Source organism: Rhizobium sp. CC1099, assembly GCF_029714385.1.
Lineage (GTDB): Bacteria > Pseudomonadota > Alphaproteobacteria > Rhizobiales > Rhizobiaceae > Rhizobium.
Genome location: NZ_CP121641.1, coordinates 1,240,835 through 1,351,275 on the forward strand (window position 1 = coordinate 1,240,835; position 110,441 = coordinate 1,351,275).

General features: G+C 58.5%; 116 protein-coding genes, 3 tRNA genes and 11 pseudogenes (1 of these 130 cut by a window edge). 73 read left to right on the forward strand and 57 right to left on the reverse strand.

The window, feature by feature from the left end; translation table 11 throughout:
• Both QA644_RS06295 and QA644_RS06300 read right to left on the reverse strand, forming a co-directional pair.
• Positions 1-736: the 5' portion of a phosphoketolase family protein gene (locus QA644_RS06295; RefSeq protein WP_283071493.1), read on the reverse strand. Its footprint begins 1,652 nt before the window's first position; the window shows 736 of its 2,388 coding nt (coding positions 1-736); it begins with the start codon at positions 734-736; its stop codon lies beyond the left edge, outside the window.
• Between the two features lie 71 nt (positions 737-807).
• Positions 808-1,992: an acetate/propionate family kinase gene (locus QA644_RS06300; RefSeq protein WP_283071494.1), complete on the reverse strand. Its 1,185-nt coding sequence runs from the start codon at positions 1,990-1,992 to the stop codon at positions 808-810.
• Between the two features lie 346 nt (positions 1,993-2,338).
• On the opposite strand from QA644_RS06300, the gene QA644_RS06305 reads away from it, so the two are divergent.
• The 4 genes from QA644_RS06305 to QA644_RS06320 all read left to right on the forward strand — a co-directional run bounded on the left by QA644_RS06305 (position 2,339) and on the right by QA644_RS06320 (position 5,203).
• A complete protein-coding gene (locus QA644_RS06305) occupies positions 2,339-2,998 on the forward strand; it encodes a phytochelatin synthase family protein (protein WP_283071496.1) in 660 nt (219 codons plus the stop codon).
• Positions 2,999-3,072: 74 nt separating this feature from the next.
• Positions 3,073-3,321 (forward strand): hypothetical protein, encoded by a 249-nt coding sequence (locus tag QA644_RS06310; protein WP_074067632.1) that lies wholly within the window; start codon positions 3,073-3,075, stop codon positions 3,319-3,321.
• Between the two features lie 329 nt (positions 3,322-3,650).
• Complete coding sequence (locus tag QA644_RS06315; protein ID WP_283071498.1) at positions 3,651-4,340, forward strand: gamma-glutamylcyclotransferase; 690 nt, start codon at positions 3,651-3,653, stop codon at positions 4,338-4,340.
• 50 nt (positions 4,341-4,390) lie between these two features.
• Entirely contained in the window at positions 4,391-5,203 is an 813-nt protein-coding gene (locus QA644_RS06320; RefSeq protein ID WP_283071499.1) for an alpha/beta hydrolase, read from the forward strand.
• A 170-nt stretch (positions 5,204-5,373) separates the two neighbouring features.
• Here QA644_RS06320 and QA644_RS06325 read toward each other — a convergent pair whose 3' ends face one another.
• The 3 genes from QA644_RS06325 to QA644_RS35115 form a co-directional block, all read right to left on the reverse strand.
• Positions 5,374-5,856, reverse strand: coding sequence for an SRPBCC family protein (locus QA644_RS06325; protein WP_283071500.1), 483 nt, complete (start codon positions 5,854-5,856; stop codon positions 5,374-5,376).
• A gap of 910 nt (positions 5,857-6,766) precedes the next feature.
• Positions 6,767-7,390: an MFS transporter gene (locus QA644_RS35110; RefSeq protein WP_349254107.1), complete on the reverse strand. Its 624-nt coding sequence runs from the start codon at positions 7,388-7,390 to the stop codon at positions 6,767-6,769.
• Positions 7,318-7,926 carry an MFS transporter gene (locus QA644_RS35115; protein ID WP_349254108.1) on the reverse strand — a complete coding sequence of 203 codons (609 nt, stop codon included), beginning with the start codon at positions 7,924-7,926 and terminating at the stop codon, positions 7,318-7,320. The genes QA644_RS35110 and QA644_RS35115 overlap by 73 nt, the downstream gene beginning before the upstream one ends.
• Positions 7,927-8,267: 341 nt before the next feature.
• Between QA644_RS35115 and QA644_RS06335 the strand changes: the two genes are divergently transcribed.
• The 8 genes and pseudogenes from QA644_RS06335 to QA644_RS06370 all read left to right on the forward strand — a co-directional run bounded on the left by QA644_RS06335 (position 8,268) and on the right by QA644_RS06370 (position 14,658).
• On the forward strand, positions 8,268-9,515 hold the full coding sequence (locus QA644_RS06335) for an NAD(P)/FAD-dependent oxidoreductase (protein ID WP_283071502.1): 1,248 nt from the start codon (positions 8,268-8,270) through the stop codon (positions 9,513-9,515).
• Between the two features lie 689 nt (positions 9,516-10,204).
• Positions 10,205-11,149: a nucleotidyltransferase and HEPN domain-containing protein gene (locus tag QA644_RS06340; protein WP_283071504.1), complete on the forward strand. Its 945-nt coding sequence runs from the start codon at positions 10,205-10,207 to the stop codon at positions 11,147-11,149.
• 15 nt (positions 11,150-11,164) lie between these two features.
• Positions 11,165-11,476, forward strand: a pseudogene (locus QA644_RS06345) (DNA helicase); the annotation flags it as partial.
• Between the two features lie 178 nt (positions 11,477-11,654).
• Entirely contained in the window at positions 11,655-11,894 is a 240-nt protein-coding gene (locus tag QA644_RS06350) for a hypothetical protein (RefSeq protein ID WP_283071506.1), read from the forward strand.
• A gap of 222 nt (positions 11,895-12,116) precedes the next feature.
• On the forward strand, positions 12,117-12,365 hold the full coding sequence (locus tag QA644_RS06355) for a hypothetical protein (RefSeq protein ID WP_283071508.1): 249 nt from the start codon (positions 12,117-12,119) through the stop codon (positions 12,363-12,365).
• Positions 12,366-12,407: 42 nt separating this feature from the next.
• Positions 12,408-12,947, forward strand: coding sequence for a hypothetical protein (locus tag QA644_RS06360; protein ID WP_283071510.1), 540 nt, complete (start codon positions 12,408-12,410; stop codon positions 12,945-12,947).
• Between the two features lie 130 nt (positions 12,948-13,077).
• On the forward strand, positions 13,078-14,277 hold the full coding sequence (locus tag QA644_RS06365) for an IS256 family transposase (RefSeq protein WP_283071512.1): 1,200 nt from the start codon (positions 13,078-13,080) through the stop codon (positions 14,275-14,277).
• Between the two features lie 15 nt (positions 14,278-14,292).
• Positions 14,293-14,658 (forward strand): AAA family ATPase, encoded by a 366-nt coding sequence (locus tag QA644_RS06370; RefSeq protein ID WP_283071514.1) that lies wholly within the window; start codon positions 14,293-14,295, stop codon positions 14,656-14,658.
• A gap of 100 nt (positions 14,659-14,758) precedes the next feature.
• Here QA644_RS06370 and QA644_RS06375 read toward each other — a convergent pair whose 3' ends face one another.
• Positions 14,759-15,619: a GNAT family N-acetyltransferase gene (locus QA644_RS06375; protein ID WP_283071516.1), complete on the reverse strand. Its 861-nt coding sequence runs from the start codon at positions 15,617-15,619 to the stop codon at positions 14,759-14,761.
• 337 nt (positions 15,620-15,956) lie between these two features.
• Between QA644_RS06375 and QA644_RS06380 the strand changes: the two genes are divergently transcribed.
• The gene (locus tag QA644_RS06380; protein ID WP_283071518.1) at positions 15,957-16,724 is read left to right on the forward strand and encodes a metallophosphoesterase; all 768 of its coding nucleotides are present in this window, start codon (positions 15,957-15,959) and stop codon (positions 16,722-16,724) included.
• Between the two features lie 801 nt (positions 16,725-17,525).
• Complete coding sequence (locus QA644_RS06385; protein WP_283071520.1) at positions 17,526-18,611, forward strand: acyltransferase; 1,086 nt, start codon at positions 17,526-17,528, stop codon at positions 18,609-18,611.
• A gap of 356 nt (positions 18,612-18,967) precedes the next feature.
• On the opposite strand, the gene QA644_RS06390 is transcribed toward QA644_RS06385, so the two are convergent.
• From QA644_RS06390 to QA644_RS06425, 8 genes are all read right to left on the reverse strand, one after another.
• Positions 18,968-20,323, reverse strand: coding sequence for an adenylate/guanylate cyclase domain-containing protein (locus QA644_RS06390; RefSeq protein WP_283071522.1), 1,356 nt, complete (start codon positions 20,321-20,323; stop codon positions 18,968-18,970).
• Positions 20,324-20,462: 139 nt separating this feature from the next.
• Positions 20,463-20,747 (reverse strand): copper-binding protein, encoded by a 285-nt coding sequence (locus QA644_RS06395; protein ID WP_283071523.1) that lies wholly within the window; start codon positions 20,745-20,747, stop codon positions 20,463-20,465.
• A gap of 22 nt (positions 20,748-20,769) precedes the next feature.
• On the reverse strand, positions 20,770-21,249 hold the full coding sequence (locus QA644_RS06400) for a plastocyanin/azurin family copper-binding protein (protein WP_283071525.1): 480 nt from the start codon (positions 21,247-21,249) through the stop codon (positions 20,770-20,772).
• A gap of 37 nt (positions 21,250-21,286) precedes the next feature.
• Positions 21,287-22,633 carry a copper oxidase gene (locus tag QA644_RS06405; RefSeq protein ID WP_283071526.1) on the reverse strand — a complete coding sequence of 449 codons (1,347 nt, stop codon included), beginning with the start codon at positions 22,631-22,633 and terminating at the stop codon, positions 21,287-21,289.
• A gap of 11 nt (positions 22,634-22,644) precedes the next feature.
• On the reverse strand, positions 22,645-24,102 hold the full coding sequence (locus QA644_RS06410; RefSeq protein WP_283071528.1) for a TolC family protein: 1,458 nt from the start codon (positions 24,100-24,102) through the stop codon (positions 22,645-22,647).
• On the reverse strand, positions 24,099-24,326 hold the full coding sequence (locus tag QA644_RS06415; RefSeq protein ID WP_283071530.1) for a hypothetical protein: 228 nt from the start codon (positions 24,324-24,326) through the stop codon (positions 24,099-24,101). The genes QA644_RS06410 and QA644_RS06415 overlap by 4 nt, the downstream gene beginning before the upstream one ends.
• A 93-nt stretch (positions 24,327-24,419) precedes the next feature.
• A complete protein-coding gene (locus tag QA644_RS06420) occupies positions 24,420-24,821 on the reverse strand; it encodes a hypothetical protein (protein ID WP_283072339.1) in 402 nt (133 codons plus the stop codon).
• Between the two features lie 185 nt (positions 24,822-25,006).
• Positions 25,007-25,342, reverse strand: a complete 336-nt coding sequence (locus QA644_RS06425) for a hypothetical protein (RefSeq protein ID WP_283071532.1) — start codon at positions 25,340-25,342, stop codon at positions 25,007-25,009.
• Positions 25,343-25,594: 252 nt separating this feature from the next.
• Here QA644_RS06425 and QA644_RS06430 point away from each other — a divergent pair, with 252 nt between their 5' ends.
• Positions 25,595-26,035: a YqaA family protein gene (locus tag QA644_RS06430; RefSeq protein WP_283071533.1), complete on the forward strand. Its 441-nt coding sequence runs from the start codon at positions 25,595-25,597 to the stop codon at positions 26,033-26,035.
• Between the two features lie 2 nt (positions 26,036-26,037).
• Here the strand turns inward: QA644_RS06430 and QA644_RS06435 are convergent, their stop codons facing one another.
• Entirely contained in the window at positions 26,038-26,532 is a 495-nt protein-coding gene (locus QA644_RS06435; protein ID WP_283071535.1) for a cytochrome b/b6 domain-containing protein, read from the reverse strand.
• Between the two features lie 521 nt (positions 26,533-27,053).
• Here QA644_RS06435 and QA644_RS06440 point away from each other — a divergent pair.
• From QA644_RS06440 to QA644_RS06450, 3 genes are all read left to right on the forward strand, one after another.
• Positions 27,054-27,488 (forward strand): DUF305 domain-containing protein, encoded by a 435-nt coding sequence (locus QA644_RS06440; RefSeq protein WP_283071537.1) that lies wholly within the window; start codon positions 27,054-27,056, stop codon positions 27,486-27,488.
• 13 nt (positions 27,489-27,501) lie between these two features.
• Positions 27,502-27,834, forward strand: a complete 333-nt coding sequence (locus QA644_RS06445; RefSeq protein WP_133940127.1) for a four-helix bundle copper-binding protein — start codon at positions 27,502-27,504, stop codon at positions 27,832-27,834.
• A gap of 265 nt (positions 27,835-28,099) precedes the next feature.
• Positions 28,100-28,501, forward strand: coding sequence for a cytochrome c (locus QA644_RS06450; RefSeq protein ID WP_283071541.1), 402 nt, complete (start codon positions 28,100-28,102; stop codon positions 28,499-28,501).
• Positions 28,502-28,728: 227 nt separating this feature from the next.
• Here QA644_RS06450 and QA644_RS06455 read toward each other — a convergent pair whose 3' ends face one another.
• Positions 28,729-29,943: an acyltransferase gene (locus tag QA644_RS06455; RefSeq protein ID WP_283071543.1), complete on the reverse strand. Its 1,215-nt coding sequence runs from the start codon at positions 29,941-29,943 to the stop codon at positions 28,729-28,731.
• A gap of 365 nt (positions 29,944-30,308) precedes the next feature.
• On the opposite strand from QA644_RS06455, the gene QA644_RS06460 reads away from it, so the two are divergent.
• Positions 30,309-30,746 carry a cytochrome c gene (locus tag QA644_RS06460; protein WP_283072340.1) on the forward strand — a complete coding sequence of 146 codons (438 nt, stop codon included), beginning with the start codon at positions 30,309-30,311 and terminating at the stop codon, positions 30,744-30,746.
• An 84-nt stretch (positions 30,747-30,830) separates the two neighbouring features.
• Here the strand turns inward: QA644_RS06460 and cueR are convergent, their stop codons facing one another.
• Both cueR and QA644_RS06470 read right to left on the reverse strand, forming a co-directional pair.
• A complete protein-coding gene (cueR, locus tag QA644_RS06465; RefSeq protein ID WP_283071544.1) occupies positions 30,831-31,298 on the reverse strand; it encodes a Cu(I)-responsive transcriptional regulator in 468 nt (155 codons plus the stop codon).
• A 56-nt stretch (positions 31,299-31,354) separates the two neighbouring features.
• Positions 31,355-33,835, reverse strand: coding sequence for a heavy metal translocating P-type ATPase (locus tag QA644_RS06470; protein WP_283071546.1), 2,481 nt, complete (start codon positions 33,833-33,835; stop codon positions 31,355-31,357).
• Positions 33,836-33,995: 160 nt separating this feature from the next.
• Here QA644_RS06470 and QA644_RS06475 point away from each other — a divergent pair, with 160 nt between their 5' ends.
• On the forward strand, positions 33,996-34,658 hold the full coding sequence (locus QA644_RS06475; protein ID WP_283071548.1) for an adenylate/guanylate cyclase domain-containing protein: 663 nt from the start codon (positions 33,996-33,998) through the stop codon (positions 34,656-34,658).
• Positions 34,659-34,707: 49 nt separating this feature from the next.
• Here the strand turns inward: QA644_RS06475 and QA644_RS06480 are convergent, their stop codons facing one another.
• On the reverse strand, positions 34,708-34,911 hold the full coding sequence (locus QA644_RS06480; RefSeq protein ID WP_092588395.1) for a heavy-metal-associated domain-containing protein: 204 nt from the start codon (positions 34,909-34,911) through the stop codon (positions 34,708-34,710).
• Between the two features lie 268 nt (positions 34,912-35,179).
• On the opposite strand from QA644_RS06480, the gene QA644_RS06485 reads away from it, so the two are divergent.
• The 4 genes from QA644_RS06485 (at position 35,180) to QA644_RS06500 (ending at position 41,259) form a co-directional block, all read left to right on the forward strand.
• Entirely contained in the window at positions 35,180-35,617 is a 438-nt protein-coding gene (locus QA644_RS06485) for an EF-hand domain-containing protein (RefSeq protein WP_283071552.1), read from the forward strand.
• A gap of 628 nt (positions 35,618-36,245) precedes the next feature.
• Positions 36,246-36,650 (forward strand): FixH family protein, encoded by a 405-nt coding sequence (locus QA644_RS06490; protein WP_283071553.1) that lies wholly within the window; start codon positions 36,246-36,248, stop codon positions 36,648-36,650.
• The gene (locus tag QA644_RS06495; protein ID WP_283071554.1) at positions 36,647-38,089 is read left to right on the forward strand and encodes an efflux RND transporter periplasmic adaptor subunit; all 1,443 of its coding nucleotides are present in this window, start codon (positions 36,647-36,649) and stop codon (positions 38,087-38,089) included. The genes QA644_RS06490 and QA644_RS06495 overlap by 4 nt, the downstream gene beginning before the upstream one ends.
• Positions 38,086-41,259: a CusA/CzcA family heavy metal efflux RND transporter gene (locus QA644_RS06500; RefSeq protein ID WP_283071556.1), complete on the forward strand. Its 3,174-nt coding sequence runs from the start codon at positions 38,086-38,088 to the stop codon at positions 41,257-41,259. Before QA644_RS06495 ends, QA644_RS06500 begins: the two co-directional genes overlap by 4 nt.
• Positions 41,260-41,321: 62 nt before the next feature.
• Here the strand turns inward: QA644_RS06500 and QA644_RS06505 are convergent, their stop codons facing one another.
• Positions 41,322-41,906, reverse strand: a complete 585-nt coding sequence (locus QA644_RS06505; protein WP_239599197.1) for a cation transporter — start codon at positions 41,904-41,906, stop codon at positions 41,322-41,324.
• 199 nt (positions 41,907-42,105) lie between these two features.
• Between QA644_RS06505 and QA644_RS06510 the strand changes: the two are divergent.
• A pseudogene (locus QA644_RS06510) lies at positions 42,106-42,453 on the forward strand (DUF411 domain-containing protein); the annotation flags it as partial.
• Here the strand turns inward: QA644_RS06510 and QA644_RS06515 are convergent.
• The 3 genes from QA644_RS06515 to QA644_RS06525 form a co-directional block, all read right to left on the reverse strand.
• The gene (locus tag QA644_RS06515) at positions 42,450-42,578 is read right to left on the reverse strand and encodes a hypothetical protein (protein WP_275593275.1); all 129 of its coding nucleotides are present in this window, start codon (positions 42,576-42,578) and stop codon (positions 42,450-42,452) included. The pseudogene QA644_RS06510 and the gene QA644_RS06515 sit on opposite strands and share 4 nt — an antisense overlap.
• A 75-nt stretch (positions 42,579-42,653) precedes the next feature.
• A complete protein-coding gene (locus QA644_RS06520) occupies positions 42,654-42,863 on the reverse strand; it encodes a cold-shock protein (protein WP_239599195.1) in 210 nt (69 codons plus the stop codon).
• Between the two features lie 84 nt (positions 42,864-42,947).
• Entirely contained in the window at positions 42,948-44,891 is a 1,944-nt protein-coding gene (locus tag QA644_RS06525) for a multicopper oxidase domain-containing protein (RefSeq protein WP_283072341.1), read from the reverse strand.
• 515 nt (positions 44,892-45,406) lie between these two features.
• On the opposite strand from QA644_RS06525, the gene QA644_RS06530 reads away from it, so the two are divergent.
• On the forward strand, positions 45,407-46,483 hold the full coding sequence (locus QA644_RS06530) for a murein L,D-transpeptidase family protein (RefSeq protein ID WP_283071559.1): 1,077 nt from the start codon (positions 45,407-45,409) through the stop codon (positions 46,481-46,483).
• Between the two features lie 65 nt (positions 46,484-46,548).
• Complete coding sequence (locus QA644_RS06535; RefSeq protein ID WP_283071560.1) at positions 46,549-46,881, forward strand: hypothetical protein; 333 nt, start codon at positions 46,549-46,551, stop codon at positions 46,879-46,881.
• A 265-nt stretch (positions 46,882-47,146) separates the two neighbouring features.
• Here the strand turns inward: QA644_RS06535 and QA644_RS06540 are convergent, their stop codons facing one another.
• Positions 47,147-47,800 carry a hypothetical protein gene (locus QA644_RS06540; protein ID WP_239599188.1) on the reverse strand — a complete coding sequence of 218 codons (654 nt, stop codon included), beginning with the start codon at positions 47,798-47,800 and terminating at the stop codon, positions 47,147-47,149.
• A 247-nt stretch (positions 47,801-48,047) separates the two neighbouring features.
• Here QA644_RS06540 and QA644_RS06545 point away from each other — a divergent pair, with 247 nt between their 5' ends.
• Positions 48,048-48,641: a L,D-transpeptidase gene (locus QA644_RS06545; RefSeq protein WP_283071561.1), complete on the forward strand. Its 594-nt coding sequence runs from the start codon at positions 48,048-48,050 to the stop codon at positions 48,639-48,641.
• 122 nt (positions 48,642-48,763) lie between these two features.
• Here the strand turns inward: QA644_RS06545 and QA644_RS06550 are convergent, their stop codons facing one another.
• Positions 48,764-49,288: a hypothetical protein gene (locus tag QA644_RS06550; protein WP_283071562.1), complete on the reverse strand. Its 525-nt coding sequence runs from the start codon at positions 49,286-49,288 to the stop codon at positions 48,764-48,766.
• Between QA644_RS06550 and QA644_RS06555 the strand changes: the two genes are divergently transcribed.
• The 9 genes and pseudogenes from QA644_RS06555 (at position 49,281) to QA644_RS06595 (ending at position 55,772) form a co-directional block, all read left to right on the forward strand.
• Positions 49,281-49,661: a TetR-like C-terminal domain-containing protein gene (locus QA644_RS06555; RefSeq protein WP_283071563.1), complete on the forward strand. Its 381-nt coding sequence runs from the start codon at positions 49,281-49,283 to the stop codon at positions 49,659-49,661. The two genes, QA644_RS06550 and QA644_RS06555, sit on opposite strands and share 8 nt — an antisense overlap.
• Before the next feature lie 260 nt (positions 49,662-49,921).
• Positions 49,922-50,454: pseudogene (locus QA644_RS06560) on the forward strand (HAD-IC family P-type ATPase); the annotation flags it as partial.
• A gap of 336 nt (positions 50,455-50,790) precedes the next feature.
• Positions 50,791-51,039, forward strand: coding sequence for a hypothetical protein (locus QA644_RS06565; protein ID WP_283071564.1), 249 nt, complete (start codon positions 50,791-50,793; stop codon positions 51,037-51,039).
• Between the two features lie 141 nt (positions 51,040-51,180).
• Positions 51,181-52,620, forward strand: a complete 1,440-nt coding sequence (locus QA644_RS06570) for a multicopper oxidase family protein (protein WP_283071566.1) — start codon at positions 51,181-51,183, stop codon at positions 52,618-52,620.
• 29 nt (positions 52,621-52,649) lie between these two features.
• Entirely contained in the window at positions 52,650-53,090 is a 441-nt protein-coding gene (locus QA644_RS06575) for a DUF411 domain-containing protein (RefSeq protein WP_239599183.1), read from the forward strand.
• A complete protein-coding gene (locus tag QA644_RS06580; RefSeq protein WP_283071568.1) occupies positions 53,087-53,737 on the forward strand; it encodes a TlpA disulfide reductase family protein in 651 nt (216 codons plus the stop codon). The genes QA644_RS06575 and QA644_RS06580 overlap by 4 nt, the downstream gene beginning before the upstream one ends.
• On the forward strand, positions 53,734-54,468 hold the full coding sequence (locus tag QA644_RS06585; RefSeq protein WP_283071570.1) for an SCO family protein: 735 nt from the start codon (positions 53,734-53,736) through the stop codon (positions 54,466-54,468). The genes QA644_RS06580 and QA644_RS06585 overlap by 4 nt, the downstream gene beginning before the upstream one ends.
• Positions 54,462-55,292 carry a DsbA family protein gene (locus QA644_RS06590; RefSeq protein WP_283071571.1) on the forward strand — a complete coding sequence of 277 codons (831 nt, stop codon included), beginning with the start codon at positions 54,462-54,464 and terminating at the stop codon, positions 55,290-55,292. Before QA644_RS06585 ends, QA644_RS06590 begins: the two co-directional genes overlap by 7 nt.
• Before the next feature lie 6 nt (positions 55,293-55,298).
• A complete protein-coding gene (locus QA644_RS06595; protein WP_283071572.1) occupies positions 55,299-55,772 on the forward strand; it encodes a cytochrome c in 474 nt (157 codons plus the stop codon).
• 26 nt (positions 55,773-55,798) lie between these two features.
• Here QA644_RS06595 and QA644_RS06600 read toward each other — a convergent pair whose 3' ends face one another.
• Positions 55,799-56,410 (reverse strand): class I SAM-dependent methyltransferase, encoded by a 612-nt coding sequence (locus tag QA644_RS06600; protein WP_283071573.1) that lies wholly within the window; start codon positions 56,408-56,410, stop codon positions 55,799-55,801.
• A 361-nt stretch (positions 56,411-56,771) separates the two neighbouring features.
• A complete protein-coding gene (locus tag QA644_RS06605) occupies positions 56,772-57,269 on the reverse strand; it encodes a hypothetical protein (protein ID WP_283071575.1) in 498 nt (165 codons plus the stop codon).
• Between the two features lie 399 nt (positions 57,270-57,668).
• Between QA644_RS06605 and QA644_RS06610 the strand changes: the two genes are divergently transcribed.
• Positions 57,669-57,881, forward strand: a complete 213-nt coding sequence (locus tag QA644_RS06610; protein WP_283071576.1) for a hypothetical protein — start codon at positions 57,669-57,671, stop codon at positions 57,879-57,881.
• Positions 57,882-58,012: 131 nt separating this feature from the next.
• Here QA644_RS06610 and QA644_RS06615 read toward each other — a convergent pair whose 3' ends face one another.
• The 5 genes from QA644_RS06615 to QA644_RS06635 form a co-directional block, all read right to left on the reverse strand.
• Positions 58,013-61,810 carry a vitamin B12-dependent ribonucleotide reductase gene (locus QA644_RS06615; protein ID WP_283071577.1) on the reverse strand — a complete coding sequence of 1,266 codons (3,798 nt, stop codon included), beginning with the start codon at positions 61,808-61,810 and terminating at the stop codon, positions 58,013-58,015.
• Positions 61,811-62,392: 582 nt separating this feature from the next.
• Positions 62,393-62,983: a hypothetical protein gene (locus QA644_RS06620; protein ID WP_239599169.1), complete on the reverse strand. Its 591-nt coding sequence runs from the start codon at positions 62,981-62,983 to the stop codon at positions 62,393-62,395.
• A gap of 169 nt (positions 62,984-63,152) precedes the next feature.
• Entirely contained in the window at positions 63,153-63,647 is a 495-nt protein-coding gene (gpt, locus tag QA644_RS06625) for a xanthine phosphoribosyltransferase (RefSeq protein WP_283071580.1), read from the reverse strand.
• Between the two features lie 166 nt (positions 63,648-63,813).
• Positions 63,814-64,656, reverse strand: a complete 843-nt coding sequence (locus QA644_RS06630) for a universal stress protein (protein ID WP_239599167.1) — start codon at positions 64,654-64,656, stop codon at positions 63,814-63,816.
• Positions 64,657-64,753: 97 nt separating this feature from the next.
• Positions 64,754-65,530 carry a competence/damage-inducible protein A gene (locus QA644_RS06635; RefSeq protein WP_239599165.1) on the reverse strand — a complete coding sequence of 259 codons (777 nt, stop codon included), beginning with the start codon at positions 65,528-65,530 and terminating at the stop codon, positions 64,754-64,756.
• 220 nt (positions 65,531-65,750) lie between these two features.
• Here QA644_RS06635 and QA644_RS06640 point away from each other — a divergent pair, with 220 nt between their 5' ends.
• The 12 genes from QA644_RS06640 (at position 65,751) to QA644_RS06695 (ending at position 73,518) form a co-directional block, all read left to right on the forward strand.
• Positions 65,751-66,035, forward strand: coding sequence for a flavodoxin domain-containing protein (locus tag QA644_RS06640; RefSeq protein ID WP_283071582.1), 285 nt, complete (start codon positions 65,751-65,753; stop codon positions 66,033-66,035).
• 482 nt (positions 66,036-66,517) lie between these two features.
• Positions 66,518-66,784: a hypothetical protein gene (locus QA644_RS06645; RefSeq protein ID WP_283071583.1), complete on the forward strand. Its 267-nt coding sequence runs from the start codon at positions 66,518-66,520 to the stop codon at positions 66,782-66,784.
• 147 nt (positions 66,785-66,931) lie between these two features.
• The gene (locus tag QA644_RS06650; RefSeq protein WP_283071585.1) at positions 66,932-68,131 is read left to right on the forward strand and encodes a tyrosine-type recombinase/integrase; all 1,200 of its coding nucleotides are present in this window, start codon (positions 66,932-66,934) and stop codon (positions 68,129-68,131) included.
• Positions 68,124-68,447 (forward strand): hypothetical protein, encoded by a 324-nt coding sequence (locus tag QA644_RS06655; RefSeq protein WP_283071587.1) that lies wholly within the window; start codon positions 68,124-68,126, stop codon positions 68,445-68,447. Before QA644_RS06650 ends, QA644_RS06655 begins: the two co-directional genes overlap by 8 nt.
• Positions 68,448-68,534: 87 nt before the next feature.
• A complete protein-coding gene (locus tag QA644_RS06660) occupies positions 68,535-68,912 on the forward strand; it encodes a hypothetical protein (protein WP_283071589.1) in 378 nt (125 codons plus the stop codon).
• Between the two features lie 125 nt (positions 68,913-69,037).
• Entirely contained in the window at positions 69,038-69,580 is a 543-nt protein-coding gene (locus QA644_RS06665; RefSeq protein WP_283072342.1) for a hypothetical protein, read from the forward strand.
• Positions 69,577-70,785: a virulence-associated E family protein gene (locus QA644_RS06670; protein WP_283071591.1), complete on the forward strand. Its 1,209-nt coding sequence runs from the start codon at positions 69,577-69,579 to the stop codon at positions 70,783-70,785. Before QA644_RS06665 ends, QA644_RS06670 begins: the two co-directional genes overlap by 4 nt.
• 210 nt (positions 70,786-70,995) lie before the next feature.
• Positions 70,996-71,334, forward strand: coding sequence for a ParB N-terminal domain-containing protein (locus tag QA644_RS06675; RefSeq protein WP_283071593.1), 339 nt, complete (start codon positions 70,996-70,998; stop codon positions 71,332-71,334).
• A 196-nt stretch (positions 71,335-71,530) separates the two neighbouring features.
• Entirely contained in the window at positions 71,531-71,752 is a 222-nt protein-coding gene (locus tag QA644_RS06680; RefSeq protein ID WP_283071594.1) for a hypothetical protein, read from the forward strand.
• A gap of 468 nt (positions 71,753-72,220) precedes the next feature.
• Complete coding sequence (locus QA644_RS06685) at positions 72,221-72,631, forward strand: transposase (protein WP_283071595.1); 411 nt, start codon at positions 72,221-72,223, stop codon at positions 72,629-72,631.
• Complete coding sequence (locus QA644_RS06690) at positions 72,628-72,798, forward strand: hypothetical protein (RefSeq protein ID WP_283071596.1); 171 nt, start codon at positions 72,628-72,630, stop codon at positions 72,796-72,798. Before QA644_RS06685 ends, QA644_RS06690 begins: the two co-directional genes overlap by 4 nt.
• Positions 72,799-73,344: 546 nt before the next feature.
• Positions 73,345-73,518 (forward strand): hypothetical protein, encoded by a 174-nt coding sequence (locus QA644_RS06695; RefSeq protein ID WP_283071597.1) that lies wholly within the window; start codon positions 73,345-73,347, stop codon positions 73,516-73,518.
• 105 nt (positions 73,519-73,623) lie between these two features.
• Here QA644_RS06695 and QA644_RS06700 read toward each other — a convergent pair whose 3' ends face one another.
• Complete coding sequence (locus tag QA644_RS06700; protein ID WP_283071598.1) at positions 73,624-74,031, reverse strand: hypothetical protein; 408 nt, start codon at positions 74,029-74,031, stop codon at positions 73,624-73,626.
• 500 nt (positions 74,032-74,531) lie between these two features.
• On the opposite strand from QA644_RS06700, the gene QA644_RS06705 reads away from it, so the two are divergent.
• From QA644_RS06705 to QA644_RS06715, 3 genes and pseudogenes are all read left to right on the forward strand, one after another.
• Positions 74,532-75,299 (forward strand): serine hydrolase, encoded by a 768-nt coding sequence (locus QA644_RS06705; protein ID WP_283071600.1) that lies wholly within the window; start codon positions 74,532-74,534, stop codon positions 75,297-75,299.
• A 103-nt stretch (positions 75,300-75,402) separates the two neighbouring features.
• On the forward strand, positions 75,403-75,684 hold the full coding sequence (locus QA644_RS06710; RefSeq protein WP_233450651.1) for a GYD domain-containing protein: 282 nt from the start codon (positions 75,403-75,405) through the stop codon (positions 75,682-75,684).
• A gap of 68 nt (positions 75,685-75,752) precedes the next feature.
• Positions 75,753-75,898 (forward strand): annotated as a pseudogene (locus tag QA644_RS06715) (DUF2277 family protein); the annotation flags it as partial.
• Positions 75,899-76,166: 268 nt separating this feature from the next.
• On the opposite strand, the gene QA644_RS06720 reads toward QA644_RS06715, so the two are convergent.
• Together QA644_RS06720 and QA644_RS06725 are read right to left on the reverse strand one after the other, a co-directional pair.
• Positions 76,167-77,003, reverse strand: a complete 837-nt coding sequence (locus QA644_RS06720) for a hypothetical protein (RefSeq protein ID WP_283071602.1) — start codon at positions 77,001-77,003, stop codon at positions 76,167-76,169.
• Entirely contained in the window at positions 77,000-78,505 is a 1,506-nt protein-coding gene (locus tag QA644_RS06725) for an AAA family ATPase (RefSeq protein ID WP_283071604.1), read from the reverse strand. Before QA644_RS06725 ends, QA644_RS06720 begins: the two co-directional genes overlap by 4 nt.
• Positions 78,506-78,854: 349 nt before the next feature.
• On the opposite strand from QA644_RS06725, the gene QA644_RS06730 reads away from it, so the two are divergent.
• Positions 78,855-79,178 carry an RNA polymerase subunit sigma-70 gene (locus tag QA644_RS06730; RefSeq protein WP_283071606.1) on the forward strand — a complete coding sequence of 108 codons (324 nt, stop codon included), beginning with the start codon at positions 78,855-78,857 and terminating at the stop codon, positions 79,176-79,178.
• 148 nt (positions 79,179-79,326) lie between these two features.
• Here the strand turns inward: QA644_RS06730 and QA644_RS06735 are convergent, their stop codons facing one another.
• Positions 79,327-80,787, reverse strand: coding sequence for an AAA family ATPase (locus QA644_RS06735; RefSeq protein ID WP_349254115.1), 1,461 nt, complete (start codon positions 80,785-80,787; stop codon positions 79,327-79,329).
• Between the two features lie 135 nt (positions 80,788-80,922).
• Between QA644_RS06735 and QA644_RS06740 the strand changes: the two genes are divergently transcribed.
• Both QA644_RS06740 and QA644_RS06745 read left to right on the forward strand, forming a co-directional pair.
• Positions 80,923-82,122: an IS256 family transposase gene (locus QA644_RS06740; RefSeq protein WP_283070916.1), complete on the forward strand. Its 1,200-nt coding sequence runs from the start codon at positions 80,923-80,925 to the stop codon at positions 82,120-82,122.
• Between the two features lie 825 nt (positions 82,123-82,947).
• On the forward strand, positions 82,948-83,397 hold the full coding sequence (locus tag QA644_RS06745; RefSeq protein ID WP_283071607.1) for a hypothetical protein: 450 nt from the start codon (positions 82,948-82,950) through the stop codon (positions 83,395-83,397).
• 556 nt (positions 83,398-83,953) lie between these two features.
• Here QA644_RS06745 and QA644_RS06750 read toward each other — a convergent pair.
• The 4 genes from QA644_RS06750 to QA644_RS06765 all read right to left on the reverse strand — a co-directional run bounded on the left by QA644_RS06750 (position 83,954) and on the right by QA644_RS06765 (position 85,449).
• Complete coding sequence (locus tag QA644_RS06750) at positions 83,954-84,265, reverse strand: hypothetical protein (RefSeq protein ID WP_283071609.1); 312 nt, start codon at positions 84,263-84,265, stop codon at positions 83,954-83,956.
• A gap of 28 nt (positions 84,266-84,293) precedes the next feature.
• Positions 84,294-84,794 carry a DUF6456 domain-containing protein gene (locus tag QA644_RS06755; RefSeq protein WP_283071611.1) on the reverse strand — a complete coding sequence of 167 codons (501 nt, stop codon included), beginning with the start codon at positions 84,792-84,794 and terminating at the stop codon, positions 84,294-84,296.
• 132 nt (positions 84,795-84,926) lie between these two features.
• A tRNA-Leu gene (locus QA644_RS06760) sits at positions 84,927-85,011 on the reverse strand.
• Between the two features lie 30 nt (positions 85,012-85,041).
• A complete protein-coding gene (locus QA644_RS06765; protein WP_283071613.1) occupies positions 85,042-85,449 on the reverse strand; it encodes a VanZ family protein in 408 nt (135 codons plus the stop codon).
• Positions 85,450-85,614: 165 nt separating this feature from the next.
• Here QA644_RS06765 and ilvA point away from each other — a divergent pair, with 165 nt between their 5' ends.
• The 3 genes from ilvA to QA644_RS06780 all read left to right on the forward strand — a co-directional run bounded on the left by ilvA (position 85,615) and on the right by QA644_RS06780 (position 88,642).
• Entirely contained in the window at positions 85,615-86,871 is a 1,257-nt protein-coding gene (gene ilvA / locus QA644_RS06770; RefSeq protein WP_283071615.1) for a threonine ammonia-lyase, read from the forward strand.
• Between the two features lie 37 nt (positions 86,872-86,908).
• Complete coding sequence (locus tag QA644_RS06775; protein ID WP_039844674.1) at positions 86,909-87,235, forward strand: HlyU family transcriptional regulator; 327 nt, start codon at positions 86,909-86,911, stop codon at positions 87,233-87,235.
• Positions 87,236-87,373: 138 nt separating this feature from the next.
• The gene (locus QA644_RS06780; RefSeq protein ID WP_239599063.1) at positions 87,374-88,642 is read left to right on the forward strand and encodes a GGDEF domain-containing protein; all 1,269 of its coding nucleotides are present in this window, start codon (positions 87,374-87,376) and stop codon (positions 88,640-88,642) included.
• Positions 88,643-89,281: 639 nt separating this feature from the next.
• On the opposite strand, the gene QA644_RS06785 is transcribed toward QA644_RS06780, so the two are convergent.
• Positions 89,282-89,896, reverse strand: a complete 615-nt coding sequence (locus QA644_RS06785; RefSeq protein WP_074067674.1) for an FMN-dependent NADH-azoreductase — start codon at positions 89,894-89,896, stop codon at positions 89,282-89,284.
• 138 nt (positions 89,897-90,034) lie between these two features.
• Here QA644_RS06785 and QA644_RS06790 point away from each other — a divergent pair, with 138 nt between their 5' ends.
• A complete protein-coding gene (locus tag QA644_RS06790; RefSeq protein ID WP_239599060.1) occupies positions 90,035-91,003 on the forward strand; it encodes a LysR family transcriptional regulator in 969 nt (322 codons plus the stop codon).
• 36 nt (positions 91,004-91,039) lie between these two features.
• Here QA644_RS06790 and QA644_RS06795 read toward each other — a convergent pair.
• The 4 genes and pseudogenes from QA644_RS06795 to QA644_RS06810 all read right to left on the reverse strand — a co-directional run bounded on the left by QA644_RS06795 (position 91,040) and on the right by QA644_RS06810 (position 94,967).
• Positions 91,040-93,029: pseudogene (locus QA644_RS06795) on the reverse strand (bifunctional 2',3'-cyclic-nucleotide 2'-phosphodiesterase/3'-nucleotidase).
• Between the two features lie 99 nt (positions 93,030-93,128).
• Positions 93,129-93,464 carry a PilZ domain-containing protein gene (locus QA644_RS06800; RefSeq protein WP_194730119.1) on the reverse strand — a complete coding sequence of 112 codons (336 nt, stop codon included), beginning with the start codon at positions 93,462-93,464 and terminating at the stop codon, positions 93,129-93,131.
• Between the two features lie 87 nt (positions 93,465-93,551).
• Positions 93,552-94,433, reverse strand: a complete 882-nt coding sequence (locus QA644_RS06805; RefSeq protein ID WP_239599054.1) for a DMT family transporter — start codon at positions 94,431-94,433, stop codon at positions 93,552-93,554.
• A gap of 72 nt (positions 94,434-94,505) precedes the next feature.
• On the reverse strand, positions 94,506-94,967 hold the full coding sequence (locus QA644_RS06810) for an Lrp/AsnC family transcriptional regulator (RefSeq protein ID WP_022718321.1): 462 nt from the start codon (positions 94,965-94,967) through the stop codon (positions 94,506-94,508).
• A 159-nt stretch (positions 94,968-95,126) separates the two neighbouring features.
• Here QA644_RS06810 and ald point away from each other — a divergent pair, with 159 nt between their 5' ends.
• On the forward strand, positions 95,127-96,245 hold the full coding sequence (gene ald / locus QA644_RS06815) for an alanine dehydrogenase (protein WP_074067684.1): 1,119 nt from the start codon (positions 95,127-95,129) through the stop codon (positions 96,243-96,245).
• Positions 96,246-96,261: 16 nt separating this feature from the next.
• Here ald and QA644_RS06820 read toward each other — a convergent pair whose 3' ends face one another.
• The 6 genes from QA644_RS06820 to QA644_RS06845 form a co-directional block, all read right to left on the reverse strand.
• Positions 96,262-96,771, reverse strand: coding sequence for a DUF1203 domain-containing protein (locus QA644_RS06820; protein ID WP_239599049.1), 510 nt, complete (start codon positions 96,769-96,771; stop codon positions 96,262-96,264).
• Between the two features lie 70 nt (positions 96,772-96,841).
• Positions 96,842-97,402, reverse strand: a complete 561-nt coding sequence (locus QA644_RS06825; protein WP_074067688.1) for a GNAT family N-acetyltransferase — start codon at positions 97,400-97,402, stop codon at positions 96,842-96,844.
• A gap of 8 nt (positions 97,403-97,410) precedes the next feature.
• Positions 97,411-98,280: a 3-mercaptopyruvate sulfurtransferase gene (gene sseA, locus QA644_RS06830; protein WP_283071618.1), complete on the reverse strand. Its 870-nt coding sequence runs from the start codon at positions 98,278-98,280 to the stop codon at positions 97,411-97,413.
• Positions 98,281-98,301: 21 nt separating this feature from the next.
• On the reverse strand, positions 98,302-99,039 hold the full coding sequence (locus QA644_RS06835) for an alanyl-tRNA editing protein (RefSeq protein WP_239599046.1): 738 nt from the start codon (positions 99,037-99,039) through the stop codon (positions 98,302-98,304).
• Positions 99,040-99,044: 5 nt separating this feature from the next.
• Positions 99,045-100,085 carry a cysteine synthase A gene (locus QA644_RS06840; protein WP_074067693.1) on the reverse strand — a complete coding sequence of 347 codons (1,041 nt, stop codon included), beginning with the start codon at positions 100,083-100,085 and terminating at the stop codon, positions 99,045-99,047.
• A gap of 104 nt (positions 100,086-100,189) precedes the next feature.
• Positions 100,190-100,399, reverse strand: a complete 210-nt coding sequence (locus QA644_RS06845) for a hypothetical protein (RefSeq protein WP_283071619.1) — start codon at positions 100,397-100,399, stop codon at positions 100,190-100,192.
• On the opposite strand from QA644_RS06845, the gene QA644_RS06850 reads away from it, so the two are divergent.
• From QA644_RS06850 to QA644_RS06865, 4 genes and pseudogenes are all read left to right on the forward strand, one after another.
• Complete coding sequence (locus QA644_RS06850) at positions 100,398-101,234, forward strand: SDR family NAD(P)-dependent oxidoreductase (RefSeq protein WP_194729528.1); 837 nt, start codon at positions 100,398-100,400, stop codon at positions 101,232-101,234. The genes QA644_RS06845 and QA644_RS06850 overlap by 2 nt on opposite strands.
• Positions 101,235-101,684: 450 nt before the next feature.
• Complete coding sequence (locus tag QA644_RS06855; protein WP_283071620.1) at positions 101,685-102,800, forward strand: Fic family protein; 1,116 nt, start codon at positions 101,685-101,687, stop codon at positions 102,798-102,800.
• Positions 102,801-102,873: 73 nt separating this feature from the next.
• Positions 102,874-103,002, forward strand: a pseudogene (locus QA644_RS06860) (ATP-dependent DNA ligase); the annotation flags it as partial.
• Between the two features lie 8 nt (positions 103,003-103,010).
• Positions 103,011-103,184: pseudogene (locus QA644_RS06865) on the forward strand (transposase domain-containing protein); the annotation flags it as partial.
• On the opposite strand, the gene QA644_RS06870 reads toward QA644_RS06865, so the two are convergent.
• The 3 genes from QA644_RS06870 to QA644_RS06880 all read right to left on the reverse strand — a co-directional run bounded on the left by QA644_RS06870 (position 103,165) and on the right by QA644_RS06880 (position 104,463).
• The gene (locus QA644_RS06870; RefSeq protein ID WP_239599042.1) at positions 103,165-103,398 is read right to left on the reverse strand and encodes a DUF6429 family protein; all 234 of its coding nucleotides are present in this window, start codon (positions 103,396-103,398) and stop codon (positions 103,165-103,167) included. The pseudogene QA644_RS06865 and the gene QA644_RS06870 sit on opposite strands and share 20 nt — an antisense overlap.
• 134 nt (positions 103,399-103,532) lie before the next feature.
• Complete coding sequence (locus QA644_RS06875; RefSeq protein ID WP_239599040.1) at positions 103,533-103,913, reverse strand: hypothetical protein; 381 nt, start codon at positions 103,911-103,913, stop codon at positions 103,533-103,535.
• A gap of 475 nt (positions 103,914-104,388) precedes the next feature.
• Positions 104,389-104,463: transfer RNA gene (locus QA644_RS06880), tRNA-Asn, on the reverse strand.
• A 117-nt stretch (positions 104,464-104,580) separates the two neighbouring features.
• Between QA644_RS06880 and QA644_RS06885 the strand changes: the two genes are divergently transcribed.
• Both QA644_RS06885 and QA644_RS06890 read left to right on the forward strand, forming a co-directional pair.
• Positions 104,581-104,877, forward strand: a complete 297-nt coding sequence (locus QA644_RS06885) for a hypothetical protein (RefSeq protein WP_283071622.1) — start codon at positions 104,581-104,583, stop codon at positions 104,875-104,877.
• A gap of 145 nt (positions 104,878-105,022) precedes the next feature.
• Positions 105,023-105,096: transfer RNA gene (locus QA644_RS06890), tRNA-Cys, on the forward strand.
• 960 nt (positions 105,097-106,056) lie between these two features.
• Here the strand turns inward: QA644_RS06890 and QA644_RS35120 are convergent.
• Entirely contained in the window at positions 106,057-106,413 is a 357-nt protein-coding gene (locus QA644_RS35120) for a DUF982 domain-containing protein (RefSeq protein WP_349254109.1), read from the reverse strand.
• A gap of 717 nt (positions 106,414-107,130) precedes the next feature.
• Positions 107,131-107,388: a hypothetical protein gene (locus QA644_RS06900; RefSeq protein ID WP_074067739.1), complete on the reverse strand. Its 258-nt coding sequence runs from the start codon at positions 107,386-107,388 to the stop codon at positions 107,131-107,133.
• Positions 107,389-107,517: 129 nt separating this feature from the next.
• On the opposite strand from QA644_RS06900, the gene QA644_RS06905 reads away from it, so the two are divergent.
• Together QA644_RS06905 and QA644_RS06910 are read left to right on the forward strand one after the other, a co-directional pair.
• Positions 107,518-107,715 carry a hypothetical protein gene (locus QA644_RS06905; RefSeq protein ID WP_283071624.1) on the forward strand — a complete coding sequence of 66 codons (198 nt, stop codon included), beginning with the start codon at positions 107,518-107,520 and terminating at the stop codon, positions 107,713-107,715.
• Positions 107,716-108,112: 397 nt separating this feature from the next.
• Positions 108,113-108,268, forward strand: coding sequence for a hypothetical protein (locus QA644_RS06910; protein ID WP_283071626.1), 156 nt, complete (start codon positions 108,113-108,115; stop codon positions 108,266-108,268).
• An 18-nt stretch (positions 108,269-108,286) separates the two neighbouring features.
• Here QA644_RS06910 and QA644_RS06915 read toward each other — a convergent pair whose 3' ends face one another.
• Entirely contained in the window at positions 108,287-108,472 is a 186-nt protein-coding gene (locus QA644_RS06915; protein ID WP_028739658.1) for a hypothetical protein, read from the reverse strand.
• A gap of 127 nt (positions 108,473-108,599) precedes the next feature.
• Between QA644_RS06915 and QA644_RS06920 the strand changes: the two are divergent.
• From QA644_RS06920 to QA644_RS06930, 4 pseudogenes are all read left to right on the forward strand, one after another.
• Positions 108,600-108,850: pseudogene (locus QA644_RS06920) on the forward strand (DUF2213 domain-containing protein); the annotation flags it as partial.
• A gap of 3 nt (positions 108,851-108,853) precedes the next feature.
• A pseudogene (locus QA644_RS35125) lies at positions 108,854-109,136 on the forward strand (DnaT-like ssDNA-binding protein); the annotation flags it as partial.
• Positions 109,137-109,389: 253 nt separating this feature from the next.
• Positions 109,390-109,734, forward strand: a pseudogene (locus QA644_RS06925) (hypothetical protein); the annotation flags it as partial.
• A 446-nt stretch (positions 109,735-110,180) separates the two neighbouring features.
• A pseudogene (locus tag QA644_RS06930) lies at positions 110,181-110,318 on the forward strand (head morphogenesis protein); the annotation flags it as partial.
• Between the last annotated feature and the right edge of the window lie 123 nt (positions 110,319-110,441).

Below are 110,441 nucleotides of genomic sequence, written 5' to 3' on the forward strand. Positions count from 1 at the left end.
GTCCCTCGACGAAGAAGGGCTGGTAGCCATATCCCTGGAAGAGATCGCGCAGATCATCGTTGCTGGCGCGGGCAAGAATCGTGGGGTTGGCGATCTTGTAGCCGTTGAGATGCAGGATCGGCAGCACCGCGCCGTCGCGGGCAGGGTTCAGGAACGTGTTCGAATGCCAGCTGGCTGCAAGCGGGCCGGTTTCGGCCTCGCCGTCGCCGACGACACAGGCGACGGTCAGCTCCGGATTGTCGAAGGCGGCGCCATAGGCGTGGACGAGGGCATAGCCGAGCTCGCCGCCTTCATGGATCGAGCCGGGCGTTTCGGGTGCTGCATGGCTTGGAATACCGCCGGGAAAGGAAAACTGGCGGAAGAGCTTGCGCATGCCGTCCGCATCCTCGGAAATATCCGGATAGATCTCGCTATAGGTGCCTTCGAGATAGGTGTTGGCGACCATGCCCGGCCCGCCATGGCCGGGTCCGCACATATAGATGATGTCGAGGTCGCGGGCACGGATCATCCGGTTGAGGTGCACATAGATGAAGTTCAGTCCCGGCGTCGTGCCCCAGTGGCCGAGGAGACGCGGCTTGATATGCTCGGGCTTCAGCGGTTCGCGCAAAAGCGGGTTTTCCAAGAGGTAGATCTGGCCGACGGAGAGATAATTGGCGGCCCGCCAGTAGCGGTCGAGCAAAGCGAGGTCGGCGTCGGAAAGCGTGGAAGGGACGGTGTTCGAGGCGTGCTGTTCCATGGATTTCACCTGTTCGAAACGTGTTCAGGTTCAACTTTAGCGGCTTGCGCCGGGCCGGTTCTTGATCTGGATCACCCCGCACGGAGAATAGCGAGCGCCTCGTCGGCGATAACCTGCTCCTCGTCCGTGGGGATGACGAGCGCGGCAATCCTGCTGTCCGGCGTGCTGATGACCGTCATGTTGGCCTCGTTCCCGCCATCGTCGAGATGAAGGCCCATCCAGCGGAGATGGGCGGCGACGCGGCGCCTGATTTCCGGCTGGTTTTCGCCGATGCCGGCGGTGAAAACGATCGCGTCCAGGCCGCCGAGCGTCACCGACATGCGGCCGATCTCGCTGGCGATGCGGAAGCAGAAGAGATCGATGGCCTGGGCAGCTTCCGGCCGCTCGTCCTTCAGAAGATCCCGGGTATCCCCGCTGATGCCGGAGACGCCCAGCATGCCGCAGGCATGATAGAGGAAGTGTTCCAGCTCGCTGGGATCGCGCGTTCTTTTGCGCATGAGATAGAGGAGGGCGCCTGGATCAAGCGACCCCGGCCGCGTTGCCATCGGGATACCGTCAAGGGCGGAGAACCCCATGCTGCAATCGCGGCTGATGCCGCCTTGCAGGGCGCAGAGGCTGGCTCCGCTGCCGAGATGGGCGGCCACGACCTTTCCGCCGGCCACCTCCGGCGCCTGCCCCTTGAGCGCGCCGGCGATGAATTTGTAAGACAGGCCGTGGAAGCCGTAGCGCCGCAAGCCTTCGTCATGCAGCGATCGCGGGATCGCCAGGCGCCGGACGAGATCGTCCTGCGTCGCGTGAAAGGCGGTGTCGAACGATGCCGTCTGCAGAATGTCGGGTCGCAGATCCTGCAGCGCGCGGATCACCCGCAGCGCCTGCGGCTGGTGCAGTGGGGCAAGCGGAACCATCGCTTCGATGTCGCAGATCGTCTGCGCGTCAAGCGCTGCGGCCTCACGAAACCGAAGGCCGCCATGGACGACGCGATGGGAGGCGAGCTTCAGGGAGCCGGGTGGCAGTTGAGCCAGCAGGTGATCCAGCGTGCCCTCGATGACCTCGGCAAACCGCTCGCCATTGTCGCCCGAAAGCGGGCGCTCGAAGCTGTCGTCCCCCAGCGAATAGCGCAGGACGAGCGCACTGTCGTCGAAGTCGATCTTTCCCTTGCCGATCGGCCGGGCGGCGCCTGAGCCGGCATCGAAGATGCCGATCTTGAGCGTCGATGATCCGGCATTGAAGGTCAGGCAGACTGTGTCGGCATCCATGCTCGCCTCACCGCACTGAGGAACCGCCGCCGTTTTCGTTATCTAGGGCCCTTCACCCCTCGCGTAAACCACGGCGGTGGCCGGCGTGTGAGACAGCCCGGAACTGCCGTTGCGAGCCGGACAGCCGAGACAAGAAGAAGCCCGCCGGAGCGGGCCAAGGTTGGGAGGTCTTCCCAGGGGAACTGGAGTCACCGCCTGATGTTAGGCTACTGCGGGCAAAAATTGAAGTACGTTCGGCAAATTTCCCCGCATTTGGGCAGCCACGGCTTGCCTGCCTCTAGTGTCTCGTTGCTGTTGCGGCTGCTCTGAAGTATCGTCTGGTGCTCTTCGACGTCGAGGTTCGGCGATGAAGCGCGAGTGGATTTCCGGTTTGATTGCTGGCGTCGGCCTGTCGGCCGCCGCCGCGCTGTATGTCATCAGCCCGTCCAAAGTTTCGCCTGATCAGATCCAGGCCTCGGTCACCCAAGCGCCGGATCGGATCAGCCGCGCCTGGGTGCTCCCGGTAGCCGCCACTTTCAATTCGAACGTCACATGGCAATCGAACGGTTCGCGTTGCGGCCCGGCGAGCGTGGCAAATGTGTTCCGATCGATCGGCGAGGAGGAGACGACGGAAGCCGAGGTCCTCGACGGCACTGGAAAATGCTGGACGGGCGTCTGCATCATGGGGCTGACGCTTGATGAGCTCGCCGAAGTCGCAAAGGCACAGACCACAAGGGACGTTTCGGTCCTCCGCGATCTTACGAGCGAGGCGTTTCACGAGCATATGAGGCGAGCCAACGATCCCGGCCGCCGCTACATCATCAATTTCAGCCGTGAGATGATTTTTGGCGCCGGCGTCGGCCACCACTCGCCAATTGGCGGCTATCTGGAAACCGAAGACATGGTGTTCGTTCTCGATGTGAACGAAGACTTCAAGCCCTGGCTGATCGAGCGCGAGCGCCTTTTTTCTGCGATGGACACCATGGACGGCGACAAAAAACGAGGGCTGCTGCTGATCGACGAATAGCGTTGTCCGGAGGCGTCATCATCTCGTCATCTTTAAGAGCGACCGTTTGGCATGGACGAGCTTGAGAGGCTTCCATGGATCACCGCGTCAACCATTACATAGAGATCACCAGCCGTATCAGATCGGGCAGGAGGTTCTGCGAGTTCATTGCATCCGGCGGAACGGTATGGGACCAGCCGGCCGGATCTCCATGGCGCAATGTGACGATCGAGGTGATGGAGCGGGAGCGGCGGAACGTGGAGGAGCTGGAACGCATCAGGCTTAGGCTCTATCCCGATCTGGCCGCCGAAGACGTGTCGCCGCCGCTCTACAAGAGCCACTGAAAGCTATCGCATTTCGCCTTACACCAGTCGGTCCTGCTGAATGCGCCAGCTATGGTTCGGCTACGGAAAACAGGCTCGAAAATCTCGTTGGAGGGACTACTCCGCCAGCTTCCCCGAAAATGAAGTCGAGAGCTGACGCCTACCAGCTCCTTGGCGTCTTAAGGAGGCAAACACTATTGACCTCAATCCAACGTGAGTTCGAGTGTAACCCCCATCGTGAACCTGGAGGCGAAAGATGCTTATGCTTACTTACGAAGCGTTAACTGGCGGCACGGGCTTTGCTTGGAAGTATCATTCGTCAGCAATAGTTCCTTCAGCGGTATGATCTCATGCGAACCCGTCAAATAGCGCTCACGCCAGAGCATCTGGCTCAGGTTCATCGCATCTTGGAGGATCCTGGTCCGGACCCAACTTGGACCTATCATGCCGACCGAGACTATAAGGCCATCGTGCAGGGCCTGCTGGCCTCGCATCCTGGCGGGCCGGACGCGTGGCTCTTTGCCTACGGCTCCCTGATCTGGAAACCTGAGCTCGTCCATGTTGAGGCACGCCGCGCTACGGCCCGAGGGTGGCACCGCTCCTTCTGCTTCCGGATCGAGCGGTTCCGGGGCACCAAGCACAAGCCGGGACTGATGATGTCGCTCGACCGGGGCGGCCAATGTCGGGGCGTCGTCTTCAGACTACCACCGGACGATCTGGAAAGCCAGTTGGACAAGCTGGTGCGGCGTGAGATCACGGTGAAGCCGCCCAACAACATCCCCCGCTGGGTCACCGTCGAAACGGATAAGGGATCGCTGCGCGCCATCGCCTTCGTGATGAACCGGCAGTCGCGCTTCTACACGGGCAGACTGCCACCTGAGGAGGTTGCCGACGTGCTGGCGGAAGCTTGCGGCCACTGGGGTTCCGGCGCCGAGTATCTCCACAACACAGTAGCGCATCTCGAGGAGCAAGGCATCCGCGATCGCAACCTTTGGCGCTTGCAGGCTCTGGTTGCGGAGCGGATCAGATCCAATGCATAGTGTGGCGCCTTGGGCCGAATGAAATGAAGGCCACGCGGGGACATGCTGCCGTGAGCGCCAGAAGACTGCTACTGATCCTGCCGCTGATGGCGGCTTTCGTCTACTTGGCCCTTGTAGGCCTGGTGTATTTTTCTCAGCGTGCTCTCCTCTTTCCCGGTGCGAGCGCCACACCTACTCCAGAGCGTGCGCGCTGGGGCGAGAGCGTATATATCCAAACGCCCGACGGAGAGGCGCTTCATGGACTCTACAGCCAGGGCGAATTCGACAAGCCCTGCGTGCTGCTGTTTTTCGGAAACGGTGACCTCGTCGACAATTACGGCTTTCTCGCGCGGGCGCTGGCCGCGCGAGGCGTTGGAATGCTGGCCATTTCCTACCGCGGCTATCCGGAACCGACGGGCTCGCCGAGCGAGGAGGGGCTGCTGACCGACGGCATCGCCGCGTTTGACTGGCTTTCGGTACGCTCCAAAAGCAAGATCATTGCGCTAGGCCGGTCGCTTGGCACCGGCGTCGCAGTGAACACGGCCGGGCAGAGGCCGGCCTTCGGCGTCATCCTGGTGTCCCCATACCTTTCGGTTCTGTCAGTGGCGCAGACGCATTATCCGTTCTTTCCGGTTGCGCTTCTTATCAAGGACCCCTTCCGTTCAGACCTCAAGATCGCGAAGGTGAGACAACCGAAGCTGTTCATCCACGGTCGACGTGACGACAGCATTCCCTTATCGTCGGGCGAGGCGTTATACTGCATCGCTCCCGAACCCAAGCAAATGCTGATCTACGACGGCTCGGGTCACAACGACATTTTTAACGACAGCATGGTGGGCGACGTGATCCGCTTCATCGAGACGCTGAGAAGAGACGTCCCCTAGACTTGTGACCATTTGAAATTACGGCAATGACTATTTGAAAGCCAAGTAGTGACGGGAAACTCGATGTCCCATCACAAGCCCGCTGGCCGACAATCGGTCCCAAGAGCCCGGCACGACCCCGGGCTCTTTTACACGGGATCAATCCTTCCCCGCGTTGTCGACCCTACGGATCAGTTTCCGCTCATTTCGGCGATCTTGTCGAGACCGGCTTTGTAAATGCCGCTGATGACGTCCTTGGCCTCGCTATCCGATTTGCCCTTTGCGTCAAAGCTGCTTTTCCAGTCCACCCTGGTCCGATCTCCTTCTGCCGAGACGCTGATCGTGGCGCGATAGTTCTCGACGGGAAGCGGCGAATCGATGATGTCATAGGTGTAGCTGGTATCCGTGTGCTCGACGAGTTTCTCCTTGACTGCGCCGCCGTCGGAGGTCGTGAGCGTGCGATAGGTCGCACCACCTTCCTCGCTCTGCGCGCACTTCGATATGGCGGGATGCCAAGTTTGAATGGCGCAGAAGTCGCCGATCTTTTGCCAGACCGCATCCGGTTTGCCCGCCACAGTGGCGGAACTGGTGACCTCCAGCGCGGCGGCCGATTCGACCAGAAGGCCCATTGCTGCAATAGCGCACGCCAGGGTTCTTAGAGTTCTTTTTGTCATCTGCGTGTTCCTCCCTACGATAGCCCCCTCACCATTTTATTTTCTCATGAATGTCGGCTTCCCGATAGCGACGCATGCCCGAAGACCAGTCCGCCGTGCGAAATAGCAATGCCCCTATTGGCGCAAGAGAGCAATGACGAGCTACCTTGGCGAGTGACTGCTTACCCACCCTTCTCGGACCTTCCCTGCGCGATCTTTGGTTGGTATTTCAATCCGGTTGATTTCTGAGCGCTCCACGTTCTGCATCTCACAGCTGAGGCTCAGATGCTCAAGATACAGCCCGCAACGAAATTCTTGCCCGGCGGCCCCGCAGACGGGGTCAGAGGCGACTGCCAGTCGGACAAGCAGCTAAGATTGTTGCCCGTTTCCAAACGAAAGCGACCTGGCTGGTTGATCGGAGTTTGGGACGAAGCTGTCGTCAATCCGAACGACAGTTCATTCTTCTACCTAGACGACTGAATGAACGCACCGGTACCGATCGAAATGCTCCGTCGTGCAGACGGCAACATCGCTTCGCAGACCAGGACCGTCGCTGGTCTTATGAATGGACCATGAAAGTGTCCGTACCAAGCCGCTGGCTGACGCTGCGTGCGACGAAGCCGTCACCTAGCGAAGCAGCTAGCGTAATGACTCTGTTGAGAAGAATCCTTCAATTGCCCAAGGATCAATCCGCACAGCACCCCAAGCTGCCGGGCCACATACTAGGGGCGACCGACGCTGCCAACCACTCTGCCCAAGCCAGATCAAGCTCGTGATCCTCCGATGGTGCGATGCTTCTGCTAACAAGACCTATGACCTCGCCTGGAGAATTGAAGACCGGTCCCCCCGACATCCCCGACGACCAATTATCCGACCGACGGCGCGCGTCCCTGGCATGAAGCTAATGGATCGGTTGAGGCGGTCGATGTCGTCAGCGCTCCTCTGGCGGACGATGCTTCCGGAACATGAAGAGCAGCAGGAGGTCATAGACGATCTTCAATGCCGCTGCGGCGACGAGGGGCCAGCCGAAACTGGAAACGGACATCAGCCAGCCTGCAAGAAGGGGACTCGACGCTGCCGCCAGGCTCCGTGGAACGGCCGTGACGCTTGCCGCCGCCGCCCGTTCGCCGGGGGTGACGATCGCCATGACGTAGGAGGTGCGGGTCGGAACGTCCATCTGCGACAGGGCGCTTCGTATCAGAAGCAGGACGATCGTCGTCGCAAGGTCCGGAACAAGGGGGATCAGCAGAAGACAAACGCTTGAAGGGAGGTGCGTGAAGACCATCGTGTTCACGAGCCCAATTCGGTTGGAGAGGCGGACCGCGACCAGATAGGAGGCGGCCGAAAAAACTCCGGACCAGAAGAAGATCGCTCCTGTCGCCGCAAGAGATAATCCGAAGCGATGATAAAGCCATAGGGCCAGAAGCGACTGCACGATCAGGCCGCCGGCAAAGGCGTCAAGGCTGAAGAGGGTGGCGAGCGTCAGGACGAGCGTCCTCGACTTTTGAAGCGGCTGAGCCGGGGATGTGTTGACGTCGGCCTGATCACGCGGCACGCGCCGATACACCAGAAACGACGCAAGTCCCACGGCGGTGTAAAAGCGCCAAAAAGCGAGCCGATCAGGCTGTAGCGCGCAAACATTGCGGTGCGATCCCTGTCGGAGACACTATGGGCGAGCTTGGCATGCTCCAGAGGCAGGAAGACGCTCACGTCGCCGGAAGACGGATTCAGCGTTCCGACGAAGGCCACGATCACCAGGGGCCAGAAGTCCTTCACAAAGAAAAATGCGAGACCCGTCAGCATCATCAGCATCGCGGCTGACAGTAGCATCCGGCGCTGGGAGAAATGATGCGAGAGCATGCCCACGGACAGGGTGAGGATGGCCGACCCGGCGAGCGTCGCCGTGGTCAGCACACCTACCTCGAACAGATCGAAGCCGATGGACGCGAGGTAGATCGGTAACGAAAGGCTGACGAGGCCGTCCGCAAACGCGCGCATTCCGCGCGATGCAAGAAGACGACCGGCGGTCGGGTCCGCACTCGCCGGTAGCCAGACAAGAAAGTACGCGTGTTTCGGCAAAAACGCTGTCACGATCTGATCCCTCCAAGCGCCGTAGCGTCGACGCCGCTTCACCCGACGGCCGACGTGTCCAGGAGCCAAGCTTGAAGCGTATGCGTTCGTGTCCACGACTCAGCCCCATGTCTGCCGAATGAACGCGACGCTATCGCATTAGACTTTTCCAGAATTCGGTAGCAAATGCCACGAGCTATTTTGAGGTTGGCCGCTTCGAGCCACATCCAGTACTTGATATTGATGCCACGAAGGTCCCGTCACGACCCCAAGCAGACTCTGAAGGAACCTTTAGCCGAACCTCCTCTAGTCTCGCCTGAACCCGAGGCGTAGGATGCACCAGACCTTTAGGCGGGGGACGTATGGGCGAAGTTCTCGACGTAGTCGTGTTTGGCGCTGGCTCGACTGGGCTCGGCATCAGCTACTTCCTGAAGCGCGAAGCCCGCGAACATAAGGTGCTTGATGGAGGTCGAATCGGTGAGACGTGGCGAACGCAGCGATGGGACTCGTTTCGACTGAACTCGCCGACTATCCGCTCCGTATTGCCCGGCGATTCCTATCGGGGACCGGACCCTTGGGGCGCGATAACCCACCACGAGTTCGTCTCTTACCTCGAAGACTATGCGGAGCGACACTGCTTGCCGGTAAGCACTCAAACCTCGGTGAAGGAGCTGACGCGAGAAAATGGGTTGTTTCAGGTAACCACGGCCCGAGGCGTCCTTCTGGCGCGCAACGTGGTAATCGCCACTGGCGACCAGAATCGACAGGTCCGGCCGCCGGAGTCGGCGGATTTGCCGGTCGAACTTCGCCAAGTGGACTCTTCGGCCTATCGCAACGCGGCCCAGCTTGAGCATGGCGCGGTGCTGGTCGTCGGCAGCGGTCAGTCGGGCGGCCAGATTGCTGAGGACCTGGCGCTGGCTGGACGCGTCGTGTTTCTGGCGACCAGCCGCAACGGCCGTTGGGTGCGGCGCTATCGCGGAGGCAACATACTTAATTGGCTGACGCTGTCCGGCTTTCTCGACGTCCCGCGCAAGGAACTCGTCCTACCTTCCGGCAAGGTGCCGGCCCGCGCGCTTGTCGGTGCGACGCACACGATCAGCCTGCAATCGCTGAGCGCACAAGGCGTCGTGTTGCTCGGCCGCTTCCGAGGCATGGAAAACGACAGTCTCGTTTTCGGCGATGAGCTCCACGCCAATATGCGATTTGCCGACGAAGTCTCCGCGAACACCAAGCGCCTCGTTGACGAGTACATTGAGCGCGCCGGCCTTGATGCGCCGCCAGCCGAGGGAGATCCAGCCGAGACGGTCGAACCGCGCATACCCGATCCTCTGATCCGTACCATGGACTGGAGGGCGTGCGGCATCAGGTCTGTGGTGTGGTGCACCGGCTTCACCGGCGACTTCACTTGGGTCCACCTCCCTGGCGCGCTCAATGCAGTCGGCCAGCCTGTCCACGCCGACGGCGTCGGTGCTGTTCCGGGCCTCTATTTCGCCGGCCTCGATTTCGGATCGACGCGGAAATCAGGCACTATACCGGCTCTCGCAGAGGAGGCGGCTCGTCTCGTGGAGCGACTCGTCAAAGGCGGAGCCACCCACCGCCTGAAGGATTGAAAGAGGTTCTCAGCGGTGGTCTGGCATGACAGAGCAGTGTTGCTGTGCTCAACCGCCTATGACGCCGCGTGATTGCAATCCAAGCCGAAGCCGGATTGGGGGTCTTCTCCGGCGCGCTGCAGCAAGCGAGGTCCGTGGGTCGCGACACACTGCTGAGATTGATGCAAGGACTGAACAGGCTGGTTTGCGCTGTCGAACCGTTCGCGGATTTCCGGTTGAAGAGGATCGATGACCAGCAAGCATGTCCCATCGACACGCCGGCGAACAGGCCGAGCGTTGACGCTAGTAGCCTCTTCATTTCTGTTCCTTCTTGGCGGCGCGCCGTTGAACGAGGCTGGATCGCCGCACATTCCAGCTTCGCCTTATCGTCAAATGCGCGGACGGCGCGGACGAAACTCCCCCGACTCAGCTCCAGCGCTCCGGCGGGTAAAAATGCGGGGCAGAAAAGTCATTGGAGCCGACGGACGGTCCGAGAAAACTCTCGTGGGCCGGAGAGCGACAGCCGTCACCACAATTCCGATTCCGAGACCAGCGGACGTGCTCTAGCTTCAGCTTGCCCCCTGGAAAAGACAAGGGGGATCATCCCGTTCCACCGTAGCCGCAGGAGATTGCGTCACCTTGCAAGTCGCTGCGGTTCCTACAGTTTCTAGTAGTAGACGGCGAATCGTCTTTGGCCTATCGATGAACCCATGCGATCGTCCTTGGAACATCTGCCGGAAGAAAAGCAGCGCGAGCTGGCCCGCGTCGTTGCGATCATCCATGAGGAGTTCGCCGATGCGCTGTCAGGCACGTCGGCCGCCTTCAAGAAGCGCGGCCGGATCTTAAAGATCATCCTGTTTGGTTCGTATTGCCGCGGCACCTGGGTCGACGAGCCGCACACGATGAAGGGCTACCGCTCCGACTACGACATCCTGGTGCTGGTCAATTCCAAGCAGCTGGCCGAACCGCAATACTGGGACAAGGCGACCGACCGGCTGATGTGGGACAAAGACGTGAAAACGCCGGTCGGGCTGATCGTCCATGGTGCCCGGGAGGTGAACAACTTTTTGGCCGACGGCCAGTATTTCTTCGTCGACATCCTGCGCGAGGGCATCGTGCTCTACGAGCTCGACGACCGGCCGCTCGCTGAACCGAGAAAGCTCTCCGCAGTCGATGCGTATAGGGTGGCGAAGGAGCACTTCGAAAGGCGCTACCCCGAGGCTCAGTTAACCCTTCGGACCGCGCAATGGCAGGTCAGCCAAATTGGTGAAGCGACTGAATGGGCACGTCTGGCAGCGTTTAGCCTGCACCAAGCAAATGAGCATGCATTTGCGACGGCGCTCCTGACGCTGACGAATTACAGCCCGCCATCGCACAATTTGAAGTTCCTGAGGGGACTGGCTGAAGATCAGGACCGCCGCTTGATCGACGCTTGGCCCCGTGACCAGCACCGCTATACCGCCTGGTACAACATCCTCAACGAAGCCTATGTGAAAGCGCGCTACTCGAAACACTTCGAGATCACAGAGGAGGCACTCGGCTGGCTGCTTGAGCGGACCGAACACCTTCACGAGATTGTCGAGGAGATTTGTAAGGAGCGTCTTTCAGAACTGGAGCAGGCAAGCGCTGCCAACTGGCGACCAAACCTGCAATAAGAAGGTCGGCATCCCATTCGAAACTGACCCCCGTTGGATGAAGGCTCTCACGGCTTGGCGACAGTCTGGAAATCGTGACGTCGGATGAAATCAGCGCGGAATACATCATTCGCTATTTGTCGGGGTCGAGGCCAGAAAACGGTCGCCGTTATCGACTATCTGCAGATACTCGACCAACAGCGAAGCAAGCCCGCACTTTCGGACCAGGTCCTCGCTCTTGGAGATTTCGCCAGAAAAACTGGTGTTGTCCGCGGGTTCATCTCACAGATTGATTGGTCGTTTGATCCAGAGAGCAAACGCGTGCCGGATATCTGGGACATTCGTCTATGGTAGCCGAAGCTTATGGCGGAAAAATAATGGGACGGCGTATCAATCCGAAATACCGCTCGGTCGTCTACCATATACCATCGACCTGATATCAGACGGCGTGACACCCTCAACTCACTGGCTGCAAATAACAGATAAGCGGAGACTGAGTGTGGGCCGAAAGGAAGCAAATCAATTGATGGACGAAGGTAAGCCCGAACTGACTGCCCTTTTTAAGGCGGTGGCCGAAAGCCCAAAGCGCGACAACAGCGCCTATCACAAGGCACTTGCCGAGGCTCGCCAGGCTTTCGAAGCCGCCGAGCTGGCATTAGGCGGAGCGTTTCGCGTGCAGACGAAGACCAAGATGAAGCGCAACGGTGATTACGTCGTGAAATGGACTTTCAAGCGGCATACTGGCGAAAAGCCGAAATCGCGATGATCCCCGTGGTGGATGATGGCAATCGTCTTCCGCGATGCTTCCGACATTCATCCGGCTTCGATGTCGCGGAGGTTATCTGCGTGGCGGTCGGCACGGCTGCCACGGGATTGTAAACTGACGAACGCAGGCCTTCGGCGTCACTCCTCGAACATCTTGAACTGTCGGCTCCGCTCATTTCGTAACCGCGCATTTACCAGCTTCCTATCTGAGCGCAGCGTCATCTTGGAAGCGACGGTTGTTTTTCGTACAACGATTCCACTAACAGGGGTTGTGTTCGTGATCTTCGTTGCTGTTGGACTTCTTATTGCTCATGTTGTTTTGATCGCCACTGGGTTTGGTCTTCGCAATAGCGAGGAACAGTGGGTGCTCGGCCTGATGTTCGGCTGGTACTGTTTCGCCATGCTTGGCTCCATTGCCGCGATCTGGCTTCACTATAAAAAATCGACCCGGCGCGTCGAGCCGTCTTGCTAGGTACAGCGCCATTCAGCTTCGAAGCCAGGCGGTGCGGCGCTCGTGCTCTTTGAGACGGAGCATCTCAAAGCCAATATTCGCGCAGCACTGGCCGAAGCGACGCTCAGTCCGTGGCAGCGGAGCTTTCTCTCGGACGTGCTTCACAGGCTGGAGAGATACGGTGGCAGGACGCGCCTGACCGACAAGCAAATGCTGAAACTCAATCAAATTCTCGGGCGCGACGGAACGCAGCGCCACGAAGCGATAGTGGCATTCCGTTCGGCCCCATACCCGCGTCGCTCACAACATCGCAAATCTTCCTTCCTGCCGCGACAGGTCAGGTGGTGGAATAGAAAGTTTGCCCGAGATGCAGTGATTGTGGCACTCATCGCAATGGTCGGCCTTCTTTACTCACGGTTCGAGACCGGCCCGAAGCAATTTTTTCTTGGTACAGCTGGCAATTCGCCGAATGTGGCGGAGCAGGTCTGGTCATCGTTCACAGTGACGGACGGCGATACCGTCCACGTCGCGGGAGAGCGGGCAGGGACGCGCCTAGTTGGCTTCAACACACCTGAGAACCTTCAGCCCTCAATGCAGGTATGAACGGGAACTGGGCAACCGCGCAAAAGGATCGTGTCCCGGCACGTGGTGTAGGTTTTGAGGAGTAAGGTGGCCATCAGTGTTTTCCGGTAGGGTCGGGTTGTTCAAGACCAACCTGACGGAAAGACCACCGATGACCAATGACATGATGAACGTGCGCTCGCTTGTTGAGAAGAGCGCCGATGCCGATTTATTGCGCGAGATGATTGGCTTTGCAGCCGAGCGGCTGATGGAGCTGGAGGTTGGCGGAGCCACCGGCGCTGACTTCGGCGAGAAGAACCCGATGCGGCTCGCTCAACGCAATGGCTACCGTGATCGGGATTGGGAGACGCGAGCCGGAACGGTCGAGCTTCGCATTCCCAAGCTGCGCAAGGGCAGCTACTTTCCGAGCTTCCTCGAACCACGTCGGATGGCGGAGAAGGCTCTGACGGCTGTTATCCAGGAGGCTTATATCCAAGGCATCTCGACGCGCTCAGTCGATGATCTGGTCAAGGCGATGGGTATGAGCGGCATCTCCAAGAGCCAGGTGAGCCGCCTGTGCGAAGAGATCGACGTCAAGGTGAAGGCGTTCCTCGATCGTCCCATCGAAGGCGATTGGCCATACCTGTGGATCGACGCGACTTACCTCAAAGTCCGGCGTGGTGGTCGCATCGTCTCCGTCGCCGTCATCATCGCCGTCGGTGTCAACAGCGACGGGCGGCGTGAGGTTCTGGGTATGGAAGTCGGCACGTCCGAAGCTGAGCCGATCTGGACGGAATTCCTGCGCAGGCTGACACGCCGGGGTCTGCGTGGCGTCAAGCTCGTCGTCTCCGATGCGCATGAAGGGCTCAAGGCCGCGGTCACCAAGGTTCTCAGCGCCACCTGGCAGAGGTGCCGGGTTCACTTCATGAGAAACGTCCTGGCACATGCCGGAAAGAGCGGCAGGCGGGTCGTATCCGCTTTCATCGCAACGGCCTTTGCCCAGGAGACCCCGGAGGCAGCAAGCGCTCAATGGCGCAGCGTCGCCGATCAGATCAGGCCGAAAGTGCCGAAGCTCGCCACCATCATGGGCGATGCCGAAGAGGACGTGCTCGCCTACATGACCTTCCCGAAAGAGCACCGGGCAAAGCTGCATTCGACGAATCCAATCGAGCGTCTCAATGGCGAGATCAAGCGACGCACCGAGGTCGTCGGCATCTTTCCGAACGACGAAGCCATCGTCCGTCTCGTCGGCGCACTGCTGCTCGAACAGAATGATGAATGGGCCGTCCAACGCGCCAGATACCTGACACTTGAGACCATGGCGCAAATGAGCGATGATCCCCAAATCAGTCTGCCCGCTGTGGCACGCTGATATCCCTCCGGCCCTATGTCGGAAAGCACGGCCATCAGCCGCGAGCTACACCACTTCCATGGACACGATCGACGTGCGGTACAGCAATTGCAGTTGGAGTTGGCTGATAGGGTTCTTCGTCTGGGGCGCAACGTGGTCTTGGAATTTGGATTCTTCCGTCGAGTAGAGCGAGACGATGCACGAACGCTGGCGTTAAAGGCAGGCGCTGAGGCCCAACTAATCTTCCTAGACCCGCCTTTTGAGGAACTGGTTAACCGTGTCGAGGCGCGTAACCAGGACTTGCCGCCCGACACATTTTCTGTAACGCGGGAGCACCTCGAATTGTGCGCCAATTTGCTTGAGAGGCCGCTACCGGAGGAGGAGGCTTCCATATATCGGTAACGCCTTAGCGCACCAGGCGGTCGTTAAGATCACCGGAAATGCGAATTTACCTGACGCCATCCGGAAATGCAGCGCGATGCGGCCCAAAGCGGACGTCACTTTAAATTCGCATGTCGGAGAGCATGAAGGTTTGCCCCTCGGCTGCGAAGACACCGCGAACCATGTATCCATTATCGACAGCGATTTTTTCCTCAGGTGTCCAAGAGAGACGGTCGGGCGTCAGATGTACGTCGATTCGTTCCCCGACGTAGCCCAGCGCGGAAACGATTTCCTCCAGCGACGGCATCGATGGGGCGACGACGTCGAGCAGGGTCATCGACTGTCGATTAGGCCCTTTGACCGCAACGACCGCATCAACGTCGAGAAGGTGGAACAATTCAATCTCGGGCGTCTCCACCGTCTTTAACAGGAACAAGGCGGGGTGGTCGCAAGCCGAGGCCACCAGTGAAGTCGGAGTTCGACGGGAAAATATATTCAATAGAAGCGCGACATCCCCGTCGTCATCCAAGGACAACCGACGGCAGCTTGGTCGCGTCGGTCGTTGCGCCAATCGAGCACGAAATGTTGTTTCTTCGACCTGACGAAAGCCAAATTGCGTGTAGAGGCCTGGCGTACCGGTTGCGAGAATAATGAGGTTTACCCTGGCGTCGGCAAAACTGAGTGCTCGTCCCATCAAGTCGCGAAATAGACCTTTCCCACGCCACTCTGGTCGAACCGCGACGGATTGCACGCCAAAGGCTGTTACCTGCTCGCCCAACAGCCACAATCGCCGCTCATAAAGGCTAACATTGGCAACCAACTCATCCTCAAGCCACCAACCGAATGCGACGACGCTCGGGTCATGGCCCATTCGATCTAGCGGTGAAACATCCACTTCGAATATGTCGCCTATGAAGCGTGTCAGTTCTGACAATCCCTCCCTGGATTGTGCATAATTCGAACGGAAGTCGAGTGGCTTCATCAATTACCTTGAGCGTTGGGACGGTAGCGGCAGTTACTAGAATACAGCCCTCCTGAGAGTGAGACAACGTCCGCTCTGGGCGCATCTGAGGAGTTCAGCTTGACCGCTCCGTTGAACGTGCTGAGGGCGATCTGGGCGCAGGCGATGGTTGCACTCTTAGTGCACATCAGCCTAAGGAGGTTCGCCTTTGGGAGGAATGTAGATGCATCAAATTTCGGATTATCGTGACCATCAAGATTTCGGTCCGATCATTGCTGACCGAATATGGAATGCGTGTGCTAGACGCGTGCTCGCCCAGTCGGGATGACGGCTACGGCGTCCAGCAGGAGACCGGGTCATGAAAATCTGGATCGTTTCCGATTTACATCTGGAGTTCGGTAGGCCTTTCAGGCAGACCCCGCCCGACGGCACCGATGTCTTGGTTTGCGCCGGCGATCTGCTGACACGGGGCATCGTTCCGAGCATCTCGTGGCTGGCGACCAATATCGCCGAGGCTATCCCAGTCGTGTTCACTGCAGGCAACCACGACTACTATGGAGCGTCAATGCAGGAGAGCATCCGGGATGCCCGTGCGCTCGCCGATCGGCATCCCAATATCCACTTCCTCGAGAACGAAGCCGTGAATATCGGGGACGCCAGGTTTGTCGGCGGCACACTTTGGTCCGACTTCCGGGTCCTCGGAGGCGATCCTGAAGTCGCAATGGCGGCCGCCCAGGCGGGGATGAACGACTACAGGCGCATTAAATTTGAGAAGCTTCCCTATCGGAAATTCAGGCCTATCCATGCCTACCGAAAGCATCAGGAGACACGGAATTTTCTCGCGTCCGAACTTCGAGACGGCCAGGGACGAAAGATGGTGGTCGTAAGCCATCACGCTCCGTCCCTCCGCTCCATCGATCCAGAGTTCCAGAACGATCCACTGTCCGCCTGCTACGCCTCCGATCTGGAAAGCCTCATTGTCGAAACGCGGCCGGCCCTGTGGGTGCACGGTCATGTTCATCGTCACAACGATTACATGATCGGGGAGAGCAGGGTGATCTCAAACCCGCGCGGATATCCGGGCGAGGCGACGAACTTCGATCCGGCGTTCACCGTCGAAATGTAGGAGCGCGACTTATCCTTCATCGAATACTTGGCGGCTCTTCGACAGGCATCCAAAGATCGTCCTCAAACGTACGGGCCAGATGCCATCTACGATGCCTGACTTTCCAATTGCTTGTGCGGCGCGAAGGTTCGGGTGGCTGAACTCATCGACCTGTCGCATGGCCAAATAGGTGTAGTACCTTTGGACGAGTTACAAGGAAGTCGAGGTTTCGCTATGCTCTTCTTTCCTGCTTGCAAAGCGCAAGAATGTGGAGTGTGACAAGGTGAAACGCGGCTTAGGAAAAAGGTTTGTGAGGCTGATCGTTGCGGTTGCGGCGCTCACCGTTTTCCTTCTGCCGCTATCCGGACGATACCAGCTGGTCCATGAACTAAGCTCTATCAGTTCGGCCTCAATCCCCTGGGCAAGCCAGGCAGAGCATTCAGTCGACTGTAGTCGACTGACTTCACGAGCGGCGGCCGACGCCGCAGCTGAGATACATTGCTCCGACCACACTCACGAAAAATTCTATCCAGCGCTTCAATCACATCGATGCTCCGGAGCTTTCGCAGGTGCGCGTTTCCTTCGAGAGCCATCCCAACAAGCAAAGCAGCTCGGCTATGGAATCGAACGGCCGCCCCGTTTCGTATTTGCCGTTTGAGGCGCAGGTAAGCCGCCTCATCATCCACGAATATCCTAGAACGACAGGAAAGTGGCTCGGCGAAAGCGAACGCTGCCAAAGCTGGCAGATTGTCGACCTTTTGGCAGTGCGAACTGTGAAGGCTGTCGACGAACAGCGACTCTCCTCGAAAACGGAGACCGACAATGAGCGATGCTAGGCTCAGTGTATCAGGTGCAATTATCTACTCGGTTCAATATCTCAGAGCGTTCGCCGCAACGGCAGTCGCTGTCTATCATATCGGTTTCATCTTCGGCTGGGAGTGGCGGCCACTCGCGGCTGGCGTCGATTTGTTTTTCGTCGTCAGCGGCTTCATTATGTGGTCGGTTACCGCCGGGAAATCTGTGAGGCCCGCCGAGTTTCTTGCGCATCGAATTATCAAGATCGTCCCGCTCTACTGGCTCTTCACCATAATATTTGTCGTTGGCGCGACACTGTCTCCAGGGCAATTTGATGGCGCATCCTCGACTGTTTCTGAGGTTACGAAATCGCTGTTGTTCATTCCGTATTCTGCCCGGAACGGAGCTGTCGAGCCAGCACTTGCCGTAGGCTGGACGCTCAACTTCGAAATGTTCTTCTATCTCATGTTCGCGTTAGGATTGCTGTTAAAGGAGAGGCATCGCTTAGCCTATCTCACGGTGACCTTGGGAAGTCTGATGTTGGCGCGTTTTTTCTCCAGCGAAGTCGCCGCCTTTAAAGTGATCGCGTCACCTTTGCTGTCGGAGTTTCTCGCGGGCGTTTTCATCGCCGTCTGGTACCTCTCCGGTAAGGCGCTTCCAAAAGCCATGGACACGCTTTTTATCGCGCTAGGCGTGGCAGGTATCGCTCTTTCGTTCTGGGTGGAGCCGCCCGAGGGCGGATTTCGGAGAGCCTTAATGTGGGGATTGCCTGCGGCGCTCTTATTGATTGGTGCACTCTCGTACGAGCGCAACGGAACCCAGCGGAAATTCGAACTTCTTCGTCACATCGGCGATGCCTCCTACGCGATCTACCTCTCGCATCTGATCACCATCGCGTTCTGCGAGTACATCTTTGATAAAACTGGGTTGGAGCCTGGGAACGAACCGCTCAGCCAGCAGCTAAGCCTCTTTGCGGCCGTCTTTGTCGCGTGTATGGCCGTGGGAATGGCATGTTACCACGCACTCGACAAACCATCCCATCAATGGATGAAGCAGTGGCTGCGGCGTTATTGGACACAACCGACTGCCAATGCGATTCCTCTTCGATCATGAAGCTCTGGGAATTGATAGCAGCCCGGCCGTTGAAGTGATATGATCTGTCATTCGCATGAACCACGGGAGGGGTGAATGCGTTGGTACCTGACCGTATTTGTCGCCGGGCTGTCATTGGTTTCTAATGCGAAGGCAATGGAACCATTGATTTTTCATACGGCGCATTTCGATGACGACACCGTTGTCAGCCTTGGCCTTATAAGCAACCACACCGCAGAGCGAGCTGGATACGATTTCGATGTCCTCATTTCGCTTTCACAAGGCAATGCGGCGGGTGCCGGTTACAGCGACCCGGGAAAACATCGAGCATTCGTTAAATGTGGCGATCCAGCCAAGGTGTCCGTCCGAGGCATCGACTATCCGGTGCACACATCGGGCGCGGGAGGCGATGACTGGAAGGACGATCTTTGGAAGGCGGTCTGCACGCCCCCTGTCTCGTAGCGCAGGTTATCCTCAGCGAGCGCAAGGCCCGCTTCGCGGCGCAAATACCACACATCTATCGGGAGCCGACGTCCGGGCAGAACAACCGAACTCTGCGATATCCAGAGGGCGGTAGGAACTGGTTTACGCAGCTGGGCCATCAGAGCTGACGATACGACGAGCGGCGCATCGAATGATTTGGCCAGAGACTCCAGGCGCTGGGCGACGTTAACCGCATCACCGATCACGGTGAACTCGCTATGGCATCCGCTGTCCAGGACGCCGCCGACGACCGTGCCGTAGTGCAAGCCAATACCTGCGTTGAGGGCAGGGTAGCCATTTCGCACGCTGTGGTTCTTCCAATCGCTGAGCGCATCGACGAGGTCGAGAGCGCATGCCAAGGCGCGATCTGCATCGTCGTCTGTGGGGGTGGGTTGGCCGAAGACCGCCATGACCCCGTCGCCGATAAACTTATCAACGGTCCCGCCATGCTCAAAAATGGTGCCGGAAACAAGCTGCCGGTATTCCCCCAGCACCCATGCCAGTTCGCGTGCTGGCGCAGTTTCGGCAAAGCTCGTGAAATCTCGCAGATCAACGAACATGATCGCCGCGTTGCGACGTTCGAGATCGAGCGCCGAGCTGCCTTCCTCAAGGTCCGCGACAACGAGCGGCGAGAAGAATCGCGAAAGGTTGAGGCGTCGCTCATCCGCTCGCAGCGCCTCCTTGCGCGTCCGGTCGTGGTCCTTCGCGAGAAGATAGATTGCAAAGGCGGTAAAGCCAAAGCTGACCGTGAGACCCAGGTCCTGATTGAAAAACGATGCGATCACCGACACCGTATCAGCCGTATGATGTCTCGCAGCGGTGATAGCCAGCATGGTCATCCAGGAAACGAGGACGAGGCTGGAGAAGATAAGGACCAGCCGCCGATCCAGCTTGAGGCCTACATGGTTGAGCAGGATAAATGCCACCACCAAGCTGGTTGTCGTCAAATTGTGGTTCTCGGTAACCGGTCCGCCAAGGATGTGGCCATATAGAATTAAGACGACCAGCAAGGCGTCGAGCACGACAAAGAGCGTTTTCAGCCAAGAGCGATTAGGAAGGAATCGCGCTGTCGCGACGGAAGCGATGCTGATGACGAGATAGCTGACGACGACGATTAAATGCGTCCTTTCGGCACCTTCGTTGCCGCCTAGCAAGAGGTTGGCGAGAAGGATGGCGAAGGCGACAAAGCGCAGAAGGATCGAACGAATTTCTCGCGCGGAGTCCCAATGAGCGCCGATTGCAGATTTCATGGCCGTCGTTACCGGGGCTATTCGATTGCGCCTGCCGGTTTTATGGCGGAAGCGCTCGCTGTTACCTTTGATGCAGAAGAGGGTACGCGGCCGCCAGCGACGGCCGCGTATAAAGTCGCCTCAGCGACGGTGGGCCGGTTTACTTCACCTCAGTAACGGTGATTTTGCCGTTCACGCGCTCGGCAACGAACTCGATGTTTGAGCCTTCCTTCAGCTTTTCCAGCAGAGCAGGGTCCTCAACGCGGAAAACCATAGTCATCGCGGGCATGTCGAGGCCCTTGAGGTCTTCATGCTTGATGGTGACCTTCTTTGCCTTGGTGTCGACCTTGTTGACGACGCCCTTGGTGAATTCCTGGGCGAAAGCGCCAGACGCTGTGCTGAGCGAGAGCAAGGCAGCAACGGCGAGTTTCATTGCGGTTTTCATCTCTGTGTCTCCTTGTTTTCGATTACTTTCCAGCGACGGTGACGTCGCCGTGCATGCCAGCCTCGTAGTGACCGGGGATCAGGCAGGCGAACTTGAACTGGCCGTCGGTGGTGAACTTCCAGACGATCTCACCGGATTGACCGGCCGGAAGCCGGATCGAATTCGGATCGTCATGTTCCATCTCCGGGAACTTCTCCATGACCGCCTTATGCTCAAGAATCTTGTCTTCCTGATCGAGTACGAACTCGTGGTCGACGGTTCCGGCATTCTTGATCGCGATCTTGACCGTTTGCCCCTTGCGGAAATTGAAGACGGCGGGAGTGAATATCATCTTCCCGTCGTCGGTTTCCTTCATCGTGACGCGGATCGTCTGTGTCGCCTTGGCCTTGTCGCCGGGCTCTCCGACAGCCATTTTTTCACCGTGACCGCCGGCATGATTGCCGGCAGCCAAGGCTGGGGTTGCGAGGGCGACCAGCGCCAGTGCCAATACATAGTTCTTCATGGGTAAATCCTTTTTGATGTGGAAGATTGATTGAGCCTCAGCCGTTTGTCGGCTTGGGCGTGATTTGCGTTTTCGCGTCCTTGGCCTTGGTCGCGTCCGGCAGTTCGCCGGTCCATTCCCAAGCCTGGGTCCCGGGCGGGTTTTCGTACCAGCCCGGATCGGAGTAATCGTCCGCCGAGATGCCCTCGCGGACCTTCACGACCGAGAACATGCCGCCCATCTCGATGGGGCCGTGCGGCCCCCAGCCGGTCATCATCGGAATGGTATTCTCGGGAATGGGCATTTCCATTTCGCCCATGTCGGCCATGCCCTTGGTGCCCATGGGCATGTATTCCGGCTGCAGCTTCTTGATCTTCTCGGCGACCTTCGACTTGTCCGCCCCGATGAAAGTCGGGATGTCATGTCCCATCGCGTTCATCGTGTGGTGCGACTTGTGGCAATGGATCGCCCAGTCGCCGACATACTTGGCGTCGAACTCGTAAGCCCGCATCGCACCAACAGGGATGTCGATGCTGACCTCTGGCCATCGCGCTTCGGGCCGCACCCAGCCGCCGTCGGTGCACGTCACCTCGAAGTCGTAGCCATGCATGTGGATTGGATGGTTCGTCATCGTCAGGTTGCCGACGCGGACCCGCACCCTGTCGTTCTTGGAAACGACGAGCGGGCTGATATCCGGAAACACGCGGCTGTTCCAGCACCACATGTTGAAATCAGTCATCTCCATGATCCGGGGTACATACGAGCCAGGATCGATGTCGTAGGCATTGAGAAGGAACACGAAATCACGGTCGACGGGCATGAACTTCGGGTCCTTGGGATGGATCACGAAGAAACCCATCATGCCCATGGCCATCTGCACCATCTCATCTGAATGCGGGTGGTACATGAAGGTGCCTGACTTCACGAGATCGAACTCGTAGACGAAGGTCTTGCCGACAGGGATATGCGGCTGCGTCAATCCGCCGACGCCATCCATGCCGGACGGCAAGATCATGCCGTGCCAGTGGATCGTCGTGTGCTCCGGCAGTTTGTTCGTCACGAAGATTCGGACGCGATCTCCCTCGACTGCCTCGATGGTCGGACCCGGAGATTGGCCGTTGTAGCCCCAGAGATAGGCCGTCATGCCGTCGGCCATCTCGCGTTCGACGGGCTCGGCGACCAGGTGGAACTCCTTGACGCCGTTGTTCATCCGGTGGGGCAGGGTCCAGCCATTCAGCGTAACCACTGGCTGGTAATCTGGTCCCGATGTTGGTTGGAGCGGTGGCTGCATGTCCGCCGATTCCATCGTTGGTGCGTCCGGCAAGCCCATCGCCGACGTCTTCGTCCAGGCGGCCGTCGAAAGGAGGGCTGCGCTGGCTCCGATAATCTGTCTTCTATTGAACATGGTTGTGATCCTTAGTGTCCACCGCCGCCGCTTTCAGATGCTGACGCAGTCTCAACGGGTCCGGGTGCCTCGCCGGAGCCGCCGCCATAGATCGCGGGCATGAGGTTAGCGTCCGCCAGCCAGAAGTCGCGCTTGGCGTTTACGGAAAGCAGGATGGAGTTGATCTTTTCGCGCGTGTCAGTGAGCAGCTCGAAGGTATTTGTGATCATCGCGTTGTAGGTCAGGAGCGACTCTTCTTCGATCTTGGTTCTGAGCGGGACAACGCTATTTCGATAGTGCCTTGCGATCTCGTAGTTTGAGCGATAAGCCTCGTAGGCCGAGCGGGCTTCGGATCGAACGTTGACGGCTTTTTCCGCCAGCTGGTTTGCCGCTCGCATGTACGCGAGTTCTGCCTTTCGGAGCCGGGCTCTACCGGTGTCGAAGATCGGTATGACGAACTCCAGCTCGACTTGGCCGGTGGTGTCGACATTCTTCTCTTGATCTTCGATTTCCCGTTCGGTTTCGAAGCCGGTCAGGATTTCCAGGTCCGTCACATAACGGGTGGCGTCCGTCAGACCGTACGATTTCGCGGTTGCCGCCAATTCCAGCTTCGCCACCTGCAGATCGACACGCTTCTGCAGTGCTTCAGCTTCAATCGTATCCCGTTTAGCCAACGCCTTTGGGAGCGGCGGCAGGCTGTTCGGAATTTGATAATTGGTCGAGGAACCCCAAAGGCCCATAAGGCGGGTCAGCTCTTCCTTTGCCAATCGGGCGGCGAGGCGGGCTTGCGCAGTCTGGCCCGCGAGTTCGGCGGCGAAGACATGTTCGCGGGCCTGAGAGCCCTTCGTCATTGCGCCCGTCTCGCCAAGTTTGGACGCGAGTTCGGACGCTGCGTCGGCGGCTGCCTGCGCTCTTTGAAGCTGGGAGATGTTTTCCCACGCGGCCACAGCGTTGATCCAGGCCCGGCGGGTGTCGGCCGCCACCTGCAGGGTAGCTACCGCCGCGCTTAGCTGCGCCTGACGGAACCGCGTGTCGGCAATCTCAACGTTCTTCTTATGGGTTGCCAACGCCAAAATATTGGTAGCGACCATACCCTCGATGGTCTTCCACGCTTCCAGCTCTGGCGTGCCGATCCCTGTCAGTCCGATGGATACCGTCGGATTGAGGAGCATCGTCGACTGCCACGCATCGGCAGCGCTATCGCCCAGGTCGGCATACGTGGCCTGCAGACCTCGATTGTTGAGTAGGGCGACCTGGACCGCAGTCTCAACGTCGACTGATTCTTTGGCGATCAGCGTTTTGACCTGAGCGGATACCGACTGGGCCTGGACCCGGTTTTGGACCCACACGGTCTGCTTCGTAGTAGCAATCGCAGCCGTGTTGGACACGGTTGTGAAGCCAGCGTCGGACTGCGCGTATTCGCTCGAAACACATCCGCCCAGCACGATTGGCAAAGCGAGTGTGGCAATCAATTTGAAAGAGATCGTCATGACGGGTCTCCTTCAGCAGGAGACTGCGACTGGTTCTGTTGCCGCCATGGCTTAGGATCAACCGGCTGGCGATCAACATAGCCGGAAATCGGGCTGCGATACCGTACTGGATTGGCGCTGGACAAAAGCTGAGCGTCGGGTGTGTCAACGTCAGGAGGAATTGTGGCTGCGCATCCGCTTACGATGAGCGGCAATGCGACCACCAATATAATAGAAGGTCTCATGAATTTTTCCGAAATATGAGTGCAGTCCGGCTTGTCTCAGACGCGATCCGAGACAAGCCGAGGTTCATCCGCGCATGCGGATGGGCTCGCTATTCAGATATTCGGGGGGCGGTGAAGGGGAGGCAGCTCGCCATAGTTTTGCTGATCATCGACGAAATGCCGAATTGACGTCACCACGGGTTCGTCGACGTGAAGACCGTCGCAAATAATGCCGAAGCCGCTACAGAAGTCGCTGCAGCAATCCTTCTTCACCGATTTGGTGCCGTCTTTGTCACCAGCAGCATGATCGTGGGAGTGACCGTGTCCAGACATTTGGACTTCGTCATGGTCGCCGTGCTGCGTAATCTGCGAAGCGTTTTGCTCGAATTCAGGAAACGCTGTGCCATGCATGGCCGCGTTCGCATTGGACAAGCTGTAGCCTGCCAGCGATACGATGATCGCCAGCCGCACAATCAAGAGCAGTTTGCTCAGTGCGATTCGGTACATTTTGCCCATATTCCGTCGACTACTATCAAAGCAGTCGGTTTTCAATTGCGACGAATAGCTGCCAAAGATTCGCGTCGTTTCTGTGGCGCGAACGGCACTCGTTCTTCTGGTAAGCGTTCCCATCGTTGGAAGGTCAAGCGTTTGTCGTGCCAAGATTGTGGGGGCGCTTCTGGATGATAGCGAGGGCGCGTTTCTCAGCCGCGTTCGTCGGTTTGACGGCAGGAAGCAATATGTGTCTCAACAAAGTCCTCGGGGATTAGGCCAATAATCGAGCCTGCATCGGGGGGATCAAATCCAGCCATTCGTGCTGAGGTGATTAATTCTGTGACGGCCTTTTTTGCTGCGCTCGTGGTACTGACGTTAAGGTTCCACCAGATTCTAGTGCGACCAGGGGAATAGAGATGAATCTTCGCACAACAGTATCGCAGCTCGTCCTCATCGATGCGAAAGTACAAACGCCAGCCCGTCGGCTCGATGCCTAAATGCCAAAAACATCCGGGATTATTCGTCGCAAACAAGCCTTCATACATAATTGTAATCCTCCATCGCATAACGGATCGCACCTTCATGCATTGAACAATGGGGGCGGTTTACTCAGAAAAGTGAACAGTCGCTCTTGACGGCTGCATTTTTTCCGGTCCAGAGGGTGCAAACGTATCAATGAGCGATGCCACGCGTTTTTCACGCCGCCGTCGTTGCATCATTCAGCTCGCTCACAGGAAGTGACATGGGCGGGGGAGCGGCTCGAAGCCGCGCTGGAGCGTTTTTTTGCAAAGGGACCGATGCTCAATTTCACCGCTTACGCAAGTTTGTTTGCAGTTGCACTCGGAGCCGCGACCATCCTGCCAATGCAGTCTGAGCCTGTGCTGGCCGGGCTTTTGGTGAGCGGTAAGTTTTCATGGGTTGCGCTGCTAATTGTTGCAAGCATTGGCAATACGCTAGGAAGCGTCATCAACTGGTTCCTCGGGCGAGGCATCGAGCGCTTTCGTGATCGACGCTGGTTTCCTGTCAGCGAGAAAACCCTCGAACGTTCGTCCCGGTGGTACCATAAATACGGGAAATGGTCGCTCTTGCTATCCTGGATGCCGCTGTTCGGAGACGCCCTGACCGTCGCAGCAGGCGTATTGCGCGAGCCGCTTTTGACATTCACGATCCTGGTATTCATTGCCAAGACAGGGCGCTACGTCGTCCTGACATTCGCCACTCTAAAATTGATGTCATAAATTCAAGAAGTTCTTCGTCTGGGAAAAATCATCCGGTCGACAGTTTCGTCGCGCCAAACAAATGTATGCCACGCCGCCGCAGCGATATGCAGCGCCAGTAGCGCCAGAATAACGCGCGAGCCCAGGACATGGAATGAAGCGATCCCGAACCAGAAATAGCTTGCAATGAAGCCCATAGCTGCTTGAGCGATAATCGCAGCGTAAAATGCAAAGTGCATAGCTCGCGCAAGCCGATCCACCGGGCTTTTCGCGGGATGCCTCAAAGCGCTGCGATGAATGACCCGGAGACTGAACCGGGCAACCATGAGCGCCCCGATAGCAATCCCGACGTAGTTATGAACGTGATGCTGGATCACGTCCCATGGGTCTGGGGACAGGCCCATGTGAACCGCGTGATGCGTCCGCTCGACGCTTCCGCCTGTCCAATACTGGATGGGTATCAGCACGGCCACAGCCCAATGGAGCAAAATCTGCGAAAGCGAGTAGCGCGGCGTCATCTCAATCCCCCAACGCCACCAGTCGTAGCGCCCGTCCATTGAACTTCGGTTAAGCCTTTCCAGACTGTTGCCTTCTAGCTCGGCTGATCCAATTCAGAGGGTACCGGAACATCTTTCTACCGCGAGAGTTCTCCGGCGGAAGGGAATCTCGAAGTATGGTCAGCTGGAGTAAAATCTGCCGTCTAGCCGTCATACTGCTGGTGGCGTTGACCTTCGTCAACATGCCGGGCCGCCTCGCCAATGCAGGCGATGAAGGCTGCATTTCTCTGCGTGTGCCTGCGGGTCACTCGCAAAGTCATCAGCTGGATCGTCTCCCGGGACTGTGCTGCGTGAGCATGCATTGTTGTCCGATCATGCCCACACTTCCAACCGCCGCGCAGCCACTTTCGGAGCCGCTCGTCGTTCGCCCGTCGGTTGCCAGCTCCAGTCCGCTTCTCCTGATCAGGCCGATTGACCCACCGCCGAAGGCTTTCGGCGTCTGAAGGTTTTCAAGCATCAACTGATCTCAAAAGGAGCATCCAATGAACGTTCTCGTAAAAACCTCGCTCGCCGTTGTCGGCGCAACTGTTCTGCTGTCGCTGGCTCCGCTTTCGGCATCGGCCCAGGAGATGACCTATCCCGAGAAATGCAAAACCGAAGGCATGGACATGTCGAAGATAGGCATGTCTTCAAGCGGCGACATGCCTATGGGCGAGATGACCGACTATCAGAAGGCATCGATGGACGGAATGAAGTCCATGCACATGAACATGATGCAGGGAATGATGAAGAAGGACGCCGACGTCTCCTTCATCTGCGGAATGATCGCCCATCACATGGGTGCGATCAGCATGTCTGAGGTCGAGCTGAAGTACGGCGACAACAAGGAAGCCAAGGAGATGGCTCAGATGATCATCGACGCTCAGAAGAAAGAGATCGTCGACATGACCAAGTGGCTCGACAAGGAAGCAAAGTAACAGGAGGCCGACCATGCATAACGTATCCGCCGAGATGAAAGAGTGCATCGACAACTGCCTCGCCTGTTATCAGGAATGCCTGTCGATGGCGATGACACACTGCCTGGCAATGGGCGGTGAGCATACGAAACCAGATCACTTTCGACTAATGATGGCATGCGCCGAAATCTGCAGGACGTCGGCGCATTTCATGCTGATCGGCACAGAGCACCACAAGCACACCTGCCGCGAATGCGCAGAAATCTGCCGCCAGTGCGCGGCTGATTGCGAACGCGTCGGCGATATGGACAGCTGTGTCGGTGCATGCCGTCGTTGCGCAGAGAGTTGTGAGAAAATGGCGGCTTAAATGCTGCTCTAAGAGGAGGCGGCTGCCGCCTCCTCTTGCAAAATCATAATGTTACCAAACTGCAAATAGCCTATATCGCGCATCCATTCTCTTGGGCGAACCGGTGATCATTATGAGACAGTCGCAGGAGAGGCTTTTTATAGGTCTCCTTCTAGTCATTGGATTGGGCTCTTTAGCGGAGCCAAGCTTTTCGGGAAGTGACCTGGTCCCGCTGCGAAAGTAGGATATGAAAGACATCTCGGCGGCGGCTAAGGCGATCTCCGACATGTTTCTCGATCCGACCACTTATGACGCACAAGCTTTTGGTAACGCTGCCCAGATGATCAGCGCCAAGTCTGGACAGACAATCATCAAGCACTTCAATTTCGAAGTACCGGCGGCGGGGTCCGACGCCAAAGCCGAAATCCTTGAGGAAAGGGATCACTTCGCCGGACTTGCCGACGATCTCAAGGCATACGCCGATGCATTGGGAGCGGCGGCGCAGAAAAATCCCGGCGAGATGACTAGCGACATGCGGATGAAGCCTGGAAAGCCGATGGGCGGCGGCCCTTTCGGCACGGACGTCTCGGCCGAAAGGCTTGGCTTGATCCCCGCAGAACACTCGTTCCACCTGATGCTCCAGACCTGCAAAGTATGTCATGCTCGATTTCGGGAGAAGCATCAGTAGGCCTGTCGAAGATTTCCGATCTGCTGAGGGTATGTTAGGGGCTTTTCTCGCACTGCGGTTGCAGTAGGATTCGTTTGTGGATTGCTTCACCCGAGTTGATAAGATGATGGCAACGCGACAGGAGCGACGATCTACCGCTGGTCCAATTTTGGAGCTGTTGCAAAAGTCCTTCGCGAAGAACTGACTTTTGCCAGCTTCAAGTTGTGATCGAAGCTGGCAAGTCTAAGTCATTTGCTCGGTAAGAGAATGCGATCCCGAAGCAGGAGGAAGCTTCTCTCCACACAGAACCACAGCACAATTGCTACGGCGAAGCTGGTGACCAGATAGACGACGAAGCCGGAGCTGCCCTGGAGGTTCGCTTCCCCAAAGATAAGCCTGTCGACATGGAAGGCCGACTTGTGGGTCAGATACAGGCTATATGACAAGGTGGCGACGACCATGGCACCCGGAACCGGCCATCGTTTCAGTACATGCTCCAGGTCGAGCATAGCGCCGAGAATGAGAGCGATACCGATTGAAATGAGCGGGAATCCCGCAACAGAACCAAGCTGCGCCTGAAAGACGAGAAAGAGATTTGTTCCGGCAAGTGGCCCTCGAACCGAAAACAGTACAAGAGCGGCCGCGACGAGGCTGACGCCTATCGGCAGGGCCACACGCGGAGACGCGTAACGCTTGCAGAGTTCCGGTTTGAAAAATCTCGCAGCAGCCAGGATCACACCGAACATCAGGCCATCGATACGGGTGTATGTCGGGTAGTATACGTCCCGGAGATATACGGCGAAGGCATCTCTCAGCTTGTTGGCATCAACGAGTACGCCAACTTGGCTCTCCCAAATCGTGTATCGAAGGATCATTCCTGCAATCACCATTGCCGCAGCGATCAGAAGCGTCCAGCGCATGCTGATCCGGCGATGCAGGAGCAATACGAGGAGCGGCAGGACCAGATAGAAATGCTCCTCGACACAAAGCGACCATGCCTGCGTAAAGGCTCGGCCCACGCGCGGATCGAAGTTGAAGTTCACGGTGAAGGTCGCAAAGCTCCAGATCGATTGCATCGTCGGGGCGTCGCGGAGAATGGGAAAAATTGCGTAGAGGCCGAGAACAATAGAAAACGCCGGAAAAATGCGGAAGGCGCGACGCAGATAGAAGGACTTCAAATCCACGCCTCCTGTCCGTGAAACCTCTTTGAAGAGTTGAGTTCCGATCAGAAACCCGCTCAGGACAAAGAATATATCGACTCCCACCCATGCATAGTTACGGACGCCGACGAGCATCGACGGTGTAGCCTCGACAGGGAGATGCACGAGCATGACGAGAAGGATCGCCAATGATCGGAGAACATCGGGGCCAACCGCCCTGGATTGCACCTTCTCTGTGGTTTGAGATGAGAGACTTCGCGCTGAAGGAAAATATGCAGAATCTGAATTGGCAACGGTATTCATTGCAACGATCCGTGACTGTCTCTGAAAAGATTGGGGCACAACAAAGGGACGTGTTGGTGCAACCTAAACTTTCTTTCTCCAGACCGAAACAAGCAGATTTAGATCGATAAAATTAGCCTAAATTTTTCGTAAATTTGGGTGTTTGAAGATACATCGATTTGCATTTTCGTTAGGAGCTTGGGCACTTTGCCGTCCCTTTGACTTCTAAATCCACGGCAGGGACCTGCTGGACACGACTGGTTGGTGGAAAGAATGAAGAGTTTGAAATGAAGCCCAGCTTTTTTCTCTATGCGGTTATCTGTTGCTTTGCGCTCGCGTCGGTGGTCGTTGCTGCTGACGATATCGTTGCACGGAGGCAAGCGGATATGAAAGCGATTGCCGCCGCCACGAAGACCATCGCCGGAATGTTTAAGGAACCAGCGACATACTCCCCAGCCGAGTTAAAGTGGGCCGCCGACACCATTCGCGACAAATCAGGGGAGGTGCTGATCGGCCATTTTGCGGCCGAAGCCGCCGATCCAAAGTCGAAGGCAAAACCAAATATCGTCGAAGAGCGCGAGCGGTTTGATCGTCTGGCAAACGATCTGAAGGCATACGCGACCGCATTAGACGCAGCCGCCGACAAAAATCCTGCAGCGATGACGGAGAGCATGCGCATGAAACCAAGTGAACCGATGGGCGGTGGACCGTTCGGAACGCATGTCAAGGACGAGGCGCAGTTGTCCTCCATACCGGCAGAGCACGCCTTTCACCTTATGCTGCAAACCTGTACGACCTGCCATTCTCGGTTCAGGATGGAGTGACTGCAGCGGCGGCAGGCTAACCTTTCATATAGCGCAACAACGGCGAGCCATATTAAATGTTGTGCCGTCAACCTTTAAACGTCGTCAGGGCGAGGACGGCTCCGTCCTCAAGCCGTTCACTCCAAAACGAGCATTGATGGCAGGCAGATCATCTTCTTTTTCGCCTGAGTTCGCGAACTCCTCGATGATCGGGCAGTCTGGCCGGTCATCACCATGGCAATGATTTGCAAGATGTTTAAGCGTTTCGGTCATCGCTCGGATCGCGCCAGCTTTACGCTCCAGTTCGGCAATATGCTCAAGAGCGATGCTCTTTACGTCTGCGCTCGCGCGTGACCGGTCTCGCCACAGCGCGAGCAAGGTTTTCATCTGGTCAACCGAAAACCCGAGATCGCGTGCTCGGCGAACGAAGCGGAGTGTATGAATGTCGTTCTCAGTGTAGGTCCGGTAACTCGATTCTGTGCGATGCGCGGGCGTGATCAACTTGATTTGCTCGTAGTACCGGATCATTTTCGCCGAGACGCCGCTGGCTTTCGCTGCTTGTCCGATGTTCATCGTATTTTCCTTCATGCGAGGGAGCTGCACCGGGAATCCGCGATGCAGCTCTGCTATCAGTTGGCTTGGTAACGACGCAAACGAAGCGCGTTGCCCAGGACGAAGACGCTGGACATTGCCATTGCGCCCGCCGCAAATACTGGCGAAAGCAAGGTGCCATTTACGGGATACAGGACACCTGCTGCGACCGGCACCAAGCTGACATTGTAGGCGAAGGCCCAGAACAGGTTCTGCTTGATGTTCTTGATCGTCGCCCGGCTGAGTGCAATGGCGCGAGCCACGCCTGTCAGATCGCCTGATATCAGCACGACATCCGCACTTTCGATGGCGATGTCGGTACCAGTACCCACTGCAAGGCCGACATCAGCTTCAGATAGAGCCGGGGCGTCGTTGATGCCATCGCCGATGAACGCAACCTTCTGGCCGTTCTTGCGAAGCTGTTTGACGGCCTCAACTTTGCCGTCCGGAAGAACCTCCGCGACAACGTGATCAATACCCAGTTGCGCGGCAATTGCCTCTGCCGTGCGGCGATTGTCGCCGGTAATCATCGCAATCTTCAGGCCTTGGGCGTGTAGTGCTTGGATTGCGGCTGGCGTCGTTTCCTTTATCGGATCGGACACCGCAATGATGGCTGCCAGCTGTCCGTCGACAGCTGTGTAAAGGGGCGACTTTCCTTCGCGACCAAGATCGCTCGCGAGGCTGGCGAAGGCTGTGACTTCAATGCCTTTGCGGGCCAGCGCTCGGTCAGCACCGACGAGAATTTTACGCCCGGCAACGATACCGCTCACGCCGAAGCCCGGCGATGCCTCGAAACCAGATACTTCCAGGTTCGGAAGCCCACTAGCCTTTCCTGCGGCAACGATAGCTTCCGCAATCGGATGCTCCGAGAGGGTTTCAAGGCTGGCGACCCAAGAGAGCACATCATCACGGCTATAGCCTGGCAACACCTGGAAGTCGGTGAGTTCGGGCTTGCCCTTGGTCAGTGTACCCGTCTTATCGACTGCGATGATCTGTGTATCCCGAAGGCTCTGTAAGGCTTCGCCCTTGCGGAACAGGATGCCCAGTTCGGCCGCACGTCCGGTACCGACCATGATCGAGGTTGGCGTCGCGAGGCCCATGGCGCAGGGGCAGGCAATGATCAGGACCGCGACTGCATTGACCAGCGCAAAGCTCAAAGCCGGTGAGGGGCCAACTAGCATCCAAGCGCCGAATGTCAGGATAGCTGCGGCGATCACAGCAGGCACGAACCAGCCAGTCACCTTGTCGACGAGAGCCTGGATCGGCAGTTTAGAGCCCTGCGCGGCTTCGACCATCTTGATGATCTGCGCGAGCAGGGTGTCGCTTCCGACTTTCATCGCCCGAAACGTGAACGAACCCGTCTTGTTGATCGTGCCGCCGACCACTTCGCTATCGGCGGTCTTCAAGACTGGTATCGGTTCCCCGGTGATCATCGCCTCATCGACGTAGGATTCACCTGACGCCACGGTGCCATCCACAGGCACTTTTTCGCCCGGACGAATTCGAATAACGTCGCCGACGACCACGTCGCTGATCTGTATTTCCACGAATTCACCGCCATGATCGACAAAGGCAGTCTTGGCCTGAAGACCGAGCAACCTCTTAATTGCCTGGCTGGTTTTGCCTTTCGCCCGAGCCTCAAGGTACCGACCCAGGAGGATCAGCGTGATAATGACAGCCGCTGCCTCATAATAGACGTTGACGGTACCGGCGGGCAGGGCGCTCGGAAGAAACGTGGCGACGACCGAATAGGCCCACGCCGCCGTTGTCCCGAGAACCACGAGAGAATTCATATCAGGTGTCCAACGCAGTAGGTTTGGGACACCCTTGCGGAAGAAACGAAGTCCCGGGCCAAACAATACGATGGTTGCCAGCACGAACTGGACGTACAGGCTCTCACGCATGCCGATGGTGTCCATCACGAACTCATGGACACCAGGAATGAAGTGCGATCCCATCTCCATTACGAAGAGTGGCAAAGTCAGAACGGCGGAGAGAAGAAGCTGTCGACCAAGCGACCGAATTTCAACGTCGCGCCAGTCTCCTTGATCCTCAGTGGCAACATTGACAGCGGCCCTGGCCTCGTAACCCGCGTTGCGGATGGCTGCGGAGAGGATCGCTGACGTCGTTGCGCCTGAGACATAACGGATCGTCGCCTTCTCCGTCGCAAGATTGACGTTGGCATCCGTGACACCAGGAACCGCCTTGAGGGCACGCTCGACGCGCGAGACGCAAGACGCGCAGGTCATACCCTCGACGAGAAATTCCTGCATTTCGATCTTTGCTTCATACCCAGCACCCTCGATGGCCTGCAGGACGGCAGCGGTATCGACGGCATCCTTGAAAGTTACCGTTGCTCGCTCTGTCGCGAGGTTGACTGACGCGGCATTGACGCCGGGAACAGATTTGATGGCTTTCTCGACCCGGACGACGCACGAAGCACAGGACATTCCTTCGATCCCGAACTCCGTCGGGATGGGCAGCGCGGTCGATTTTTCGATCTGTGATATGGCAGTCATGGGACGATCTCTCATTGAACTGCATACATAAGTAATCCTTCCCATGCTGGGAAGGTCAAGGGCTCTTGTTGGCGATGAATTTCAGAAGTTGCTTAGGAAGCGAACGCAGGCGAGAATGCGGCGTTGCTAGCGATCAAATCTTCGGGCCATGGAGAGAGATGTGAGGCAGCGAGAGATTTTGGATAAAGCACCGGCCACCGTTGCGTTCATAGATATCGCGGGATTCAGCGCGATTGCGGATGTTTATGGAGACGCAGCCGCGCTTGACGTGCTTGAGGTATTCGAGAGCATGGTCCGCGACGCCCTCAGCGGCTATGAGCCTCCGATTAAATGGATCGGTGATGAGGCAATGCTCTCGTTTCCTGAGCCCGATACAGCGATCCAGGTACTCGGAACGATGTTGCAGGCATGCCGCAAAGAATCGCGGCTACCCCTTACTCGGGCGGGGCTGAACCATGGGCCGGTCATCCGCAGAGCAGGCGATCTCTTTGGCACGACTGTCAACATTGCAGCACGAATCGCCGCGCTCGCATCGCATGGTCAATTACTTGCCACTCAACCCGTTGCTGAGGCGGCTATCGCCAGAGGCATCCTAGTGCGAGACCTCGGAATGGTGGCGCTTAGATCGGTAGCCGGGGAAGTCCCTATCTATGAGATCGAGCTTGCTCCGTCGGCTGACCCGGACTGGATCGATCCTGTGTGCAAGATGCATGCACCATATTCATCCTATAAGCGGGCCGCCCCGCAGGGGCCGTGGTTTTGTTCGCCGCGTTGTGAAGAAGCATATCGACGGTCGCCGCAGACCTATGAGTTGCCCCGGTGACAGTAAGCGGATGGGGACACCTGTTTAACTTGGCGGCCCGCTACGGAAATCAAATGTGCTTGAAGCTAGACGGATAGCCCGCTTTTTCGATGGCAGCGTTGATGGCCGCCGGTTCGAGCTTGCTCTGCACCCTGGCAGTCCTGGCCGTAAGATCGATGGTAGCGGACGCTTCCGGGTCGGCTGCTTTGATTGCTTTTTCGACTGTGCTCGCGCAATGGCCACAGGTCATATTCTGAATGTCGAACTCGTACATGGTGGTCTCCGTAATTTGCGACCATTCACATGTGGGGCTTCCCACCATGGGAAGGTCAAGAGCAGCCATCGAATAGTTCTTGGCGCTTGCAATCAAAGGATTGCTAACCCTGTGTATCAAACGATCATCTACTGGCGCATAGTCGGGTAGCAGCGTCCGGCCTCAAGGCGCAACAGACAGTATTGATCTGGCGCAATTTGCGAGAGTGTTTTGGGTTTATGATCCAGCTTATTCAGACGCCAAAGGAGAAATCAAAAGGAGAAATCAGATGAAGTCGGCAAGAGTCACGCAAGTATGCATCCTTACCGCTTTCCTGGCCAGCGGTTCAGCGACGACGGTCTTCGCGCAAATGCAGGGACAAACACAGCAACCTCCTCAAACAGGGATGACGCCCGGGGGCATGATGGGCGGGATGCCGATGACTCCCGGTATGATGCCGGGCATGTGCGGGAACATGATGCCTGGGGTTACGATGAACGGAATGCAGGCGATGCCAGGCATGATGGCGGGCGGCGCGACGGGCGGGATGCCGATGGGCGGACAGATGATGAAAATCATGTTCACGGTTGCAGACAGCGACGGCGATGGGGCTCTCTCTTTCCAAGAAGTGACAACCATCCACAAGCGGATTTTCGACAGAGTGGACGCGAACAAGGATGGCAAAGTTACGCCTGACGAGATACGAACGTTCATGCAGGTCCAATAGGTGCGTCGAGGCCTTTCGCCACATTTCGAGACGACTGTAATATGCTTTCACAGGGACCGAAAACTCAATGCGCATCGAACAGTTTCACGCAAATTCTCGTGAGCCCGCTTCCTTCGGCCAAAGCGGCATGCCAGTATAGGCATATGAAGTTCGTCGCCGCCATTCAACGCCTGCTTTGCGTCCTTGCAATGCTCGGGGTCATTCTTGGCCCCGTGAGTATGGGCGTGGCGGAAAGCGCGATGGCCTCGTCAGGACCTGCCGCGATGGCAGGCATGGACATGCAGATGGCGTCTGCGGATACCGCTTCCACGACCGAGGAGATGCCTTGCTGTCCGGACGAGAAGCAGCCACCCATTGACTGCTCGAAGAATTGCCCGTTGGCGCTCATCTGCGCGTCCATTCTCCTAGTGCAGGCTCCAGACGCCATCAGCCTATCGGTTTCTTATCCGGGAGCGCCACCCTTCCTAGTCAGTCATGACGCGAGTTTGGCATCTGCCGTGGTGGAACCTCCGGCACGCCCACCACGCGTCTAGTTCTCATCCTCTTTTGACCGTCGCTGCTTGCGTGAGCGCGAGTGCGGATACCTGTTTTTTGGCGAGGCCGTGGCCCGCCTATAGAGATGTGAACTATGAAAACCACAAGGAACTTTGCGCGAGGAAGCCTCGCTGCGATTGCCATTTTGTCAGCCTCATCGACGGTTTCCTATGCCAGCCCTCAAGACTACGAGTTTCAGCTCGTGTCAGCAGAGGTGAAACAGGGACCTGATGCCGAAGTCTCTGTTCGTCTCGTTGATAAACGAAACGGGCAGCCCGTATCTGACGCGGTTATTTTCACCACCCGGATGGACATGGCTCCAGAGGGCATGGAGACGATGACCACGCCTGTCGAGGAACTGCCCTCCGGACAGGCGGGGACCTATAAGTTCAAGACCAATCTGAGCATGGAAGGCGGATGGCGCTTCCAGCTTGGGGCGAAAGTTCAGGGCGAAGGCGACACCGTGGCCGGTGAAGTCGTCGTCAAGGCTACCCCGTGAAGACCGCAACATGGCTGGCCGCCGTTACCTCCCTCGCCGTCGTCGGCGGGGGAGCGTACCTGGCTGGTGCCCAGGGAGTAGGCCAGCAGCAACTCCACATGCTTTTCGACATGGCCGTCGCTGAAGCGCAGCCGAGCAAGCCTGAACCGACCGGGGCCGTCATTTATTACCGCCATCCGGACGGGCTGCCCGAATATTCTGCCAAGCCCAGGAAAACACCCGATGGGCGCGAGTTCGTGTCCGTCCGTGAAAGTGAAGACATCAGCTTCACAGCCTCAGGCATCAAATCGGCCGAAACCTCCAACCAGCCGAAAATGTCGGCGACAGGATCGGCTGCGACGGAACGCAAGGTCCTTTATTACCGCAACCCGATGGGCCTTCCGGACACTTCCAAAGTGCCGAAGAGGGATTCAATGGGAATGGACTACATCCCGGTCCTTGAAGGCGATCAGGCCGACACATCGACGGTCAAGGTTTCGCTCGGCAAGCTGCAGCGCACGGGTGTCAGGACGGCCACTGCGGAAATGGCGAGCATCTCCCGCAAAATCCGGGTGCCCGGAACGGTGGCCTTGGACGAGCGGCTCATCAGCGTCATCTCTATGCGCACCGATGCTTTCATAGATGACGTGGCAAACGTGACAACTGGCGACCATATCGGCAACGGAGAGAGCCTCTTCAGCTTCTATTCCAAGGAGATCGCCACCGCCGGAGCTGAATTCGCTGCGGGGAAGGGCGATCTCCGCAACAGCGATGCCGGTTCGGCGCTTCGACTGAAGAACCTGGGCGTACCGGACGAAGTGATCCGGAGCATCGCCGAGAAGCATCAGGTGCCAACCAGCATCGAATATGTTTCCCCCCGCAACGGGGTCATCCTTGAACGCATGGCGACAACCGGAATGATGGCAAAACCGGGTGATCCGTTGTTTCGGATTGCGGACACGTCCCATGTCTGGGTCATCGCCGACGTGCCTGAGTTCGATCTGGCTTCCATTCAAAAAGGAGGCCCGGTTGCCGTGACGGTTCGGAGCCTCCCGGGCAGGACCCTCGAAGGGACCGTCGACCTCATCTACCCCGAAATCCGGCAGGAGACCCGGACCACGAAAGTCAGGATCGAGCTTCCGAACCCGGACGGTATTCTGATGGCCAACATGTACGCCGACGTCGAGATCGAGGCTGGCGTACAGAAGCCAGTCGTCGCCGTGCCCAACAGTGCGGTCATCGATACCGGCGACCGGCAGGTCGTCTTCATCGACAAGGGTGACGGCAAGTTCGAGCCAAAGGATGTCTCCCTCGGCATGCGCGGTGAAGAGCAGACCGAGATCACCAAAGGCATCGCAGTAGGCGATCAGGTGGTGGTGGCGGCGAATTTCCTTCTTGACGCCGAAAGCAATCTCAACTCGGCCCTCAGTGGCATGGCGACAGATGAGGTGAAGCCATGATCTCCCGTGTCATCGCTTGGTCCGCCCACAACCTCATTCTGATCTTCGTCGGCGCGGCGCTTGCCGTCGCGGGCGGCGTCTATGCGCTGCGCTCCCTGCCGCTCGACGCCATTCCCGATCTTTCCGACATCCAGGTCATCGTCTACACCGAATATCCGGGCCAAGCCCCGCAGGTGGTCGAGGACCAGGTGACGTACCCTCTGACGACGTCGATGCTGACGGTTCCCAAGTCGAAGGTCGTTCGCGGCTTCTCCTTCTTCGGCGTCTCCTTCGTCTACGTGATCTTCGAAGACGGCACCGACCCGTACTGGGCGAGAAGCCGGGTGCTGGAATATCTGAACGCGGCGTCGAGCCGCCTGCCTCAAGGTGTGACGCCGACGCTCGGCCCAGACGCCACGGGTGTCGGCTGGGTCTACCAATATGCTGTCGTCGCCAAGAACCTTACGCTTGCGGAACTCCGCTCGCTGCAGGACTGGGTCGTGCGGTACGGCGTTTCCAAGTCAGAGGGCGTCGCCGAAGTGGCCAGCGTCGGCGGCTTCGTGAAGCAATATTCCATCGTCGTTGATCCCTCTCGGCTGAAGGCGCAGGGTATATCGCTCAACGACATCTCCAATGCGGTTAGGGCCAGCAACACGGATGTCGGCGGCCGAACCATCGAGCTTTCCGAATTCGAATTCATGGTGCGCGGACGCGGCTATCTGAAGGGCATCAGCGATATTGAGAACATCGTGCTCAAGACGCAGGGCGGCACGCCGCTCAGGCTGGGCGACGTCGCCAAGGTGGAACTCGTTCCTGATGAGCGAAGGGGAATTACAGAACTGAACGGCGAAGGCGAAGTCGCAAGCGGCATCGTCCTGCAGCGGTTCGGAGCCAACGCCCTGACCGTGATCGACAACGCGAAGAAGAGTTTGGCTTCGGTCCAAAGCAGCCTGCCGGCGGGAACGGAGATCGTGCCGGTCTATGACCGGTCGACCTTGATCGAGTCCGCCATCGAGACACTGAAGGGCACCTTGATCGAGGAGTCCATCGTCGTCGCGCTGGTAACGGTTGCCTTCCTTCTCCATGTTCGCAGTGCTCTCGTGGCGATCATCATGCTGCCGGTCGGCATCCTCATTGCCTTCATCGCGATGAAGATGCTCGGCATCGGCGCAAACATCATGAGCCTTGGCGGTATCGCCATTGCCATCGGCGCGATGATCGATGCGGCCATCGTCATGATCGAGAATGCCCACAAGCACCTCGAACGCGCACCACCGGACAAGCCGAGGATCAAGATACTGGTCGACGCCGCCAGCGAAGTCGGTCCGGCACTTTTCTTCAGTCTGCTGATCATCACCGTATCGTTCCTGCCGATATTTACCCTGGAGTCTCAGGAAGGACGGCTGTTCGGGCCACTCGCCTTCACCAAGACGTTCTCCATGGCGGCGGCAGCATTCCTCTCGATCACGCTCGTTCCTGCATTGATGATCCTCTTCGTGTGCGGCCGCATCGTGCCCGAGCATAAGAACCCGCTGAACCGCTTTTTGATTTGGATTTACCGGCCGGTCATCGCGGGAGTCCTCAAGGTCAAGACACTGACCATCCTGGCCGCCGTCGCGATCCTGGCGGCAACGGCATGGCCGGTCCAGCACATCGGCAGCGAATTCATGCCCAACCTCGACGAAGGCACGCTGATGTATATGCCGACCACCTTGCCAGGCATATCAGTGACGAAGGCGGCCGAACTGATGCAGACGCAGGATCGCATCATCAAGTCGTTCCCCGAGGTCGAGAGCGTCTTCGGGAAGGCGGGCCGTGCACTAACCGCCACCGACCCGGCTCCGACGGAGATGTTCGAAACGATCATCACTCTCAAGCCGAAGTCGCAGTGGCGGCCAGGTGTGACGACCGACAGCCTGAAACAGGAGATGGACGCCGCTCTGCAGTTTCCCGGGGTATCAAATGCCTGGACCATGCCGATCCGCGCCCGCATCGACATGCTGTCGACTGGGATCAGGACGCCCGTAGGTGTCAAAGTCTACGGTACCGATCTCGGCGAGATGGAAAAGATCGCTCGCCAAATCGAAAGCGTGCTGAAAACGATCCCCGGGACCTCCGGCGCCTACGCCGAGCGGGTCATTGGCGGCTACTATCTCGACATCGTTCCGGACCGGGCAGCTCTTGGCCGTTACGGCTTGACGGTCAACGATGTTCAGGACGTCATCAGCATGGCACTCGGCTCTGAGGTGGTGACCTCGACCGTCGAGGGCCGCGAGCGCTACGGAGTGGCCATACGATATCCACGGGCCTACCGAAGTGATCCGCAATCGATTGCCCGGGACGTGCAGGTATCGCTGCCCGGCGGCGGGTCGGTGCCTTTAGGAGAGATAGCCGATGTCAAACGCACACGCGGGGCTACGACAATCCGCACGGAGAACGGTCAGCTTGCAGTCTACATCTTCGTAGACATCGCCAATCGCGATCTCGGTGGCTATGTGGCGGAAGCTCAGGGGGCCGTCGCAAAAAGCGTGAAGATGCCCGCAGGCTATTCGGTCGCCTGGAGCGGTCAGTTCGAGTATCTCGAACGGGCGAAAGCACGCCTGATGATCGTCGTCCCGCTGACCTTGGCGCTGATCTTCCTATTGCTATACCTGAATTTCAAAGCTTTGACGGAGACGATGATCGTCATGCTGTCCTTGCCATTCGCGCTAGTCGGCGGCATCTGGTTGATGTGGTGGCTCGGTTTCAACGCCTCCGTGGCGGTTGCCGTCGGCTTCATTGCATTGGCTGGCGTCGCTGCTGAGACCGGCGTGATCATGTTGATCTATCTCGACCAAGCTTTGAAGGAGCGACGCTCCGTCTGTGAGACGGAGAAGCGGGACTTCACTAGAGCCGATCTCAATCGCGCAATCATGGTCGGTGCGGTCGAGCGCGTCCGGCCGAAGATGATGACTGTCGTCGCCATCATGGCGGGATTGGTGCCCATCCTCTGGAGCACTGGCACTGGATCGGAAATCATGCAGCGCATCGCCGTGCCGATGATCGGCGGCATGGTGTCGTCGACGCTGCTGACGCTAGTCGTCATCCCGGCGGTCTACGCGCTGGTCAAGGGGTGGAAGTTGCCAACGGCGACATCGATGTCCGATCAGTTCGTCAAGGACCGCGAACGCGGTCTCGAAGCGGCAGAATAGTGGTGGCGGCGCGTTTTTTCGGGAGTTCGCCATTTCATGTTCTCCGGGAGTTCACAGGATACTCAGGCGGCAGCGCCATGCTCGTCTCTGGCCGCGATCCAGACCTCACGCGCCGCGTCGGCGTTCATGGCGGCGATGGCGATGCCTACGATCAGGTCCGGCCAGGCGGTGTTCCAGAGAAAAGCTGTAACGAGACCTGCTGCGATGATGGCGATATTGGCGAGCGCGTCGTTGCGGGCGGAGAGAAACGCGGCGCGGGTAAGGCTGCCGCCATGCTCGCGAAAGCGAACCAGCATTATGGCGCACGAGAGATTGATGGCGAGAGCGCCGAGGCCAGCCAGCGAGAGCGGCAACGGTTCCGGCGCAATAGGAGCCATGAATTTCTGCCAGGCGGTCCAGACGGTCGCCAGTCCGGGAACGAGCAGGATCGCGGCCAGGGCCATGCCGACACGGGCGCGATTGCGGGCGCTCCAGCCGAGCGCCATCAAGATCAGGAGGTTCACCGACGTGTCTTCAAGGAAATCGACGCTGTCGGCAAAGAGCGATACCGAACCGATGGACAAGGCTACCGCGAATTCGACGCCGAAATAGCCAAGGTTCAGAAGCGCCACACGTTTGACCACGTCGCGGAGAGTGATGTCCGCCATGCCCGATCTCCATTCTTGCCGTCGGCTCGTTTTTCAGCCTGGCATCAGCTCACTCTTATAACACCGTTCGACTGAGCGCGATCCAGACGCAGAACCCACGGCCGCTCGCGGTCGAGCGTGTCCGCCGGAGATGATTGACGGACGTCGCCATCATGGCCCTGGAGGACCGGCAGGGGATCGGAGATCATGCGGCGTATCGCCGTGCTGCGGCTGTTGCGAGTGGGCAAACGCGATGACCAACGCGGGCTTCACTGTCACGGTGAAACACCCCGATGACCTGACAGCTATCAAGGCGAAATACAAGATTCCTGCGGAAATGCAGGGCTGCCATACTGCTGTCTCCGGCCCTTATATCTTCGAGGGACACGTTCCCTTGGAGGCGGTTGAAACAGTCATGAACAAGCGGCCGGATATTACGGGCTTGGCGGTGCCAGGGATGCCAGCAGGATCACTTGGAATGGGAAACGATCCGCAAGCATCGTACGACGTCTACAGTCTGTCGAAGGACGGGAAGGCCGAAGTTTTCATGAGCGTGCGCCCATCTTAGTCAAGGATGAGCGTTTCCAACGCGACGGCACAGAGGAAGAGCAGAGCTGCCAGTGAAGCAAGCAGTGCGATCTGGCGATTTGCCTTGGCGAGCACGCCGCGACGCACGCCTCGTTTCGGCCGCAAGCGATGCTCGCGAACGAGAGCAACGTTGGAGCGGAAACGCTTCTTTTTTCCTGACGTGCCTGCCTCCCTTTGAATCTACAGGGGCTTCAGATTCTCGGCAGACGATTTACCTGACCGGCGATCCTCGACGATCTCGTAGCTGACCTTCTGGCCTTCGCTCAAGTTGGTAAGGCCCGAACGCTCGACGGCGGAGATATGAACGAACGTGTCTGTCGATCCATCGTCCGGCTGGATAAAGCCAAAGCCCTTGCTCTGGTTGAAGAACTTTACTGTTCCCGTTGGCATTTCTTTGTCCTCGTTTTTTGTAAGCCTTGCCGCAAACATAGGTAGAATAGCAGCGGGATGGCAAGCGGCGACGTGATTAGCCGTTCAATCGCCCGTGACATCGATGACAAGCATCAAGCCACCACCGCCCTGTGTCTCCACGTTGTTGTTCGTCGTGTGATGCGAGATATGGCAATGGATCAGCCATTTTCCGGGCCGTCGTGCTTGCCACAGGACGTCGTATCGCTGCCCAGGCGCGATATTGACTGTGTCAGCCAGGTAGCGAGCGGAAGGCGCAAGCGTCTCGCCGTCAACCGCTGCTACCTCAAACGGTCCGCCATGAATGTGCATGGGATGGATCGCCGTGGTGTTTGATCCTATGAACCGAACCTTCAGCGTCTGACCGACTTTCATATGAACAGTTTCGGTCGCGGGATACGATTTGCCATTGATCGTGAAGTAGTTCGGCAGCGCTCCTTCCATCGGCATCGAAGGGAAGGTCAGCCAATCCCGTTTTATCCACTCCTGAAGCTGGACCAGATATTCGGCATCGGCCGGAATGACATCCGCTGGATTTTTGGGATCGATGATGAGAGCCCCATAGAGGCCAAGCGCCTGCTGCCGGTCGACATGGTCGTGGGTGTGATAAAAATAAGTGCCCCGTTGGCCAACGGTGTATTCGTAGGAAAAGCTTTGGCCGGGTTCTATCGGCTTCTGCGTGATCATCGCCGGGCCATCCATCTCGTTGGGCAGGATCAGGCCGTGCCAATGAACGGTCGTGCTTTCCGGAAGGTAGTTTTTCACATTGATACGGACGCGGTCGCCTTCGGTTACGCGTAGCGTCGGGCCGGGCACCTGGTTGTTATAGGCGTAAGCCTCCACCGTGACGCCCGGCAAGATCGTCCATCGGATAACGGAGGCAGTGAGACCAAATACTTTCACGCCGTTCTCGATGCGAGGTTCGAGCACGGCTGCACCACGAGCATCAGCGCTTGCGGTAAAGGTCACCCCGCGCGGATCGACCGCCGCCATGTCCTTCATTGCATCACCTGGCGTATCGAAGGTCATGATCATGCCGGGAGCCATGATCGCACGACCGACGTCATGGGCACTCAGGCTCATGTTTACCTGCGTGAAGGGATAAGCATAGCCGCCAGCCAACATGATGAGCGAAAAGCCCGCCATTGCCGCGATTTGGGTCCGGGTCGGGGCGAGGGCCGGAGGCAGTTCCTCACCGTGTTGGTGACTATCCCCATGAGACATGTGCTGCTGATGAGATGCATTCAGGGTGCGATGAGCTTTCGATTGATGGCTCATTCTCATCTTGCGGCTAGCAGGACGCTCTGAAAGTTCGCGGCTAGTTGCGTCTTCCTTCTGCTCGCCGTCACGCGCAGTCATCAAACCGTGCTTCAGCTGCTTTGCCACCAGCCAGACATTGAAAGGGAAGGCGGTCGCGAACCCGACACCGATGCCGAACGCCATGACGCCCCAGAAGAGCATTTCGCCCGGCCACATTGCTCGCATGTCGCGTTCCATCATGAGGATCGCCATAACCGGTGCCATTCCGGCCATCATCGCGTTCATGCTGATGAATTCGGGCATGAAGGAGTTGCGGACGTTCTGCCAATACGTTCCGCCCATCATGTTTTTCATGAAAAGGGCCTGAAACACGAACAGCCCAACAGCAAAACCAGCAATGTATTCGATGATGATGTCCAGCCACATCGGGAGCCCGAGCACGGCGGTAATTGCCGCAGCAATAATGATGCCGGTCGCATCGCCCGCGACGCAGTGGATGGAACTTCCAATTCCTTGCTTCCAGAGCGGCTTGACGAATTCCTCGTGAGTGTTCGGCCGAGGCTCCTTGTCGGCAAGGACGTAGAGCATCAGACCGACCGGACCCAGGTAGAGCGTGACGAGGATAAAACCCCATTTCATTACGGCTGGTTCGGGATTATTGCGAAACTGGTCCCACGCGACATAGGCAGTGCTGAGTGCGGCGAGGATGAACCAAATAAAAAGAAGATAGTCGACGGGCTGAATGAACAAACGAACCTCCTCTTTTAGCTCTCGCAGGCTGAGGCTTTCCATCGTTGGAAGGTCAAGTGTGATAGGCAGAAGCAAAGGGTAGGGCCCGGCGCGTTGACCGAAAAGATGAACTTCATCATTATGGCGACGATGAATCACGGATTGCCCGCGTGCAATGAGCCAATGCGCCTGCTGATCAACGTCTTTATCGCGACGATAATGCTGCTGGGTGCGCTTGCCGCACCCAGCATCGCCGCGCCCGTTCATGATCATGCGGGTCAGGTTTCCATTAGCGCCGCTTCGACTTCCGGGGGGCACCATCGCGGTGACGGCCGATCTGTTTCGGGATCGCACTGTCAGCAGGATGGCATCGTGGCGCTGGCTCCTGAACCTCTTCATACCCGACCCACCGTTGTATTGTTTGGCATTACCGCTTCCGTCGTGATCACAGGCATTCTGGAGCCTGTCGAGCAACGTCCCCCTATCGCTTTCGTCTGAGTTTTCTTCGTTAGAAATTCCAGACCAAAGGGAAGGGCATGACTTTGCGCATGTCTCTATTTGCAAGCCACAGCAGTGGTTTATCGTCATTACCGAATATCTTGAATCAAATAGCACGGGGCTGGCAATCGCTCCGTTGGGTGGCGCTTGCCGTGGTCGCCGTGCTCCTGAGCGGCTGTGTACAGTCGCTCGACGGTCTCGGCGAAGCTTCTCATGACATTCCGCCGAAGCTGCTGGCCAGTATGCGGGCAAAAGGTATGAAGCCGGAAAGTCCGGTTCTCATCCGCATCTTCAAAATGGAAAGCGAATTGGAGGTCTGGAAAGTCGACAGCAGCGGTAAATACGCGTTGCTCAAGACTTACCCGATGTGTCGCTGGTCCGGCAAATTGGGTCCGAAAACGAAGACCGGCGACCGACAGGCACCGGAGGGATTCTACCGCGTTTCCACAGGCGGTCTGAACCCGAAATCGCAGTTCTATCTCTCCTTCAATCTCGGCTATCCGAACCGTTTGGAAGCTGCCCTTGGCTATTCCGGCGAGGCCCTGATGGTGCATGGCGCGTGTTCATCCTCGGGATGCTTTGCTTTGACCGACCAGGGTGTCGGTGAAATTTACGCTGTCATCGAAAAGGCTCTGAAGGGCGGGCAGGGCGCGTTCCAGGTGCAAGCCTATCCATTTCGCTTGACGCCGCAAAACCTTGCCGCGCATCGTGATGACTCGAACTTTGCCTTCTGGAAGAACCTCAAGGAGGGCTACGATATTTTCGAAGTTCGACGGCGCGAGCCAAGGGTTGCCGCCTGCGGCAGGAAGTACGTCTTCGACGCAGAATTCAAGGACGGCGATCCCGACGATCCGCTCGCCGCATGTCCGGTGCGCATCGATCAATCTGATCCTGCGGTCGTAGCCAAATCATCCGCTGACGAAAAGAAATACCAGGAGCTGGCTGCCAAAGGTTTCACGCCGCTGGCCTATCAGGATGGCGGAATGCATCCGAGCTTTCGTGCGCTGCTAAAGGAAAACGGCGATGTTAAGCTCGCGGAGAAGGTCTCTGTCATCAAGTATCCGATCAGTCGCCCGGCTTCGGCGTTGGCTGATCCATTCGACGGAACGGAATAACGAACCTTGTCGGGGCGTGTATTGCGCTACGTTCCGCTAGCGGCGCATCTGAAAGCGAGGACGCCATGCGAATGTTACTTGCGGGGATCATGATCGTGTTTGCTACTGCTGCCCACGCTCATAAAGCGCCGTCGGGTTTTACCTATGAGCCATATTGCTGCAACGGAAACGGTGACAGCGGCGATTGCCAGAGAATTTCGTCGAAAACTGTGCGTCCTGGCGGTGGCGGATATATAGTAACGCTTCTGCCTGGCGATCATCGCGTGGTCACGCGCAAGCACGTCTTTTCCATCCCGCAGGCCGAAACAAGAGAGTCCCCGGATGGTGCTTATCACATCTGCCTTTTTCCCAGCGAAAACAGAGTGCGTTGCTTTTTTGCTCCGCCGATGAGTTTCTGAGGTAAAGAGAGCAGCGTCCGCGCTGACTATCGCCGTGCGCTCGGCATGTCATCTGCGTCGCTCGCTGAATACGCCAGTGGCCGCTAGGATTTCGGCTGCTCTACAGGCGACGGCTCGTGAGCCGCCTTAGCCCGCTTCGATTTCACCTCGGATCAAGTTCCCGAAAAAGGCCGACCGGATCGTAGAGGAGCAACAGTCATCCGTAGGAAATGCGCCGAGAACAGCCGCGACTCTGTCGGCTGAAAAACGCGTAGATACTCAGAATCTAACCTGGGGGCCCGGTGTGACCGACCGCATTCGGCCCCCCGTTCATCTCTCTTAGCTTGATCACGTACTGCTGCGGGCGGAGCCAGATGCCGGGCGTCTTATACCCCATGGAACGTGCTATTTTCCCCACGAAGGCATTGCAGTTACTAACTGTCGCCTGCCAGAAACGGGAAGTGGCCTGCAGCTTGCGTATGTACGCAACAACTTTCCTGTATTCCGGTTCGTTCAGCGTAACGCGCCAGCTAGCCGATCTGTACCTGTCATCCAGGTCTCCGTCGCTCTCTCCGGTCTCGGCTGGCACCGGTATATAGTGGCCCAGGATGTAGGGTAAAGCGCTATTCGAAGCCGGGTGCAGACCGGCCACTTCGCGATCAATAATGTTGCCCGTCTTGCCCATACGCCCAAAAATCACGTAGGTGTGGCCGTAGCTGAGGGCATAGCGGGAACGGAACTCAATGAAAAATCGCCCTACCTTTTGTTGATGTCGCGCTGCCGTGACCACATTCCGTGGTGTCGTCGCAGAGACTGTCGGAACGGCTGCACGGTCGCCGGACGAAGAACCTGACCAAGTCTCCCCTCGCGTCGGACAAACCGCTGCTGCGAGTGCGAGCAAGGTAACAAATAACAGGCGACCGCTCATGAGCGACTCCATTCACGAACTCCGAAGTTCACACGAAGCTGGATGATTGGACGGCCACGCCGTATGCCTTCGGTCCGATCCGGTCCGGATCAAGCATTGGGGGCCGATGCAAAGCCTCCTCAGTTGCGAATTTTGGTTGTAGAGTACCACAAACAGAGCTGGCCGCATATAGAGCTAATACTCTCTAACGCTTGGCCGTTAAGTGCTGGAATGCTAAGAAGAGTGTAGTATTTCTCGTCTGCGCGTAAGCAGGGCAGAAATGAACGATGAAATCATTACACGCCGGGGGCTCGTGCTGGGCAGCTTGGCACTGATGACTTCCGGATGCACGCCTGCAATACCACAGGCTTGGCGGCCGATTTCCTCTGCCTTCGCAGCGCCCCCAAGAGTAGACCGGCGTTATAGGCGTCAGCAGGTGCCATACAATGGAAGTGAGCCGCCAGGGACCCTTGTGGTCAATACATATGAGCTCCTCTATGCTGTGGAGGAAAACGGTTGGGCAACCCGTTATGGTGTAGCGGTCGGCGAGGAGGGACTGACTCTCAAGGGTAGAGCGACCATCCAGCGAAAAGAAGTGTGGCCTTCGTGGAGGCCTAGTGAAAGTATGATGAAACGCAAGCCGCGCCTATTGCAATATGCAAGTGGCGTCCCCGGTGGACCAGACAACCCTCTTGGTGCCCGTGCGCTCTATCTCTACCGCGACGGACGCGACACCCTGTTCCGGCTGCACGGCACAAACGAGCCATGGCTAATAGGCCAAGCCGTATCGAACGGGTGCATCCGTCTAACGAACGAGGATGTCATTGGACTCTACGACCGCACTCCTTTGGGAACGACGGTCTTGGTTATCTGACGATCTGGTCGGCGTCCGATCCTCCGTCTGTGCCTTGCCTGGGTCGCACTCCTGGGCATCGCTCTGGCGTGCAAATTGGACAGTTATCATGCCTTCATCGCTCCGTTGACGAAGGCGAAAACTTACGTGCGGCCGCCTTGCCGCTCCTGATGTTTGCGCCACCCGTACCGGGTCATTCCGTGCGGTTTGTACACCGACAGCATCGTCGTTACGAGCAGTACGACGAGACCACCGGCAGCATGGATAACGAGTGAGCGCCTCAGGCCGAGTAGGTCGGTATTCAACAAGGTTGTCTCGGCCGACGCCGTCGCCATGTAGGATATTCCCTCCATCTGCAGCAGCAAGACGATCAGGGTAAAGAGGGTCAGCAGGAGTTTCACCAAGATCCAGTAGTGTCTGAACAGCCCCCATGTGGTGCCCAGTGCCTGGACGAGCCCCGTGAGCAAGGAGGCGAAAACCAAAGGCACTACGACGAACCGCGCGATCACTTCCATTCCAACATAGAGGCTGCGCATCACCTGAGCATCCTGACTGGTCAGCCCGACGACGGCGAGGGCGAGGAAGCCTGCGACCGCGCCGAGCGACCCGACCGAGGAAACGATATGCGTGATGAGAGCGATCTTGCGGAAGCCAGGGGTCATGATCATCAGCGATCACCAGCGGGTGGTCCCTGGCTGCCCGTGTCGCGGGGAGAGAGGTGGCGGCAGCCTTGCCATGTTCGAACATGCCCGTGATCACATCGATCTCTACCTGGCGTTGGCGGGCAGTCGAGGAGGAACGGTCGCTCTTGGTACAATTCGTCAGATACTTTCCGATCTGGTGCGCAACGAACTTGCCGCAAAACCCGACGCTCCATCCCCCGACCCCATCCCACGCGACCTTGTCGTCCATTACGTCGTGGGTGCTTTCATGGCGGTGCTGACCTGGTGGCTCGACGGAGGCGCGGAACTGCCGCCCCAGCGGATCGATGCAATGTTTCGCCGCCTGGTGGCCGAGGGTGTAAATGTGGCGTGCTTTTGAGGGACCAGGCGTACCGCGGATACTTCTGATGAAGTCGACGCTGTCGATCGTGGAAATCGGCTTTGAATGCGGGATTTGCCGACCAGAGCCATTTCACCCCGAATTCATTTTGTGTCATAAAGTTGGCGCTGTGTCATGACGCTTGTCGCCGCACACTGTCCCTACTTCCGGCCAAACTCTCGGTTCCCTAACCAAAACACGCCTTCGATCCCGAAGCCGATCGAAAGGGCGATTGAGGTGGTAAAGCCAAGGCCAGCCTAATCGCAGCACCCCTTGGTCTCGAATCACGCGCCGGTCTGCTGCCCCGACGAGAAACTTGCCGAGATCGGAAGACTGAAAGCCAAAGGACCCATTGCCATGATCGGCGATGGGATCAACGACGCTCCCGCACTCGCGGCCGCGTCCGTCGGCGTCGCCATGGGAGGCGGAACAGACGTCGCCCTTGAAACCGCCGACGCGGCGCTCCTCCGGGACCGCGTCACGGGCGTCGCCGATCTCGTTTCGTTGTCCCGGGAGACCATCGGAAACATCTGGCAGAACATCGGCCTGGCTCTCGGCCTCAAGGCGATCTTTCTCGTCACCACGCTCACCGGGGTCACCACGCTCTGGATGGCGATCCCCGCGGACACGGGCGACCGTTCTCGTTACTGCAAACGCGCTGGCCTTCTCACCTACCGTTCCAGGAGATAGGAAGGTTTCATTTGCCCACGTCCAGATCAATCCGAGTTCTTGCCCATGTTGGCGTCCTTCCGGCGTCCGCGGTAGGCGGCCGAATGAAAGGAGGATTTCATGATGAACGACATGATGGGCGGCTGGATAACGTGGGGCATGGGGCTCGCGGGCCTTATCGGGATCGTCGTGATCGTTCTCTTGATCGCGGCGCTCGTCAAATATCTGTTCTTTCGCTGACGCATGCGCCCGTATCGGCGACCGGCGATTACGTCGCAGCCGACCTGATAGGATGAGGCGCGATAATGGCTTGTTTTTAACGTCGTTCGGCGTAATTGTTCGTGTCATGAGACACTGGCCGGCTCGAAAGCCGTTCGCTTTGCTCCTCGCGGTCTTTATCGCCGCGGGGATGAGCCTGTCAGTCGCTCAGGCAAGCAGCATGGCCGCGACGATGGCGACAATGTCCGAGATGGACGTGCCGGATCATGGAGACTGTCGGGACTGCCCCGACCAGCCCGGTGACAACGGCATGAAGGCGATGGCCTGCACAAATGTCTGCACCGCCCCGGTTCTTGCGACGCTGCCCGTTGCAGCGGTTCCCGTATTGGTCGGCGAGGAGGCCGCTTCCATTGTAGCGGGCGATCCGCCTTTGCACGGCAGGGCATTACCCCCCGAGCCCCATCCGCCCCGAACCTCCGACATCGGCTGATGTCCGGCTGTCGCTTCAAAGCGCCAGTGCCGGACAAGCGAACGCATGCGCATCTGTCTTGCGCCAAGCGACCAATAAGGTGAGAGAAACCGATCAAGGGCCGATGCGTTCCGTCATCCACGATGATTGGAAGGATCGAATGTGAATACCGAATCCAATAGCCTAGTGTCGCGCCGGGGATTGCTCCGGACTGGCGCTGGCCTCCTGCTGGCGACCGCATTGCCGCCATTGCCGGGACGCGCGTCGGGGTCCAGCGAGTATCGGATCGTCGCGGCGGCAGCCCGTGCGCGTCTTGCTGGTGCAGGTCGCCCGGAAACCGATGTCTGGGCCTATGACGGGACCATACCAGGATCGCTTGTGCGCCTGCGCCAAGGCGAGAAAGCCCGTCTCGTCGTCGAAAACCAACTTAACCAGGAAACCACCGTCCACTGGCATGGCATCAGGTTGCCCAACGCCATGGACGGCGTGCCCGGCCTGACGCAGCCGCCGATCAAGCCAGGCGAGAGCTTCGTCTACGAATTCACCCCGCCCGATGCCGGGACGTTCTGGTACCACCCGCACGCCAACAGCCTGGAACAACTCGGGCGCGGCCTTTCCGGACCGGTGATCGTCGCGGAGCGCGAAGCCGTCCCGGTCGATCGTGATATTCTCTGGTTTCTCACCGATTGGCGACTGAACGAGGAAGGCGGGATCGCCTCCGGCTTCGGCAACCGGATGGAGGCGGCTATGTCCGGCCGCGTCGGCAACACCTTCACGCTGAACGGTCGGGTCTCGGAGGCGGAAGCGTTCCGGGCAGGGGAACGTATCCGTCTGCGCCTCGCCAACGGATCGCTCGCGCGGATCATGGCGCTGCGTTTCGAAGGGCATCGGCCCGTGATCGTGGCGATCGACGGCCAGCCCTGCGATGCGCACGAACCCGAGGGCGGCCGCATCCTGCTCGGCCCCGCTATGCGCGTCGACATCCTGCTCGACATGCAGGGAGAGCCGGGGCGGCGCTACGGCGTCGTCGACGACTTCTACGATGGCCTGTCATATCGACTGACGCAGCTCGCCTACGACGAGAGACCGCCCCTCCGCGAGCATCCACTCGATGCCTCGTTTGACCTCCCACGCAACCCCTTGCCGGAACCCGACCCTGCCACGGCCGAACATCACGACCTGACGCTTCAAGGCGGCATGATGAGCGGCATGGGAGCCATGCAAGGTGGGGGTATGATGCACGGCATGACGGGCATGGGCCGCGGCCCTGTCTGGGCGGTCAACGGCATGTCGATGACAGGCGACGGCCATGCCGGAATGGAGCCAGCCCTCACGTTCCAACGCGGCCGCAGCATCATGCTGGCGATGCGCAACGAAACCGCCTGGTGGCATCCGATGCATTTCCATGGGCACAGCCTGCGGGTGCTGAGCCGCAACGGCAAACCTGTCCCGCATCGCCAGTGGCAGGACACCGTGCTGATGGCCCCGAGGGACGTCGTCGACGTCGCTTTCGTCGCCGACAATCCCGGCGACTGGATGCTGCATTGCCATATCATGGACCACCAAATGGCAGGCTTGATGACCGTGCTGCGCGTCGCCTGAACCAAACCGACTTACAGAGGAGAACCAAAATGAACCGTACAATCCGCTTCACCAGCCTCACCGCTCTCATCGCCTTCGCGACACCCGCACTCGCCGATCCGATTCAGGCGACGCTCTTCAAGAACCCGCAGTGCGGCTGCTGCGAGGGCTATGCCGCCTATCTCCGCGAAAACGGCTTCAACGTCGAGGTGAAGCCCACCAACGACCTTCTGGAGATCAGCCACAAGGCGGGCGTTCCGGAAGGAATGGAGGGCTGCCACACCATGTTCATCGACGGCTATGTGATCGATGGTCACGTGCCGGTGAACGTTGTCCGGAAGCTCCTTACCGAGAAGCCCGCGATCGCCGGCATCACCCTGCCGGGAATGCCGATGGGATCGCCTGGCATGACTGGCACGAAGACTGAAAAATTCGTGATCTACACCGTGCCAAAGGACGGCAAGGCACAGGAGGTTTACGCGACGGAATGACCAGGATGCCCCGCACCGTCTTAGCTGACCGATCCGGCGCGTCCGCCCCGCGGCGACGGCTGCTGCTTCTCCTGGCGGTCCTGGGCTTCGCCGGGCTTGCGGGCATGTTTATGCTCCGCGCCCCCGTCGGTCCGGCGCTTGAGGGCACTCCGAAAGGCTTCGCGCTCAGCGATGTCCCGACGCCCGTGCCGGATGTCCGGTTCACCGATGGCGAGGGGCGGCCGCGCGCGCTCGCGGATTTCCGCGGCAAGGTCGTGTTGTTGAACGTGTGGGCGACCTGGTGCCTGCCATGCCGCACGGAGATGCCCACACTCGATCGGCTGCAGGCGGCGCTGGGCGGCGGCGGCTTTGAGGTCGTCGCCCTCTCGGTCGACCGGCAGGGATCGGAGACAGTGAAAGCGTTCTACTCGGAGATCGGGGTGCGGAACCTCGCCGTGCGCGTCGACGCCAGCGGTCAGGCGCTCTCCGGCCTTGCGGCGGTCGGATTGCCTACGACAATCCTGATCGACGCCGAGGGGCGCGAACTCGGCCGTCTGATGGGTCCCGCCGAATGGGACGCGAAGGACATGGTCGCGTTCCTCAAGCCGATCGTCGAAAGGGAGGCGGGAGGCATGGCCGTCCCCGAGAAAAAGGAAAGTACGCCATGATCGACTCTTCTTCCGGACTCTTCACCCTTTCCTCGTCGCGCATCCTGCAATTGGCAGCGCTGGCGATCGCCACGATGATCGCGTTGATCGCCCACGCCTCGGCGCACTCGCTCGAGGAGGTCGACCAGGACCTCCGTGATAAGGAGAAATATTTCCAGGCAATCGACAGCGAAGCGCCGGGTTTCTCGCTGCGGGACGCGGGCGGGCATGTCGTCAACCTTTCCGATCTCCGCGGCAAGGTCGTCGTCCTGAATTTCGTCTACACCAACTGTCCGGACGTCTGCCCGCTCCACGCGGAACGGATCGCCGAGATTCAGAAGATGGTCAACCAGACGCCGATGAAGGAGATGGTCGAGTTCGTCACCATCACCACGGACCCGAAGCGCGACAACGGCCCAGTCCTCAGCGACTATGGCGAGGCGCACGGACTCGAACCCGTAAACTGGGTTTTCCTGACGTCTGCGGCGGACAGGCCCGAGGACACGACCCGCAAGATCGCCGTGGCCTACGGTCTCAAATTCATCGAAGGCGAGGACGGCATGCAGATGCACGGGATCGTCACCCACGTGATCGACCAGGACGGCCGTCTCCGCGCCCGGTTTCACGGGCTGAAGTTCGAGCCGGTCAATCTTGTCGTCTTCATCAATGCGCTGACAAACCGGACCCAAAAACCGCATCCGCACCCGCAGCCCGGCTTCTGGGACAAGCTCAAAGGATCGCTTCCATGGTAGCAGACGCGCCGAAAGATTTGCCATCCGGTTCGCCCGTGTCGAACCCCGACATTGGAAAGCGGCCGGGGGGCTTGCGACCCTTGGTGTTCGCCTCTTTTACGCTGGCCGGGCTGTCGGTCGTGTTCTCCGCCCTGGCGCTGCTGTTCGCGGCGGGAATTCTTCCACCGCTTCGCGGTACCGACGATCTCGAGCGTCAACTGCGTGCCTATCTGCTCAACAACCCCGGGGTGATCGTCGAATCCGTGCAAGGCATGGAGGCCCGCCAACAGGCCGCGGCCCAGAGCGAAGCGACCGCCGTCATCGCGCAACGACGCGATGAAATCTTCAACGATCCATATTCGCCGGTCGGGGCGAATCCTCGGGGCGACGCCGTCGTCGTGGAGTTCTTCGACTACAACTGCCCTTACTGCCGTCAGGCGACGCCGATGCTCGACAAACTCGAGCAGGAGGACAAGGGACTGCGCCTAGTTTTCAAGGAATATCCGATCCTCGGTCCGGGCTCGGTCTTCGCCGCCCGAGCCGCGCTCGCAAGCCAGAAGCAGGGCAAATACCTCGCTTTCCACAAGGCGATGATGGCCTACGAGGGCCGCATAACGGAAACCTCCAGCCTCGAAGTCGCGGCCGATGTCGGTCTCGATGTCGACCAATTGAAGCAAGACATGACGGACCCGGCAATTGACGAGACCATCAGGCGCAATATCGCGCTCGCACAGGCGTTGCACATCGCGGGTACGCCGAGCTTCGTCGCAGGCCAGGAGATCGTGCGAGGTCTGAGCGACGCTGACGGGATCAAGCGGCTGATCGCACTAGCACGAGGGAGCTAGGCACCGATGTCGGCGAGGATGGTTCTCTTCTCAGTGATGGGGATTGCCTTGGCGGGCTTCGGACTCGTAGGGGCATGGCCCTGGCTGGCCGCTCAGACTTCGAGCGGCGATGCCTCGTTCACCACAGTCGCGCTGGGGAAGACGCTCTATGCCAAGCATTGCGCCACCTGTCACGGCGCGAACCTCGAAGGCCAGCGGGACTGGAAAAGCCTGCTGTCCTCCGGACGCATGCCCGCGCCGCCGCACGATGCATCCGGACACACCTGGCATCATGCCGACGGCGTGCTCTTCCGTATCACCGAGGAAGGAACGGCAGCGGTTGTTGGCGGGAGCTACCAAAGCGATATGCGGGGCTTCGGGGATATCATGAGCGACGACGATATCCGCGCCGTCATCGCCTACATCAAAAGTACTTGGCCGGAGCGGGAGCGCGAGTATCAGGCGGAAATGAGCCGTCGTGAGCGGGAAACAACTCAGTGACAGACCGCGTTCGCCATTCGGATTTGTTACTTCGGCCGAGCGCCGCCTTCGTACATGAAGGTCATCGGCTTCGGCCCTCGCATGTAGCCCGTCTCGATCCGATCGATCCGAAAGCCAGCATCCTCGATCATCGATCGTATCGGCCGGTTGAGATGACAGCCACCGCTGATGCGCCGCCAGATCGGCGTAAGGCTATCCTGCCACCACCGAACACCACGGTCAGGCGACAGGCCATGCTCGACGAATAGCAGCCTGCCCTGAGGTTTCAGGACGCGGCGCATTTCCAAGAGCGCCGAATGCGATCTAGGAATAGTGCACAAGGTCCACGTCGTCACGACCGTGTCTACGCTGCGGTCGTCGAGCGGAATTGCTTCCGCAGACGCTTCGATGAAATTCACCTGCATCCCGGAATTCAGAACATCACGGGCCATGGCGAGCAGGTTTGGGTCAGGCTCGAGCGCCAAAATCTCTCGGACGGCCTTACGGTAAAATGGCAGGTTCAGGCCCGAACCGCAGCCGATCTCAAGCACGCGACCTTCTGCAGCGCCGATCACTCGCTCGCGATAGGGGCGCAAGCGCTCGTTGCGCATGGAAAGATCGCAGAGCTTCGGCAGGATGACGTCTCTGTAAATGCCCATGGATCGCTCCTCTCATATCGAGTTTCTCGCAGGTCCGGAATTGTGGCAAGTGATACGGCAAATAAACGCGCCTCGCGGCCGAACGAAGCCTTCCGCGGGTTGGCTCCGAACGAATATTAGTCGATCCCGAATGCCGCGTGGCCACTGCTTGCTTTTGGAGAGGGAATCGGGCTGCCATAGGAGACTCCGGGAGCCGCGGTGACCAGTTCCTCGTACCAATCCAAGATCACGCGCCTTGAAAAAGCGATCGTTGATTTACGGAAGAAGGACGCACAACGCAAAGGTCAACAAGACGACAAGCGACCGTCAAGTCGAAATCGGCGTCCACGATTTCCTCCACGTCAGGGAGGATATTGGTGACTCATGGCAACTGAGTCGAGTTCTGGATTGGTTCCTTGTAATCGGGATCGAGAGCCAGATTGATCAAATGGGCCAGGCGAAATCCGGCTTGGCGAACACGCTCCTGGGCGATAGGCGCGAATTTTTCCAGGTAGGTTTGGGTGATCTGGACCCTCTTGAACGGCGCTCCCTCAACAAGCTTGGGTTCCGTGTCTGTGTACTGACACAAATCGCCGACTTTGATGCAGTAAAGGACGTACGGATCGATCGTGATCTGGAACGACTCGTTCGCCCATACCGCCGGGTCCGTCCCCACCACCGCTTTTTCTTCGGTCAGGGTTGTATTGACGAGGAGGGTATCAACAGCTCGGTAAGTGATGGTTCTCTCGCTCCAGTCGGACCGATAATCCGCTCGTTGCCGTACCCTTTCGAACATTCCAGCTTCAAGGACACAGTCGTGGTTTCCGAGGATCAGCGCGGACCCTGGTTGATCCTTGATGGTGTCAATGACCAGCTGCATCGCCTGTCGGCTATCGGGACCTCGGTCGATAATGTCGCCGAGGAAAACTACGCCTATTCGAACCCGCCTAACGTAGCCTCAATCAAAATCGAGCGCAGAAGTCCTTCCAGAAGGTCTGCACGGCCATGGACGTCGCCAACTGCGTAAGTGTGTTTATCGGTCATCTGATCCCTCGGGTTGAGGGCACTTGTAAGCCCATGAGATGACTGAAAGGTTCGCGCGGCGGGTAAACGGTGCGTAACGAGGTGATTGCGCCGAGCTTGGATTGTCGGAACCTGGCTCGCTGGTCCTTGATGGCGGCATTGAGTTGGGAGCGTGACCGCGTAGCAAAGGGGGAAGAACCCGGTGTCCACCTTCCGAAAATCCGCGAAAATTTGATGAATGCTCGGGAAGCGATACTTGCGAATTGCAAAGCTGCACCCTGCTAAGTTCTACGCTCGCGACCACGAGTGGAAGCGGCGGCTGCCGGCAGCGGCGTCACCGAAGCTCGCCAGCGAAATCGCGAACTGTCCCTTCAAGACTGATTGCAAGAAGGCACCCGAACGTCGTTCGGGTGCCTTCTTCATTGGGGTCATCAACGACGGGACCGTGGCAAAAGTGTCGTCCAACTAATCCTGCACTCGTCGCGTTGGATTACCGCAACGCCTTCTCCTGCCTGAGTGGACGCATTTCTAAGGGTACGTCAGACGCAAATCAGGGGCTTAGACGCATTTCTTCAGGCACGGGACAAGTACGATGAGTAATCAAGAGCACCCACTTGTACTTCCACACGTATCGCACTTCTCGCAGGTCCCATTCCGCACCATCGTGAAGTTCTGGCACTCGGTGCACATATTGCCCGTGTAGCCCTGCATGATGGAGCGGGCGCGGCGTTCGGCTTCGACCTTCTTGGCTTCGGTCTTGGCAGAGGCTGCGTCGGCAGCGGCGGCGTCGGTGAAGAGCGTGCTGGATTCCTCAGCGATCTCTTCGGCGATTTCCTCCGCCAGTTCCTTGGCGCGCTCCTCGTAATCGCGCTTGAAGGCGACGACTTCGGAGGAGGCGGCGACGGTTTCGAGTTTGCGCACGGTGTTGCCGGCAATCGCCGTGATCGTCGCGCCCGAGGAGGCGCGGACAGGGGCGGCGGTTGCAGCACCCTTGATCTCCGATGCCGCGCGCTCGGTCGAGTTTCCGGAAACCAGCGTCGGCTTATAGCCGCGAGTCAGGCCCTTGGAGACGACGTCCGCCTTGCCTTCCGACACGCCGCGGCCGAGCGCCGTGTTGTTGAAGTCGGACGTATCGACATGCGCCAGATCGTGGCGGCCGAGATAGGAGATGGCGAGTTCGCGGAACACGTAGTCGAGGATCGACGTGGCATTCTTGATCGCGTCGTTGCCAGTGACGATGCCCGCCGGCTCGAACTTCGTGAAGGTGAAGGCATCGACATATTCCTCGAGCGGCACGCCGTATTGCAGGCCGAGCGAGACCGAGATCGCGAAGTTGTTGATGAACGCACGAAGGGCCGAACCTTCCTTGTTCATGTCGAGGAAGATCTCGCCGAGGCGGCCGTCGTCATATTCGCCGGTGCGCAGGAAAATCGTGTGGCCGCCGATCTTTGCCTTCTGGGTGTAGCCCTTGCGGCGGCCCGGCAGCTTTTCCTGGCTGCGCACGACCTTCTCGATCACCCGCTCGATGATCTTCTCGGTGACGGTGACGGCCTGGGCGGCGGCTGGCTGGGCCAGCAGTTCCTCCAGCGCGTCCTCGTCGCCTTCGTCCTCGATCAGCGAAGCGTTTAGCGGCTGCGACAGCTTCGAGCCGTCGCGGTAAAGCGCGTTGGCCTTGAGGCCGAGCTTCCAGGAGAGCATGTAGGCGCTCTTGCAATCGTCGACGGTTGCATCGTTCGGCATGTTGATCGTCTTGGAGATCGCACCCGAGATGAAGGGCTGGGCAGCCGCCATCATGCGGATGTGGCTTTCGACCGAGAGATAACGCTTGCCGATCTTGCCGCAAGGATTGGCGCAATCGAAGACGGCGAGGTGCTCGTTCTTGAGGAACGGAGCGCCTTCCAGCGTCATCGCACCGCAAACATGGATGTTTGCAGCCTCGATGTCCTTCTTCGAGAAGCCCATATGGTCGAGCAGGTTGAAGCTCATGTCGGCAAGCTGCTCGTCGGAGACCTTCAGCGTGCCCTTCAGGAAGTCGAGCCCAAGCGTCCACTGGTTGAAGACGAACTTGATGTCGAAAGCGGACTTCAGCGCAGCGTTGACGGCCTCGACCTTCTCGTCGGTGAAGCCCTTGGCCTTCAGCGTCGAGGGGTTGATGGCGGGCGCCTGGTTCAGATTGCCGTGGCCGACGGCGTAGGCTTCGATCTCGGCAATCTGGCTTTCGGAATAGCCGAGCGTGCGCAGCGCTTCCGGTACGGCACGGTTGATGATCTTGAAGTAACCGCCGCCGGCAAGCTTCTTGAACTTGACGAGCGCGAAGTCGGGCTCGATGCCGGTCGTGTCGCAATCCATGACGAGGCCGATCGTTCCGGTCGGCGCAATCACGGTTGCCTGGGCGTTGCGGTAGCCGTGCTTTTCGCCGAGTTCCAGTGCCTTGTCCCAAGCGCTCTTGGCGTGCGCGGCGAGATCCTGGTCCGGGTTTTCGCCGTGGATGAGGGCGACCGGGTTGATCGACAGGCCTTCATAGCCGGACGTCTCGCCATAGGCGGCGCGGCGATGGTTGCGGATGACGCGCAGCATGTTCTCGCGGTTCGGCGCAAACATCGGGAACGGGCCGAGTTCGGCGGCCATTTCCGCCGAGGTGGCATAGGAAATGCCGGTCATGATCGCCGTCAGGGAGCCTGCGATGGCGCGGGCTTCGTCGCTGTCGTAAGGAATGCCGGACGACATCAGCAGGCCGCCGATATTGGCATAGCCGAGACCGATCGTGCGGTATTCGTAGGAGAGCTCGGCAATGCGGCGCGACGGGAACTGCGCCATCATCACGGATATTTCGAGCACGACGCTCCACAGACGCACGGCATGCTCGTAGTCGGCGATGTTGATGCGCTTTGTCGCCGCATCCTTGAACTGCATGAGGTTCAAGGAGGCAAGGTTGCAGGCCGTGTCGTCGAGGAACATGTATTCCGAGCACGGGTTGGAGGCGCGGATCGGGCCGGCGGCCGGGCTGGTGTGCCAGTCGTTCATCGTCGTGTTGAAGTGCAGGCCCGGATCGGCCGATGCCCAGGCGGCATAGGAGATCGTCTCCCAGAGGTCGCGGGCCTTCAGCGTCTTCATGACCTTACCGTCCTTGCGGGCCGTCAGGTTCCAGTCGCCATCGGCTTCGACGGCGCGCAGGAAGTCGTCGCGGATCGAGACCGAGTTGTTGGAGTTCTGGCCGGAAACGGTGAGGTAGGCTTCACTATCCCAGTCCGTGTCGTAGGTCTTGAACTCCATGTCCTTGTAGCCCTGGCGGGCGAACTGGATGACGCGGCTCACATAGTTTTCCGGGACCTGGTCCTTCTTGGCGGCGCGGATTTCGCGCTTGAGGGCAGGGTTCTTGGACGGGTCGAAGCAATCCGCATCGGCGCCGCCTTCGCAATTGAAGCAGGCCTTCATGATCGCCTTCAGGTGCTTGGCGACGATCTTCGAACCGGTGACGAGGGCTGCAACCTTCTGCTCTTCCTTGACCTTCCAGTTGATGTATTCCTCGATGTCCGGATGATCGATGTCGACGACGACCATCTTGGCCGCACGGCGCGTGGTGCCGCCCGACTTGATGGCGCCCGCCGCACGGTCGCCGATCTTCAGGAAGCTCATCAGGCCGGAGGAGCGGCCGCCGCCGGAAAGCTTTTCGCCTTCGCCGCGCAGATACGAGAAGTTGGAGCCGGTGCCGGAGCCGTACTTGAAGAGGCGGGCTTCGCGAACCCAGAGGTCCATGATGCCGCCTTCGTTGACGAGGTCGTCCTCGACCGACTGGATGAAGCAGGCATGCGGCTGGGGATGCTCGTAGGCCGACTTGGACTTCGTCAGCTTGCCGGTGAAGGGGTCGACGTAGAAGTGGCCCTGGCCGGGGCCGTCAATGCCGTAGGCCCAGTGCATGCCGGTGTTGAACCACTGCGGGGAGTTCGGGGCGACGCGTTGGGTAGCGAGCATGTAGGCGAGTTCGTCGCGAAAGGCAGAGGCATCCTCCTCGGACGAGAAGTAGCCGCCCTTCCAGCCCCAGTAGGTCCAGGTGCCGGCCAGACGGTCGAAGACCTGGCGCGCATCGATTTCGGAGCCGTACTGCTGGTCCTTCGGCAGCTCCTTGAGGGCTGCCTCATCGGCAACCGAACGCCACAGGAAGGAGGGAACGTCGTTTTCGTCGACCTTCTTCAGCCTTGCCGGAACGCCGGCCTTGCGGAAATATTTCTGGGCAAGGATGTCGGCCGCGACTTGGGAGAACTGCGCGGGAACGTCGATATTCTCAAGGCGGAAGACGATCGAACCGTCGGGGTTCTTGATCTCGCTCGTCGCCTTGCGGAATTCGATGTCCGCGTAAGCGCTCTGGCCTGCCTTTGTGAAACGGCGTTCTATGCGCATGTCCTTGCACCTCTGTTTGCGCGCCCCATCCCCGTTGACCAGGACGCAAGTTTCCTCATCCGGCAGCGCCGGAAGATGCGCAGCCAGTTCTCGTTTCCGTACCGTCACAGGAGTGTCATCCGGAGATGTCTTTCCTGTATCTTGTGGTGATGGTGGCTGCAAACACTAAATATAGTATTAACAGCTTATTATCGCCAGCCCCGGATGTCACTTTTTTGGAGGTCAAAAATCGCGCAAAAGTCCCCTCACGGCTGCCATCCATCATGGATGCAACACCCTGATTCCACGCTCGAATTTTGAAGAGAACCGGCCTCGTTAAACCCGGTCCAGCTGCCGCCGCAACATCGGAAACCATTAAGTGAGAAATGGGCGATTCCGTCAAGGGGTGGTTTTTAACGAAGCGTTCACCACAACATATTGTGGACGGTCCTGTGAAGACTGGGGAAAAGCCTGGAGGCCTTGAATTTCAGGGCTTTGCGGGCTTTAGGCACCTGAAAAGCGAGGATAAAAAGATAAAGTTAGCCGAATCCAAATCTAAGGATGGCATTTTCGGCCCGGATCGGCATCGCGATTCGGAAGGCCTCACATCGCATCGAGCGCGACGGTCACGGTGGCAATGCCGATCGCCGCTCCAGCCTCGTCGCGGATGGTGAAGCTGGCCTGCGCCTCGAGAATCTGCGTGGTCTCATCGCGCTCGGCGCGATCGACGAAAGTCTCGTCCGAATCGCGCGCGAAGGTCTGCAGATATTTGTTTTCGTCGGCCTGCCAGAAATCCGTCGTCACTCTGCTCTCACCGACATTGAGCCCATTCCTGTCGGTAATGAAGAACTCGACGATAACGCCCTGCGACGCATCCTGTTTTTCCTTCAAGTAGCGCGAAACGGGCGTGGACAGAATGGCGGACACCATCTGCAGGGCGCCGGTTTCCACTTCGGATCGGTAGGTCGAATCAAGGACCTGGATATCCGTGCTGCTGACGTCACTGAATTTGGCGTTCTGCTCTCTGATCGCGGCGAGAACCATCGGCGTGCTGACCATCGGCCGGACGACGGTATCCACATATTCGCGGACGACGGCGACATAAGCGGGTTCGGCAAAGGCCGGCACGGGCAACAAAGAGGGGATCGCCAGCCCTGAAGCGACGACCGCTCTAACCCAACCCCGGTATGCCATTCCCCTCTTCCTTGCTCCGCGCGTTTTCGCCCTCGCGCGATCCGTGACCCGGCATTTTGGCACGGCGCTCGGATGCGCGCGTGCAGGCCAGGCTCGCATCATACATCTGCAGTATTACTAAGATGACAATTCCGCGTGGAGTTTATTCGTGCTGAATGGCCCGACGCTGTCAGCGCGGACCCTTGGCGATCGGCTCCTGATAGGTGAAGCCCATGTCCCAGGGGAAGTAGATCCAGGTGTCCTGGCTGACCTCCGTGACGAAGGTGTCGACCGTCGGCACGCCGAGCGGCTTTGCGTAGACGCAGGCAAAATGCGCCTTGGGCAGCATGGCGCGCACTTGCGCCGCCGTCTTGCCGGTATCGGTGAGGTCGTCGATGACGAGGATACCTTCGCCGCCATTTTCCTTGAGCTCCGGCGCAATGCCCTTCAGCACCACCATATCCCCCTGGTTCACGTAATCATGATAAGAAGCGACGCAGACCGTTTCGATCAGGCGGATGTCGAGTTCGCGGCAGATGATTGCCGCAGGAACCAGGCCGCCGCGGGTGATGCAGACAATGCCCTTGAATTCCTTGTTGAGGCCGGCGATGCGCCAGGCAAGCGCGCGGGCGTCGCGATGGAACTGATCCCAGGAAACGGGAAAGGCTTTATCGGGAAAAGACATCGAACTGCTCCGCGGCATGAAAGGAAAACCCGCCGGCGACCAAGCGCAATCCGTCAAACGCAAATCGCGCAGGGCCAACCCGCGCGAAAGGAAGTTCCGGAGCCCGTCACCGGTTGCCGCAATTAGCGGGATTTGCGGGTAAAACGCAAGTCCCGCCGGTGCTTCGTCAACGGGAGAGGAGGGTGAGCGCCGTCATCGACTGCAAGAGCGACTTCGTCGTGCCGCCGAAGATCATCTGCCAGAGGCGCGAATGGGTGTAGGCGCCCATCACCAGGAGATCGATGCTGCTGTCGGAGAGGCGGTTTTCGATGACATTCGAGGCGCTCTTATGGGTGCCTTCCGCGACGGCAAGCGTCGCCTTCACGCCGTGGCGGGAAAGCGTGGCTGCGATTTCCGCTCCCGCCAGGCCCGCCGTCTGCATCGCAGAATCCACCGGATCGACGGAAAAGACCTCGACTTCGTCGGCAGCCTTCAGGATCGGCATGGCATCGAATGTCGCGCGTGCGGCTTCCTTCGAGCCGTTCCAGGCAATCATCACGCGTTTGATCGCTTTCGGTTGCCGCAAGATATAGGGGATCATCAGGACCGGACGGCCGCTTTCGAAAAGAAAGCTGTCGATATCGACCTGGCTGTCAGATGGCTTGGAAGGGTCCGCTTGCGAGGCGATCAAGAGGTCCGCGCTGCGGGCGCTCTCGATCAGCGGCGCTGAGCCGTAGCCCGCCGAGGTGGCGAAGCTGCGCCATTCGAACGATGCGCCGGACGCTTCGGCTTTCTGGCGGAAGATGCGCTCCACTTCTACGGTCTCGGAATGCGCCATGTCCTGCAGCGCCTGAACGGCGACTGGATCGGGAATTTCCATCGGAGCGACCAGCGGCACGGCCGAGATGTTTTCGGCGTGGAGACCGATGACATGGGCATCGTTTTCGGCGGCAAGCGCAAAGGCAAAATCGGAGACCGCACGGCTGTTGTCGGCCGTATCGAGAATGGCGAGTATGGTCTTGTAAGGCATATCAATTCTCCTCGGCGGCTGAAAATGGTTTCGTAAGCAGGAAATGCGTTGTCGGTGGAACGGTTCCTTGGTTGTTCGAGGGCGGTGTGTTGCTGCTCTAAGCTTCGGCGGACCGGTTTTCGTCAATCTCCCTGGTCCTACGAATGTTCTCGATCATGGCGTGAACCTCAGCGCCCGCTGCATCGACAGCCGCCTGCGACCGGCCGCGCACGACGATCTCCGTCGAGAATTTCTGGCCGACATAGCGCGGATAGGAGCCAATGCTGGTGTCCGGGTGCGCCTTCTGGATGGCGGCCAGCAGCATGCCGATATCGCCTTCGGCATAGGGGCAGGCGATCGCCAGCGACAGCACGCGCTGGCCGGTGCGAAGCGTCGGCAGTACATTGTCGACCATGGCCTGGAACACCTGCGGCACGCCCGCCATGACGTAGACATTGCCGATGACGAAGCCGGGCGCAGTCGACACCGGATTGGCGATGTGTGCCGCCCCGCGCGGCATGCGCGCCATGCGCTTGCGCGCTTCGGTGAATTCCATCTCGCGGCGCTTGTACATGTCACCGAGCAGTGTCATGGCAGCAGCATCATGGTCGCAGGGAACGCCAAAAGCCTTCGAGACTGCGTCCGCGGTGATATCGTCATGCGTGGGGCCGATGCCGCCCGAGGTGAAGACGTAGTCGTATTTGCCGCGAAGGGCGTTCAGAGCTTCGACGATCGCATCCTCGTCATCGGCGACGATCCGCACCTCCTTGAGATCGATGCCGGAAAGCTGAAGCATATCCGCCAGATGGCCAATGTTTTTGTCCTTGGTTCGGCCGGACAGAAGCTCATCGCCGATGGCGAGCATGGCGGCGGTGATGACGGTTTCAGTGCTCATGAGAGATATCCGATGATGGGGCTTTGCTATAGGTAGCGCCGTTTTCCCGGCTTGCAAATGGCGGCACCCGGTCGCGGCAGAAGGCGAAGGAAACGGTAAGTGAATTTGAGTCTACATACATTGAACGCTGAGTTCTGCGCAGGCAGGTCATGCTCAAGGAAGCGCGCTGATAGAACTTCGGCCGGTCAACCATTCAATCCGTGCCGCAGGGGAGTTCGTCATGGCGAAGGTCCTCGTTCTTTACTATTCGGCCTGTGGCCATATCGAAACAATGGCATATGCAGTTGCGGAAGGCGCCAAGTCTGCGGGCGCCGAAGTCACCGCAAAGGGCGTTCCGGACCTGGTTCCCGAAGAGATGGGTGTCGATGAGATCAAGGGCGGCTCGCCCCACGGCGCGTCCACGATCACCGACGGCGATGGCTCGCGCCAGCCTTCAGCAATCGAGCTGGAAGCCGCGAAATACCAGGCCGCGCACGTCGCTAAGATCGCGGCGAAGCTCGGGTAAGACGCTTTCCGATCAAATGGTAGAGGCGGCGCGGCTCATCGCTGCGCCGTTGCTTGGCCGCAAGAGGTGCTTTCGTGCAATTCCTGTTGATTTTAACCGAAGCAGCATTCACGCGGCGCCAAAGTCGGCCGCTACCCGTGAAACTGCAGGGCTATGACCAGCAACATGGTCCCGGCAAGCACGCTCCCGAACAAACACGCAGCGGCTGTTTTGTAAAACCTGAGACGCCGCGCCCTTTCTCCACTCCAATCGTAAACCATCGTCTTACTCCCACAAGACAAGCTTACACGCATCGTGGCACTGTAATTCGTGCATCCGCAAAGGCGCCTTCGAGCCCTGTCGCCTTTCAGACGCCGGCATAAAATCATATTTATTGGGATTGATAAAGATGGTGGGGCGAGACCAGTAGGCGCATAGTTCTTTCCGCCGCGGCTGTACGACCTGCGATTTCGTCCTGTGTGCCAATAGGACCGGAGATTTTGATGCGCGCTGTTATCGCTTTCCTGCTGGTCGCCCTTGCCCTTTCCGGATGCAACACGGCTCCGCCGGAGCCCATCCGCGGCAGCCTCACCTATGGCAGAGTCGTCCACGTTCCCGCGCGAGCGGGATACACCGTCAAGCACGAGTTTCCGGACAAGTTTGGATACCGGGTCTACGAAAGATACGTGGTTCAGCCGGATGGAACGCTGAAGCTCATCTCCCGCCGAACCGGCTCCGACTACTGGCACTTTCCCCGGATGAAATGGTGAGTGGACTGCCCGGCGTCGCAAAAACCTCGCGCCACGGCTGCGTGCTGGTGCGGGCGACGGGGATCGAACCCAGGATTTCTCCGAGGGATTTTAAGAATTTTCCGAGCGGTAGTCTCTCCCTAGTCGACTCAAGGGATTTTTGTCCACATGCCATTTCTTTCCGAAGATTTCGTCCGCCGCATCAAACTCGAAGGCCGTGACGAGGCGCTGTTCCGCGACACCAAACTCACTGGCTTTGTCCTCCGTGTCCGCCGCCGGGCCGACGGCTCGCTCGCCAAGACCTTCTTCATCTCGCACCTGACCCGGGGGGCGGATGGCAAGCCCAAGCGGCGCAAGATCGTTATTGGCGATTATGCCACCTTTCCCGCCGAGGCGGCACGCGAGGAAGCGCAGAAGATGCTTCAGGCGGTCAAGATTGGGGACGATCCGGCGGCGATCCGCGCCGCAAAGAAAGCGCAGCCGCTATTTGAGGAGCTGGTCGGAGACTTCCGCCGCGATCATATCAACAAGAAAAAGCCCGGCACGAAAAAGGACTATGAGGGCCGTATCCGGCGCGTGCTGATGCCCTTCTTTAAAGGAAAGCGGGTCGTCGACATCACCACCTCGATGGTGAAAGAATTCCACCGCAAGAAACGGTCCAACCCGACAGACGCTAATCGCGGCCTTGCCGTGCTTTCTGCGATGATGACTTACGCTATCGAGGAAGGCATCCGACCCGACAATCCCTGCCGTGGTGTGAAGCGCAACTCCGAGATGGCGCGCGATCAATGGCTTGACGAGCACGATTTGCCAAAGTTTCTCACCGCCCTCGCCACGGTCGAGGGTGCGGCCGGCGAGTTGATCCGCTTCCTTGCCGTTTCGGGCTGGCGTGTTTCAGAGGCGCGTCTGCTTCGATGGGATGAGGTCGACTTGCAGCGGCTGGTAGCTAACCTTGGCGATACTAAGACGGGCGCTCAAACGCGGTCGCTTGCGGCGGATGCTGCCGTCCTAATCAACCGGCAACCGGGGCGAGTTGGCTACGTTTTCACCAACCGTGCCGGCCTCTATCCGGTCTCATACAAACTCTTGCGAGAAGTGCTTGAGGACGTCTGTAATAGCGCGGAAATCCAATCCATCACACCGCACGTTCTACGGCACTCCGCCGCCACATGGGCGGCGGTGGGCGGTGCCCAGGCGCATGAATTGCGCGAAGCGTTCGGCTGGAAAACATTGGCGATGACGAGCCGCTACGTGTCAAAAAGCGAGAGCCTCGGACGGCGCGGTGCTGAAAGGGCCGCCAACGCCATCAACATCTTCGGCAAGCCTGCGGCAGACGTTGTCGCGGCGATAGGTAAGTCGCATGAGTGATCTTTCGGAAGATGTGCATCTGGACGAGGTGCTGGACATGGTCTGCAGGCGGTATCTCGATGGCGAGATGGATATGCAGCCGCACTTGCTGCCCCATATTTGCCGCCGCCTTTTGGAATTCCTGAACCCGAAGCCGCCAACAAAAAAAGGCCGGAGGCAAACAGTCTACAGGACAGCCGGTGGGTATGTTGATTACCTGATCAACATAAAAGGGATGACGATGATGGATGCGCGGGCACTCGTCGGCGATATAATGCAATGGCCCCGACACAAAATTGCGCAGGCCCACAGAGATTTCCGACCCAAGAAAAAATAGTCCGATTTTTCTTGGCTTTCGGGATAGTTTTTTTCGGCATAGATAGTTCAGCACCGTCTATTTCCATTAAGGAAAGGTGCTGTGCAAATGACCCCCACTGCCGTGCTTTTTGGCGAACGCAGCGCGTTCTGGACCAGCAAGGGTATTGTTGGCCGCGCTCTTTATATAGCTCTCGCCGCAGATTCCGAGCTGCCCGACAACCTCCTCCAAGAGGATGTCGCGGCGATCCTGAACATCGATCCGGCTTCCGTGAAACAGCGACGCGTCCGGGGCGAAGAACCCAGCTTCCTCAAGCTCAGCGGCAAGATCGTTCTGTATCCGCGAAGTTTATTTTGCATGTGGCTCGCCGACATGCTCGTCGATAGACGGGGCCTGGAAGCAAACCCACCATCTGGCCGATACACTCAAGCATCAAATAGATTGCCGGCCGCCAAGGTGCCCACTGTCGCTGAGATAGACACGTAAGAGCCGTCGCGATTTGCGCGCGCGACGGCCCAAGTCAGCATCAGGATTTTCGGTGGCGAAGGCTGAGAATCTAACAACACCGTCTAAGCGCGTCAAATCCGGCGATTTCCGCAAGGAGATTGCTGATGAATTTCACACCGGCCAATCCAGACATTTGGCATTACGGCTGGCTCATGCAGCGGCACCTGGATTGGCTGCGCGCCTGCGGCGTGCCAATGACGGCTATCGTCCAGCCCGATCCCCTCCGCCTCGCACGCGGCCACAAAGCCGCAGATGAACGGTTCGAGCCCGATCCGGCCGGTCCCGATTGGTTCGTTTTTGCCGAGCGCGACGACCTAATCTTTTGGCGGCCAAGAACCGGCGAGCTGGCGACCTGGGCCGGCCGCGCCTTCGCCCTCGGCGAGAGCGCGATCAGCAACGCGAGCACCTACTCTTTCAACTTTGCCCTGAACATCTTCGCCTCACCGCTCGACTGGCTGCGCGCCGCGCGCGACGGCGTCGTCGTGCTCGATTGGCGTCACGCATTCGATCACCTGCGCGAGTGCCCGCGCGTCGCCGTAGACGAAGCCTTGTTGCCGATTTATCGACGTCACATGCGTCCGGCGCGAATGCCGGACGTGTTCCTCCTGGAGGCGGCGCCGCAGCGCAACCACAGGAGGTCCGCGTGACAGAGGTCGTCAGCAGCATCAATCGAAAATGGCTCGACTCATGCATCCTCGCCCCAAGCGGCAGCGCTTTGCCGATCCTTGCCAACGCGCTCATCGGCCTGCGGGCCATACTGCCCAATGCCTTCGGCTTCGACGAGATGGCCCATATCCCCGTTCTCCGGCATCCGCTCGATGCGGAGCGTAGTTTCCAGCCTAGGCCAGTGACCGATGTCGATATCAGCATCGTGCAGGACCGGCTTGAACACGCTGGATTGAAACAACTCGGCAGGGAAGTCGTCCATCAGGCGGTCACGCACCGCGCCCACGAGTGCAGGTTTCATCCTGTAAGGAACTGGCTCGACAGCCTGCAATGGGACGGCAACGCCCGCCTGCCGTCCCTCTTCGTCAATTACTTCGGTAGCGAGGCAACACCCTACGCCGCAGAGATCGGGAGCATGTTCGTCATTTCGATGGTCGCAAGGATTTTCTCGCCGGGGTGTAAGGCCGATCATTTGCCAGTGCTGGAGGGAAGGCAGGGCAGCTTGAAATCGACCGCCTGTAGGGTTCTGGGAGGCGAATGGTTTTCCGATGCATTGCCGGAAATCAATTCCGGCAAGGACGCATCGCAGCATCTTCGCGGCAAGTGGCTGATCGAGGTCGCCGAGATGCACGCGATGAACCGGGCGGAAGCCACGATGCTCAAGAGCTTTATCTCGCGCGACACCGAGCGCTACAGGCCAAGCTACGGCCGCGCCGAGGTCATAGAGCCGCGCCAATGCGTATTCATCGGCACCACCAACCAGGACACCTATCTTCGCGACCCGACTGGCGGTCGCCGTTTCTGGCCGGTGAAGACAGGCCGCATCAATATCGACGCGCTCAGCCATGACCGCGAGCAGATCTTCGCCGAGGCCGTCGCACGGTTCAAGGACGGCGAACAATGGTGGCCCGACAAGGATTTTGAGAAGACGCACATCGCGCCGGAACAAGCCCAGCGCTACGAGGCGGATGTGTGGGAGGAAGCCATCCGAGCGTTCATCAAGAACCGGAGCACAGTGCTTGTCGGCGAAATTGCCAAGGATGCGCTGCACTTCGAAACCAATCGCATTGGCAGAGCCGACCAGAACCGCATCATCGCCATTCTCAGCCGGATCGGCTGGGAGCGGCGAAAGAAAGACTGGAGGGGCAATATCCCCTGGGGTCCGCCCCTGGCAGAAGAAGAATGACATGTTTGCATCACCCACGGTCAACGGGCGACAACGGATGATTTTCCATCCTAGGGGCTAGGAGATTCTAAGGAGCTATATGGAAAAAACGACCGTGGTCGCCCGTTGACCGTGGTCATCGGATGGCCGGAATGGGGAGATTTTGAGCGAGCGAAACCCGTGAAACCTGTCCGAAACCTCACCGAAGGTTTCAAAGAAATGAGAAAGGTAATGGACATGGAAAGCAAGGCGAAAAGCTGGCGCGATACAATCAAGATACACCCGGCAGCCGATCTATTCCCGATGATGAGCGACCCGGAACTCCGCGAACTGGGCGAAGATATCAAGCGGAACGGACTGCGGTTGCCGATCTACATGTGGGCGCCGGAGGAGAGCTCGCGTAGTTACCAGCTGGTCGACGGACGCAACCGGCTTACCGCGATGGAATTTGTCGGCATCCGCGTGCTCGGCGAGAACGGCTTCAACGACGAGCAGATCCATCCCTTCAAAAACATCAACTGGTATTACTGCGAGCATCTAGACCCTTGGGTTCGGCAGTCGCGACGATGAGGCGGACGCCGTTCGCGGACATTTCAAAGATGTCCGTGTGGAGCCTTGAAATGCGGACGGACATTTTCCCCATCCTAACATTTGTCCGTTTTGTCTGGGCCGCGTGAAATGCGTCGGCAGAAAAGGAGTGCGGCAATGACAATGGATAATTCGGTCACCCTCATTAGCAATTCCTGCTTTTGCGGGTTGGTGAACAATGGCTGCCAATTCCTCCAGTGAGCGCCAGCGTCGCTACCGCGAACGGCGAAAGGTTGGCCGCCGCGTCGTCCGGGTTGAGGTCGACGAGGTCGAACTTGCCGCCGCGTTGGAGAGCTTGAATTTTCGCAGCCCGGTGAACGCGGACGACGACGAAGCGGTCCAGCGGGCGCTTAATGACATGATCCAGGTGCTCTGCCGGGGGCTGGCCGATGACGCGTAACGGCCCGCTACGTCGCGATTTGCTACAGTCGGGAAATGACTGAATCAACATTAAGCGAAATTGCCGTACATGAAGCGGCGCATTGCGTAGCAGCTCTCAGGCACGGGATCGACGTCCACCGTGTGTCGGTTGACGCGGGCGAGGTTATCCTCGAGTCTCCTGGCGACTACCTTGAGCGCGGGCACCACCACGGCGGCTGGCCGCAACATACGCGATCATCGCTCTAGCCGGCCAAGCTGCGGCGCCTGCAACCGGGCTGTCGGAGTCAGACCAACTTCTGTTACGGCACGCGTTTTTTCTCGCCTCCTGGTCCAACCCGACTACCGAGATGCGCCACGCACTTGCTGCTCTCGCCGAGAATTTTGTGGACAGTCACCGTGAGGAGATCGAGACCCTTGCCATAATCCTGGATCAGCGCCGCAGCCTATCAGGCGCCGAGGTCGCGGAAATCATCGGGAGCGTCAGGCAATGACAGGCAAGGGCGACGACGAGCAGCTCGCCTTTATCGCGGCGCGCGCCGAGGAGATCAGAACCGGCCTCGACTCCAACTTCACGGAAGTGCAGCTTGAACGGCCATTGAGCAGGCGTATGGTTCACGCGCTCATCGCGGCCACGACCGCTGCTACAGCCGCGAAGCTGAAGGCGCTCTCTGCCCGCGTCGAAGCACTTGAGGAAAGCGGGATCAAATACCTGGGGAACTATCAGCGCGCGAACTCTTACTGGAAGGGCGATACCGTCACGCATTCCGGGAGCCTTTGGGTTGCCCTGAAGGCTGTCGCGGAGGGCGCGACACCCGGCAGCGATCCAGCCTGCTGGCAACTGGCAGCTAAAGGCGGCAAACCGGTGAAGCGCACCACGGCGGGATCGACGTCGACATGATGGTCATCGATTTACCTCCTCCAATAGCCGGCGCGATTGCAAGGGCTTGGGATTTGGCCGAAGAGCACCTGCGAAGGCCTCTCACGGACCAGGAAGCCGCGATGATCGTTGCGGCGGTGTTCCGGTATTTTGATGAACCCGATGCGCCAACGACGAGACTTCAGTGAATTTAGGCGCGCCCGCTTGTGTCGAGGCGCAATACCGCTTTCGGCCCAAAGCTGCCGTTCGGCGATGTCGGCGCGGACGTCCGCTTTGCGCCCTCATATCGGTCATTCCGGTCGTCTCTGGCGCACCGGACGAGATGAAACTGGGAACGCGTATGTCATTGCCTTGTCTGTTCATTTTCTGACGCCACCACGAATTCGCCGGCATATCTCTCCATCCCAGCAGGAACCAGTCGAATGCGGCTTCCGTCGGGATCGTTGCATAACAACGCCGATCCATCGCGGTGACAGCCCCTTTGCCGCGAGCCGGCGTTCCAGTTTGCCGAACGCGGTGGGTGACAACTCAGTGGTGAATGCAACGAGTCCAGCGGCCGTATCAGGAGGCTGGGCAGGTTACGACCGTCGTCGGTATCGTCAGAGCTCAGAAAATGGCAAAAGCCCCCAAGAAGGCCCTGAAGGGATTGCCACCGGAGACCATTCGCGTCACGGAGCGTCAGAACGCCCCACAGCCCCACAATGCCGCGCCGAAGCGAAAGCGGGACGATGGACTTGGCAAGGCTGGCATTCGCTCGGAAGCACGTAAAAGAGGCCGGTGAGCGGATCCACGATCAGGTGTTGCTGATTGAGGAACTGAAGGCTGGCGGACACGACACCAGCATGACCGAAGACCTGCTCACTCACCACGTTCCATTACACCCTGCTTCAGTTCACGCGGCACTGTGAGGAATTGGAACGGCAGGCCGCTCGCAAGGAATGAGCCGCCACCGGGCTTCTTAAAAGCGCGTCAATGAAGTGGCGGACTAAACGCTTTGAATTTAAGCACGGCCCCTATTCTTTCGGCAATTTGCCCTGATCTTCCAGCTCCCGCAGGTAAAAGCCGGCCTTAACAGTGCACATCAGGATCATGCATTGCGCCAGCGGATTATGAGCCTTGGCCGCAACCGTAACCGCGCGCAGGTAAGTCAGTGGTGTCGGCGGATATCCGCAGGCGATCTGCTCCTTCACGCTGGCACGATAGGCTTCGAGAGCGGGCGCATTTTCAAACAAGACCCAGTTAACGCTGGCCTTCGCTGTCGCGAACTGATCGCGGCAGACCTGCCATTCGACCCCCAACTTGGCGCAGGGGGCAAGCCACTCTTGCACCGCGCCATATTCCGGACGATTGCATTCGGCGCTCGCTGGAGACCCCAACCACGACTGAATGACAACCGCAAATGCGTATCCAATAGGCTTCATGGTGTCCTCCCCTTCACATCTGTTGGTGGTGGAGAGCCGCGCGTCCGCATCATGCGCCTGGGCGGCGCAGATCGCAAATTATGACACCAAAGCAGAACTTCCACAGACTATCCCCAGGACGACGGGGGACGGGGCTCGCACAAGCTGCGGCGGAAATTTGAATTAGGACAAGCAAGAACTTAGGACAGCACCCACCGGCCTATACGCGGCCCCGGTCTGACCAAGACCGTGCTTCCCTGCGATCAGGGAGAACGGTGGTTTGCAGAAAGCGCCCCGGCCCGGTGGCGACTCCAACCTTACCAGACAATAGGTTCGAATCTCGTCCGGCGCGCCATTGTTTTCACGCTTAGACAATTGGCGCGCTTCCTCCACCACACAGGACAGGAAGCGCAAGCGACAAAAGTTCTGTAACCTACGCGAAATCCTCCCAGCAGCAGTCGTCACAAAAGCGAAAGCCTAAGAGCTGCTGGTGTCCTTGATCTGACGCGCGGAGGACAGTCATGTGCAATTGGCGCAGCATGGTACTGGCGGCGGTATCGTCACTCATCTTTCAGGCGTGCCTTGCACATGCGCAAGAGCCCCCGAAGGCTGAACCGATCTTCTCAAACGCTGGACCCGATGCCGATGAACACGGCCAGCAGCTTGGGTATCCAGTTGGTTGGCCTTTGGACAAGCCACAGAATATAGTCGGCAATTATAGCCATGCAGATCAGTTGACCCCGACGCGTACGGTAGCTGCCGCCGAAAAAACTTCGTCGTTGTTGCGGGCTCAGACCGAGATTTCTGTCTCGTATACTTTCGGCGACACTTATACTTTCGCTTCAAGCACTGCCACTCTGGCGGAGTATCTGGCCCGCAATCCAACGACGGGGTTACTGATAGCGCACGACCAGACCATATTGTACGAACACTACCAATATGGCCGTACCGATCACGACCGATTTCTTTCGCAATCGATGGCAAAAACCATAACTGCCATGCTGATTGGAATTGCGATCTCGAAAGGTGCGATCCACTCTGTAGGTGACACGGTGCAAACCTACGTGCCCGAGCTGACGGGTAAAGAGATCGGCAAGACGCCGATCCAGGCTTTTCTCCACATGGCGTCCGGCATCGCTTTCACGCAGACCTCTCAAGGAGCTGATGACCGCACGAGCGACGACGCGAGGCTCGATAGAGAACTTTTCGGGAAAGACAAAATCAGCACCATCGACCAATCTAGCGCTCTGCGGTCCGACGCTCGCCTAACGCCAAGTTTTTTGAGATAATAAGTATTGGGCAGATCACCCGATCTGCCCAATTATCGAGGGAGGATGTCCTATGCCACTTTTCGTAACAACAGGGTGCTATACAGCCACGTCAGCGAAGGGAATGATTGACAATCCATCGAACCGAGAAAAGGCGGCCCGTGGCGTCATGGAAGCAGCGGGCGGGAAACTGCATTCTTTCTACCTCACGACCGGCGAAACCGACTGGATGGCAATCACGGAATTCGATGATGGTGCTGACCTGATCCCCGCACTTCTCGTCGTCAGCGCATCGGGAGCCGTATCGAATGTCAAAACCGTGCGAGCCTACACGGGCGCGGAATTCAAGGCTGCGCAAGAGAAGGCGGGCACAATCGCATCTTCCTACAAGCCCCCGGCAAAATAAGCAGACCACTGGTTGAAACATCTCTGGCAGCGGATCGAACCTCCGCTGCCAGAAACGATGTGTTGGCGCGCAATGAGGCCGCATTCGAGCGCGTCAGTTCGATAGCGGCATGTCCCGCGAGCTGCTCGATTCGCTGGAGACCTCTCAACCTCCTCGCGATCGCGAGGAAGTAGCGGCAAAGGCGCGCGCGAGAACGGCGATCCGGTTCGCGTAAGAGAGTCCGTCACGCACAGGAGATCTCAGTCAGGTCTCAAGTTGGCCCGTTTGCGGTGTTGAGAAGAGCTTAGAAGATTCGCAGCACTCCGCAATGGCCGGTGTTGGCGCAATCCGGCCAAGGCTAAGCGTCCGCAGTCGGGCCCAAAGCGGACCAAAGATTCACGCTGCCTCAACGGCAGGTTTGCGCCCATCGCTGTCGTTTCGTCAGCCACCGGTCAGTACCAAAGTCGTTGTTCGTCCGGGTGCGCTGGGGCAACAAAAAGGTCTTAAAGCCATGCAATCCATTGATCGAGGTGCGGGTGGACGCTCATCTCGCGCAGTAGAACAGCACGCCAGCCATAATCTCCGTATAGATCAGCATTCTCTTGCGCCTCGTTGGCGAGAAAATCTGCGGCGCTCGGACCACCGGCATTGATGTGCGAGCGGGCGCTTCTCAGCACCGTATTGATCAGATCGTTGGAATAGGAGTCGTAAAGTTCCATCAGCTTGAGCTTCCGGAAATGCGCTTCCAAGAGAGCCCATGATGCCGCAGACATTCCTGCCTGCTGAACGGCAAAGGTTGCTCCGACCGCTTGAGCGGCCGCGTTGGAGGTTATGACGACTGTAAGAAATGGCACGACCGGTATCGCATCCCGGTAGAAATGGAGATATTGCCTGGCTCCCGCATGAAGCCAATCGTCGTCCTTGGTGGAGTTGCACCGGGTACAGGACGGGACCAAATTGAGAGCGTGCGCCGCGAATTCCGGAAATTCCTCGGCCGGTAGGTAGTGGTCGTAACTACCGGGCGTGGTCGCCCCACAATAGGGGCACCATTGAAGGCGGCCCTTGGGCTGGGCATCCTTGATTGCCTGCTTCAGCGCCTCCATGCTCTTGTTGCGACCATAGCAGGACCGCAATTCCGTCTTGATGCCCGCGAGCGTAGATGGGGGCATACCTTGCAGCGTGTCGGCTGTAAAACGAGCTTCGTAGTCGGTGAAGCGGCTACGGATGGCGGCTTGCGCACCAAACAGCGCAGCCTTCGCCGCTCCCTTTTTATTGTCCCGGATCTCCTCAAAAATATCGATGTATGCGGGTGGGGTCGTCACCGGTGTAAGCTGCTTCACTTCTCGGCATCCCGAGCGTAGCGCGCAACCAGATAGGACTTGGCGTTCATGCTCAGCCGATTTGTGAACAGGTCGAGCGCCTCTTCCAAAGTCATATTCCTAGCTATCCGATCGAGCACCTCTCGATAGAGACTCTCCGCTTCCTGCGTCTTGAAGACATGCTCGGTCAGTTCCGCCACGCTCTCGCCAAAGCTCTCAAATTTAAGCGGATTGGCATAGGTCACACCTTCTTCCCGCGTGAACACCATGACCCGCTTGGACGGTATTTCCTGGATCACAATGGGCGAGTGGGTGGCCACGACCGCGTAGGATCTATGATCACGGAGGATTTCGGTCAGGACTACAAACAGGTTTGCGACGGCATTCGGATGGAGATGTGTCTCGGGTTCATCGAAAAGCACAAGACTTTCGGGTTGCAACCATGCGAGCAAGCCCGTCACGAAATGGCATAGGATCGCCTGGCCCGAACTCAACCAGCCAAGCATTTCACTATCTGCTAGATCGCTGTCGATCTCGCGTTGCAAGTCCGCTTCACCGAGCTCACTCGTTTCGCCCAGAATCTTGGCGATATGCCTAATCCAGTCTTCGCGCCGATCCAGCCTCCGAACCCGGGCCTTGTTGGAGCGAAAGGTGCGCTGTAACCCTGTCTGCGAAAGATTACCGTTTTCATCACGGATGCCGCAATAAATATAGCTGCTCTCGGCATGGGTGCTCGGTCTGCTGAAGCGGTCGAACGCGCTGTAAGACACCGCCAATATTCGCGTGAAAAGGGGCTGGTCGCCTGGGAACCTGCGCTTGCGTTCCTCGACAGTCGCGGCAGAGACCCGTCTCACCTGGGCGAGGTCGGCACCCAACTGCGCGAGGAAGCGCGTCTTTCCAACGGCGTTTCGGCCGATGATGCCGACGACCCGACGAGGCAGGATATCATGAGCCCGGAAGTCGAATTCGATCAGGAATGGCTGCTCATCATCGGAGAGTTGGCAAGCATAACTGAAGGACGGCTTCTCGATCGGCTCTTCTCCCAAAGACCAAGCGCTGCCGAACCGGCGCGATCTCCACGCCGCATTTTCTCGCATCATGCCATTTCGGAAAACAGTCGAGGGCTCGAACCGGCCTGCAAGACCGGGCATAACGGCGATATCGCGCAACGCTGTCAGCACCTTTTGTGTGTCGTCGCCGAAGGTCTCATGCATCCAGGCGTAGTAAGCATCAGATTGGCCCAACGAGATAAAGTCGGATCCGATGTCGGCGCTGAAATGCCTTGGGGGGGTAGTAAAACTATCGACGATCCAAGCGGCCTTCTCTTCGGTGCCGTGGAGAATTTTGGTCTTGCCAATGGTGCTCCGCGCGCCGTTTTCGTTGAACCAGAAAAGGTCAAATCGCACATAGCTCCCGAAGTCGTTCCAGTTGTCGTTCCGGATCACGAACGTGTTTTTTAATCCCGGCGGAATTCTCTCATCGTGAGCGATTGAGATAAAATCCAGTTTGGGGAGGATGGCCATTTGAAATCCTGTTAAGCAATCGGTCCGATACTATGTTGTTGAACTTGGCCGGAAAAGGTGTGCCTCCTCTTATGCTCGTCTTTATTGCTAGCGTGCCTGCGTTGTGGTGCTTGGCCTGTAACGGCCGGTTGCAACCCTCTCCGTAACGACAGCTTCTGGCGCAAGAGAGCCATGACGAGGCGAGCGATCGTTTCCTACTTTCAGCGGAAGTTTAGCCTCGCCAGGCCCCGGGGGGGCGGTTAAACTACCGACGCCGCGCATGCGGGGGCCCGCGCGGGCATCATGCGGAGATTTTTTTTCGCCGGCAGAAAATTGGCTGAGGCCGTTTCATGGGTTTTTCCAGTCCGTTATGAAAAAACAGGCCAAAAGATCGGGTAAAGGCGGTCGTCCACCGCACAGACCGTCCGCCAGGGACCGGCGGATTGTCGAGTTGGCTGCGTCTCATGCGGTTCCGACGCTCAAAATCGCGGAAATCATCGGTGTCGATCAAAAGACCCTGTTTAAGCACTACCGTCCTGAACTGGATCGAGCCGCCGCCAAGCTCGAAGCCGCCCTTGCCATGAACCTTTATCGGCTCGCCAGTTGCAGCGACGACAGCGTGGCTTTAAAGGCGATCATGCTCATATTGCGATGCAGATATGGCTGGTCGGCATTTTTACCGCCTCGCGGCTGATTGTGCGCACACAGGCCGACGCGCTCGAAATCGAAGCGATAAGGGTGTCGAGCTGGGAACGTATGAGGCAGTCCAGACACCGACCGCAACACAGCGGGTTATTCGGACCTAGACCTAACGTCGATCATCACCAACGAGAAAGGGTCTTTCAGGCGAATACACCCTCAGCAGCGGGTGCTGTTTCATCCTCGCGAGCAACGGCTGACTCATCTGGTTGTTGTACAGGTATCGCGGCAATGATTCCTTCAACGAGGGCGAAGATTTTTTCAAACTCCTTGAAGTAGGCTGCATCCAAAGTCGGCACGATCTCTTCAGCAAAAATTTTCTTCCCGTCCGCAACCGTCATCTGCCATATCTCTGTCCCGTCAACGGACGAGACCACCTTGTTGCCGCACTTGGTGACAAGAGGAAGTCCTTTTAGTATTAGTCCGCGTCCATCTATCTTCGCGTTCAATGCAGCGATTGGAAACATAAATTCCAGGCAATGATGGCTGCTGTTCGCGAGATCCGGTTCACCGTCAGGAACAGGAAGCAGGATGGCGTATGCCTTCCCGTTCTTTGAAGCTTTAACGTCTGAGAAGAGGTTCTGCTTAGCGAAATTAGCGTCAAGAGCCCAACACTTCTGGCCCTCGTCATCGCGATCAAAAAGACCGATTACGACGCTGTGACTATCCGCCATAATTGAGCGCAAGGAGATTGCCAGTTGTGCAGCACCAGCAGCATCGTTCTTTTCCGTTTCGCTCAATACATTACAAGATTTGATCGCGAACGGTGGGGCAGTTTCCCTAAGTTTTCTCCAGGCTTCCTTGAGAATTAGTACGTCTGTCTTTCCTTCGGTCAGCAAGACAGGAATTTTGACAGCCTCAACCTCAGCCATCGTGGCGGCAAGGCTCGCGGCGGCTTCTTCCGCCACTGAGATGCGCTCCTGGAGTTTGTCGTGAAGCTCATTCATCAGTTTGATGTGACCGAGTTCATCAGCCACCAGCATATACGGATCCTCGACGACGAGGCGATTTCGTCGCGCACCGTTCAAATGAAGAAACTCGGTATCATGACCCTTGCGTCGAGCCATGTAGATCGATTGACCTTCGCGACTCACATCTATGAACGCTGGTGAATGCGTCGTTAAAAAAATCTGGGCGTTCTTGCAGTATGATTTAGTCATGGTGTCTGCAAGTTCGAATGCACGTTTGTATTCCATGGAGTTTTCGGGCTCTTCAATTCCCCAGACGTGCATTTTTGACGAGCGTTCCGCGATGTAGTTCAGAATGGCAGGGAGAAACCGTACTCGGACACCATCTCCTCTGTTGTCCAATGCGACTGACTCTTCGAAGGGACCAGCCGTCTTAATATTAAATGCACGGAACAGATCGGCGTAGGTTGACGGAAGGGATATTCTTGCGTCTACACCTGTGATTTCTTCGAACGCCTCGCGAAGCTCCTGTGCTTGATTTTCCAAATCGTTACTGAATCTCTCAATATCTTCAATGAAATTATCGCCTGATGTCTCACTTTGTTGAAACAGAACGCTCTGAAGCTCGGAGAGTACAGACTGAAAAATACTCCTGTCCTTGATGACTGGGAGGTACGTAAAAACGATAGAATTCAGGAAACGTTGGAGGCTTCCTTCCGCCTTGTTCGATCGTGTCCCGGCACGTGGTGTAAGTTTTGAGGAGTAAGGTGGCCATCAGTGTTTTCCGGTAGGGTCGGGTTGTTCAAGACCAACCTGACGGAAAGACCACCGATGACCAATGACATGATGAACGTGCGCTCGCTTGTTGAGAAGAGCGCCGATGCCGATTTATTGCGCGAGATGATTGGCTTTGCAGCCGAGCGGCTGATGGAGCTGGAGGTTGGCGGAGCCACCGGCGCTGACTTCGGCGAGAAGAACCCGATGCGGCTCGCTCAACGCAATGGCTACCGTGATCGGGATTGGGAGACGCGAGCCGGAACGGTCGAGCTTCGCATTCCCAAGCTGCGCAAGGGCAGCTACTTTCCGAGCTTCCTCGAACCACGTCGGATGGCGGAGAAGGCTCTGACGGCTGTTATCCAGGAGGCTTATATCCAAGGCATCTCGACGCGCTCAGTCGATGATCTCGTCAAGGCGATGGGTATGAGCGGCATCTCCAAGAGCCAGGTGAGCCGCCTGTGCGAAGAGATCGACGTCAAGGTGAAGGCGTTCCTCGATCGTCCCATCGAAGGCGATTGGCCATACCTGTGGATCGACGCGACTTACCTCAAAGTCCGGCGTGGTGGTCGCATCGTCTCCGTCGCCGTCATCATCGCCGTCGGTGTCAACAGCGACGGGCGGCGTGAGGTTCTGGGTATGGAAGTCGGCACGTCCGAAGCTGAGCCGATCTGGACGGAATTCCTGCGCAGGCTGACACGCCGGGGTCTGCGTGGCGTCAAGCTCGTCGTCTCCGATGCGCATGAAGGGCTCAAGGCCGCGGTCACCAAGGTTCTCAGCGCCACCTGGCAGAGGTGCCGGGTTCACTTCATGAGAAACGTCCTGGCACATGCCGGAAAGAGCGGCAGGCGGGTCGTATCCGCTTTCATCGCAACGGCCTTTGCCCAGGAGACCCCGGAGGCAGCAAGCGCTCAATGGCGCAGCGTCGCCGATCAGATCAGGCCGAAAGTGCCGAAGCTCGCCACCATCATGGACGATGCCGAAGAGGACGTGCTCGCCTACATGACCTTCCCGAAAGAGCACCGGGCAAAGCTGCATTCGACGAATCCAATCGAGCGTCTCAATGGCGAGATCAAGCGACGCACCGAGGTCGTCGGCATCTTTCCGAACGACGAAGCCATCGTCCGTCTCGTCGGCGCACTGCTGCTCGAACAGAATGATGAATGGGCCGTCCAACGCGCCAGATACCTGACACTTGAGACCATGGCGCAAATGAGCGATGATCCCCAAATCAGTCTGCCCGCTGTGGCACGCTGATATCCCTCCGGCCCTATGTCGGAAAGCACGGCCATCAGCCGCGAGCTACACCACTTCCATGGACACGATCCCTTGTTCTTTGTCGTTTGTAGACTTCCGGATGAGATATAACGTTCGAGGTCATGGCTAAAATTTGGGCTCTTGCTATCCCTGAACCAAGTCTTTCTGACTTTAAAGCGAGATGGTAGAGTCTTTTGAAACGAGTCCTGGCAATTAAATTCGATTTCAATCTGTATAAATTGCCGACCTTTAATAGATTCTCTTCGAACCGCGTCCAAACGAGAATGAGAAAACTCCTCTCGAAAAACGATGTCGGCACCGTGTTCGTTCTTTTCATTGAAAAACAGGTTCAGCGCTCGAAGTAAATTGGATTTTCCTACGTCGTTGCTTCCCGTAATAATATTTATCGGCTTACATTCACGTAGGCGTTGCGTGTTAATCGAGCGAAAATACTTTACTTCCACACTGTTGATAAGGTTTGGATTCTTTCGCATGACGCCTTAGCCGAATCGATTTGGCAACCATCTTAGCGCGCAATCTCGGTGACCAAAGCACCTTCTTGTGGACTGCATGGATATTCCTGGTGATATCGGTGGATGCGAGACGTCTATCGGCGCTTGATCTTTCCGTTATCTGCTTGGAGCATGAAAGCGATGGAGTGGCGCTTAAGGCGATACGATTCGCACTCAGGGCACGTTTTGGCTGGTCGCAATTCGCGCCGCCGCCGCACTGATTAGCGATATGATCTGTTGATTAGTGCAATTCGCGTGGTTGCAATTTGTAGTCCGGCTGCTCTACTGCAGCCGCATTTTGCTGGGGGAAATCATGAAACGGAATCTTATTGCAAGCGCGCTGCTGTCTGTGGCGTTGGCTAGTTGTGCAACCACGAGCGAAATGCCTCTCGCTCCGAACATGGTGCGGCTCGATACGAACGCAAGCGGGTTGATTTTCACCAGCGCAGCAGGGGCAATCACGATGAAGAAGGCCGCAGAGGCTACCCTGAAGCGTGGATATACCCATTTCAGGCTTGAACAGGCTCAAACCGCGCAGGGTTCGCGTTTTGTGGGTATGAACACTAATACGAGCGGTTTCGGGCAAGCCTCGGTCTACGGCAACACAGCTTATGGAAGCTACAGCGGCTCGTCGTTCAGCACTCCCATGTATGCACCAACCGCCCAAATCGGCGTCACGGTCGTCATGTTTCATGCCAACGAGGCGGGTGCCAAAGGTGCATTCGATGCCGCCGACGTGCTGGCGAAGAAGGGCAAGGTATAAGGTCGCCGTCCTTCCTTGATCTTGAATGACGGGCAAACACGGCTGGGCTTTGTACTATGCCGGCGTAGAAGGCATTTCAAATCCCCTTAAGCGAGTAATTTGTCGGCGCGAACAATATAAAGATTGCCAATAAAATCGCGCATAACGAGTGAACAACGAATGAAATATGGTTGAGTTTTTTCACACTTTTCCTGAGCCACTCCGGACAAGCATGGTCATTTACATCGATCCACCGGAAGTATATTCCCGCGCTCCTGATGCCATACCTTTTCGCAGCCACTACGTGTGAAGCATTCATCCATCCTGAATACACGCTAAATGCGAACCAGACCAAAAATAAACCCGCGTACAGATATACAGTCATCAAATCCGATCCCGAACGCCTTACGCGCTTGACTAGGCCATCCATTACTGTGGCTATAGCGTTATTTTGTTGAGCGCCTGCTCGCCCCGAGCCCGGGCCACAGCTGCCATTTCCTCCTGCCGGTATCTTTTCCTCGGGCAAGCCCGGAAAACGCGCTCACGGCACGCGGCATCAGCGCCGCATTGCAATGCCCTAACCCGTGCGAGCGGCTATAAAGTTTCGGCAGAGTTGCTCGGCTGTGTCCGGCCATTGATCAAGTCCGGCTCGGCGCAACATTTCTAACCATTCCTCTGAGTCTGGGGCGTCCTCAAACAGCTCATAAAAGGCTTCAAGCACTTCAGGCGGACAATCCTTGACGGAAGCAGCCAATTTATCCAAGTGCGCCGCTGCTTCCGCATTGCGGCGGTCGTGCGGAAATTCAATCGCCTTCTCTCTCCGCCATTCTGCTTGGCGCTCGAATTCCTCTCTAAGTTCGGAAGCCATGTCAAACGTGGGATCAGTCATTTCCTGCTCCGCTGAACCAAGGGCGGGGTTATCGTCGCGTTGCTAGCCTCCACATTTCAGCGAGATCATCAAGTCCCATTCGCAGCATGTCGGCCGCCGTCAACCTCTCCCGTTTTCCGTCGCCAACGACCTCGTGCAGAGCCCGGCCTTCGCCGCAGACTGCCGAGACCAGCGAATAGAGGCGGGCACCAAGTAGCGCCCGGCATCTGGCGAGTTCCTTTCCCGCGTTGACTTGCCGTTCGGTGATCGGGTCCCGGACCTTGCCGCCGTCGACATGCTCGCGGCCATAGTCGATGGCGCTGGCGCCTTTGCCGCCCATAGCTTCCCAGAGAGCCCGGAACTTGTTGGCAGCGGCGACTTGTGCGGCGTCGAGCACACTACGCGAGGCGAGTGTGGTTATCGCCGATTCGCGGATGTTGATGACAACCGGGATGGTTCGGGGGTTCGTCGAACCGGCCGGGTGAGCGCGGGAATAGTACGGGTTTTCGACAAGGGTCGGTCGGAGTCGGGCTTTTGACGGCGCTGGCATACTGCGGAGAATGCCATAGCGCCGGGGAAACGGGAAGGCCGCTTGGTGTACCCCCACGTGTACCCTAGCCCATTGTTACGCAGGCGAGGATGGCTACTCGTTGAAGTCAAATTTATTCAATGATTTCAAATATGGTGCGGGCGACGGGGATCGAACCCGTAAGGATTTCTCCGAGGGATTTTAAGTCCCTTGCGTCTACCAGTTTCGCCACGCCCGCGCGCGATCCTCAATTAACGACTGGAGTGATTCAGTCAAGAGCGCCGGCGGCGGCACCGGTTTGCGGCTTTGGAGCGGGAACGGCCTCGATCCTTTGCTTCATCTGCCCGCGCCGGTAAGTAGCGCGGCCGGTAAGAATGCCGATCATGGCGCCGGCTGCCTTGATGACCGAGTCGTGCAGGCGTGCATGACGTGTCGGCGACAGGTATTGCAGGAACTCGATGGCGAGTGCGCCGAAGATCAGCAGCAGTGCGACGAGCTTCCACTGTTTCGGATAGCCGAGCGCGAAAACGAAGCCGGTGACGGCATAGGCAAGCGCGCGGTCGGCGTTGACGCTGGTCATCGTATGCGGCCTGAGGCCGATCGGCGAAATGGTGACGAAAATGATGGCGGCAAGCAGCAGCCAGGCGAGCGGTCGCATAAAACGGGATGTCATCATCCCTTCACGTTAGCAGCATTGCAAAGCGAACGCACGGGGGAGCTGCAGCAATCCGCCAAGCGCGATGAAGAAAGCTTTCTGCAGAGCGAACCGCACGGCGGTTAAACGGACTTCTTTTGGCAGCCGACCTGTGCCATAGCGAAGTCTTGAGACAGGAATGGACCGATGACCGTCACAAGACAGGATGTAGATCGCGCGGAAGAGGCGCTGCGCAGCCTCTTTCCGGCAACGCCGCTGCAGCTCAACGACCATCTTTCGGCGCGCTACGGTGCTGAAATCTGGCTGAAGCGGGAGGATCTGTCGCCCGTCCGTTCTTACAAGATCCGCGGCGCCTTTAATTTCTTCCGCAAGGCGATTGCCGAAGGGAGCGGCGAGCGCCTCTTCATCTGCGCTTCGGCGGGCAACCATGCGCAGGGCTTTGCATATGTCTGCCGCCATTTCGGCGTTCAGGGCGTGGTCTTCATGCCGGTGACGACGCCGCAGCAGAAGATCGACAAGACGCGCATGTTCGGCGCCGAATTCATCACCATCAAGCTCTACGGCGATTTCTTCGATCAATGCTATCAGGCCGCCCGCGACCATGCCGAGGCGGAAGGAGGCGTCATGGTGCCGCCCTTCGACCATGCGGACATCATCGAGGGGCAGGCAACGGTCGCAGCAGAAATCATGCAGCAGCTGCCGGAGGGCAGGGTGCCGGACATGCTGGTCTTGCCGGTCGGCGGCGGCGGGCTTGCTGCGGGCATCACGGGCTATCTCAAGGGCTCGGTCCCGAATTCCGTCTTTGTCTTCACCGAGCCGGCAGGCGCGCCGAGTCTGAAACGCAGCATCGAGGCCGGCGAAGTGGTGACGCTTTCCAAGGTCGACAATTTTGTCGACGGCGCGGCCGTTGCGCGCATCGGCGACCTGAATTTCGCAGCGCTCAAAGGCTTTGCAGCCGCGCAGGTCATGTTGATGCCGGAGAACGCCATCTGCGTGACGATCTCGGAAATGCTCAATGTCGAGGGCGTCGTGCTGGAGCCGGCAGGGGCTTTGTCTTTAACGGCGATCGCGGCGATGGATCCGCAGACCATTCGCGACAAGACGATCGTGGCGGTTGTCTCCGGCGGCAATTTCGACTTCGAGCGGCTACCCGACGTCAAGGAGCGCGCGATGCGTTACGCCGGGCTGAAGAAATACTTCATCCTGCGGCTGCCGCAGCGCCCCGGCGCGCTCCGCGATTTCCTCAATCTTCTGGGGCCGGACGACGACATTGCCCGCTTCGAATACCTGAAGAAGACGGCGCGCAACTTCGGCTCGGTTCTGATCGGCATCGAGACCAAGGCGCCGGAGAACTTCGCCACCCTGATTTCGAATTTCGAAAAGGCCGGCATGGGCTTCGAGGACATCACCGAGAACGACATCCTCGCCAACCTCATCATTTGACTTTGCGGGCGCGAGCGGCCCGTGTTAAAGGCGGAACATGGCTTCGATCTTATCCAGCATTTTCTCGATGTTTTCCGGTGGCGGCAAATCGGCCGAGGCGAGCGCAGGCCCGAAGGGCGAGCCGCAGCTTTACGCCGATTGCGCCATCTACGCTGAGCCGCGCAAGGAAGGCGGACAGTTCCGCCTGGCAGGCCGCATCGAAAAGACGGTCGGCGGCGAGGTTTTGGTGCGCAATTTCATCCGCGCCGACATGTTCTCCTCGTCGGACGATGCGATCGAATGCACGGTGCGCAAAGCGCACCAGATCATCGATCAGCACGGCCCCTCGCTTTTCGGCGACGGTGCAAAGGAGCGGCAGGTCTAGCCGCTCTCTTCCCAAGCCTTCGCCGGGGCGGCTTTGCGGCGGCAGCCATACAGGGAGGCCGCGGGTTACCCTGACGTCACGCGACCGTTTCTTAACCGTATCGCGCTATGAAGAAGCGGTTGGAGAGCGGAAAGCGCGATGGCAATTGTCAATCTCGGTCTCATTGTGGTGGAAGCCGTCGGCTACTTCGCGCTGATGGTGAGCCTGCTGCATTTCCGCCACCGGCTGGGCCTTGGCGTTTTCATGACGGCGCTCGGCGTCATGCATTTCATGGAAACCTATCTCGCCGCCGTCTTCTACGTGTCGCTGCCTTTCGGTGTCGCCTCGCCCGGATCGTCGGTCTTCTTCGCCGGCAAGCTGATGATGATCCTGATGCTCTACCTGGAGGAGGATGCTTCGACGGTCCGGCAGCCGATCTACGGCCTGTTCCTCGGCAATCTCCTGACCGTCGCGATCGCGTGGGTTCTGCAGCTGCATGAAACCGTCGAGATTTCACCCGGCAATGCCGCCGATTTCAGCTTCCTGGAGGAGATGGGCTGGCTGATGGTCTGGGGTACGGCGCTGCTCTACCTCGACGCGCTCGGTATCATTCTGCTGTACGAACGCCTTGGTCATTGGATGAAGCGCAAGGTGATCCTTCGTTTCATGCTGTGCGGCTTCGCACTTCTGACCTTCGACCAGATCGGCTTCTTCGGCGCACTGCACTATTTTCTCGACGTGCCGCTTGCAGCCTTCTGGGACGGCTGGAGGGCAAAGATGTTTGCGGTCTGCATCTATACCGCGCTCTTTGCCTTCTACCGGCTCTATATTCATCGAAACGGCGTTCCTGCGGCAGCACGCTCGCTCAGCGATCTGTTCGGCGACCTGACATTCCGCGAGCGGTACAACGATCTTCTGGAGCGGACGGGCAGGGACATTCTGACGGGCGTCTACGACCGCTCGCGTATGGAGCTCGAAGCACCGGTCATGATGCGGGAAGCCCTGCGGCAAGGGCAGTTCACTACCGTCATCATCATCGATGCCGACCACTTCAAGGACGTCAACGATAACTTCGGCCATCTGCAGGGTGATGAGGTGCTGAAGTCGATCGCCGCCCGGCTGGTGATGATCCTGCGTTCTGCAGACAGGGTGTTCCGCTTTGGTGGCGAAGAATTCGTTGCAATTTGCCCGGGCACGGACCACGAGGAGGGCTTGTTGGTCGCAGAACGGCTCCGATGGACGATCGCGACGAGCGTCAGGACACCAGATGCAAGACCCGTCACCGTCAGCATCGGCGTTGCGACCGCCGACGAAGATGGCGTGAGCTTCATGACGGTTCTCTCTACTGCAGATGACCGGCTCTACCGGGCAAAGAAGAATGGCCGGAATTGCGTCTTCGGCCGTACCGGTCTGGTCAAAGTCTGCTAATCTGACACTTGGTTCCGGAGCCTGCTCGCTCGACCAACTAAGCTGCGACGAATGCAATGGGGCCATGAGCGGAAGAACGTTTACTTCTGGATTGCGCCCGAGCGGCAGTTCTGTGTCTGCGGGACAAGTGCTGGCCTGGGCGCAGTGGCTATCGGCCCGTTGCGCCGCCCATTGCAGACTATGCGAACTATGTCGCCCGGTTCGACGTTATCGCCGAATATCTCGTGCGCTGGCAGCCGCCCTCCCTGATGCCCTGGGAACGCACGACGCATTCTTCGACCTCGCCGAGAAGCTGTCGTGGGTGCGGACGATGCCCAGGATGGAAGCACACGTTTTCGACGCAGGCCACCTCTTGCTCGAGACGCACGCGGCCGCGTCGCTCATGCTCGACTTCATCAGGCGCACCCAACAGGAAAGTGAAAGTACGCGAAAGCTTGATTGACACCGCCTGATCAGTAGTGACGAGGGCCGCCAACGCACTATCCTCGCGCCATTCAAACTGAGCAACTGCAACGTCCGCAACGGGCCGGAAGAGGTGTTCCGGACAGGATATCAAGCGTCAGACTCGTCGGGTATGGCGCAGCGGAAACAAAAAGCGGCCGGACAGAGCCGGCCGCTTCTGGGGGCGATGTTAAGCGGTTAGGCGGCGAGAGCGATCTCTTCGGCGCGGGCCTTGGCGGCGCCGATCGCCTTTTCTGCAGCTTCCGGACCGAAGGCGAGGCCTTCGACATAGACGGTTTCGATGTCGGTGATGCCGAGGAAGCCCAGAACCGACTTCAGATACGGAACGGCATGGTTCATGCCGGCGGCAGGACCCTGCGAGTAGACGCCGCCGGAGGCCAGCACGACATAGACCTTCTTGCCGGTTGCAAGCCCGACCGGGCCGCTTTCGGTGTACTTGAAGGTGCGGCCGGCGCGGGCGACGTTGTCGATCCAGGTCTTCAGCGACGAATAGATATTGAAGTTGATAAGGCCTGTGCCGATGACGATGGTGTCGGCGGCGAGCAGCTCGTCGATGAGCGCGTCGGAGGTCTTCACGGCTTCGGCTTCCTGCGCCGTGCGGTCTTCGGCAGGCTTGCGGATTGCGGCGGTAAACAGGTCATCGATGTGCGGTAGCGGATTGGCGGCGAGGTCGCGGCGGACGATGACGCTGCCCGGCTTCTGGGCCTGAAGCTTGCCGGCGAGATCGGTGGCAATGGTGGTCGAAAGCGATTCAGCGCGCGGGCTGGATGTCAGGAGCAGGATGGACGACATAGTTGAATTTCCTCTCGAATTGGAGTGCTGCGAGCTCGCTTGGGAGGTTCGAGCCGCCTTCAGAGGAAAATAGGACTGGCCGGCTATCGAAAAAACTGGGATAATGTCGATCGAAATTATCGATAGATTGGATGGAAGATGCTTCCCAACCCGACATTGGATCAGCTGCAGGTGTTCCTTACCGTGGCAGAAACCGGCAGCTTCTCCGCCGCCTCGCGCGCGCTCAACCGCGCGCAGTCGGTGATCAGCTACACGATCGCGAACCTCGAGGCACAGCTCGAGATGCCGCTTTTTGAGCGTTCCGGCGCCCGCCAGCCGAAGCTCACGGATGCGGGCAAGGCCATGCTCGAAGATGCGCGCCGCCTGCTGACCGATCTGCAGGTGATGCGCGCCCGCGTCAAAGGGCTGAAGGAAGGATTGGAAGCGGAGGTCTCTGTGGCGATCAGCGTCATGGTGCCGTCTCCGGCAATGGTGGACGTGCTGCGGGAGTTCCGTGAGCAATTTCCGTCCGTTGCGCTCAATCTCACGGTCGGCGAGCTTGGCATGGTCATGGAGACCGTCGTGAGCGGCAAGGCGACGATCGGCATCGGCGGAGCCGTCCTGAAGCCGGACGACTCGATGCTGATGGAAAAGATCGGCCATTCCTTCATGATGCCGGTGGCCTCGCGCAATCATCCGTTAGCGCAGATAGGTCGGCCGTTGACGCTTGGCGATGTTCGCGAGGAAGTACAGCTCGTCGTCACCGATGCGTCCGGGCTGACGAAAGGCCGCGATTTCAACGTGCTTTCTTACAAGACCTGGCGTGTCAGCGACATCGCGACCAAGCACGCGTTGATCCGCGGCGGCCTCGGCTGGGGCGGCCTGCCTGCATCGATCATCCGTGACGACCTGATGAGCGGCGCACTCGTTCATCTCGACCTTGAGGCCTATGAGCAAGGCGAGTATCCGATCTATGCCATGCGCCGCCTCGCCAATCCGCCAGGCCCAGCTGCGGCATGGATGATCGATGCATTCCGCACCAGGCTGTCCCAATGCCCCAACCACGCCGATTTCACGGCGGCGCTAAACGAGATTCGCGGACCGGAAATGCCGCTTGCAGCGGAATAGGCGAGGCGCTGCCGCCTCGCCTGGCTTTCACATCGGCTAGAGAACCAGCCTGAACTTTGCAAATCCGTCCACGCCCTCGCCGGCATCCTCCAGCTTGACACTCTTGACGTCGGCCAGGAATTGCTTGGCCTTCGGCCCGCTCTGGAAGACGGCGCTCGTGCCCGGCAGCGGCTTGAAGGTCCAGTTGCCGTCGGCGGACGGATTGATCGTGCCCTGTTCATGAACGAAGCGGACGATCGCGTCGCGGTTGGTGTCCGGAGCCTGGAAGACGACCTTGTCCGCTGCGATCTCCGGGAACTTGCCGCCGCCGCCCGCACGGTAGTTGTTGGTGACCACGACGAACTTCTGCTTGAGGTCGATCGGCTTGCCGTCGAACTGCAGATTCTGGATGCGGTTCGAGCTTTCATTGATCGCCTTGCCGTCATTGTCGTATTTGCGCGGCTGCGAGAGGTCGATCTGGTAGGTCACACCGTCGATGACATCGAAGTTGTAGGACGGGAAATCACCGTTGAGCAATTCCGCATCCGTTGCGCCGGGCTTCACCTCGTTGAACATGCCCGCCGACATTTCCAGCCAGTTCTTCACCTGCTCGCCGGTAACAACCACTGCCTGCACGGTGTTCGGATAGAGGTAGAGGTCGGCGACATTCTTGATCGCGACATCGCCCGCCGGAACGTCGGTATAGTAATCCGCGCCGCCGCGGCCGCCTGCCTTGAAAGGAGCAGCGGCCGAAAGGACGGGCAGATCCTTAAATTCGGTATCAGCCAGCATCTGCTTGATGTACCAGGTCTGCGCCTGACTGACGATCTGCACGGAGGGATCGTCGGCAACGAGGGCGAAGTAGGAATAGAGCGGCGCCGACGTCTTGCCGACCGGGGTGCGGACATAGGCGAGCGTCGCCTCATGCTCAGCCTTTGCGGCTTCGATCACGTCCTTCTTGTCGCCGACGTCGGCAACGACCTTCTTCTTGTCGTCGCGGTGATAGATCGGCCGAGCCTCGGCGGTGAAATCGACGATCGTCCAGCTCTTGCCGTTCTTTTCCAGAAGCAGGTCGATGAGGCCAAGATGCGAGCCCCAGAAACCGGCCATGACCGTCGGCTTGCCATGCAGCGTGCCTTTCACCGGATCGGCGTTGGCAATCCCGTCCCAACTCTTCGGGCCGGGGAAGACAAGGTGCTGATGGCCGGTGAAGATCGCATCGATGCCGTCCACGGCGGCAAGATGCAGCGAGGCATTCTCCATCTTCTCGGAGGGGGCGGAGCCGTCGATGCCGGAGTGGGAAAGCGCGATGACGATATCGGCGCCTTCCTCCTTCATCGCCGGAACCCAGGCCTTGGCGGCCTCGACGATGTCGCGGGTCTGCGCCTTGCCTTCGAGGTTCTTGATGTCCCAGAGCATGATCTGCGGCGGCACGAAATCGATGAAGCCGATCTTGACCGGGCTCTCGTTGCCTGCGCCGTCCTTGATCTGCTTTTCGACGATCACGTAGGGCTTGAAGAAGAGATCGTCCTTCTTCGGATCGGAGGCGAGCTGGCCCTTCGTCAGGTTGGCGCAGACGAACGGGAAATTCGCGCCGCCAAGCACCTTGAACATGAAATCGAGGCCGTAGTTGAACTCGTGGTTTCCGAGCGTGCCGACAGTATAGCCAAGCGTGTTCATCGCCCTTAATGACCGGGTGGACGTCGCCATCTTTCATGCCGTGTTGATAGGCCATGTAATCGCCCATCGGATTGCCCTGCAGCAGGTCACCATTGTCGATCAGCAGCGAGTTGGCCGCTTCGGCGCGAATGTTATCGATGATCGTCGCGGTGCGCGCCAGACCCATCGTGTCGTTCGGCTTGTCGGCATAGTAGTCGTATGGGAAAACGTTGACATGGATGTCTGTGGTTTCCATGAGCCGCAGATGCGCTTGATTGGCGGCCGCGCGCGCTGTGAAGGGGTGGAGCAGAACAAGCGCCGACGTCGCGGCAATGCCGCCAAGTAATGACCGGCGGGTAATCGGGTGCAAATCAAGAATGGAAGACATTGAACACTCCTTCGCAAATGACCCATGGCTCAACCGGCGGCGAGCCTAGGATGATTTGCACGGCAGTGCATCTGGAAAATGACAAACCGGCTTTGGATGTTATCGCGTTAACACCGGCTTCACATCCTTGTGGAAGAAGCGGAAGTAGGATGCGACCTGAGCCTGGGCGTTGGAGTTCGGGTCGAACTGGATACCGAGGCGCCCATTGTGGCTCCACCGGATTATGCCGTGCAGCGTTCCAAGATCTTCCGCTAGGATTTGTACGCGGCTGCCCGATGCGGCATAAAGCGGCGTTCGAATTTCCACCGCAGCGCCCGTTATCGAGAGATTGAGGATGCGGGCGTCTACTTCGTTATTGAGATAGCGAACCTTACCGAAAATGCGGCAATACTTGCGTTCGGCCCTGCGAGTAATGATATTCAGATTACGCATTATGCAGCCCTCAATAGAATACTTGGCGCACTGTATCGCGAAAATATTGAAAAATCCTTTTATAGAAACCGCTAAATTACGAGATGGGTTCTATCTCCGCACAGCGCCGCTGCGCGCCACCACATGCTCACGCCAGATGGTGAAAATGCCGGCAGCCACGACGATCACCGAGCCGGCGATCGTGTTGAGGCTCAGGGCTTCGTCAAAGATGACGACGCCGATGATCGAGGCGTAGACGAGCTGCAGATACGTAAGCGGCTGAACGGCCGCGGCATCGAGCATGTCATAGGCGCGGATCAGGAAATAGTGGCTTGAGATGCCGGTTAGGCAGAGAAGCGCCATCCAGCCCCAGTCACTGGCCGACATCGGGGTCCAGTAGAAAGGACCGATGAGTGTTATCGTTATGCCGCCCGCGACGCCGGTATAGAAGAAGCTCGTCATCGATGAATCGTCACGGCTGACGAGGCGAGTGGCGATGACGTAGAAGGCGAAGAGGAAGCAGCCCAAGACCGCAAGCAGCAGCTTCGGATCAAAAAAGCCACTTTCTGGCTTCAAGATCAAAAGAACGCCGGCGAGCCCCGCGCAGATTGCCGTCCAGCGGCGCCACCCGACGCGCTCGCCGAGCAGTGGCACGGAAAGGAGGGCGATCAGGATCGGAGTGCCGGCAAAGATCGCCTGGGTGCGCGCAAGTCCGATGATCGCGAAACAGGTGATCGCCAGCACGACCTGCGCGGCAAGCAGCACGCCACGCGTGACCTGAAGCAAAGGCCGGTTCGTGCGCACGGTCGCCTTCAGGCCGCCGCGCATTCTCGACGCGAGCAGGATCGTGAAAATTGCAAAGGCCCAGTAGCGGATCATCGTCACGAAAACCGGCGGATAGGTGCTCGCCAGATGCTTCGAGATGCCGTCCTGCACGGAAAAGATGGTGATCGCCAGAAGGACGAAGATATAGCCTTGCGTCTTGGATTTCATGCCTTGCCGTAAGGCGGGAGAGGCCCGCATACGACTGAAGCTAGGCCAGGATTCATGCCGCTTTGCAAGGCCTCAAAGCCCGACATTCGGCCTGTCAATGATTTCCCGGAGCGCGAAGCTGGAATTAATCTTGACGACGTGGGGCAGGGCGGAGAGCCAGTCGCGGTGTATGCGCTCGTAGTCTTCCAGGTCGCGTGCGGCGACACGCAGAATGTAGTCGTACTCGCCCGACATTAGGTAGCAGACGAGCACGTTCGGGCAGCGCTTCACCGCCGCCTCGAATTCCGCAAGGGTCTTCGCAAACTGGCCGGAGAGCGAGATGTGCACGATGGCGATCATCTTGTAGTCCAGTGCCTTGTGTGAAAGGCGCGCGTGATAGCCGCCGATGACGCCGCTCTTCTCAAGAATGTCGAGCCGTCTGGAACAGGCCGAAGCCGAAAGGCCCACCTTGTTCGCAAGATCGGCATTGGTGATGCGGGCGTTCGCCTGAAGCGCCTTCAGAATCGCACGATCGATAGTATCGAGTTCAGACATTCGAAGAACCTTCGAAAAGAGGGTCGTTTTCGCAATAATCCTCGAAAAATAGTTCTCAGGCAAATGCTCTTTGCAAGGACATTTCGCGCCTCCGGTGTTTGGATTTGGGTCATCCAAAACGCTCCGCCCAAGCGGACATAAAATGAGAGGAACGCTTAGATGCGTGTCGGTTGCCCGAAGGAAATCAAGAATCATGAATATCGTGTCGGCCTGACACCTGCTTCGGTTCGTGAATATGTCGCCCATGGCCATGACGTCTGGGTCGAGACAAAGGCAGGCGCCGGCATCGGTGCCGATGACGCCTCCTATATCGCCGCTGGCGCGAGGATCGCCGCCTCGGCCAAGGATATCTTCGAGAAGTGCGACATGGTCGTGAAGGTCAAGGAGCCGCAGCCCTCGGAATGGGTGCAGCTTCGCGACGGCCAGCTTCTCTATACCTATCTCCACCTCGCGCCCGATCCAGAGCAGACCAGGGGCCTGCTCGCGTCCGGCGTCACCGCGATCGCCTATGAAACGGTTACCGACGAGCGCGGCGGTCTGCCGCTGCTTGCCCCGATGTCTGAAGTCGCGGGACGCCTGTCGATCCAGGCGGGGGCCACGGCGCTTCAAAAGGCCAATGGCGGCCTCGGCATCCTGCTCGGCGGCGTTCCCGGCGTGCTGCCGGCCAAGGTCGCAATCATCGGCGGCGGCGTCGTTGGCCTGCATGCGGCCAAGATGGCAGCCGGCCTGGGCGCCGATGTCAGTATCCTCGACAAGTCGCTGCCGCGCCTGCGCCAGCTCGACGACATTTTCGGCGGGCGCATCCACACGCGTTATTCCAGCATCCAGGCACTGGAGGAAGAGGTCTTCACCGCCGATCTCGTCATCGGCGCCGTGCTCATTCCTGGTGCGGCCGCACCAAAGCTCGTCACCCGCGAAATGCTGTCCGGCATGAAGAAAGGCTCAGTCATCGTCGATGTCGCGATCGACCAGGGCGGCTGCTTCGAAACCTCGCATGCGACGACGCATTCCGAGCCGACCTACGAGGTCGAAGGCGTGGTGCACTACTGCGTCGCCAACATGCCGGGTGCGGTTCCTGTCACCTCCGCGCATGCGCTGAACAACGCAACGCTCGTCCATGGCCTGGCGCTTGCCGACCGCGGCCTGCGCGCCATCGCTGAGGACAAGCATCTGCGCAACGGTCTTAACGTCCACAGAGGCCGCATCACCAACAAGCCGGTCGCCGACGCGCTGGGTTATGAAGCCCACGCAGCGGAAAGCGTATTGAACGTAGCGTAATTCCCATCACGCTGCGTTAGATGAAGGCGCTGGTCTCGCTGAAGGCCGGCGCCTTTTGCTTGTCGATCCGGCACTGGAAGCAATTGTTGCGCGCCGAGCGCACATGCACGTATGCGATCTCCGGGCGCTTCAGCAGCTCTTCGGCATAGCCCGGAATATCGGTGGTCGCGGTGACGGCCCCGGTGCCGTAGACAATGCGATTGTTCTCGCCATAGCCGCGCACGATAAAGTCCCGGCTCGTCTTCAGCACCGGCGGCAGCTCTTCCTCCGCTTCATAACGCTCGCACCGCTTCTTGTGCAGGAAGATCGGGCCGGTCTCGGCATAGGGCTGCAATTCCGGAAACGGGCGGTAGGCGAAAACAAGAAGCAAGTCGCCGGCATCGATATTCTTCAGGCAATGACGGCAGGGATGCCCCGGTCCATCGGAAACCATCGTTTCCGGCAGATTGTCATAGGCATCGCGGCCGCCGGTCCAAAGGTGCTCGGCATCGGCGGTCGGCATGGCGGAAAAACGGATGTCTGACATGGCAAATCTCCTTCGTGATTGCCATGAAATGCGCTTTTAGAGCCGGTCAAACCACCCGATTCTTGCCGGCTCAGCTCTTCCTGGCAATCTCCAGCAGTTCCTTGTCGCTGAGCGGCCGGACGATGCCGGTGCCGGTTGAGACTGGAGAGAAGCCGAACATCTGATAGAGCTGTAGGGCGCGCGGATGGTCGAGGTTGTTGGTCGTTGTCGTGACGCGCGTTGGGTTCAGCGTCCAGATCGCGTAAAGCGCCTGCAGCAGGAACCACTTGCCGATGCCGAGGCCGAGCGCGTGCTCGATCAGGCCGAAATGGCAAAGTTCGATCGTATCCTCGTCCTCGCAGAAATACTCGTAGAAGCCGGCAGGCGCGCCATTGACATAGAGCACGCTGATATTGTTGCGCTTGTCGTGCAGAGTTTCCGTAAGCACCTCGTCGCTCATCCGCAGCCGGTCCACCCATTGCCAGCGGGCGCCGACCTGGCGGTAGAGATAGCGGTAGAACGGCAGCGGAATGCCCGGCGCACGCATGATCGCCGTCTGGATGTTGACCGGCACCGGTAGGCTTGCCTTGGGCGGCGCCGTCATTTCCAGCCGGGTGATATGCGCCGTGAGCGAGGAGGGGGACTTCGCCATGGTGCGTCTCAGACCGTGATCGGGTCGGGCGGGCCGGTCACCACCGGGGTATCGTCGCGGCTGCCCCACTCGCTCCACGAGCCGTCATAGAGCTTGTTGTCGGTATGGCCGATCGATTCGAGCGCCAGCGTGATGATCGCGGCCGTAATCCCCGAGCCGCAGGAGGTGACGACCGGTTTCGAAAGGTCGATCCCGGCACCCTCGATGGTCTGCTTCAGCTCCGGCAGCGATTTGAAACGGCCCTGATTGGCAAAAACGCCGGAGGGCAGGCTGCGGGCGCCGGGCATATGGCCGGAGCGCATGCCGGCCCGCGGCTCCGGCTCGGTGGCGGCGAAACGTCCTGCACTGCGCGCATCGGCGATCTGCAGCGCGCCGCTGGAAACGATGTCTCGCATGGTTTCGAGGGAAACGACACGGCCTGCATCATAATTCGTCTTGAAGGTCGTCGGCTTATAGTTCGGGACATCCGTTTTCAGCGGTCTGCCCTCCGCCTTCCAGCCGTCGAGTCCGCCGTCGAGAACGAAGACGTTTTTTGCGCCCATGACCCGGAAGAGCCACCAGACGCGCGGCGAGGCGAACATGCCGATACCATCATAGACCACGATACGGTCCGTCTCGCTGATGCCGAGCTTGCCGGCTTCTTCGGCGAAATAATCCGGCGAGGGGATGGTATGCGGCAGCCCGGTGGAATGATCCGCGATCTTGTCTTGGTCGAAGCGGATCGCGCCCGGAATATGGCCACTTGCATATTCGGTGTCCGCGTCGCGATTCTGCGCCGGGAGATAGAAGGAGGCATCCAGCACGCGCAGGTCCGGCTTTCCGAGCTCGCCCTGCAGCCAATCGGCCGAGACGACGAAACGGCTCTTCTCTTCGCTCATTCTGATCTCTCCCTGATTGTCTTAGGCTTCGTTGCCGGGCACGCCGAAGCGGATGCGGAAGCGGCGGTTCTCCTTACCCTTCTTCTCGATCTTGGCAATGTGGACCTGACCGACTTCCTGCGTTTCGGAGACATGTGTGCCGCCGCAGGGCTGGCTGTCAATCGCCGAGTTTTCGCCGATGCAGACGAGGCTGACGCGGCCAAGTCCCATCGGCGGGCGCACGTTCTTCGATTTCACGATGCCGGGGTTCGCAGCCAGCTCCTCGTCGGTGATCCATTGGACATAGACCGGATAGTTCTGGGCAACGAGTTCCATCATCTTCGCCGTCACCTCGTCCTTGTCGATCGTCTCGCTCATGTCGAAATCGATGCGGCTCTCGTCCTCGCCAACAGCGGCACCGGTGATCGGATAGGAACAGACGACCGAAAGCAGGTGGCAGGCTGTGTGCATGCGCATTAGCCGGTAGCGGCGCGGCCAGTCGACATGCAGGACGAGCCTTTCGCCGATCACCGGCTGCGGCTGGCCCGCAGACGGGACGTGGACGACGATATCCTTGGTCGACCCGTGCTTCGTCGGGCCAAGTTCGATCTTCGAACCGTCGGCGCGCTCGAGAAAGCCGGTATCGCCCGGTTGGCCGCCGGACGCTGCATAAAAGCAGGTCTGATCCAGCTCGATGCCCCCGCCTTCGTGGATGGCGGTGACCACCGCCTCACATGTCGATAGATAGAAATCGTCACGATAGAGGGCATTGACTGGCATGGGTCTCACGCTGCGGGTTCGTAGGGTATCTTTATGTCCTGCGACGTGGTCAGCCACGTGGGAACGGGCAGGCCCTTTGAGGTCAGGAAATCGGGGTTGAAGAGCTTTGACTGGTAGCGGTTGCCGTAGTCGCAAAGGATCGTCACCACGGTGTGACCCGGGCCAAGATCCTTCGCAAGACGTACCGCACCGGCAATATTGATTCCCGTCGAACCGCCGAGGCAGAGCCCTTCGTGTTCGACGAGATCGAAGACATAGGGCAGCGCTTCGGCGTCGGAAATCTGATAGGCGAAATCCGGCGTGAAGCCTTCGAGATTGGCCGTGATGCGGCCCTGGCCGATGCCCTCGGTGATCGAGGAGCCGGAGGATTTCAATTCACCGTTCTTGTAGAACTCGTAAAGTGCTGCCCCCTCAGGATCGGCGATGCCGATCTTGACGTCCTTGCGGAACGCCTTGAGGCCGGCCGCGACGCCCGCAAGTGTGCCTCCCGAGCCGACGGCGCTGACGAAACCGTCGACCTTGCCGTCGGTATCCTTCCAGATTTCCGCGGCCGTGGTCTCGATGTGTGCCTGGCGGTTCGCGACATTGTCGAACTGGTTCGCCCAGATGGCGCCGTTCGGATCGGACTTCGCCAGCTGTTCTGCCAGGCGACCGGAAACCTTCACATAGTTGTTGGGGTTCTTGTAAGGCACGGCAGGCACTTCGACGAGTTCAGCGCCGAGCAACTTCAGCGCGTCTTTCTTCTCCTGGCTTTGCGTTTCCGGGATGACGATCACCGTGCGGTAGCCGAGCGCGTTGGCGACGACCGCCAGCCCGATGCCGGTATTGCCGGCGGTGCCCTCGACAATCACGCCGCCCGGCCTCAGCAGCCCCTTCTTCTCGGCATCGCGGATGATGTAGAGCGCGGCGCGGTCCTTCACCGACTGGCCGGGGTTCAGGAACTCCGCCTTGCCGAGGATGGTGCAGCCGGTCGCTTCGGATGCGCCCTTGAGCTTGATGAGCGGAGTGTTGCCGATCGCCTCGATGACGGATGGGTGGAAGGTCATGGAATCTGCCTCTGTGGAACTGGTAGTTTAGGAACGGTCTTTTCCCTTCACAAGGCTGGGTTGGCAAGAAATGCTATTCCATGGCCCCGCCTGCGACGATAAAATTAGACTTCCGCTTTCAAAAATCCCGCGTGACTTGCAATTTGCGTCGGGCTGCGCGCCTCAAGCACACCAAAACCCTCGACGGGATCATCGGCGGCCCGATCGGCTGAAATGAGCCACAATAGCGTGATAGAGGCATGAATCCGGGAGGCAGCGAGAAACTTCCGGTCCTGGTTTTGTGCTGAATCGGTAGTCTGGAGGAAGTCAATCATGCGTGATTTCATCGCCCGTCCCGAACATGGCATCGCCTGGATCTCCGGCGCGAATTCAGGCATCGGACGGGCATTGGCGCTGAAACTGGCAGGCGAGGGATACAAAGTCGCCGTCACCGCGGGCAATCATGAAGAGCTGGCCGAACTTCAGACCGAAGCAAGCGGCCTTTCCGGCAGCATCGTCGTTCTCGATGGCGACGTGACCGATCCCGAGGATATGGAGCATGTGCTCGCCTCGATCGAATACGAGCACGGCGCGCTCGCCCTGGCGATCTTCAATACCGGCATTTACCAGCCTGTGCATGCCGAGGAATTGAACCGCGCGGATTTCGAGAAAAGCTTCGCCGTCAACCTCTGCGGTGTCGTCAATTGCCTCCTGCCTGCCATCCGGCACATGAAGGCCAAGGGGCAGGGGCAGATCGCCATCGTCTCTTCCGCCGCCGGCTATGGCGGCCTGCCCACGAGCGCGGCCTATGGCGCCACCGAGGCGGCGCTGATCAACATGGCCGAAAGCCTGAAATTCGATCTCGACAAGATGGGCATCCGCATCCAGATCATCTGCCCCGGCTTTGCCGATATGCCGGCAGGCCTCGAAAACAGCTTCCCGATGCCGCCGCTCGTGTCGCCTGCGGAAGCCGCCGAGCAGATTGCGGCAGGCCTCAAATCCAGTCGCTTCGAAGTCAGTTTTCCGAAGCGCTTCACCTATATGCTGAAACTCCTCCGGCTGATGCCCTACGGCCTCTACTTCCGGCTGGTGAATCGTTCGGCGCGCTGGTGGAAGCATCCGCCCCCTTCGTCCGGCCACCATCCGGCGACACCGCATCCTGCGGAGTGATTGGGGTAACGTCGCTCGTGCAGCCTGCGGCCAAGGAAGATGAGCCGGTTCACGAAGAACCGGCTCATTCAATTGATCTGTTGATACTGATGAAATCTGGCTCCCCGAGCCGAACGAAACTGCGAACTTTGTGTCATCGATTTCCCCTCTATTCTGCTACTACGCCAGATTTGATGCCTCGGATGCGCAAACGAGACCATGACCGAGCCGAGCGGATTCGCCTTACCGGTGACGCAAAACCTTCCCTTAGAGCGCGCGCTGTCGCCCTTGGCCGGCAGGACGGGGAGCCGCCCGTCGTGCAAATACAGGCCGTAGCGTAGAATCGGCGATCTTTGCGGATGCCCTCGGCTGAATGCGGTGATTGGCGGTATTAATATCCGCATTTTTTGCGGTGATTGACCTTGCCTTTGCGGAGAATAGTTGCCATTTTCACCGCCAGAGGTGCGGAGAATGGCGACGTATATCCACCAGCGAGAAGATTGGCCGAAGTTTCATTGGAACACCGATGCGCTTGCAGGCCAGCTTGCGGCTGTTCGGCATCGGCAAGGGCGCCTGTTTGGTCGGATGGAGGCACTTGGCTTTGACCTGCGCGCCGAAGCGGTTCTCCAGACCCTGACCGAAGACGTCCTGAAATCCAGCGAGATCGAAGGCGAAACCCTCGACAAGGAGCAGGTTCGCTCCTCCATCGCACGGCGTCTCGGCATGGATATCGGCGCACTTGCTCCCGTTGATCGTAACGTCGAGGGTGTCGTCGAAATGATGCTTGACGCCACTCAGAATTATCAGGGTCGTCTTTCCGACGAACGTCTCTTCGCATGGCACGCCGCCCTTTTTCCTACAGGCCGCAGCGGCATGACGAAGATTGTCGTCGGTGCATGGCGCAGCGAAGCGTCAGGACCGATGCTGGTGGTGTCCGGGCCGGTTGGCAGAGAGAGGGTCCATTACCAGGCACCGGCAGCCGAGCGACTGATGAATGAGATAGCGGCCTTCCTCGACTGGTTTAACAGCGACCTGCGGCTCGACCCAGTTCTGAAGGCTGCGATCGCCCATCTGTGGTTCGTGACGATCCATCCCTTGGATGATGGCAATGGTCGCATCGCGCGTGCCATCGCCGATATGGCGCTTGCTCGATCCGAGAGCAATCAGCAGCGTTTCTACAGCATGTCCGCTCAAATCCGTCTGGAGCGAAAGCACTATTATGCCATTCTGGAGAGAACCCAGAAGGGTGACGTCGATATCACCGAATGGCTGCAATGGTTTTTGACATGTCTCGATCGTGCTTTTGACGGTGCCGAGCAGATTCTTGCGAATGTGCTTCGCAAGGCGCGTTTCTGGGAGGCGATTGCAGGAGAGACGATCAGCGAACGCCAGCGTAAAGTCATCAATCGCTTGCTGGATGGTTTCGACGGCAAGCTGACCTCCTCGAAATGGGCGGTGTTGACGAAGACGTCGCCAGATACCGCGCTCCGCGACATCAATGACCTTGTGACGCGCAGCATCCTGGTGAAAGATGAGGGCGGAGGCCGCAGCACGAGCTATTCGCTGGCAGAGATCGGTGGGGCTTGAAGTCCCGGAAGGCTCCGAGGATTGTAGGCTATCTCGAAGCACACAGGCGAGCATGGGCTCGAAGGCATGCGAATATCGCTCCGTCCGTCTTGGCGACTGGGTGAAAATCAAGTGCCTGCAGAGCGACAGCTTCGTGATCGTTGGCTATGAACTTTCCACGGTCGCGCGGGCCGGCATCGGCTCGCTGCTGCTTCCGGCACGGCTGCGGATCGCGCCGCCTTCATGGCGACGCTGATCATCACAGCCAAGCTCAACGACATCGATCCGCAAGCTTGGCTCGACGACGTGCTCGCCCGCATCGCCGATCATCCGTTCAGCAAGATTGCCGAGCATTTGCCTTGGAACTGGAAAGCGAAAAGCGCTGCTATCGCGGCGGCCGCGTAAACAACGCCCGAAAGAGCTCCTCCGAGCGCTGGAGGCCTTCATCCGTCAAGATCAATGACTTCGTTTTGCTCGCCGGATCGCCGATCAGGCCCTTCTTGAACAATCGATCTGTTGCATTCCAATCAAAACCCTTCCACGCCCGACGCCCGTCATGCAGCGTCAGCCATAGTAGTGCCAAGACAGCGTCGTCGATCTTGTCCTCATCGATGTCCATGCCTCGATGATAACATGCCCGCGACCCAATATCATGCGGCCTTCAGCGTATGCGTGCTAAGGAGCTGGCTTTTTCCGCTATCGCAAAGGAAATATCGATGGCCAATGATATCGGGCAGACCCTGAGATCGGCTCCTACCGGTAATCATCACGATCGCCTCTGGACGATGATGCCCCTTCCAATCTGTCCAGCATCTGCAAGAGAAGGTCGGCGCAAACCTTTGTCGGTTCGTCATCGGCACACTTGATGTCGATTTCAACGTCTCCATCCTGGATGTGAAAATGCGCGGCCTTTGATGGGGGAGGAGGCGGCGGACGATCACGCATTCGTCCCCTGCGCCAACCAAGACGAGGACGATCCTCATCTGAGGGAGCTGCTTGCTGACCGGGCGGAGTGGATTCAGGCGCCGCTGTTGCGTTGTCTGGCGGCCGTGGCGTGTCGGTGGGCTGCTGGGCAAAGCTCGCGCCGGCAGTCAATGCCAAGGCAACGGCTGCAATGGAAAGGATGGGTTTCATGACTGATCCTCGGATTTCGCACGTGAAGGAACGCGTCGCACCGAGGTTGGTTGCAACGATACTTTTAAGGGCTAAATGACGAACGCTGATGACGATGTATTGGCAGGCCGTCGGCGCGAATGCCGGCGACCTTTAAGATTATGCGATGCAGTTCTCGGGCAACGTAGGCCTATAAACGCGTCTTTTGGTGTTCGACATATAGGTCTTGAGGCGCTTCAAACCCTCAGATACCGCGGATAGTCCTTCGAGCCTTCTGAGCCGGCGTAGGAAGCGACAGGAAGGCCGATATAAAGTCCTGCTGCAAAAGGTGCTCGCCACGTTTGTGAAGGCCGTGCGAGATATATTCCTGCACAAAATCGGAGCCAACAGCAGGAGTTTAATCACCAACAGGAAACAAGTAGTAGGAATAAAATGAGGAGCCGATTCAATCAAGAACCGACTCCTGCAATAGCATCAACCACTTAGGTTGGAAATCTGGCTCCCCGGGCCGGATTCGAACCGGCGACCTGTCGATTAACAGTCGAATGCTCTACCGCTGAGCTACCAGGGATCACCGCTTGGCGCGGCGTGAGTGGGCTAATACAAATGCTTGTTCGATTTGCCAAGCAGTTTTTTCAAAAAAATGACATCCGCTTGCATTTGCAGCGTTTGTTCCCATCTCCTGTGCATGACTGACGGGACAGACAATAGCAGAAACTCGCGCGAAAAGCGCTTCGGCATCGATCATACAACGGGAAAGCTCGTTCTCGGTTCCCTGCACATCCCTCTGCCGCGCTCGCGGATTGCCCGTGTGTTCATAGGCGTCCTGCTGATCTTCTGCGGTCTCCTGGGCTTTCTGCCTGTTCTCGGCTTCTGGATGATACCGCTCGGCTTCATCGTTCTCTCGCACGACCTCCCGTTCGCCCGCAGATGCCGCCGCCGATTCTCCATCTGGTGGCACAGACGGAACACGTCCGCAGGCTGATGGAGCAGCCAAGGAAAAGAGCGTGTGAAGAACGGTTCGAAACACCGTTCAGAAGTTGCCGGGGACATTTTTCAGAAATGGCCTCTTGCGATTTTTCTAGGATGGTTCTAAACGCTCGCCACGGTTCGATTACTTGAACCTGTGAGGCCTCGTGGCGGAGTGGTGACGCAGAGGACTGCAAATCCTTGTACCCCGGTTCAATTCCGGGCGAGGCCTCCAATCAACTTTTCACCACCTATAAGTGCTTGATTTTGCCGCAGCTGTTGTCAGGTGGCAATCTGGACTTGAACCGTTCCGCCACACCAAAACGAGGTGTGGTAATGCGTTCCCGTTTCAGACCTCAGTTCCGTCCTTCAGCGGCGCAGCTTTGAACCGATTCCATCCCGTCGGAGGCATGTGCTCTTGCGATTTGTTGGTGGTGTCAGGGAAATGAAGCATGCCGGCCGGTATCAAGAGCCGCTGATGGCGCTGCGGATGCAGCGGAATGAAAGGGCTGCGGCATGAGGTTTTCGGCCAACTATTGGCTTTCTGTCCGCTTTCAAAACAATCACCTTGTGAAAATCACCCAAGAGTTGGACGCGGGCCAGCACTTGCGTGATGTTTTCCCAGCTTTGTTGAAACTCGAGGTCGGTCCTCGATAGGAGACGAATCTTATTTCGGCCATCAGCGCATCAACGCCGTATCGCTCGAGCCTTTCGTCCCCTCGATGCTGGACAGTCCAACATGACGCCAGCGGCCTATCTCTCGAAGCTGCAGATCGCCGGGGCTATGCTTCCATCGAACTTCCGGCAGCCTGACACGATCGAGGGCAAGGTCGCCATCACCGATGGAGGCGAGAAGTGAAGGGTTCTCGGATCGTCTAGAGCGCCGACGAATTGGCATGGCTTGAGGATAACCGCACACCGCCGATCGCCGAATACTCTCCAAGGCTTCTGTGCAGAGTTCGGGCGGTGCGACGTGTTCCCGAAGTGCCTGGATGGCGACAAGACGAACACCGACCCGCGAATTGGGAACCGCTCCCGCGCGCAACGCTGCCTTACCTCAATGGCCGTCGCGGCTTGGACTACGAGGCTGCAGAGCCGGAGGTCCGGTCTGCGATCATCGCGGTAGCGAAGCTCCGGCTCGCTGCAAGAAAGGCAAGATCCAAGGCAGGTGAAGCTGAATGAATTCGCAGGTCACTTAGCGCTCCACCGCAAGCTGAACCGCAGACCTGGCGTCCTCAGCTGCCATCCGACCATCAATGGCGGCTCGGCAAGCTTGCCATGCACGGCGCCATTTATCGCTCGTTTGATTGGGTTCGTGGATAAGCCAGTTCATGGCCTCCTCGGGGGAGCCGACAACAATGCGGATGCGGCGATCTCCCAGCACGAGGGGTTTCTTCCATCGGTGCACCAACATGACCGCGCTCCAATCGTAGGGGTATCGATCATATTTAATCCACCGCCACGCCACATCGTTCCATCCCGGAGAAAAGAAACAGGAGCCGCGAGTTGAACGAGTTCGCGGGATATACCCCGCCCCGTTCCCGGTGGCCATTGGGGAATGCTCCGCTTTGCTCGAGACGGAAACCGAAGCCGATCATAGGTGAGGGCGACAAGCCGATCGTGTTCCCGACGGAGATCGAAGCCTTACGGGCCTGAACCGGCATCTGCTCGCCTACTTCAACGGCGATTACCCCCGCGACGTTCGTTAAGCCCAAAGTCTCCTATCCGGTGCTCGTCAAGCTCTTCAACAGAGAGCACAAGACTGCCTGGCATGCCGTTAACAAGATGACGGAACGCTTCGGGGGAGCGGGACCCCGCCGAACATCCTGATGCACTCGCCATCTTGGCTGAATATGGAATTCAGGTTGTTCCGGCCCATGTCATGCCGTCCGTAGGGCAAACAAGAGCCATTGCCACGCTGGACCGCACCAGAAACCACCATGGGGAGACCATCCTCCCACATCCGCTGGAGAACCGACAGCTTGAAAGCTGTATCGTAGTGGCTGGATTTCTTCGCCAGACCTAAAGGTCCGTGCGCCGGGTAACTCGCCGCCCATTTACGAACCGTGCTATGATCTACGCCGAAATGCCGGCCTACTCCGCGAGTGCCTCGCTCACCCTTCTGATAAAACTCCACAACAGATCGCTTAAAAGCTTCGCTGTGCTTGGACATGAAAAACCCCCGAAGGTTGTTGTCCAACTTTCGGGGGTCAGTTCATTACCACCCGGTGGGCGGTTTTTCATTCCATCAGCAATGCTGCGACCGCGGCTATGCCTGATCGAGATCAACGCCGCTTATCTGTGCTGGAAGTCCCTGGATTGCGTATCTGGGGAGACGACGCCATGTGGATCCAACCGTATTCCGGTTGAGGATGTCCAAGAATTCGGAGGCATCCTTGCCCGTCAGGTCGTCCAACTGCTTGTACCCGATCGTAGCAGGATGGCCAGTGATGGCATCAACAACGGTCCACGTGCCGTCTGCTTCTGCGCGGCGGTCGTATGGCATGTGAGAGATTTCGGAAGACATGATGTCCTCCTTTCTGGCGCCCCGTAAGGAGTGGCGCCTATAGGATAAACGCGAAGTAGGCCCATTTGTTTCGGTCCTGGGGCCAGCACCATCCGCGCCGGCGGTTTCGGGCAAATATGGAGAAGTCGCATGAGCGAACAGAAACGGCCCGTAACCAGGGCGAAATTCTTCTGCAGCGGCAAGGAAGGGAACACTGTTTTCCTTCCGCCGTCTATTCCGAGGATATCCAATCCGAGGATGACGGCGGGAGAGATCGACCGCGATCCCCGATCCGAATGGTACGGCAAGCCGAACCTCTATCGCGTGTCGGGTGCCAAGGGGCTGTAGAAGGTCTGACGAACCGGCTTGTAGAGGATGGCGTCCTGCCCGGGCTCGAATGTCGCGGTCGAGGAACAGGAGCGTCTGAGCAAGAGCTTGCCGCCGCAGCATCCTCACAGAGTGCGACAAACCCTCGGCAGGTGGGGTCACGCTCGCCAGACCGCCGACGCCGCTCCACGGTCGCTGTTGTCAGCCGTAAGGTTATTAATGCGGTAGACAAAGGGGCAGGGTTTCGAAACCACGTTGCCGGCCGACGACCTGCATGTGACGATTACCTACAGCCGGACACCTGTCGACTGGATGGCGATGGGCTCTGCATGGGATGACGAAGTGAAAATCCCGCGGGGTGGCCCGCGGCTGATGGAGCGGTTTGGAGAGCTGTTCGCGTCGAACATGAGCTGGGATTATGCGAGTACAGCTGCATATCACCATCTCTTACGACGATGATACTCCGGAACTCGCGACCGTCGAACCCTATCAGGGCGAGATCCTGCTCGGACCGGAGGTGTTTAAGGAAGTGATCGACGTCTGGCTTGCGAGCGTGAGGGAAGTGGAAGTCTGATGCTCGGTGTCATTGGTGTCACGCAGCCAGAAGAAATTCTTGATCTACCTCGCGGTTCAATGCTCCGACCAACTCCTTGGCCTCCTCGGCTGTGAGCATGTCCATGACAAATCCGTTGATCACGGCTTTCTGCCCGGTGACTTCATCGAACACCGACCAATAGATGTTGAGATTCTTATGAACGTTATACCTGTGGGCTTCCATGGGGAATTCCTCCTTCTTGAAGCATCGATAGAAAAGCACTTCGCCACCAAAAGATGAATCGTGCGTGTGTATATCGAGCCTATCCACTGGGATAGTGCCCGGCTACGCCCCTAACCTCGGGTCCACAATGAATTTTACCGACGCTGTAACCGTCGCGGGAACGCGCCGGCGCGATGACGGCTACCTTGTTGCCGAACGCTCGTATCGCCCGTACAGGCATCCAGATCTATCTGGGATCCGACGTGGGAAAACCGGACATGAGCACGGTGCGCGTCTATCGCGCGGGGCGCCGAGGTCTTCGCTGAGGACAGGCTCAAGAGTGCTGCTCGCCGGCCGGTGACGAATGACCACCCGCCGGAAATGGTCACGTCGGATAACTGAATCCCCGACGCCATCGTGAACGCGAGTTACGAGGCCGCTTTCCTCGAGCTTTCCAATCCTGGCAGTCTTTCACCGATCATAACCGGCTCTGCACGGTCAAGCGTGAGAAGGTCGAGCAGCTTGAGGTCGAGTATTCAACCTCTGCTTCAACGGACATCGCCGACATCGTAGCGCTCGCCACCCGGTCGTAACCACGATCGAGGGGCTGCTCTGGCCGTTCCTGTGCCCGATCCTGGCGGGGGGCGCTCTTAGTCTAGGCCCTGTGAGCCGCCTCACTCGCTAGCCTGATGACGTAGTCTTCGGATGCGTCGGCGAGGGCGAGGGCCACCTCAGCTCGTCCAAGGCCTTGTGAGTGCAGCCTTTCGATCAATTCAAGCAGGGCAGCATCGACGATCTGCCGGCAGTTCATGCGTGTTGGTTGCGGTCTACCTATAAAGTATAGCTTGGCGGTCATGGCACCCCCTTTTGATCCGCTTGCAGGATGCCACAATTTCGCAGGTGCACAAGCAACTGCTAATTTTAATATGCAGTGCAATATGGAACAATTTAACTACAGGCGCTTGCAGGGCACCGCTGAACGCCTCATCGCGAAAGTCGGCCAGAGCGGCACCGTAACACGCGTCACGCCTCGAGATCCTGTCTTGGGCGGCGATCCGGTCGAAAAGATCGTACACGGCCAAGCTCGTGCCGATGGAATACACGGCGCCCGAGATCGACGGGACTGTCATTCAGGCCGGAGACGTGCAGCTTTCCATCTCGTCCGTGGGGATCGCGATCTCGCCGTCACGGCCAATGGCAAGCAGTATCGCGTCGTCAACGGCGATCCCAACAATTACGATGGCGTGACCAACGTCGTCCTTGTCGTCCAAGGAAGGATTGCGCCTCAGTCGTCGTGGGGCGCCGCCCATTCGCGCTCGAATTGGATGCTGTCATCGAGTGATGGGAACCAGCAGTGAGCGTCGACCCCAGGTGTTCCTGGTCCGCCGCTTGGTGCCTTGAGTATGTAAACGCCAGCGCACTTCTTCACGGAATTTGAGAGCTTTTCCAAATCCGAATAGGGAATGTTTGCGATAATCACGGGCCCGAAATTTCCCATCCGTCACTCCGTGTCTCTGCTTGGCTGAGTATCATCGAAAGCCGAAACGATGGAAAGGAACACCTATGACTAAGTTGCTACTGCATAAGACCTATAGGGCCTGCACGCCCCGAACTATCCTCGACATTCCGCGCGTGAGGCGGGTTCACTCGAAGCCATCGGCCGCGGGCAGATCATCAAGGATGAGGCTCCCGCTCCGAAGAAGGTAGGCAAGGGCGTCGACGCTGAATAATGGCCACCCTTCGCCAGCAACTCTCTGCCCTCGACGCGCTTTCTCCGAACATGGAGAAGACCTTCCGCGAGGCGATCGACGATATCAAGTCCGAGATCGCGCTGAGAGAGGTTGTCGAGCGTCTGGAGCGGCGCGATCACCCACCGAGCTTCTTTGAAAGCCATCTATCGACAACGCTATGACACACTAGAGGTTGCTATACGGTTTATGGCGCAATCTAGGTAGGCGCACTCTTTGTTTTCATCCTTGTCGTAGGGTAA

Excerpts from the sequence above, each read along its gene's own strand:
- QA644_RS06480 (WP_092588395.1), bottom strand. The coding sequence starts at position 34,911 with ATGTACGAGTTCGACATTCAGAATATGACCTGTGGCCATTGCGCGAGC.
- QA644_RS06675 (WP_283071593.1), top strand. The coding sequence starts at position 70,996 with ATGGACATGGAAAGCAAGGCGAAAAGCTGGCGCGATACAATCAAGATA.
- QA644_RS06400 (WP_283071525.1), bottom strand. The coding sequence starts at position 21,249 with ATGAAGAACTATGTATTGGCACTGGCGCTGGTCGCCCTCGCAACCCCA.
- QA644_RS06555 (WP_283071563.1), top strand. The coding sequence starts at position 49,281 with ATGATCATCAGCGATCACCAGCGGGTGGTCCCTGGCTGCCCGTGTCGC.
- QA644_RS06350 (WP_283071506.1), top strand. The coding sequence starts at position 11,655 with ATGGACGAAGGTAAGCCCGAACTGACTGCCCTTTTTAAGGCGGTGGCC.
- QA644_RS06505 (WP_239599197.1), bottom strand. The coding sequence starts at position 41,906 with ATGGCGGACATCACTCTCCGCGACGTGGTCAAACGTGTGGCGCTTCTG.
- ald (WP_074067684.1), top strand. The coding sequence starts at position 95,127 with ATGCGTGTCGGTTGCCCGAAGGAAATCAAGAATCATGAATATCGTGTC.
- QA644_RS06655 (WP_283071587.1), top strand. The coding sequence starts at position 68,124 with ATGAGTGATCTTTCGGAAGATGTGCATCTGGACGAGGTGCTGGACATG.
- QA644_RS06835 (WP_239599046.1), bottom strand. The coding sequence starts at position 99,039 with ATGCCAGTCAATGCCCTCTATCGTGACGATTTCTATCTATCGACATGT.
- QA644_RS06415 (WP_283071530.1), bottom strand. The coding sequence starts at position 24,326 with ATGAGACCTTCTATTATATTGGTGGTCGCATTGCCGCTCATCGTAAGC.
- QA644_RS06485 (WP_283071552.1), top strand. The coding sequence starts at position 35,180 with ATGAAGTCGGCAAGAGTCACGCAAGTATGCATCCTTACCGCTTTCCTG.
- sseA (WP_283071618.1), bottom strand. The coding sequence starts at position 98,280 with ATGAGCGAAGAGAAGAGCCGTTTCGTCGTCTCGGCCGATTGGCTGCAG.
- QA644_RS06435 (WP_283071535.1), bottom strand. The coding sequence starts at position 26,532 with ATGACGCCGCGCTACTCGCTTTCGCAGATTTTGCTCCATTGGGCTGTG.
- QA644_RS06325 (WP_283071500.1), bottom strand. The coding sequence starts at position 5,856 with ATGACAAAAAGAACTCTAAGAACCCTGGCGTGCGCTATTGCAGCAATG.
- QA644_RS06635 (WP_239599165.1), bottom strand. The coding sequence starts at position 65,530 with ATGAGCACTGAAACCGTCATCACCGCCGCCATGCTCGCCATCGGCGAT.
- QA644_RS06380 (WP_283071518.1), top strand. The coding sequence starts at position 15,957 with ATGAAAATCTGGATCGTTTCCGATTTACATCTGGAGTTCGGTAGGCCT.
- QA644_RS06740 (WP_283070916.1), top strand. The coding sequence starts at position 80,923 with ATGACCAATGACATGATGAACGTGCGCTCGCTTGTTGAGAAGAGCGCC.
- QA644_RS06850 (WP_194729528.1), top strand. The coding sequence starts at position 100,398 with ATGCGTGATTTCATCGCCCGTCCCGAACATGGCATCGCCTGGATCTCC.
- QA644_RS06820 (WP_239599049.1), bottom strand. The coding sequence starts at position 96,771 with ATGTCAGACATCCGTTTTTCCGCCATGCCGACCGCCGATGCCGAGCAC.
- QA644_RS06310 (WP_074067632.1), top strand. The coding sequence starts at position 3,073 with ATGGATCACCGCGTCAACCATTACATAGAGATCACCAGCCGTATCAGA.
- QA644_RS06665 (WP_283072342.1), top strand. The coding sequence starts at position 69,038 with ATGAATTTCACACCGGCCAATCCAGACATTTGGCATTACGGCTGGCTC.
- QA644_RS06805 (WP_239599054.1), bottom strand. The coding sequence starts at position 94,433 with ATGAAATCCAAGACGCAAGGCTATATCTTCGTCCTTCTGGCGATCACC.
- QA644_RS06315 (WP_283071498.1), top strand. The coding sequence starts at position 3,651 with ATGCGAACCCGTCAAATAGCGCTCACGCCAGAGCATCTGGCTCAGGTT.
- QA644_RS06620 (WP_239599169.1), bottom strand. The coding sequence starts at position 62,983 with ATGGCATACCGGGGTTGGGTTAGAGCGGTCGTCGCTTCAGGGCTGGCG.
- QA644_RS06875 (WP_239599040.1), bottom strand. The coding sequence starts at position 103,913 with ATGAAACCCATCCTTTCCATTGCAGCCGTTGCCTTGGCATTGACTGCC.
- QA644_RS06550 (WP_283071562.1), bottom strand. The coding sequence starts at position 49,288 with ATGATCATGACCCCTGGCTTCCGCAAGATCGCTCTCATCACGCATATC.
- QA644_RS06590 (WP_283071571.1), top strand. The coding sequence starts at position 54,462 with ATGGTAGCAGACGCGCCGAAAGATTTGCCATCCGGTTCGCCCGTGTCG.
- QA644_RS06545 (WP_283071561.1), top strand. The coding sequence starts at position 48,048 with ATGAACGATGAAATCATTACACGCCGGGGGCTCGTGCTGGGCAGCTTG.
- QA644_RS06445 (WP_133940127.1), top strand. The coding sequence starts at position 27,502 with ATGCATAACGTATCCGCCGAGATGAAAGAGTGCATCGACAACTGCCTC.
- QA644_RS06405 (WP_283071526.1), bottom strand. The coding sequence starts at position 22,633 with ATGTTCAATAGAAGACAGATTATCGGAGCCAGCGCAGCCCTCCTTTCG.
- QA644_RS06785 (WP_074067674.1), bottom strand. The coding sequence starts at position 89,896 with ATGTCGTCCATCCTGCTCCTGACATCCAGCCCGCGCGCTGAATCGCTT.
- QA644_RS06540 (WP_239599188.1), bottom strand. The coding sequence starts at position 47,800 with ATGGAGTCGCTCATGAGCGGTCGCCTGTTATTTGTTACCTTGCTCGCA.
- QA644_RS06375 (WP_283071516.1), bottom strand. The coding sequence starts at position 15,619 with ATGAAGCCACTCGACTTCCGTTCGAATTATGCACAATCCAGGGAGGGA.
- QA644_RS06680 (WP_283071594.1), top strand. The coding sequence starts at position 71,531 with ATGGCTGCCAATTCCTCCAGTGAGCGCCAGCGTCGCTACCGCGAACGG.
- QA644_RS06395 (WP_283071523.1), bottom strand. The coding sequence starts at position 20,747 with ATGAAAACCGCAATGAAACTCGCCGTTGCTGCCTTGCTCTCGCTCAGC.
- QA644_RS06650 (WP_283071585.1), top strand. The coding sequence starts at position 66,932 with ATGCCATTTCTTTCCGAAGATTTCGTCCGCCGCATCAAACTCGAAGGC.
- QA644_RS06520 (WP_239599195.1), bottom strand. The coding sequence starts at position 42,863 with ATGCCAACGGGAACAGTAAAGTTCTTCAACCAGAGCAAGGGCTTTGGC.
- QA644_RS06410 (WP_283071528.1), bottom strand. The coding sequence starts at position 24,102 with ATGACGATCTCTTTCAAATTGATTGCCACACTCGCTTTGCCAATCGTG.
- QA644_RS06775 (WP_039844674.1), top strand. The coding sequence starts at position 86,909 with ATGGCTTCGATCTTATCCAGCATTTTCTCGATGTTTTCCGGTGGCGGC.
- cueR (WP_283071544.1), bottom strand. The coding sequence starts at position 31,298 with ATGAACATCGGACAAGCAGCGAAAGCCAGCGGCGTCTCGGCGAAAATG.
- QA644_RS06385 (WP_283071520.1), top strand. The coding sequence starts at position 17,526 with ATGAGCGATGCTAGGCTCAGTGTATCAGGTGCAATTATCTACTCGGTT.
- QA644_RS06530 (WP_283071559.1), top strand. The coding sequence starts at position 45,407 with ATGACTTTGCGCATGTCTCTATTTGCAAGCCACAGCAGTGGTTTATCG.
- QA644_RS06460 (WP_283072340.1), top strand. The coding sequence starts at position 30,309 with ATGAAAGCGATTGCCGCCGCCACGAAGACCATCGCCGGAATGTTTAAG.
- QA644_RS06335 (WP_283071502.1), top strand. The coding sequence starts at position 8,268 with ATGGGCGAAGTTCTCGACGTAGTCGTGTTTGGCGCTGGCTCGACTGGG.
- QA644_RS06615 (WP_283071577.1), bottom strand. The coding sequence starts at position 61,810 with ATGCGCATAGAACGCCGTTTCACAAAGGCAGGCCAGAGCGCTTACGCG.
- QA644_RS06905 (WP_283071624.1), top strand. The coding sequence starts at position 107,518 with ATGAGCGAACAGAAACGGCCCGTAACCAGGGCGAAATTCTTCTGCAGC.
- QA644_RS06580 (WP_283071568.1), top strand. The coding sequence starts at position 53,087 with ATGACCAGGATGCCCCGCACCGTCTTAGCTGACCGATCCGGCGCGTCC.
- QA644_RS06825 (WP_074067688.1), bottom strand. The coding sequence starts at position 97,402 with ATGGCGAAGTCCCCCTCCTCGCTCACGGCGCATATCACCCGGCTGGAA.
- QA644_RS06910 (WP_283071626.1), top strand. The coding sequence starts at position 108,113 with ATGCGAGTACAGCTGCATATCACCATCTCTTACGACGATGATACTCCG.
- QA644_RS06490 (WP_283071553.1), top strand. The coding sequence starts at position 36,246 with ATGAAAACCACAAGGAACTTTGCGCGAGGAAGCCTCGCTGCGATTGCC.
- QA644_RS06640 (WP_283071582.1), top strand. The coding sequence starts at position 65,751 with ATGGCGAAGGTCCTCGTTCTTTACTATTCGGCCTGTGGCCATATCGAA.
- QA644_RS06690 (WP_283071596.1), top strand. The coding sequence starts at position 72,628 with ATGATGGTCATCGATTTACCTCCTCCAATAGCCGGCGCGATTGCAAGG.
- QA644_RS06470 (WP_283071546.1), bottom strand. The coding sequence starts at position 33,835 with ATGACTGCCATATCACAGATCGAAAAATCGACCGCGCTGCCCATCCCG.
- QA644_RS06845 (WP_283071619.1), bottom strand. The coding sequence starts at position 100,399 with ATGATTGACTTCCTCCAGACTACCGATTCAGCACAAAACCAGGACCGG.
- QA644_RS06755 (WP_283071611.1), bottom strand. The coding sequence starts at position 84,794 with ATGCCAGCGCCGTCAAAAGCCCGACTCCGACCGACCCTTGTCGAAAAC.
- QA644_RS06595 (WP_283071572.1), top strand. The coding sequence starts at position 55,299 with ATGTCGGCGAGGATGGTTCTCTTCTCAGTGATGGGGATTGCCTTGGCG.
- QA644_RS06750 (WP_283071609.1), bottom strand. The coding sequence starts at position 84,265 with ATGACTGATCCCACGTTTGACATGGCTTCCGAACTTAGAGAGGAATTC.
- QA644_RS35120 (WP_349254109.1), bottom strand. The coding sequence starts at position 106,413 with ATGGCCACCGGGAACGGGGCGGGGTATATCCCGCGAACTCGTTCAACT.
- QA644_RS06390 (WP_283071522.1), bottom strand. The coding sequence starts at position 20,323 with ATGAAATCTGCAATCGGCGCTCATTGGGACTCCGCGCGAGAAATTCGT.
- QA644_RS06780 (WP_239599063.1), top strand. The coding sequence starts at position 87,374 with ATGGCAATTGTCAATCTCGGTCTCATTGTGGTGGAAGCCGTCGGCTAC.
- QA644_RS06630 (WP_239599167.1), bottom strand. The coding sequence starts at position 64,656 with ATGCCTTACAAGACCATACTCGCCATTCTCGATACGGCCGACAACAGC.
- QA644_RS06700 (WP_283071598.1), bottom strand. The coding sequence starts at position 74,031 with ATGAAGCCTATTGGATACGCATTTGCGGTTGTCATTCAGTCGTGGTTG.
- QA644_RS06705 (WP_283071600.1), top strand. The coding sequence starts at position 74,532 with ATGTGCAATTGGCGCAGCATGGTACTGGCGGCGGTATCGTCACTCATC.
- QA644_RS06765 (WP_283071613.1), bottom strand. The coding sequence starts at position 85,449 with ATGATGACATCCCGTTTTATGCGACCGCTCGCCTGGCTGCTGCTTGCC.
- QA644_RS06450 (WP_283071541.1), top strand. The coding sequence starts at position 28,100 with ATGTTTCTCGATCCGACCACTTATGACGCACAAGCTTTTGGTAACGCT.
- QA644_RS06455 (WP_283071543.1), bottom strand. The coding sequence starts at position 29,943 with ATGAATACCGTTGCCAATTCAGATTCTGCATATTTTCCTTCAGCGCGA.
- QA644_RS06660 (WP_283071589.1), top strand. The coding sequence starts at position 68,535 with ATGACCCCCACTGCCGTGCTTTTTGGCGAACGCAGCGCGTTCTGGACC.
- gpt (WP_283071580.1), bottom strand. The coding sequence starts at position 63,647 with ATGTCTTTTCCCGATAAAGCCTTTCCCGTTTCCTGGGATCAGTTCCAT.
- QA644_RS06685 (WP_283071595.1), top strand. The coding sequence starts at position 72,221 with ATGACAGGCAAGGGCGACGACGAGCAGCTCGCCTTTATCGCGGCGCGC.
- QA644_RS06710 (WP_233450651.1), top strand. The coding sequence starts at position 75,403 with ATGATTGACAATCCATCGAACCGAGAAAAGGCGGCCCGTGGCGTCATG.
- QA644_RS06565 (WP_283071564.1), top strand. The coding sequence starts at position 50,791 with ATGTCCGAGATGGACGTGCCGGATCATGGAGACTGTCGGGACTGCCCC.
- QA644_RS06790 (WP_239599060.1), top strand. The coding sequence starts at position 90,035 with ATGCTTCCCAACCCGACATTGGATCAGCTGCAGGTGTTCCTTACCGTG.
- QA644_RS06725 (WP_283071604.1), bottom strand. The coding sequence starts at position 78,505 with ATGGCCATCCTCCCCAAACTGGATTTTATCTCAATCGCTCACGATGAG.
- QA644_RS06440 (WP_283071537.1), top strand. The coding sequence starts at position 27,054 with ATGAACGTTCTCGTAAAAACCTCGCTCGCCGTTGTCGGCGCAACTGTT.
- QA644_RS06915 (WP_028739658.1), bottom strand. The coding sequence starts at position 108,472 with ATGGAAGCCCACAGGTATAACGTTCATAAGAATCTCAACATCTATTGG.
- QA644_RS06425 (WP_283071532.1), bottom strand. The coding sequence starts at position 25,342 with ATGTATGAAGGCTTGTTTGCGACGAATAATCCCGGATGTTTTTGGCAT.
- QA644_RS06745 (WP_283071607.1), top strand. The coding sequence starts at position 82,948 with ATGAAACGGAATCTTATTGCAAGCGCGCTGCTGTCTGTGGCGTTGGCT.
- ilvA (WP_283071615.1), top strand. The coding sequence starts at position 85,615 with ATGACCGTCACAAGACAGGATGTAGATCGCGCGGAAGAGGCGCTGCGC.
- QA644_RS06535 (WP_283071560.1), top strand. The coding sequence starts at position 46,549 with ATGCGAATGTTACTTGCGGGGATCATGATCGTGTTTGCTACTGCTGCC.
- QA644_RS06420 (WP_283072339.1), bottom strand. The coding sequence starts at position 24,821 with ATGGGCAAAATGTACCGAATCGCACTGAGCAAACTGCTCTTGATTGTG.
- QA644_RS06810 (WP_022718321.1), bottom strand. The coding sequence starts at position 94,967 with ATGTCTGAACTCGATACTATCGATCGTGCGATTCTGAAGGCGCTTCAG.
- QA644_RS06430 (WP_283071533.1), top strand. The coding sequence starts at position 25,595 with ATGCTCAATTTCACCGCTTACGCAAGTTTGTTTGCAGTTGCACTCGGA.
- QA644_RS06605 (WP_283071575.1), bottom strand. The coding sequence starts at position 57,269 with ATGCAGCTGGTCATTGACACCATCAAGGATCAACCAGGGTCCGCGCTG.
- QA644_RS06300 (WP_283071494.1), bottom strand. The coding sequence starts at position 1,992 with ATGGATGCCGACACAGTCTGCCTGACCTTCAATGCCGGATCATCGACG.
- QA644_RS06305 (WP_283071496.1), top strand. The coding sequence starts at position 2,339 with ATGAAGCGCGAGTGGATTTCCGGTTTGATTGCTGGCGTCGGCCTGTCG.
- QA644_RS06340 (WP_283071504.1), top strand. The coding sequence starts at position 10,205 with ATGCGATCGTCCTTGGAACATCTGCCGGAAGAAAAGCAGCGCGAGCTG.
- QA644_RS06840 (WP_074067693.1), bottom strand. The coding sequence starts at position 100,085 with ATGACCTTCCACCCATCCGTCATCGAGGCGATCGGCAACACTCCGCTC.
- QA644_RS06870 (WP_239599042.1), bottom strand. The coding sequence starts at position 103,398 with ATGGACATCGATGAGGACAAGATCGACGACGCTGTCTTGGCACTACTA.
- QA644_RS06645 (WP_283071583.1), top strand. The coding sequence starts at position 66,518 with ATGCGCGCTGTTATCGCTTTCCTGCTGGTCGCCCTTGCCCTTTCCGGA.
- QA644_RS06365 (WP_283071512.1), top strand. The coding sequence starts at position 13,078 with ATGACCAATGACATGATGAACGTGCGCTCGCTTGTTGAGAAGAGCGCC.
- QA644_RS06370 (WP_283071514.1), top strand. The coding sequence starts at position 14,293 with ATGTCGGAAAGCACGGCCATCAGCCGCGAGCTACACCACTTCCATGGA.
- QA644_RS06730 (WP_283071606.1), top strand. The coding sequence starts at position 78,855 with ATGAAAAAACAGGCCAAAAGATCGGGTAAAGGCGGTCGTCCACCGCAC.
- QA644_RS06575 (WP_239599183.1), top strand. The coding sequence starts at position 52,650 with ATGAACCGTACAATCCGCTTCACCAGCCTCACCGCTCTCATCGCCTTC.
- QA644_RS06585 (WP_283071570.1), top strand. The coding sequence starts at position 53,734 with ATGATCGACTCTTCTTCCGGACTCTTCACCCTTTCCTCGTCGCGCATC.
- QA644_RS06885 (WP_283071622.1), top strand. The coding sequence starts at position 104,581 with ATGACTGACGGGACAGACAATAGCAGAAACTCGCGCGAAAAGCGCTTC.
- QA644_RS06500 (WP_283071556.1), top strand. The coding sequence starts at position 38,086 with ATGATCTCCCGTGTCATCGCTTGGTCCGCCCACAACCTCATTCTGATC.
- QA644_RS06600 (WP_283071573.1), bottom strand. The coding sequence starts at position 56,410 with ATGGGCATTTACAGAGACGTCATCCTGCCGAAGCTCTGCGATCTTTCC.
- QA644_RS06855 (WP_283071620.1), top strand. The coding sequence starts at position 101,685 with ATGGCGACGTATATCCACCAGCGAGAAGATTGGCCGAAGTTTCATTGG.
- QA644_RS06900 (WP_074067739.1), bottom strand. The coding sequence starts at position 107,388 with ATGTCTTCCGAAATCTCTCACATGCCATACGACCGCCGCGCAGAAGCA.